Source organism: Arhodomonas sp. SL1 (assembly GCF_052060015.1).
Classification (GTDB): Bacteria; Pseudomonadota; Gammaproteobacteria; order Nitrococcales; family Nitrococcaceae; genus Arhodomonas.
The window spans coordinates 1-111,587 of the sequence record NZ_JBPODZ010000007.1 but is presented as its reverse complement, the minus strand read 5'-3'; the positions used below and the strand labels follow the sequence as shown (position 1 = coordinate 111,587).

112 protein-coding genes and 5 tRNA genes (1 of these 117 running past the window's edge) are annotated in these 111,587 nt (G+C 67.4%); 23 read left to right on the top strand and 94 right to left on the bottom strand.

From position 1 onward, the window contains the following. The 8 genes from ACQ754_RS11550 to ACQ754_RS11515 all read left to right on the top strand — a co-directional run. Positions 1–622, top strand: the 3' portion of a protein-coding gene (locus ACQ754_RS11550) for an ABC-type transport auxiliary lipoprotein family protein (protein WP_440997183.1). Its footprint begins 59 nt before the window's first position; only the last 622 of its 681 coding nucleotides appear in the window; the start codon falls outside the window, past its left edge; the stop codon is at positions 620–622. Continuing rightward, a complete protein-coding gene (gene mtgA, locus ACQ754_RS11545; RefSeq protein ID WP_440997182.1) occupies positions 606–1,325 on the top strand; it encodes a monofunctional biosynthetic peptidoglycan transglycosylase in 720 nt (239 codons plus the stop codon). Before ACQ754_RS11550 ends, mtgA begins: the two co-directional genes overlap by 17 nt. A 62-nt stretch (positions 1,326–1,387) precedes the next feature. Next, positions 1,388–2,542, top strand: coding sequence for a methionine aminotransferase (locus ACQ754_RS11540; protein WP_440997181.1), 1,155 nt, complete (start codon positions 1,388–1,390; stop codon positions 2,540–2,542). Next, positions 2,530–3,309 carry an amidohydrolase gene (locus tag ACQ754_RS11535; protein ID WP_440997180.1) on the top strand — a complete coding sequence of 260 codons (780 nt, stop codon included), beginning with the start codon at positions 2,530–2,532 and terminating at the stop codon, positions 3,307–3,309. Before ACQ754_RS11540 ends, ACQ754_RS11535 begins: the two co-directional genes overlap by 13 nt. 52 nt (positions 3,310–3,361) lie before the next feature. Then, a complete protein-coding gene (locus ACQ754_RS11530; protein WP_440997179.1) occupies positions 3,362–4,039 on the top strand; it encodes a uracil-DNA glycosylase family protein in 678 nt (225 codons plus the stop codon). 43 nt (positions 4,040–4,082) lie between these two features. After that, positions 4,083–5,378: an aminotransferase class I/II-fold pyridoxal phosphate-dependent enzyme gene (locus ACQ754_RS11525; protein ID WP_440997178.1), complete on the top strand. Its 1,296-nt coding sequence runs from the start codon at positions 4,083–4,085 to the stop codon at positions 5,376–5,378. A 47-nt stretch (positions 5,379–5,425) separates the two neighbouring features. Next, positions 5,426–7,102, top strand: coding sequence for a hypothetical protein (locus ACQ754_RS11520; RefSeq protein ID WP_440997177.1), 1,677 nt, complete (start codon positions 5,426–5,428; stop codon positions 7,100–7,102). A 10-nt stretch (positions 7,103–7,112) separates the two neighbouring features. After that, on the top strand, positions 7,113–7,598 hold the full coding sequence (locus ACQ754_RS11515; RefSeq protein WP_440997176.1) for a TspO/MBR family protein: 486 nt from the start codon (positions 7,113–7,115) through the stop codon (positions 7,596–7,598). A 6-nt stretch (positions 7,599–7,604) separates the two neighbouring features. On the opposite strand, the gene ACQ754_RS11510 is transcribed toward ACQ754_RS11515, so the two are convergent. From ACQ754_RS11510 to ACQ754_RS11500, 3 genes are read right to left on the bottom strand one after another with little or no spacing between them, the layout of a single operon-like run. After that, positions 7,605–7,862 carry a YkgJ family cysteine cluster protein gene (locus ACQ754_RS11510; protein ID WP_440997175.1) on the bottom strand — a complete coding sequence of 86 codons (258 nt, stop codon included), beginning with the start codon at positions 7,860–7,862 and terminating at the stop codon, positions 7,605–7,607. Continuing rightward, positions 7,862–8,614, bottom strand: coding sequence for an enoyl-CoA hydratase-related protein (locus ACQ754_RS11505; RefSeq protein ID WP_440997174.1), 753 nt, complete (start codon positions 8,612–8,614; stop codon positions 7,862–7,864). Before ACQ754_RS11505 ends, ACQ754_RS11510 begins: the two co-directional genes overlap by 1 nt. Continuing rightward, positions 8,611–9,582 carry a LysR family transcriptional regulator gene (locus ACQ754_RS11500; protein WP_440997173.1) on the bottom strand — a complete coding sequence of 324 codons (972 nt, stop codon included), beginning with the start codon at positions 9,580–9,582 and terminating at the stop codon, positions 8,611–8,613. The genes ACQ754_RS11505 and ACQ754_RS11500 overlap by 4 nt, the downstream gene beginning before the upstream one ends. 261 nt (positions 9,583–9,843) lie before the next feature. Here ACQ754_RS11500 and ACQ754_RS11495 point away from each other — a divergent pair, with 261 nt between their 5' ends. After that, the gene (locus tag ACQ754_RS11495) at positions 9,844–10,041 is read left to right on the top strand and encodes a hypothetical protein (protein WP_440997172.1); all 198 of its coding nucleotides are present in this window, start codon (positions 9,844–9,846) and stop codon (positions 10,039–10,041) included. Positions 10,042–10,179: 138 nt separating this feature from the next. Here ACQ754_RS11495 and ACQ754_RS11490 read toward each other — a convergent pair whose 3' ends face one another. The 4 genes from ACQ754_RS11490 to ACQ754_RS11475 all read right to left on the bottom strand — a co-directional run bounded on the left by ACQ754_RS11490 (position 10,180) and on the right by ACQ754_RS11475 (position 13,125). Further along, positions 10,180–10,815, bottom strand: coding sequence for a hypothetical protein (locus ACQ754_RS11490; RefSeq protein WP_440997171.1), 636 nt, complete (start codon positions 10,813–10,815; stop codon positions 10,180–10,182). A gap of 223 nt (positions 10,816–11,038) precedes the next feature. Next, positions 11,039–11,356, bottom strand: a complete 318-nt coding sequence (locus tag ACQ754_RS11485; RefSeq protein WP_440997170.1) for an AzlD domain-containing protein — start codon at positions 11,354–11,356, stop codon at positions 11,039–11,041. Continuing rightward, entirely contained in the window at positions 11,353–12,048 is a 696-nt protein-coding gene (locus ACQ754_RS11480; RefSeq protein ID WP_440997169.1) for an AzlC family ABC transporter permease, read from the bottom strand. The genes ACQ754_RS11485 and ACQ754_RS11480 overlap by 4 nt, the downstream gene beginning before the upstream one ends. Before the next feature lie 48 nt (positions 12,049–12,096). Beyond that, on the bottom strand, positions 12,097–13,125 hold the full coding sequence (locus tag ACQ754_RS11475; RefSeq protein ID WP_440997168.1) for a metal-dependent hydrolase: 1,029 nt from the start codon (positions 13,123–13,125) through the stop codon (positions 12,097–12,099). Between the two features lie 92 nt (positions 13,126–13,217). Between ACQ754_RS11475 and ACQ754_RS11470 the strand changes: the two genes are divergently transcribed. Next, complete coding sequence (locus ACQ754_RS11470; protein ID WP_440997167.1) at positions 13,218–14,570, top strand: YihY/virulence factor BrkB family protein; 1,353 nt, start codon at positions 13,218–13,220, stop codon at positions 14,568–14,570. On the opposite strand, the gene ACQ754_RS11465 is transcribed toward ACQ754_RS11470, so the two are convergent. The 51 genes from ACQ754_RS11465 to ACQ754_RS11215 form a co-directional block, all read right to left on the bottom strand. Continuing rightward, positions 14,565–15,776, bottom strand: coding sequence for a TsoY family (seleno)protein (locus tag ACQ754_RS11465; protein WP_440997166.1), 1,212 nt, complete (start codon positions 15,774–15,776; stop codon positions 14,565–14,567). The two genes, ACQ754_RS11470 and ACQ754_RS11465, sit on opposite strands and share 6 nt — an antisense overlap. 115 nt (positions 15,777–15,891) lie before the next feature. Next, positions 15,892–16,503 (bottom strand): glutathione S-transferase family protein, encoded by a 612-nt coding sequence (locus tag ACQ754_RS11460; RefSeq protein WP_440997165.1) that lies wholly within the window; start codon positions 16,501–16,503, stop codon positions 15,892–15,894. A gap of 35 nt (positions 16,504–16,538) precedes the next feature. Continuing rightward, positions 16,539–17,174 (bottom strand): uracil phosphoribosyltransferase, encoded by a 636-nt coding sequence (gene upp, locus ACQ754_RS11455; protein ID WP_440997164.1) that lies wholly within the window; start codon positions 17,172–17,174, stop codon positions 16,539–16,541. A gap of 104 nt (positions 17,175–17,278) precedes the next feature. Then, entirely contained in the window at positions 17,279–18,259 is a 981-nt protein-coding gene (locus ACQ754_RS11450) for a malate dehydrogenase (RefSeq protein ID WP_440997163.1), read from the bottom strand. Between the two features lie 150 nt (positions 18,260–18,409). Further along, complete coding sequence (locus tag ACQ754_RS11445) at positions 18,410–18,661, bottom strand: DUF6489 family protein (RefSeq protein ID WP_440997162.1); 252 nt, start codon at positions 18,659–18,661, stop codon at positions 18,410–18,412. A 16-nt stretch (positions 18,662–18,677) separates the two neighbouring features. Further along, a complete protein-coding gene (locus ACQ754_RS11440) occupies positions 18,678–19,412 on the bottom strand; it encodes an SAM hydrolase/SAM-dependent halogenase family protein (RefSeq protein WP_440997161.1) in 735 nt (244 codons plus the stop codon). Positions 19,413–19,495: 83 nt separating this feature from the next. After that, entirely contained in the window at positions 19,496–19,900 is a 405-nt protein-coding gene (gene rplQ / locus ACQ754_RS11435) for a 50S ribosomal protein L17 (RefSeq protein WP_440997160.1), read from the bottom strand. Positions 19,901–19,926: 26 nt separating this feature from the next. Further along, positions 19,927–20,925 carry a DNA-directed RNA polymerase subunit alpha gene (locus ACQ754_RS11430; protein ID WP_440997159.1) on the bottom strand — a complete coding sequence of 333 codons (999 nt, stop codon included), beginning with the start codon at positions 20,923–20,925 and terminating at the stop codon, positions 19,927–19,929. Positions 20,926–20,962: 37 nt separating this feature from the next. After that, positions 20,963–21,583 carry a 30S ribosomal protein S4 gene (rpsD, locus tag ACQ754_RS11425; protein ID WP_440997158.1) on the bottom strand — a complete coding sequence of 207 codons (621 nt, stop codon included), beginning with the start codon at positions 21,581–21,583 and terminating at the stop codon, positions 20,963–20,965. Between the two features lie 11 nt (positions 21,584–21,594). Next, positions 21,595–21,984 (bottom strand): 30S ribosomal protein S11, encoded by a 390-nt coding sequence (gene rpsK / locus ACQ754_RS11420; protein ID WP_440997157.1) that lies wholly within the window; start codon positions 21,982–21,984, stop codon positions 21,595–21,597. A gap of 45 nt (positions 21,985–22,029) precedes the next feature. Then, positions 22,030–22,386, bottom strand: a complete 357-nt coding sequence (rpsM, locus tag ACQ754_RS11415) for a 30S ribosomal protein S13 (RefSeq protein WP_440997156.1) — start codon at positions 22,384–22,386, stop codon at positions 22,030–22,032. 84 nt (positions 22,387–22,470) lie between these two features. After that, positions 22,471–22,584 carry a 50S ribosomal protein L36 gene (rpmJ, locus tag ACQ754_RS11410; protein ID WP_440997155.1) on the bottom strand — a complete coding sequence of 38 codons (114 nt, stop codon included), beginning with the start codon at positions 22,582–22,584 and terminating at the stop codon, positions 22,471–22,473. Between the two features lie 103 nt (positions 22,585–22,687). Then, positions 22,688–23,953, bottom strand: coding sequence for a preprotein translocase subunit SecY (secY, locus tag ACQ754_RS11405; protein ID WP_440997267.1), 1,266 nt, complete (start codon positions 23,951–23,953; stop codon positions 22,688–22,690). Positions 23,954–24,026: 73 nt separating this feature from the next. Then, entirely contained in the window at positions 24,027–24,461 is a 435-nt protein-coding gene (gene rplO, locus ACQ754_RS11400) for a 50S ribosomal protein L15 (protein WP_440997154.1), read from the bottom strand. Positions 24,462–24,464: 3 nt separating this feature from the next. Further along, a complete protein-coding gene (gene rpmD, locus ACQ754_RS11395) occupies positions 24,465–24,653 on the bottom strand; it encodes a 50S ribosomal protein L30 (protein WP_440997153.1) in 189 nt (62 codons plus the stop codon). A 2-nt stretch (positions 24,654–24,655) separates the two neighbouring features. Next, positions 24,656–25,156, bottom strand: a complete 501-nt coding sequence (gene rpsE / locus ACQ754_RS11390; protein ID WP_440997152.1) for a 30S ribosomal protein S5 — start codon at positions 25,154–25,156, stop codon at positions 24,656–24,658. A gap of 16 nt (positions 25,157–25,172) precedes the next feature. Then, the gene (gene rplR, locus ACQ754_RS11385) at positions 25,173–25,526 is read right to left on the bottom strand and encodes a 50S ribosomal protein L18 (protein WP_440997151.1); all 354 of its coding nucleotides are present in this window, start codon (positions 25,524–25,526) and stop codon (positions 25,173–25,175) included. Between the two features lie 17 nt (positions 25,527–25,543). Next, complete coding sequence (gene rplF / locus ACQ754_RS11380) at positions 25,544–26,077, bottom strand: 50S ribosomal protein L6 (protein WP_440997150.1); 534 nt, start codon at positions 26,075–26,077, stop codon at positions 25,544–25,546. 17 nt (positions 26,078–26,094) lie between these two features. After that, on the bottom strand, positions 26,095–26,490 hold the full coding sequence (gene rpsH, locus ACQ754_RS11375; RefSeq protein WP_440997149.1) for a 30S ribosomal protein S8: 396 nt from the start codon (positions 26,488–26,490) through the stop codon (positions 26,095–26,097). A 46-nt stretch (positions 26,491–26,536) separates the two neighbouring features. After that, on the bottom strand, positions 26,537–26,842 hold the full coding sequence (gene rpsN, locus ACQ754_RS11370) for a 30S ribosomal protein S14 (protein WP_440997148.1): 306 nt from the start codon (positions 26,840–26,842) through the stop codon (positions 26,537–26,539). A gap of 11 nt (positions 26,843–26,853) precedes the next feature. Beyond that, a complete protein-coding gene (gene rplE, locus ACQ754_RS11365) occupies positions 26,854–27,393 on the bottom strand; it encodes a 50S ribosomal protein L5 (protein ID WP_440997147.1) in 540 nt (179 codons plus the stop codon). Between the two features lie 9 nt (positions 27,394–27,402). Continuing rightward, positions 27,403–27,720 (bottom strand): 50S ribosomal protein L24, encoded by a 318-nt coding sequence (rplX, locus tag ACQ754_RS11360; RefSeq protein WP_440997146.1) that lies wholly within the window; start codon positions 27,718–27,720, stop codon positions 27,403–27,405. A gap of 12 nt (positions 27,721–27,732) precedes the next feature. Further along, positions 27,733–28,101 (bottom strand): 50S ribosomal protein L14, encoded by a 369-nt coding sequence (gene rplN, locus ACQ754_RS11355; RefSeq protein ID WP_440997145.1) that lies wholly within the window; start codon positions 28,099–28,101, stop codon positions 27,733–27,735. Between the two features lie 61 nt (positions 28,102–28,162). Beyond that, on the bottom strand, positions 28,163–28,426 hold the full coding sequence (gene rpsQ, locus ACQ754_RS11350; protein ID WP_440997144.1) for a 30S ribosomal protein S17: 264 nt from the start codon (positions 28,424–28,426) through the stop codon (positions 28,163–28,165). After that, positions 28,423–28,626 carry a 50S ribosomal protein L29 gene (rpmC, locus tag ACQ754_RS11345; protein WP_440997143.1) on the bottom strand — a complete coding sequence of 68 codons (204 nt, stop codon included), beginning with the start codon at positions 28,624–28,626 and terminating at the stop codon, positions 28,423–28,425. Before rpmC ends, rpsQ begins: the two co-directional genes overlap by 4 nt. Then, a complete protein-coding gene (rplP, locus tag ACQ754_RS11340) occupies positions 28,626–29,039 on the bottom strand; it encodes a 50S ribosomal protein L16 (RefSeq protein ID WP_440997142.1) in 414 nt (137 codons plus the stop codon). Before rplP ends, rpmC begins: the two co-directional genes overlap by 1 nt. A gap of 16 nt (positions 29,040–29,055) precedes the next feature. Next, a complete protein-coding gene (gene rpsC / locus ACQ754_RS11335; protein ID WP_440997141.1) occupies positions 29,056–29,730 on the bottom strand; it encodes a 30S ribosomal protein S3 in 675 nt (224 codons plus the stop codon). Between the two features lie 9 nt (positions 29,731–29,739). Beyond that, entirely contained in the window at positions 29,740–30,075 is a 336-nt protein-coding gene (gene rplV / locus ACQ754_RS11330; RefSeq protein WP_440997140.1) for a 50S ribosomal protein L22, read from the bottom strand. A gap of 3 nt (positions 30,076–30,078) precedes the next feature. Beyond that, positions 30,079–30,354, bottom strand: coding sequence for a 30S ribosomal protein S19 (gene rpsS, locus ACQ754_RS11325; protein ID WP_440997139.1), 276 nt, complete (start codon positions 30,352–30,354; stop codon positions 30,079–30,081). 21 nt (positions 30,355–30,375) lie between these two features. Beyond that, positions 30,376–31,200: a 50S ribosomal protein L2 gene (rplB, locus tag ACQ754_RS11320; RefSeq protein WP_440997138.1), complete on the bottom strand. Its 825-nt coding sequence runs from the start codon at positions 31,198–31,200 to the stop codon at positions 30,376–30,378. A 27-nt stretch (positions 31,201–31,227) separates the two neighbouring features. Then, the gene (gene rplW / locus ACQ754_RS11315) at positions 31,228–31,527 is read right to left on the bottom strand and encodes a 50S ribosomal protein L23 (protein WP_440997137.1); all 300 of its coding nucleotides are present in this window, start codon (positions 31,525–31,527) and stop codon (positions 31,228–31,230) included. Next, a complete protein-coding gene (rplD, locus tag ACQ754_RS11310; RefSeq protein ID WP_440997136.1) occupies positions 31,524–32,141 on the bottom strand; it encodes a 50S ribosomal protein L4 in 618 nt (205 codons plus the stop codon). The genes rplW and rplD overlap by 4 nt, the downstream gene beginning before the upstream one ends. Next, entirely contained in the window at positions 32,141–32,791 is a 651-nt protein-coding gene (gene rplC, locus ACQ754_RS11305) for a 50S ribosomal protein L3 (RefSeq protein ID WP_440997135.1), read from the bottom strand. Before rplC ends, rplD begins: the two co-directional genes overlap by 1 nt. Positions 32,792–32,958: 167 nt before the next feature. Next, positions 32,959–33,273, bottom strand: a complete 315-nt coding sequence (gene rpsJ, locus ACQ754_RS11300) for a 30S ribosomal protein S10 (RefSeq protein ID WP_440997134.1) — start codon at positions 33,271–33,273, stop codon at positions 32,959–32,961. Positions 33,274–33,279: 6 nt separating this feature from the next. After that, positions 33,280–34,470 (bottom strand): elongation factor Tu, encoded by a 1,191-nt coding sequence (gene tuf / locus ACQ754_RS11295; protein ID WP_440997122.1) that lies wholly within the window; start codon positions 34,468–34,470, stop codon positions 33,280–33,282. Between the two features lie 53 nt (positions 34,471–34,523). Continuing rightward, the gene (gene fusA / locus ACQ754_RS11290) at positions 34,524–36,617 is read right to left on the bottom strand and encodes an elongation factor G (protein WP_440997133.1); all 2,094 of its coding nucleotides are present in this window, start codon (positions 36,615–36,617) and stop codon (positions 34,524–34,526) included. A 20-nt stretch (positions 36,618–36,637) separates the two neighbouring features. Next, on the bottom strand, positions 36,638–37,108 hold the full coding sequence (gene rpsG, locus ACQ754_RS11285) for a 30S ribosomal protein S7 (protein ID WP_440997132.1): 471 nt from the start codon (positions 37,106–37,108) through the stop codon (positions 36,638–36,640). 37 nt (positions 37,109–37,145) lie between these two features. Next, complete coding sequence (gene rpsL / locus ACQ754_RS11280) at positions 37,146–37,520, bottom strand: 30S ribosomal protein S12 (RefSeq protein WP_440997131.1); 375 nt, start codon at positions 37,518–37,520, stop codon at positions 37,146–37,148. A gap of 135 nt (positions 37,521–37,655) precedes the next feature. Further along, on the bottom strand, positions 37,656–41,936 hold the full coding sequence (gene rpoC, locus ACQ754_RS11275) for a DNA-directed RNA polymerase subunit beta' (protein WP_440997130.1): 4,281 nt from the start codon (positions 41,934–41,936) through the stop codon (positions 37,656–37,658). A gap of 89 nt (positions 41,937–42,025) precedes the next feature. Next, positions 42,026–46,090, bottom strand: coding sequence for a DNA-directed RNA polymerase subunit beta (gene rpoB, locus ACQ754_RS11270; protein WP_440997129.1), 4,065 nt, complete (start codon positions 46,088–46,090; stop codon positions 42,026–42,028). Positions 46,091–46,254: 164 nt separating this feature from the next. Next, entirely contained in the window at positions 46,255–46,635 is a 381-nt protein-coding gene (gene rplL / locus ACQ754_RS11265; protein WP_440997128.1) for a 50S ribosomal protein L7/L12, read from the bottom strand. Positions 46,636–46,712: 77 nt separating this feature from the next. Continuing rightward, positions 46,713–47,234 (bottom strand): 50S ribosomal protein L10, encoded by a 522-nt coding sequence (gene rplJ, locus ACQ754_RS11260; RefSeq protein ID WP_440997127.1) that lies wholly within the window; start codon positions 47,232–47,234, stop codon positions 46,713–46,715. A gap of 214 nt (positions 47,235–47,448) precedes the next feature. After that, a complete protein-coding gene (gene rplA, locus ACQ754_RS11255) occupies positions 47,449–48,144 on the bottom strand; it encodes a 50S ribosomal protein L1 (protein ID WP_440997126.1) in 696 nt (231 codons plus the stop codon). Between the two features lie 3 nt (positions 48,145–48,147). Next, positions 48,148–48,579, bottom strand: coding sequence for a 50S ribosomal protein L11 (gene rplK, locus ACQ754_RS11250; RefSeq protein WP_440997125.1), 432 nt, complete (start codon positions 48,577–48,579; stop codon positions 48,148–48,150). 116 nt (positions 48,580–48,695) lie between these two features. Beyond that, positions 48,696–49,229: a transcription termination/antitermination protein NusG gene (gene nusG, locus ACQ754_RS11245; RefSeq protein ID WP_440997124.1), complete on the bottom strand. Its 534-nt coding sequence runs from the start codon at positions 49,227–49,229 to the stop codon at positions 48,696–48,698. A gap of 6 nt (positions 49,230–49,235) precedes the next feature. Continuing rightward, entirely contained in the window at positions 49,236–49,613 is a 378-nt protein-coding gene (gene secE, locus ACQ754_RS11240; protein ID WP_440997123.1) for a preprotein translocase subunit SecE, read from the bottom strand. A 58-nt stretch (positions 49,614–49,671) separates the two neighbouring features. Continuing rightward, positions 49,672–49,747, bottom strand: a tRNA-Trp gene (locus ACQ754_RS11235). Positions 49,748–49,831: 84 nt separating this feature from the next. Continuing rightward, positions 49,832–51,022 (bottom strand): elongation factor Tu, encoded by a 1,191-nt coding sequence (gene tuf / locus ACQ754_RS11230; protein WP_440997122.1) that lies wholly within the window; start codon positions 51,020–51,022, stop codon positions 49,832–49,834. 90 nt (positions 51,023–51,112) lie between these two features. Then, positions 51,113–51,187: transfer RNA gene (locus ACQ754_RS11225), tRNA-Thr, on the bottom strand. Between the two features lie 34 nt (positions 51,188–51,221). After that, a tRNA-Gly gene (locus ACQ754_RS11220) sits at positions 51,222–51,295 on the bottom strand. Positions 51,296–51,329: 34 nt separating this feature from the next. Further along, positions 51,330–51,414, bottom strand: a tRNA-Tyr gene (locus tag ACQ754_RS11215). Positions 51,415–51,538: 124 nt separating this feature from the next. Between ACQ754_RS11215 and ACQ754_RS11210 the strand changes: the two genes are divergently transcribed. Then, positions 51,539–52,705 (top strand): GNAT family N-acetyltransferase, encoded by a 1,167-nt coding sequence (locus ACQ754_RS11210; RefSeq protein WP_440997121.1) that lies wholly within the window; start codon positions 51,539–51,541, stop codon positions 52,703–52,705. Here the strand turns inward: ACQ754_RS11210 and ACQ754_RS11205 are convergent. Together ACQ754_RS11205 and ACQ754_RS11200 are read right to left on the bottom strand one after the other, a co-directional pair. After that, complete coding sequence (locus tag ACQ754_RS11205) at positions 52,675–54,432, bottom strand: asparagine synthetase B family protein (protein WP_440997120.1); 1,758 nt, start codon at positions 54,430–54,432, stop codon at positions 52,675–52,677. The genes ACQ754_RS11210 and ACQ754_RS11205 overlap by 31 nt on opposite strands. 4 nt (positions 54,433–54,436) lie before the next feature. Next, entirely contained in the window at positions 54,437–55,183 is a 747-nt protein-coding gene (locus ACQ754_RS11200) for a class I SAM-dependent methyltransferase (RefSeq protein WP_440997119.1), read from the bottom strand. Between the two features lie 80 nt (positions 55,184–55,263). On the opposite strand from ACQ754_RS11200, the gene ACQ754_RS11195 reads away from it, so the two are divergent. Further along, positions 55,264–55,710 carry a VanZ family protein gene (locus ACQ754_RS11195; RefSeq protein ID WP_440997118.1) on the top strand — a complete coding sequence of 149 codons (447 nt, stop codon included), beginning with the start codon at positions 55,264–55,266 and terminating at the stop codon, positions 55,708–55,710. A gap of 51 nt (positions 55,711–55,761) precedes the next feature. Beyond that, complete coding sequence (locus ACQ754_RS11190) at positions 55,762–56,823, top strand: sulfotransferase (protein ID WP_440997117.1); 1,062 nt, start codon at positions 55,762–55,764, stop codon at positions 56,821–56,823. Here the strand turns inward: ACQ754_RS11190 and ACQ754_RS11185 are convergent. Together ACQ754_RS11185 and ACQ754_RS11180 are read right to left on the bottom strand one after the other, a co-directional pair. Next, positions 56,798–58,090, bottom strand: coding sequence for a hypothetical protein (locus ACQ754_RS11185; RefSeq protein WP_440997116.1), 1,293 nt, complete (start codon positions 58,088–58,090; stop codon positions 56,798–56,800). The two genes, ACQ754_RS11190 and ACQ754_RS11185, sit on opposite strands and share 26 nt — an antisense overlap. Then, entirely contained in the window at positions 58,087–59,475 is a 1,389-nt protein-coding gene (locus ACQ754_RS11180; protein WP_440997115.1) for a putative O-glycosylation ligase, exosortase A system-associated, read from the bottom strand. The genes ACQ754_RS11185 and ACQ754_RS11180 overlap by 4 nt, the downstream gene beginning before the upstream one ends. Before the next feature lie 234 nt (positions 59,476–59,709). Between ACQ754_RS11180 and ACQ754_RS11175 the strand changes: the two genes are divergently transcribed. After that, positions 59,710–61,020 (top strand): glycosyltransferase, encoded by a 1,311-nt coding sequence (locus tag ACQ754_RS11175; protein ID WP_440997114.1) that lies wholly within the window; start codon positions 59,710–59,712, stop codon positions 61,018–61,020. Continuing rightward, complete coding sequence (locus tag ACQ754_RS11170; RefSeq protein WP_440997113.1) at positions 61,017–61,868, top strand: formyltransferase family protein; 852 nt, start codon at positions 61,017–61,019, stop codon at positions 61,866–61,868. The genes ACQ754_RS11175 and ACQ754_RS11170 overlap by 4 nt, the downstream gene beginning before the upstream one ends. Here ACQ754_RS11170 and ACQ754_RS11165 read toward each other — a convergent pair. Continuing rightward, positions 61,763–62,767 carry a GNAT family N-acetyltransferase gene (locus ACQ754_RS11165; RefSeq protein WP_440997112.1) on the bottom strand — a complete coding sequence of 335 codons (1,005 nt, stop codon included), beginning with the start codon at positions 62,765–62,767 and terminating at the stop codon, positions 61,763–61,765. The genes ACQ754_RS11170 and ACQ754_RS11165 overlap by 106 nt on opposite strands. A gap of 259 nt (positions 62,768–63,026) precedes the next feature. Between ACQ754_RS11165 and ACQ754_RS11160 the strand changes: the two genes are divergently transcribed. The 3 genes from ACQ754_RS11160 to ACQ754_RS11150 all read left to right on the top strand — a co-directional run bounded on the left by ACQ754_RS11160 (position 63,027) and on the right by ACQ754_RS11150 (position 67,156). Further along, positions 63,027–65,417, top strand: a complete 2,391-nt coding sequence (locus ACQ754_RS11160) for a hypothetical protein (protein ID WP_440997111.1) — start codon at positions 63,027–63,029, stop codon at positions 65,415–65,417. Positions 65,418–65,480: 63 nt separating this feature from the next. Next, the gene (locus tag ACQ754_RS11155; protein WP_440997110.1) at positions 65,481–65,981 is read left to right on the top strand and encodes a tetratricopeptide repeat protein; all 501 of its coding nucleotides are present in this window, start codon (positions 65,481–65,483) and stop codon (positions 65,979–65,981) included. A gap of 89 nt (positions 65,982–66,070) precedes the next feature. Further along, positions 66,071–67,156, top strand: coding sequence for a glycosyltransferase (locus ACQ754_RS11150; RefSeq protein WP_440997109.1), 1,086 nt, complete (start codon positions 66,071–66,073; stop codon positions 67,154–67,156). 1 nt (position 67,157) lies between these two features. On the opposite strand, the gene ACQ754_RS11145 is transcribed toward ACQ754_RS11150, so the two are convergent. Continuing rightward, on the bottom strand, positions 67,158–68,606 hold the full coding sequence (locus ACQ754_RS11145; protein ID WP_440997108.1) for a lipopolysaccharide biosynthesis protein: 1,449 nt from the start codon (positions 68,604–68,606) through the stop codon (positions 67,158–67,160). Positions 68,607–68,766: 160 nt separating this feature from the next. On the opposite strand from ACQ754_RS11145, the gene ACQ754_RS11140 reads away from it, so the two are divergent. Then, the gene (locus ACQ754_RS11140) at positions 68,767–69,900 is read left to right on the top strand and encodes a sugar-transfer associated ATP-grasp domain-containing protein (protein WP_440997107.1); all 1,134 of its coding nucleotides are present in this window, start codon (positions 68,767–68,769) and stop codon (positions 69,898–69,900) included. Here ACQ754_RS11140 and ACQ754_RS11135 read toward each other — a convergent pair. The 24 genes from ACQ754_RS11135 to ACQ754_RS11020 all read right to left on the bottom strand — a co-directional run bounded on the left by ACQ754_RS11135 (position 69,881) and on the right by ACQ754_RS11020 (position 100,755). Next, complete coding sequence (locus tag ACQ754_RS11135; protein WP_440997106.1) at positions 69,881–71,017, bottom strand: sugar-transfer associated ATP-grasp domain-containing protein; 1,137 nt, start codon at positions 71,015–71,017, stop codon at positions 69,881–69,883. The genes ACQ754_RS11140 and ACQ754_RS11135 overlap by 20 nt on opposite strands. A gap of 11 nt (positions 71,018–71,028) precedes the next feature. Continuing rightward, the gene (locus tag ACQ754_RS11130) at positions 71,029–71,679 is read right to left on the bottom strand and encodes a hypothetical protein (protein WP_440997105.1); all 651 of its coding nucleotides are present in this window, start codon (positions 71,677–71,679) and stop codon (positions 71,029–71,031) included. A gap of 7 nt (positions 71,680–71,686) precedes the next feature. After that, positions 71,687–72,625: a GNAT family N-acetyltransferase gene (locus ACQ754_RS11125; RefSeq protein ID WP_440997104.1), complete on the bottom strand. Its 939-nt coding sequence runs from the start codon at positions 72,623–72,625 to the stop codon at positions 71,687–71,689. Between the two features lie 13 nt (positions 72,626–72,638). Then, on the bottom strand, positions 72,639–73,598 hold the full coding sequence (locus ACQ754_RS11120) for a polysaccharide deacetylase family protein (protein ID WP_440997103.1): 960 nt from the start codon (positions 73,596–73,598) through the stop codon (positions 72,639–72,641). After that, positions 73,595–74,566 (bottom strand): polysaccharide deacetylase family protein, encoded by a 972-nt coding sequence (locus tag ACQ754_RS11115; RefSeq protein ID WP_440997102.1) that lies wholly within the window; start codon positions 74,564–74,566, stop codon positions 73,595–73,597. The genes ACQ754_RS11120 and ACQ754_RS11115 overlap by 4 nt, the downstream gene beginning before the upstream one ends. Then, complete coding sequence (locus tag ACQ754_RS11110) at positions 74,563–75,933, bottom strand: phenylacetate--CoA ligase family protein (RefSeq protein WP_440997101.1); 1,371 nt, start codon at positions 75,931–75,933, stop codon at positions 74,563–74,565. The genes ACQ754_RS11115 and ACQ754_RS11110 overlap by 4 nt, the downstream gene beginning before the upstream one ends. Next, positions 75,933–77,060, bottom strand: coding sequence for a glycosyltransferase family 4 protein (locus tag ACQ754_RS11105; protein WP_440997100.1), 1,128 nt, complete (start codon positions 77,058–77,060; stop codon positions 75,933–75,935). Before ACQ754_RS11105 ends, ACQ754_RS11110 begins: the two co-directional genes overlap by 1 nt. Continuing rightward, positions 77,053–78,276 (bottom strand): TIGR04063 family PEP-CTERM/XrtA system glycosyltransferase, encoded by a 1,224-nt coding sequence (locus ACQ754_RS11100; RefSeq protein WP_440997099.1) that lies wholly within the window; start codon positions 78,274–78,276, stop codon positions 77,053–77,055. The genes ACQ754_RS11105 and ACQ754_RS11100 overlap by 8 nt, the downstream gene beginning before the upstream one ends. Before the next feature lie 2 nt (positions 78,277–78,278). Next, positions 78,279–80,204, bottom strand: a complete 1,926-nt coding sequence (locus ACQ754_RS11095) for an XrtA/PEP-CTERM system amidotransferase (RefSeq protein ID WP_440997098.1) — start codon at positions 80,202–80,204, stop codon at positions 78,279–78,281. Positions 80,205–80,217: 13 nt separating this feature from the next. Continuing rightward, positions 80,218–81,402 (bottom strand): TIGR03088 family PEP-CTERM/XrtA system glycosyltransferase, encoded by a 1,185-nt coding sequence (locus ACQ754_RS11090; RefSeq protein ID WP_440997097.1) that lies wholly within the window; start codon positions 81,400–81,402, stop codon positions 80,218–80,220. Then, positions 81,399–82,937, bottom strand: coding sequence for an exosortase A (xrtA, locus tag ACQ754_RS11085; RefSeq protein ID WP_440997096.1), 1,539 nt, complete (start codon positions 82,935–82,937; stop codon positions 81,399–81,401). Before xrtA ends, ACQ754_RS11090 begins: the two co-directional genes overlap by 4 nt. Beyond that, positions 82,934–84,175, bottom strand: coding sequence for a TIGR03087 family PEP-CTERM/XrtA system glycosyltransferase (locus ACQ754_RS11080; RefSeq protein WP_440997095.1), 1,242 nt, complete (start codon positions 84,173–84,175; stop codon positions 82,934–82,936). The genes xrtA and ACQ754_RS11080 overlap by 4 nt, the downstream gene beginning before the upstream one ends. A 3-nt stretch (positions 84,176–84,178) precedes the next feature. Beyond that, positions 84,179–85,240 (bottom strand): FemAB family XrtA/PEP-CTERM system-associated protein, encoded by a 1,062-nt coding sequence (locus tag ACQ754_RS11075; RefSeq protein WP_440997094.1) that lies wholly within the window; start codon positions 85,238–85,240, stop codon positions 84,179–84,181. Then, on the bottom strand, positions 85,237–86,073 hold the full coding sequence (locus tag ACQ754_RS11070; protein ID WP_440997266.1) for an XrtA system polysaccharide deacetylase: 837 nt from the start codon (positions 86,071–86,073) through the stop codon (positions 85,237–85,239). Before ACQ754_RS11070 ends, ACQ754_RS11075 begins: the two co-directional genes overlap by 4 nt. An 82-nt stretch (positions 86,074–86,155) precedes the next feature. After that, positions 86,156–87,313: a non-hydrolyzing UDP-N-acetylglucosamine 2-epimerase gene (gene wecB, locus ACQ754_RS11065; RefSeq protein WP_440997093.1), complete on the bottom strand. Its 1,158-nt coding sequence runs from the start codon at positions 87,311–87,313 to the stop codon at positions 86,156–86,158. Positions 87,314–87,341: 28 nt separating this feature from the next. Next, the gene (locus ACQ754_RS11060; RefSeq protein ID WP_440997092.1) at positions 87,342–88,820 is read right to left on the bottom strand and encodes a TIGR03016 family PEP-CTERM system-associated outer membrane protein; all 1,479 of its coding nucleotides are present in this window, start codon (positions 88,818–88,820) and stop codon (positions 87,342–87,344) included. After that, positions 88,792–89,655 carry an XrtA-associated tyrosine autokinase gene (locus ACQ754_RS11055; protein ID WP_440997091.1) on the bottom strand — a complete coding sequence of 288 codons (864 nt, stop codon included), beginning with the start codon at positions 89,653–89,655 and terminating at the stop codon, positions 88,792–88,794. Before ACQ754_RS11055 ends, ACQ754_RS11060 begins: the two co-directional genes overlap by 29 nt. 17 nt (positions 89,656–89,672) lie before the next feature. Then, positions 89,673–91,187: an XrtA system polysaccharide chain length determinant gene (locus ACQ754_RS11050; protein ID WP_440997090.1), complete on the bottom strand. Its 1,515-nt coding sequence runs from the start codon at positions 91,185–91,187 to the stop codon at positions 89,673–89,675. Positions 91,188–91,216: 29 nt separating this feature from the next. Further along, entirely contained in the window at positions 91,217–91,834 is a 618-nt protein-coding gene (locus tag ACQ754_RS11045; RefSeq protein WP_440997089.1) for an XrtA/PEP-CTERM system exopolysaccharide export protein, read from the bottom strand. 76 nt (positions 91,835–91,910) lie between these two features. After that, on the bottom strand, positions 91,911–94,688 hold the full coding sequence (gene prsT, locus ACQ754_RS11040; protein ID WP_440997088.1) for an XrtA/PEP-CTERM system TPR-repeat protein PrsT: 2,778 nt from the start codon (positions 94,686–94,688) through the stop codon (positions 91,911–91,913). After that, complete coding sequence (gene prsR, locus ACQ754_RS11035) at positions 94,676–96,076, bottom strand: PEP-CTERM-box response regulator transcription factor (protein ID WP_440997087.1); 1,401 nt, start codon at positions 96,074–96,076, stop codon at positions 94,676–94,678. The genes prsT and prsR overlap by 13 nt, the downstream gene beginning before the upstream one ends. After that, positions 96,069–98,177 (bottom strand): XrtA/PEP-CTERM system histidine kinase PrsK, encoded by a 2,109-nt coding sequence (gene prsK / locus ACQ754_RS11030; RefSeq protein WP_440997086.1) that lies wholly within the window; start codon positions 98,175–98,177, stop codon positions 96,069–96,071. The genes prsR and prsK overlap by 8 nt, the downstream gene beginning before the upstream one ends. Further along, entirely contained in the window at positions 98,174–99,361 is a 1,188-nt protein-coding gene (locus ACQ754_RS11025) for an ExeA family protein (RefSeq protein WP_440997085.1), read from the bottom strand. Before ACQ754_RS11025 ends, prsK begins: the two co-directional genes overlap by 4 nt. A gap of 14 nt (positions 99,362–99,375) precedes the next feature. Beyond that, positions 99,376–100,755, bottom strand: coding sequence for a TIGR03013 family XrtA/PEP-CTERM system glycosyltransferase (locus ACQ754_RS11020; RefSeq protein WP_440997084.1), 1,380 nt, complete (start codon positions 100,753–100,755; stop codon positions 99,376–99,378). A 392-nt stretch (positions 100,756–101,147) separates the two neighbouring features. On the opposite strand from ACQ754_RS11020, the gene ACQ754_RS11015 reads away from it, so the two are divergent. The 3 genes from ACQ754_RS11015 to ACQ754_RS11005 all read left to right on the top strand — a co-directional run bounded on the left by ACQ754_RS11015 (position 101,148) and on the right by ACQ754_RS11005 (position 104,219). Further along, positions 101,148–101,933, top strand: a complete 786-nt coding sequence (locus tag ACQ754_RS11015; protein ID WP_440997083.1) for an acyl-homoserine-lactone synthase — start codon at positions 101,148–101,150, stop codon at positions 101,931–101,933. 89 nt (positions 101,934–102,022) lie between these two features. After that, positions 102,023–103,108: a sugar-transfer associated ATP-grasp domain-containing protein gene (locus ACQ754_RS11010; protein WP_440997082.1), complete on the top strand. Its 1,086-nt coding sequence runs from the start codon at positions 102,023–102,025 to the stop codon at positions 103,106–103,108. A gap of 205 nt (positions 103,109–103,313) precedes the next feature. Beyond that, positions 103,314–104,219, top strand: a complete 906-nt coding sequence (locus ACQ754_RS11005; protein ID WP_440997081.1) for a THxN family PEP-CTERM protein — start codon at positions 103,314–103,316, stop codon at positions 104,217–104,219. Between the two features lie 55 nt (positions 104,220–104,274). On the opposite strand, the gene ACQ754_RS11000 is transcribed toward ACQ754_RS11005, so the two are convergent. Together ACQ754_RS11000 and ACQ754_RS10995 are read right to left on the bottom strand one after the other, a co-directional pair. Continuing rightward, on the bottom strand, positions 104,275–105,072 hold the full coding sequence (locus ACQ754_RS11000) for a PEP-CTERM/exosortase system-associated acyltransferase (protein WP_440997080.1): 798 nt from the start codon (positions 105,070–105,072) through the stop codon (positions 104,275–104,277). 149 nt (positions 105,073–105,221) lie between these two features. Beyond that, positions 105,222–106,850, bottom strand: a complete 1,629-nt coding sequence (locus ACQ754_RS10995) for an FAD-binding oxidoreductase (RefSeq protein ID WP_440997079.1) — start codon at positions 106,848–106,850, stop codon at positions 105,222–105,224. Positions 106,851–107,175: 325 nt separating this feature from the next. On the opposite strand from ACQ754_RS10995, the gene ACQ754_RS10990 reads away from it, so the two are divergent. Continuing rightward, a complete protein-coding gene (locus ACQ754_RS10990; protein ID WP_440997078.1) occupies positions 107,176–107,979 on the top strand; it encodes an NF038132 family protein in 804 nt (267 codons plus the stop codon). Positions 107,980–108,250: 271 nt separating this feature from the next. Here the strand turns inward: ACQ754_RS10990 and ACQ754_RS10985 are convergent. The 4 genes from ACQ754_RS10985 to ACQ754_RS10970 all read right to left on the bottom strand — a co-directional run bounded on the left by ACQ754_RS10985 (position 108,251) and on the right by ACQ754_RS10970 (position 111,406). Next, a tRNA-Thr gene (locus tag ACQ754_RS10985) sits at positions 108,251–108,326 on the bottom strand. Positions 108,327–108,372: 46 nt separating this feature from the next. After that, entirely contained in the window at positions 108,373–109,116 is a 744-nt protein-coding gene (locus ACQ754_RS10980) for a type III pantothenate kinase (protein ID WP_440997077.1), read from the bottom strand. After that, the gene (locus tag ACQ754_RS10975) at positions 109,113–110,093 is read right to left on the bottom strand and encodes a biotin--[acetyl-CoA-carboxylase] ligase (RefSeq protein WP_440997076.1); all 981 of its coding nucleotides are present in this window, start codon (positions 110,091–110,093) and stop codon (positions 109,113–109,115) included. The genes ACQ754_RS10980 and ACQ754_RS10975 overlap by 4 nt, the downstream gene beginning before the upstream one ends. 5 nt (positions 110,094–110,098) lie before the next feature. Then, complete coding sequence (locus ACQ754_RS10970) at positions 110,099–111,406, bottom strand: M18 family aminopeptidase (RefSeq protein WP_440997075.1); 1,308 nt, start codon at positions 111,404–111,406, stop codon at positions 110,099–110,101. Positions 111,407–111,587 lie beyond the last annotated feature (181 nt).

Below are 111,587 nucleotides of genomic sequence, written 5' to 3'. Positions count from 1 at the left end.
CCCGCTCGCGGGCGTTGCGGTACTGGTCATCGCTGTCCTGCTCAGCGCCTGCGGTGTGATCGAGCGGGCCTCGGCGCCACCCCCGCGTACGCTGGAACTGCTGGCCAGCGGGGGCATCACCCCGGCAGAGGCAGGTCCCCACGGCACCCTGCTGATCGAGACGCCCGAGGCCCGGGCGGGCTACCGCGGCGAGGCCATCGCCTACCGCCGGGAATCGCCGGTCATCGATTACTTCGCCACCGCCCGTTGGGCGGCCCCTCCGGCGGAGTTGCTCGCCGCCGCCGCGGAGGACGCGCTGGCCAGCGCGGGATTATTCCGCAGTGTCGCGCGCAGCCCCGCCGCGGTGGCGTCGGACTACCGCCTGGAGATGGAGCTGCTCCACCTCGAGCAGGACTATCGCGATGGCGAGCCCGGACACGCCCGCGTGGCGCTCCGGGCCCGCCTCACCGATGCCCGGGGCCAAGTGCTCGGGAGCCGGCTGCTGTCCGCCAGCCGCCCGGCCTCGAGGGCCGGCCCCGAGGCGGCCGCCCTCGCCGCTGGCGCCGCCAGCGAGCGGCTGCTCACCGAGCTCGTCCGGTTCGTCCACGGCGTGCTCCCGCCGCCTGATGGGCCGGGGGAATAGCGGGATCGCCCGGTGGCTCGGCCGCTGGGCGATCCGGCTCGCCGTGACCTTCGTGGCGGTCAGCCTCCTCCTAGTGGTACCACTGCGCTGGCTCGACCCGCCGACCAGTGCCTTCATGCTGCGCCACCACTACCTCGCGGGCTCGGACCCCGATCTCGCGCCACCACGCCACCAGTGGGTGGACTACGCCGACATCAGCCCCGCCCTGGCGCTGGCGGTGGTGGCGGCCGAGGACCAGCGCTTTCCCGACCACCCGGGCTTTGACCTGCGCGAGATCCGCCGCGCCTTCGAGCAATACCGCCGCGGGGGCCAACGCCTGCGCGGCGCGAGCACCCTCACCCAGCAGGTGGCCAAGAACCTGTACCTGTGGCCCGCCCGCAGCCTGGTGCGCAAGTCACTGGAGGCATGGTTGACGCTGCTCATCGAGCTCACCTGGCCGAAGCGGCGCATCCTCGAGGTCTATCTCAACATCGCGCGCTTCGGGCCGGACGTCTATGGCGCCGGAACCGCCGCCCCCGCGCTGCTCGGGATTCCCCCGGCGCGACTCTCCTCCGAGCAGGCGGCGTTGCTCGCCGCCGCCCTGCCCAATCCGGAGGTCTACCGGGTCAACGCCCCCTCGCCACGCATGCGCGAGCGCCAGCGCTGGATCCTCACCCAGATGCGTGCCCTCGGCGGCAGCCCCTGGCTGGAGGGTGCCCTGTGACTTCCCCGCCGGCGTTGATTAGCATGTCCGTTACTTCTCCAGCAGCAATCGGGGTATCCGCCGTGTCGAGCAGGCCGCAGACCAAGCTCCCGGGCGTCGGGACCACCATATTCGCCGTGATGTCGGCACGGGCCGCTGAGCACGGTGCCCTCAATCTCGCCCAGGGTTTCCCGGACTTCCCGCCCCCGGACGGCCTCGCCCGAGCGCTGGACGAGGCGGTGCGCGGCGGCCGCAATCAGTACGCCCCGCTGCACGGGCTCGCCGAGCTACGGGCCGCCATCGCGGCGCAGTGCGCGCGCAGGGACGGCCAGGCGCCGGATCCGGAGCGCGAGATCACGGTGACCTCCGGGGCCACGGAGGCCCTGTTCGATGCGGTACAGGCGGTGGTCCACCCGGGTGACGAGGTCATCATCCTCGAGCCCGCCTATGACGCCTACGCCCCGGCGGTGACCCTGGCCGGCGGGCGGGTGGTGCCGGTGGCCCTGTCACGCCCGGATTTCCGCCCGGATATCGCCGCGCTGCGCGCCGCCATCGGGCCGCGCACCCGTTTGCTGATCCTTAACACCCCCCATAACCCCACCGGCGCGGTCTGGCCCCGCGAGGACCTGGAGGCGGTGGCCGACGCCCTCTCCGGCAGCAACGCGCTGGTGCTCAGTGACGAGGTCTATGAGCACATTACGTTCACCGCCAACGGCCACGTCAGCGCCCGAGCGGTGCCCGGGCTCGCCGAACGCGCCTTCGTGGTGGGCTCCTTCGGCAAGACCTACCACTGCACCGGCTGGAAGGTCGGCTACTGCATCGCCCCGCCGGAGCTGAGCGCGGAGCTCCGCACGGTCCATCAGTTCGTGACCTTCGCCACGCCCACCCCACTGCAGGCGGCCTTCGCGGAGTACATGGAGGCGGACCCCGGTCATCCCGCCGCGCTGGCGTCGTTCTACGCCGCCAAGCGCGACCGGCTGCTCGCCTGGCTGGCGGACTCGCGGCTGGCCTGCCCGGAGAGCGCAGGCACCTATTTCCAGCTGGTGGACTACAGCGCCATCAGCGATCAACCGGACGTGGAGTTCTGCGAGCGACTGATCCACGAGGCGGGGGTGGCGGCCATCCCGCTGTCGCCGTTCTATCACCAAGCACCGGGGGACCTGCGCCAGGTGCGCCTGTGCTTCGCCAAGCAGGATGCCACCCTGGATGCGGCGGGGGAACGGTTATGCAGGCTCTGAGGATGTCGCTGGTCCAGGCCGATCTGGCCTGGGCGGACCCCACCGCCAACCACCACCACCTCGAGGAGCTGCTCGCCCCCCTGGCGGGGTGCACGGACCTCGTGATCCTGCCGGAGATGTTCGCCACGGGCTTCACCATGGAACCGGAGCACCACGCCGAGCCCGTCGACGGCCCGTCCCTGGCCTGGATGCGTCGCCAGGCGGCCCGTCTCGGCGCCGTCATCACCGGCAGCCTCGCCGTCAGCGAGCAGGGGCGGCACCGCAACCGCCTCTACTGGGTCCGCCCGGACGGCAGCAGCGAGCACTACGACAAGCGCCACTGCTTCCGCATGGCCGGTGAGCACGAGCACTACGCCCCGGGCCAGCGCCGCCTGATCGTGGAACTCCTGGGCTGGCGGATCTGCCCGCTGATCTGCTACGACCTGCGCTTCCCGGTATGGAGCCGCAACCATGACGACTACGATCTGCTGCTCTACGTGGCGAACTGGCCGGCGGTGCGGCGCACCGGGTGGCAGCGGCTTCTGCCCGCCCGGGCCATCGAGAACCTTGCGGTGGTGGCAGGGGTCAATCGGGTCGGCACCGACGGCAACGACCGGGACTACGCCGGCGACAGCGTGGCCCTGGACTGGCTCGGCGATCCCCTCGCGGAATGCGGGAGCGCCGAGGCGGTACGCACCGTCACCCTGGATCCGGCGCGCCTGCAGCGCTTCCGGGAGCGCTTCCCGGCCCACCTGGACGCCGATGCCTTCACACTGACCGACGACTAGGGCCGCGGCTGGTGCCGGGGATCGAACACAACCAACCCATGGAGCCATCCCAGTGACCCTGGACGAGCCCACACGCGCGCGCTTCCGTGAGGCCGCGGCCAGCCTCGAGGGGATCGACCACGCCGCCTATGAGGCGGTGGGCCGAGACCCCCTGGAGCCCATCATCGGCCTCGGCCCCGCCGACGCCCCGGTGGGCCTGTTCGGCCGTGACCCGGGCCGCGAGGAGGTGCGCCACGGCATCCCCTTCATCGGCAGCGGCGGCCAGAAGGTCCGCGAGGTCCTGCACCGCCATCATCGTGGCAGCGAGCTACCGGGCTTCGATGCCTCGGTGGCAGTGGGGCGGCACTACTTCTGGGCCAACACCGTACCCTACAAGCCCGCCGGCAACCGGGCCTGGTCCATGGCGGTGAAGCGGCGCTTCCATCCCCTAATGGCGGACCTGCTGGTCCACCACTGGCGTGGTCGCACCCTCATCACCCTCGGTCGGGAGGCCTTCCTTTGGTTCGGCATCGGCCGCAGCCGCGAGGAGCGCCGCGAGCTGGAGGGGTTCTGGCAACGCGACGACCGGTTCAGCGCCTGCTGCGAGGCGACGCTTGCCACACCCGATGGCGGCAGCGCGCGGTTCCGGCTGTGCCCGCTGCCCCACCCGTCACCGCTGAATGCCACCTGGTACCGGCGTTTCCCGGGCCTGCTGCAGGCGCGCCTGCAGCAGTTGGAGCTGTTATATTGAGGGATCACCAATCCCCCGACGCACGGACGACGCGAGAGACCCCATGACCGAACTCAGCCGCCTCCCCGAAGACGAGCTCCGTGCCCTGCACGAGCAGACGCTTGCGCGCTACCGCGCGTTCCGCGACCGCGGCCTGACGCTCAACATGGCCCGCGGCAAGCCCGCCCCGGAGCAGCTGGCCCAAAGCAACGCCCTGCTGGCACTTCCCGGGGAGGGGCAGCACACCGCCGAGGATGGCACTGACTGCCGCAACTACGGCGGTGGACAGGGCCTTGCCGAGGCACGGCGGCTGTTCTCGGCACTGGTGGGGGCCCCGGCGGAGCAGACCGTCGTGGCGGAGAATGCCAGCCTGGCGATGATGCATGACAACATCGTCTACAGCCTGCTGCTGGGCAACCCCGACAGCCCCCGGCCGTGGGCCCGCGAGGAGCGGGTGCGCTTCCTCTGCCCCGTCCCCGGCTACGACCGGCACTTCGCCATCTGCGAGGAATACGGCATCGAGATGATCAACATCCCGATGACCGGCGAGGGTCCGGACATGGACCGGGTCGAGTCCCTGGTGGCCGAGGATCCCACCATCAAGGGCATCTGGTGCGTGCCCAAGTACTCCAACCCCACCGGTGAGGTGTACTCCGATGAGGTGGTGGAACGGCTCGCGCGCATGGAGACGGCGGCCCCCGACTTTCGTATCTTCTGGGACAACGCCTATGGCGTACACCACCTCACCGACGACCCTCCCGAGCTCGCCGACCTGATCACGACCTGTGAGCGCGCCGGCAACGGCAACCGCCCCCTGGCGTTCGCCTCCACCTCCAAAGTCACCTTCGCCGGTGCCGGTCTGGGCGTGTTCGGCAGCTCCGCGGCCAACGTGAAATGGTACCTGGGCCGCGCCGGCAAGCGGGCCATCGGGCCGGACAAGATCAACCAGCTCCGCCACCTCGCGATGCTCCCGGATATGGCCGCCGTCGAGCGCCTCATGGACGGCCATCGACGGTTGATCGCGCCGAAGTTCGAGGCGGTCGACGAGGCCTTCCACCGGGTGCTCGGGGACCACCCGGTGGCGTCCTGGACCCGCCCGAAGGGCGGCTATTTCATCAGCCTGGACACACCGCCCGGCTGCGCCCGGCGCACCGTGGAGCTCGCCGGTGAGGCGGGGGTGGTGATGACCCCCGCCGGGGCCACCTTCCCCTACGGCAAGGATCCGGAGGACCGCAACGTCCGCGTCGCGCCTACCTTCCCCTCCCTGGAGGAGGTGGAGATGGCCGCCGAGGGGATCGCGGTCGCCACCCTGCTGGCGGCCACGGAGAAGGCCCTGGGCGGGCACAGCGGCAACGGCTGATCGCCGAACTTATACCCATAATCGCATAACAATCGTGGGGAGAAACCATGAAAAAGACCCTGACCGCGCTCGTACTGCTGGCTGCCTCCGGCACCGCCAGCGCCCTGAGCTGGCCCTTTTCCGGCGACAACGCGGCGGCGCTGCTTGAGCACGTGCCCGCCGACACCCCGTACTTCGCGGGCTACAGCGAGCCCTATGACGCCCCGGCGTACTTCGCCCACTGGCGGAATCGCATGGGCCTCGCGGACACCGCCGAGCTCCCGGACCCCGTCGAGGCCACCGACGAGGCCGGCCCCGGCGCCGGCATGCTGGCGGCGTTGCTGCGCCAGGCCATGGCCCACGGCGACGACGCCGGCGTCCAGGCGATGGGCCTGGACGAAGGTGGGGTCTTCGGCGTATACGCGGTGGAAGGGCTGCCAGTGCTCCGGTACCGCCTCGACGATGCGGATGCCTTCCGCGCCGCCGTCGCCGAGGCAGAGGGACAGGCGGGGGTCGAGGCGGCCGCCGGTACCGAAGAAGATCGCTGGCGCTACCCCTTCGATGCCCCCGCCGGTGCCACGCCCCCCGCGCTGGTGGTCGGCATCCATGGCGGCTACGCCGTGCTCACCCTGGCGGTACCGGGGATGGAGGAGGCGCTGACCAAGACCCTCGGCGAGGAACCGCCGGAGCCGAGCCTTGCCGAGACCGAGCGCCTGGCGGGGCTCGCCGAGACCCACGGCACGCTTTCCTGGGCCACCGGCTACATCGATCACACCGCCGTTGCGGCGGCGGTCACCGGCCACGGTGACAGCGGCACCGGGCGCCTCATCCGTGCCCTGGCGGACATCTATGAGGGGGAGCTTCCGGAGGTTTCGGAGGCCTGCGCCCGGGACCTGGATTCGATCATTGCCGGGGCGCCACGCAGCGTCATCGGCGCGGTGGAGCTGGACGCGAAAACCGGCCGCGCCCATAGCCGCTGGGTCACCGAGATCGCCGATCACGGCCTGATCACCACCCTGCAGCGGCTGCGCGGCCACATCCCCGCGGCAGTGGACGGCGGTGTCGCCCATCTCGGTATCGGCCTCGACATGGCCGAGCTGGTTCCGGTACTGCAGGCCTTGGTGGAACGCTTCCGGGCCGCCGAATGGGAATGCCAGGAGCTCCGGGAGCTCCAGGAGCAGGCGGATCCCCAGCAGCTCGCCGGCCTCGGCATGTTCACCGCCATGCTCGCGGACGTCCGCGGGATGAACGCCACACTGCTGGAGGTACCGGGGGGCGAGGGCATGCCGCCGGCGGTGGTGGATGTGGCCACTGGGCGCCCGCAGTCGCTATGGCAGGTCGCCCAGGGTTTCCTGGGGGCCACCAGCCAGCCGGAGATGGGGGGAGGACCGGTCCCCCTGGCCCACCCCATGCTCCCCGACGGCGCCCTTCGGGTAGCACTTCGGGAGGGGCGGTTCACGGTTCTGGCCGGCGAGGGCACGAGCCTGCCCGAGGCGACCGACGCCGATCTCTCGCCCAACGGGGTGCTCTCGTTGCGCTACAACCTCGCCGAGCTGGGCGAGGGCCTGCCCGACGAGTCGGCGGCGGTGGCGGCAGGCGCCGGCGAGGGAATGCCCGATGCCGAAGATCTCGAGGAGATCCGGGAGCAGCTGCGCGCGGTGAACGTGGACCAGACCATTGATCTCGACATCGGCGAGCACGGCATCCGCCTGGATGTGACGGCCACCCCTGGCAGCGAGCGCTAGCGCCGCCTTGGTGGAGACGGCGACGTCCCCCGGGCGTGATGTCCTGCAGCTGCTCGGCTGGCTGGCGCTGACAGCGGCGGCAGCGGCGAGCGGTGTACTGACACCGCCCGGGGAGTGGTATGCCGCGCTCTCCAAGCCGCCGGGGACCCCACCGGCCTGGGTATTCCCCGTCGCCTGGACGCTGCTATACGTGATGATGGCGGTGGCCGCCTGGCTGGTAGGCCGCCGCGTGACCCTGGAGACCGGCCTTCCGGTGCTGTTGCCCTTTATCGCCCAGCTCGGGGCCAACGGGCTGTGGTCGGTGCTGTTCTTCGGCTGGCAACGCCCGGCGATGGCGCTGCTGGATCTCCTGGTCCTGTGGGGTCTGGTCGTGCTGTGTATCCATCGCTTCCGGCGCGTCTCCGTGCCGGCGGCGACCCTGCTCCTGCCCTATCTGCTGTGGATCAGCTTCGCCGCTTACCTCAACGCCGGCATTGTCGTGCTTAACCCCCTGTAATCGGGCTCATCCGGCACCGGTGGCCGCCTCCAGCGCCCGCAACCGCTCCAGCGCCTCCTCGCGGCGGTCACCGCATACCTCCCGGCTGGCCGAGAAGGCCCGGCAGACCGCGGGCCGCTCGGGACGGCCGAACAAGGCGCACCGATAGTCCACGGTGAGATGGGGGCAGGGCACCCCCGCGGGCTTGCCCGCCGGCAGGCCGGGCAGCGGCGACGAGATGGAAGGCGCGATGCAGCAGGCACCGCAGCCGACTCGGCACTCCATCAGCGACCCCGGGAGGCCATGGCGGTGCGGTGCTCCTCCGAGGCGAGCCGCCGGAGGAAGGCGGCCGCCTCCCGTTCGATCACCGCATGCAGGCGTTCCCGGTGGCCGCTGTCCCGAAGGAGGGCCCGGGTTTCGGCCACTGCACCAACGGGCAGGCCCGCTACCCGCCGAGCCCAGGCCCGGGCCACCGGCCCCACGGCGGGGGGCTCGCAAACCTGGGTGACGACGCCGAGGCGTTCCCCCTCCATGGCGCTGAAGCGGTCGCCGAGGAGCATGAGCCGCGCCGCCCGCTGCGGGCCCACCAAGGCCGGCAACAGCTCTGTGCTGGCGAACTCCGGCACCAGTCCCATGGGTACGAACGGCATCCCGAGCTCCGCATCCGTGGCAGCGATCACCAGGTCGCAGTGCAGCAGCAACGTCGTCCCGATACCGAGGGCATAGCCACTGACCTCTGCGATCAACGGCTTGGGGCAGTCCACCACGCCGTGGAGGAAGCGGGCCAGGGGGTGACCACCCCACTGGCCCTCACCGACCAGCTCGCCGAGGCCCTCCAGATCATTGCCAGCGGTGAAATGACCACCGGCTCCACGGATATGGATCACGGCGACCGCCGAATCCTCACTGGCCGCGCCCACGGCCGTGTCCAGCTCTTCGTACATGGAGCGGGTGAGTGCATTGCGCTTTTCGGGGCGCTCCAAGGTCAGGGTCCGGACGGCCCCTTCGTCGGCGACGCTGATACCACCCTCGCTCACCGCGTCCGCGCCTCAGCGCCGGCCAAACGCCGCCACTCCTCGGGGTCGAACTCCAGGCCCTCCTTCTCCCAGGGCGGCACCGGGGTGAAGACCTCGACGAGGAAGTCGACGAAGGTGCGGACCTTGCGCGAGAGGTGGCGCCGGTGGGGGTAGAGCACATAGAACGCGGAGCTCTCATGGGGGTATTCCGGCAACACCGGCACCAGCCGGCCGGCGCGGATGTCCGCCATCACCAACCAGGTGGACAGCCGCGCCAGGCCGGCACCGGAGAGGGCCGCCTGGTAGAGGGCGTCCACGTTGTTGGCACGGAAATTCCCGGAGACGTGCAGCACCCGCCGGCCGCGCTCGGTGTCCTCGAACTCCCAATCGTTGAACAGCTCCATCTCCGAGAGGGTGAGGCAGTTGTGCTCAAGGAGCTCCTCCGGGGTGGACGGGCTGCCATGGCGTTCGATATACGCCGGGGCGGCGCAGATGATGCGACGGTTGACGCAGAGCTTCCGGGCGATCAGCGAGGGGTCATCCATCTGCTCGCGCCACTGTATAGCGACGTCGATGCCCTCCTCCACCAGGTCGACGTGGTGGTCGGTGAGCTCGAACTCCACATTGATCTGGGGATAGCGCTCCAGGTACTCGTTGATGCGGGGCAGGACCTCAACCCGGCCGAAGGAAACCGTCGCCGCCACCCGCAGGTTGCCGCGGGGGTTTTCGTTCAGCGATGTGATCGCCTCCTCCGCCTCCTCGATCTCCTGGATGATTCGCGCGCAGCGCTCGTAATAGGCCTGGCCGGCCTCGGTGAGGCTGATACGCCGGGTGGTGCGATTGAACAGCCGCGCGCCGAGGCGGTCCTCGAGGCGGCGAATCTGCTTGCTGACCGCGGAAGGGGTCAGGTCGAGATCCCGCGCCGCCGCCGAGAAGCTACCCTCCTCCACGGCCTTGGCGAAGATCATCATTTCCGCCGCCTTATCCATGAATCTCCCCGAAATCGCGCATGCGCTTTGCAGTGGCTATGCCGGGCTGTTGATGGCAACCCACCCCTATTGTGCCATGCAACATGCCACCGGTCCCTTGTTCCCGGGGACTATAGCAGCAGCGGGCGCTACTGCCAGGACACGCCCCCAAACCAGATTCGTGCGGCTCCGGCACAGGCCCTTTGCCCAGCACACGGTTCCTGAATTGGATACATTTTCTTACGATTCTGCCAACACGATGAACGGCAGGAGCATACAGCCATGAACCACAATGAGCCGATCACCCATCAGGGCCATGTGGGCATCATCGAGATCGAGCCACCGTTGGGTCGCAGCCGGTGCATGGGCCCCGGCCTCCTCGGCCGCTACATGCGCCAGGTCAGTGACAGCGTGGGGACCCATATGCGCCGTCACGCCGACGAGCTCTCGGGTTTCTTCCAGCTGCCCCAGGCACGCTGAACGACCCCATTTTTCGGCGATAACGCCCAGCCCCGCGTTATCGCCTCACCGGCGAGTGCCGGTACATCGCCTCTCCTCCTCCTTGGCCGACCTTCGGGTCGGCTTCTTTTTTTGTTCCACCCTTTTTGATTCCCGCCTTCAATGCCGCCCCGGCACCCGTTCCATGGTCAACCGAAGGGCGAACGCGACATGCCGGTCTGCATCCAGCCCCGCCCCTTCGAGGCTGCCCGAGGTGACGACCCCGCATAGGCCCGCGGGGGACCAACCCTCGCCATCGCGGAACTCGAGGCGCATCGCATCCTCGAGGGAGGGGGCCGCCCCGGGGAGCAACCGGTACTGCCCGCGCAAGCCAAGCGGCGCCACGGCGCCGGCTACCATGGCCGGCAGTATGTATGCCGCCCGCCCCACCGCGGGTTCACCCAGATACACCAGCAGCAGCTGGCACAGCCGAGCGGTGGGGGGCGCCGCGGCGACGGTAACCGCGGCCACAAGCAGCCGGGCCTGCGGTGGATCCAGTGCCTGGCTGGCGAGCAGTTCATCCACCGCGCCGAGCAGTTCCGTACGCAGGCGCGGCGGGCCGTGTCCATCCGGCCCGCTGCCCTGCCAGGGCCCGATCGGCAGTAGCTGACGGCCACATCCCAGGGCACCCGCGACGCCGCCGTGCACGGCGGAGATCCATTCGCTATATCCGTCCAACCCCGCGACGGTCCCCGCCGGGGCAACGCTGCGCGGCGCCTGTTCCCGTGCTAGCCGTGCCTGTGCGTTCACGCCCACCTGTGGCCCTCCGTGTTTCCCGGTACCCAACGAAAAGCGCCCCCGGATCGGACGATCCGGGGGCGCTTTTCGTATCCTTCGGCCGTGTTAGGTGTCAGCCAATACGCCGCCTGCCCGGATCCGTGGACCCAGGAAAATACCAGCCGAACCAGCGGCGGGGGGACGGATTGACGTTCACTGCATACGGCAAACTCATCGCAACGACGCTATCACCGACCCCGACTCAGCGCAATACGGCGGTGAGCAGCCACAGGGTCCCCATGCCCGCCGCGAGGACGTAAATAGTGCCGCGGGTGCGCCAGGCTACCAGGGCGGCGACCACGCCGGCGGTAACGCGGGCGGGATCGAAGGGCGCCTCGCCACCGAGCAGGATCCCCGGTACCACCAGTGCCGAAAGGACGGCAGCGGGGACGTAGCGCAACGGCCGCCGCAGCCACTCCGGCATCCCGCGTCTGCCCACGGCCTGGATGAACGACAGCCGCAGGGCGAACGTCCCGAGCCCGGCGGCGAAGATGATGGTCCAGATCACCGCGTCGCTCATGCCGCCCACCGTGCCTGCCAGCGCTCCGCCAGGACCCCCGCCACCACCCCGGCGAGCGCGCCGGTGATCATGCCGAGGTTGAACGGCAGATTGTGGGCCGCCAGGGCTATGCCGCCGCCGACCACCGCAGCGACCGCCATGGGACGATCGTGGACCGCGGGCACGAGCAGCGCCAGGAAGATGAGCGGCACGGCAAAGCCGAGCTGCCAGGCCGGGGGCACCGCGGCACCGATCAGGATGCCGGCAGCGGTAGCGGCCAGCCACACCAACCACAAGGGCATGGCGGCCCCGAGGTAGAACCAGTGACGGTTGTCCATGTCGGGGTGCTTCATGAAACGGGTGATGCACACCGCATAGGCCTGATCGGTGAGCAGGTAGGCGAGCGGCGCCTTCCATCGGGTCGGCAGGTGGGCGAGATGGGGCGCCAACGAAGCACTGTACATGGCGAAGCGTAGGTTGATCACCAGCGCGGTGAGGATGATCACCCCCGCCCAGGCACCGTCGTTGATCAGCTGGGCAGCGGCAAGCTGGGAGGCGCCGGCGAAGATGAACAGCGACATCCCCATACTCGCGATCACGTCCAGTCCCGCCTCACGGGCGGCGATCCCGGCCATCACGCCAAAGGGCACGGCGCTGGCGGTAATCGGTCCCATGGCCAGCATGCCGCCCTTGAATGCCTCTCCACGTCTCATTGCCAATCCTATCCTGGGCACCGCCCGCCACTGCACAACCGCCGGATACTAGCAGACAAGCACCTGTGTGGCCTCGCCCCGGGCGCAGCCGAGCAGTTCGCTGAGCGCCACCGACAGCGGTGGCCGGGCCTCCTCCCGGCGGCGACTCGCGACGGGGCGGACCGTCTCGCCCTGCCGACGTCCCACCTCGAAACGGAACGCGAAATAGGGGGTCTGGCCCATACGCAGGTCGGTGATCACCACCGCCCCACCCTCCTCGCGGACCGCATAGAACCCCTTGGTGAAGCCCTGCAGCCGGCGCACCGACCACTGTTCGGCGATATCGTCCAACAGCGACGGATCGCTTGGGTAATGACGCAGGCGCAACGCCTCCGGTGCCTGCCCAATGCGATGGTAGCCCTCGTAGTAGCCATCCCGATCCACCACGAGCACCCGCCAGAGCACGGTGTTGAACGCCGTCGGCGTCACAAGCATGCGCTGGTAACTCACGCCCTGGGTATCCAGCGCCCGTCGGGCGACATCCTCAACGTGCTGCTGTGCAGCAACGCTCCAGACCAGGTAGGCGCTGCTCAGCGCCAGACCGACGGCGTTCCAACGGGCCGCCGCGGCCCAGCCCCTGCGAGGAAGGGCCCAGACCGCCAGAACGAGGCCGGCGAGTAGCGGCAGGGTGTACAGCGGATCGATGATAAAGATGCTACCGAGGCCGACGGGATAATCGGAGAACGGCTGCCACAGCTGGGTTCCGTAGATCGTGAGCGCATCGAGGGCGACATGGGTCACCAGCACCGCGACCATCGCGAGCAACCAACGGTAAGGCCGACGCCCGCAGCGATCCTCGTGCAGCCGGTCGGCCATTGCTGCCAACGCCACGGCGGCCACCAGTAACAGCGCCACGGCATGGCTGAAGCCGCGATGGTAGGTAAAGTTGGCCACCGCGTCGCCATAGTCCAGGATCACGTCCAGGTCCGGGAGGGTGCCGACGGCGCCGCCCCAGGCGAAGGCCCGCCAACCCGCGTGCCGGCCCATTACCGCGGCCCCGACGGCGGCGCCAAGGGCCATCTGTGTCAGTGAATCCATCCGGCTCCCTCTTGCTTCACGCGTGCAGGGCGCTCTACCCCCACGCCCGCCTGTGCCAGAATGCGCGCAGGCCCGAACCAGCGGAAATCGCCGTGATCAGGGGACAAATCGAGCGCCTGGAGGCGCTCATACGCCAACAGGACTTGGAGCGCATGTCACGCCCGAGGCGCTACGGGGTCTTTCTCGTGCGCCTGCTGCTGGCCGTGATCGAGGATCTCGCGGCCGGCCAACTGACCCTGCGCGCCATGAGCCTCGTCTATACCACCCTGCTGTCGATGGTGCCATTGCTGGCGGTGAGCTTCTCCGTGCTCAAGGCCTTCGGCGTTCACAACCAGATCCAGCCCACCCTGGCCCAGTTCCTCGCGCCCCTGGGTCCGCGCGGCGCGGAGATCACCACCCAGATCATCGAATTCGTGGAGAACATGCGCGTCGGCGTCCTCGGTGCGGTCGGGCTGGCCCTGCTGCTCTACACCGTGATCGCGCTCGTGCAGAAGGTCGAACAGGCGTTTAACGCCGCATGGCGCATCCGCCAGAACCGCCCCTTCACCCAGCGCTTCAGCCACTACCTCAGTGTCATCCTCATCGGCCCGGTGCTGATATTCTCCGCCCTGGGGATCACCGCCTCATTCTTCGGCGCCGAGTGGGTCCAGCGCCTCTCCACGGTGCGGCCCTTCGGCATGTTGCTGGATGTGGCCGCGGCCCTGGTGCCCTACGCCCTGGTCATCGCGGCGTTCACCTTCATCTACAGCTTCGTCCCCAATACGCGGGTGCGTCCGGCGGCCGCCTTCGCAGGGGCGCTCGTCGCCGGGGTGCTATGGCAGAGCACCGGCTGGGTGTTCGCCTCCTTCGTCGCCGGCTCCACCCGCTACACCGCCATCTACTCCGCCTTTGCCGCGCTGATCCTGTTCATGATCTGGCTGTATCTCAGCTGGTTGATCCTGCTACTCGGTGCCAGCGTGGCCTATTATGTCCAGAATCCCTCCCAGCTGCGCCTGCGCACCGAAGACACCCGGCTGAGCCCGCGCGTGCAGGAACGCCTTGGCGTCGCTATCCTCGCGCTCGCCGCCCGGGCCTACTACGCCCGAACCACCGCACCCGACGAGAACGCGCTGGCCGCGGAGCTGCAGGTCCCCACAAGCGCCGTCAGCGAAATGACGGGGGTATTGGAGGACTGCGGCCTGCTCCTTCGCCTGGATCCACCGCGGGGCCGCTACCCCGTATTCCGGCCGGCGATCCCGCCCGACGACACCCCCGTGAACGAGGTCCTCGACCGAATTCGCCGCCACGGCGAGCAACCGGGGCTGGGCGCCGAATCCGTGAGGCTCGCGCCGGGGGTTGCGGAGCTGGCCACCCGCTGGGAGAGCGGGCTCAGCGCCGCCGCCGCCGGGCCGAGTATCCGCGATCTGGCAGCAGCCGACGACGACGGATCCACCCCTGCCTCATGAGGCGCGAATCGCCGCGGCCTCGGCGCCGAAGTGCCGCGCATTCAGGGTCAACACCAGCCAGATCGTGAGCACCTGGATCAGCAGCGCGAGTGCCGTGAGCAGCCAGTAGGCGGTCCCGAACTTGACGATCAGCCCGACCCCCACCAGGCCCTTGTTGATGAAGAACTGCAGCATCACGCTCAAGGCCACGCCGGGGCAGACGAGTGCATAGGCACCGGCATCACGCTGGCCACCGGTAACAAAGCGCCGGAAATAGCGCTCGCGGCGCAGGACAATGAACCCGAAGAGCAGGAACAGCAGCTGCAGCGTCAGGGCAGTGGTGAGCATGGCAAAGGTGTCCGCCGCCGTCGCGCCACCACCGAAATGGGCATGCATGGCGTGTCCCTGGCGCATGCTCGCGATACTAAGAACGGTCAGGATCGGGACCACCACCCACAGCGACGGCGCGCTCTCAACGCTGGCGCCGTTCTCCATCATGGCACGGACGCCGAGGACCAGCATGATCAGGCCCATGGCGACCGCGGCTACAACAAAGAACGAGGAGGCGAAATACGAGATCCCCGCCACCCAGGCCACGCCGCTCATGGCAGCCGGGGCCGCCAGCCCGACCCCGATCATGGACAGGGCGAACGCCGGCAACAGCTGACTGAAACTGTTGTTGCGGCTGCAATCGAAGCCACCGCCGCTGAGCACCCGGCCCCAGAACTCGTCGAGCAGCCGGATCGCCCATACCCCGATGGCGAGGAAGGCGAGCATCGCCAAGGGGAACAGGTACTCCACCACCGACCAGGTGCCGGGGACGAACACCAGGGCCACGATGAACCCGGCATTCAGGGCCATCGCCGTGGCCAGGGGGCCGGCCAGCAGCTGGGTCTCGGCATTGCCGCGGCGCAGGGCGATGTAGGCCGCGGTACCCCGCCACGCGGCCGCCTCGCGGACGTTCCACACCAGCAACCGCAGCATCATCGCGGCGAACACCGCGATCCCCGCCCAGGCGACGACGATCGCGAGCTGTAGGGCCGCGCCGCCGTCGGCGAGGGCGGCGGTGATATCGGAGAACACCGGCACCGGCCGACCCGGGTGCGGCACCCAGAACATCAGCCACATAAAGAAGCTGACCACCAAGCCGCCGGCCCCGAGGGCGGCGAGGTAGTACAGCGGCGAGTAGTCGTCCTCCAGCCGGCTTGGCATACGAATGAGCAGCATCGCGAAGTCCCTCCCGCCGGGGAACGCACCCCGGACCTTCCATTAGTACGAGTTCGGACTAATGGAAGGGTAGCAACTTCTCCGCGATTCCGCCATCCGTGGCCACGCCCGGCGATCAGAACGCCGGTGCCTCGAGATCCGGCGCCGTGGCCTGCAGGGACGGCCGGGCCGCGATCGCCCGATGCCAGGCGGCGAGCTCGTCGTGGTCTTCCCGCCAGCCGAGCTCCGAGAGACGGAAATCCAGGTAATCCAGGGCCACGGCCAGGGCGATGCTGCCCAGATCCGGCCGGTCCATCAGCGGCCGGACCACGGTGGCGACCCGGGGGATCGTGCGCCGGATGGCCTCAAGGCGGCGCTCCACCAGTGGCGCCCCCGACGACTCGGGGTGGAACCGGCGATAGGCGACCACCCCCACCGCGCTATCGATGACCCCCTCGGCGAGTCCGAGCTTCTCGTGGACGTGCTCCACCCGGTCCAGGGGCATGAGCCGCGGCTCGGGGAAGCGGCGCTCCAGGTAGAGCGCGATTACCGCGCTCTCGGTTAGGCAGGTACCCGCATCGTCCTCCAGCACCGGTACCCGTGCCAGTGGACTCACGGCCAGGAGCTCCGGCGGATCATCCCAGGGATTGACCCACACCGGGGTCACGCGGTCGGTGAGCTGCTTCTCCAGCAGCACCACACGGATAACCCGGGCGTAGGGGGAGGTAGGTGATGCGTAGAGCTTCATGGGCGAAACCTCGGCAGCCAGGGGTATGGGGGAGGTTACTTGGTGCCGTACATCCGGTCGCCGGCATCACCGAGGCCCGGGAGGATGTAGGCCTTCTCGTTCAGTCCCTCGTCAACCACCGCGGTGAACAACGGCACGTCCGGGTGCTCGGCATGAAACGCCTCCACCCCCTCGGGTGAGGCCACCAGGCAGAGGAAGCGGATATCCCGGGCACCGTCGCGCTTGATCCGGCTCACCGCCGCGGCTGCCGAATGGCCGGTGGCCAGCATGGGATCCACCACCACGATGCGTCGCTCGTCGAGGGCGGCGGGGACCTTGTAATAGTACTCCACCGGTTCCAGGGTCTGTGGATCGCGATACAGCCCGACGTGCCCCACCCGGGCGGCGGGGATGAGCTCGAGCATGCCGTCGAGCAGCCCGTTGCCCGCCCGGAGGATGGAGATGAAGCAGAGCTTCTTACCCTCCAGGGTCGGCGCGGCCGGCATGTGCGCCAGCGGCGTGTCTACTGGGCGGGCGGTCAGCGGCAGGTCCCGCGTCACCTCGTAGGCGAGGAGTACCGACAGCTCGCGCAAGAGATTGCGAAACTTCGCGGTGGAGGTCGCCCGGTCGCGAAGCAGGGTGAGCTTGTGCTGGACCAGCGGATGACTGATGACGGTGAGCGACGGCTCCATGGCCTCTCCTTCCTCCACCAACCGTGAACCCTTTCTTCTGGCCGGCAAGCATACCAGAGCGCCCGCGGGGATTCCCCCACGGGCGGGAGCGCCCCTAGCGCCCCTCAGGGGAGGAGGTGGGCGACCGCGTCGCGCTCCTCGACGAGCTCCCGCTCCGTGGCCTGCATCCGCTCGCGGGAGAACTCGTCGATCTCGAGGCCTTGGACGATCTCATAGCGGCCGTTACGCACCCGGCAGGGGAAGGAGTAGATGATGCCTTCCGCGACGCCGTAACTGCCGTCGGAGGGGACCGCCATGCTGACCCAGTCGTCCTCGGGGGTGCCCATGGTCCAGTCACGCATGTGGTCGATGGCGGCGCTCGCCGCACTGGCCGCGCTCGACTGCCCACGGGCCTTGATGATGGCGGCGCCGCGCTGCTGCACAGTGGGGATGAACTCGTCAACGAGCCACTGCTGCTCCACGAGCTCCCGGGCGGGCCGGCCACCGACACTGGCGTGGCTGATATCCGGGTACTGGGTGGCGGAGTGGTTGCCCCAAACCACGAGGTTGCGAATATCGGTGGTGTGGCTGTCGGTACGATTGGCGAGCTGGGCCAAAGCGCGATTGTGATCGAGCCGCATCATGGCTGTGAAACAGCGCGGATCCAGGTCCGGCGCATTGCGCTGGGCGATCAGGGCATTGGTGTTCGCCGGGTTGCCCACCACCAGCACGCGGACATCCCGGCTGGCGACGTCATTGAGGGCCTTACCCTGGGCGGAGAAGATCGAGGCGTTGGCCTCGAGCAGGTCCTTGCGCTCCATGCCGGGCCCCCGGGGCTTGGCGCCGACGAGCAGGACGTAGTCCGCATCCCGGAAGCCCTCCTCGGCCTTGTCCGTTTTCGTGATCCCCGCGACCAGGGGGAAGGCACAGTCCTCCAGCTCCATGACCACGCCCTCGACGGCGTCCATCGCCGGCGGGATCTCCAGTAGCTGGAGGATGACGGGCTGGTCCGGACCGAGCATCTCGCCGGCGGCGACCCGGAACAGTAGGCTGTAGCCGATCTGGCCCGCGGCACCGGTTACCGCGACACGTACGGGTGCTTTCATGGGGGATCTCCTGATTGCCTGGGGTATGCCTGGACACGACGCGGCGCGCCCTGCCATTTCGGCGCGATTGTAGCAGACCCGAATGCCGGGCGCCCTTGCCGCAGCGCAGCAGCCCGATACTGCCGTGGATTGCGCCCCGCCCGGCGCGCCTCAATCGGTGCCGCCGCCGCGGTTTGTGCGTCGCAGTGCATCGAGGAATGCTTCCTGCAGCTGCTGCATGCCAGGGACATCGGGCTGCGCCCAGGTGCGCAGGAACGCCGCCGGGTCGTAGCCCTCCCAGCCCTCCTGCATCCGCTCGCGCACCGCCGCTACCACCTCGTCCTGGAGGGCACTCACATCCGGCAGCCCGAGGAACCGCCGAAGCTCCTCCGGCGTCGCATCCACATCCACCTTGATCCGCATGGACCCACCTCCTTACTCACGTCTCGAGCTCCGCGCGCATAGGCACCGGATCACCCACGGCGAGCCCGAGCTCCCGGGCGGCATCCCCCTGATTGACCGCAATCTCCACCAGGCCCAAGGAGTTCTCGTACCAGAACGCCGCCCCGGGCGCGCACTCCGCGAAGGTCCGCGCACGCGGCAATTCCCGGCCACCGGGCCGCGGCGCTTCCCCCGCGGTCAGGGCGGCGACGTTCCTGCCTATCATGACATTGCCGAAGTCATCGATATAGATGGCGACGTCCCGCTCCCGTGACTCACCCCGCCCCACCCATTCCCTCACCGGCCGCAGACCCGCAGGCATACGACCGACGGCCAGACTCGCCGCGGCCGGTGCGAATACGTCCCGGCCGTGGAAGCTCGCCGACGCCTCCCCCGGCACCGGCAACCGCCAGGCCCGTGCCCCGTCCTCGCCGACAAGGGCCGCGGCGAACAAGCCGTTATCCGGGCCGATCAGCCACTGCTCGCCGCGCCGGCACACCAGCGCGGAACGTTCCGTACCGACCCCGGGATCGATGACACCCACAACGATGCACCGACGCGGCAGCCCCGGCAGCAACGCCGCAAGCAACCGCCCGGCCTCCACCGGCCGGAAGCGGGGCGCATCGTGCATCAGATCCACCACGGGAACGGAGGGCACTCGACCGGCGACTACCCGGTGCATGAGCCCGACGTACGGACCGCACCAGCCGAAGTCTGTATACAGCAGGATCATCGTTCCCCTCCCGCAGATACAAAAAAACCGGGCCGCGTCCCCGCGTGCCCGGTCCTCATCCCCCGGAATGGTTCCCTGCCGATTCAGGCCTCTTCCGGCTGCTCCGCGGCTTCGTCCTCTTCAAGGTCGACCGGCCGATCAACCAGCTCCACCAGCGCCATGGGAGCATTATCCCCGGCCCGGAAACCGGCCTTGAGGATGCGCAAGTAGCCCCCCGGCCGCTGCTGATACCGCGGGCCGAGCTCCTCGAACAGCTTGGTCACCACCTCCTTGTCGCGAAGTCGCGCAAAGGCAGTCCGGCGCTTCGCCACCCCATCCTCCTTGGCCAGGGTAATCAGCGGCTCAGCCACCCGCCGCAACTCCTTGGCCTTGGGCAGCGTGGTGCGAATCACCTCGTGCCGGAAGAGCGAGGCGGCCATGTTCCGGAACATGGCCTGCCTATGACTGCTGTTGCGATTGAGCTTACGTCCCGATTTGCGATGGCGCATATCTGCCTTCCTTAATTCCGTGCGACTCAGCCCAGCGCGCGGCTGCTGTCATCCAGCCCGGCCGGTGGCCAACTGTCCAAGCGCATTCCGAGCTGCAGACCGTGCTGGGCCAGCACCTCTTTGATCTCGTTGAGCGACTTCTTGCCGAGGTTCGGCGTCTTCAACAGCTCGACCTCGGTCTTCTGGACTAGGTCACCAACGTAATGGATGCTCTCGGCCTTGAGGCAGTTCGCCGAGCGCACTGTGAGCTCCAGATCATCGATGGGCCGAAGCAGCACCGGATCCACCGATGGCTCCTCGCGCTCCGGCTCGAAGCTCTCCTCGCCGCCCTCAAGATCGACGAAGACAGCGAGCTGGTCGCGAAGCAACCCGGCGGCAAAACGCACCGCCTCTTCCGGCTCCAGCACCCCGTTCGTTTCGATATCCAGCACCAGCTTATCGAGATCCGTGCGCTGTTCGACACGCGCACTCTCGACGTTGTATGCCACCCGGCGCACGGGGCTGTAGGTCGCGTCCAGCGCAAGCCGACCGATCGTCCGCTCCTCGTCGCGCTCCCGCGCCGTGGCGGGTTCGTAGCCACGCCCCCGCTCCACGCGGATACTCGCCTCGAACGGGATATCCCGAGTAAGCGTCGCGATCACCAGGTCCGGGTTCTTCACCTCGACGTCGTGTGCCGTCTCGATGTCACCCGCCGTGACGGGACCCGGCCCCTGCTTCGAGAGCCGGAGCGTGGCCTCTTCCCGGGAATGCAGACGAACGGCGAGCTCCTTGAGGTTGAGCAGGATATCGACGACGTCCTCATGGACGCCCTCGATCGCCGTGTACTCGTGCAGCACCCCTTCGATCTCCGCCTCGGTGACGGCATAGCCGGGCATCGAGGAGAGCAGGACGCGACGCAACGCATTGCCCAGAGTGTGACCGAAACCGCGCTCCAGCGGCTCCAGCGTCACCTTCGCGCGGCGGTCGTCGATGGCCTCGACATCCACCACCCGCGGCTTGAGATAGTCCTTGTATTGACCCTGCATGAGGTTGAACCTCTCGATTGACCCGAGCGCGGCGCCGTTACTTGGAGTACAGCTCGATGATCAGGTGTTCGTTGATCTCCTGCGAGAGATCCGCCCGATCCGGGACCTGCTTGAACGTCCCCTGGAACTGATTCGGATCCACCTCGACCCACTGCGGAAAGCCCGCCTGCTGCGCCATCTCAAGCGCCGCCTGTACGCGCACCTGCTTGCGGGCCTTCTCCTTGAGCGAGACCACGTCACCCGGCTTGACCTGGGCCGAGGCAACGTTCGTCACCCGACCGTTGACCTGTACCGCCCGGTGGGCAACCAGCTGCCGCGCCTCGGCCCTCGTGGAGCCAAAGCCCATGCGGTAGACGACGTTATCCAGCCGACTCTCCAGGAGCTGGAGCAGGTTCTCACCGGTGTTGCCCTTGCGCCGGTCCGCCTCCTTGTAGTAATTGCGGAACTGCTTCTCGAGCACACCGTACATCCGGCGCACCTTCTGCTTCTCGCGCAGCTGCAGTCCGTAATCGGAAAGCCGCGTACGCCGCTGACCGTGCTGGCCGGGCGGCGTGTCGAGCTTGCACTTGCTGTCCAGCGGCCGAACACCACTCTTTAGCGACAGGTCGGTGCCCTCGCGCCGGGCGAGCTTGCAGGTCGGTCCAATATATCTCGCCATCGTTGCTCCCCTTAGACGCGGCGCTTCTTGGGCGGACGACATCCGTTGTGCGGGATGGGCGTCACGTCCGAGATGTTGGTGACCCGATAGCCGGAGTTGTTCAGCGCCCGGACCGCCGACTCGCGGCCGGGCCCGGGGCCCTTGACCCGAACCTCCAGGTTCTTCAGGCCATAGTCCTTGGCCGCCTCACCGGCGCGTTCCGAGGCCACCTGCGCGGCGAACGGCGTGCTCTTGCGGGAGCCGCGGAAGCCACTGCCCCCCGCGCTCGCCCAGGCCAGCGCGTTGCCCTGCCGGTCGGTGATGGTAATGATGGTGTTATTGAAGGTCGCGTTCACGTGGGCGATACCGTCAACGACGGTACGCTTCACGCGCTTGCGCGCCCGGGTACTTGCTTTCGCCATAATGCCCGTCCTGAATTCCGTACTGCGAAATCGCCAGCCGCTGCGTTACCGCGTCACCGGGCGGCGCGGCCCCTTGCGCGTGCGGGCGTTGGTTCGCGTCTGTTGGCCGCGCACCGGAAGCCCACGGCGATGGCGGATGCCGCGATAGCACCCGAGGTCCATCAACCGCTTGATATCCATCGCAACGCTGCGCCGCAGATCGCCCTCGACCACGTACTTGCCCACTTCCTGACGGAGATTCTCCAGCTCGTCGTCGGAGAGCTCCCTGATCCGGCGATTCGGCGCCACGCCGGTGGCCTCGCAGATCGCGCGGGCCCGCGTCCGACCGACGCCATAGATCGCCGTGAGCGCAATTTCCGCATGCTTGTTCGCGGGAATGTTAACGCCAGCTATCCGGGCCATGAATTCCTACTCCCAATAAACAATGCCCGCGGAAAGCCCGCTAGTATAGCGGGCCTTCCGCCACGTATTCAAGCCGCCAGGGGCTCAGCCCTGGCGCTGCTTGTGCCGCCCGTCCGAACAGATCACCCGAACCGTGCCCCGGCGCTTTACCACCTTGCAGTTGCGGCAGATCTTCTTGACCGATGCCCGTACTTTCATCTCGTTGTCTCCGCAGAATCCGCGGGCGCGCCCCGTCCACAGGGCCCGCCCGAAACCCGTATCGATGGCCCGCAACGCCAGCGGCACCACCACCCCTGGCCCCTTACCGGAGCATTCCGCCGCCCCGGCCGTGGGCCTTCAGATTCGCCTTCTTCATCAGTGGCTCGTACTGATGCGAAAGCAGGTGCGCCTGGATCTGGGACATGAAGTCCATGACCACGATCACGATGATCAGCAGTGAGGTGCCCCCGAAGTAGAACGGCACGTTCCAATACAGCAGCAGGAACTCCGGCAGCAAACACACCCCGGTGATATACAGCGCACCCACCAGCGTCAGTCGCGTCATCACCTTGTCTATATAACGGGCCGTCTGCTCCCCCGGCCGAATACCAGGGATGAAGGCACCCGAGCGCTTGAGGTTATCGGCGGTCTCCCGTGCGTTGAACACCAGCGCGGTGTAGAAAAAGCAGAAGAATATGATCGCCACCGCATAGAAGGTGATGTACAGCGGCTGCCCGGGACTGAGCATATTGCCGATGCCCTGCAACCAGCCGAGCGAACCCTGGCCGAACCACTGCCCCAGTGTCGCCGGGAACAGGATAATGCTGGAAGCGAAGATCGGGGGGATCACCCCAGCCATGTTCAGCTTCAACGGCAGATGGCTCGACTGGGCGGCGTACATCTTCCGGCCCTGCTGGCGCCGGGCGTACTGCACCGTGATACGCCGCTGCCCCCGCTCGATGAACACGATGAACCCGATCACCGCGATCGCCAGGGCCAGGAAGAACAGCACCGTCAGGATCGAAAGCTCCCCGGTGCGCGCCAGCTCTAGGGTCCCGCCCAATGCCGAAGGCAGCCCCGCGACAATGCCGGCAAAGATGATCAGCGAGATACCGTTACCGATCCCGCGCTCGGTGATCTGCTCGCCGAGCCACATGAGGAAGATGGTACCGGTCACCAGCGTGATCGTCCCGGTAAAGACGAACGCCATACCGGGGTTGAGCACCACTCCCTGATTCTGGAGCGCATAGGTTATCCCGATCCCCTGGAACGTCGCCAGCGCCAGCGTCCCGTAGCGGGTGTACTTGGTGATCTGGCGCCGCCCTTGCTCACCCTCCTTACGCAACTGCTCGAGCGTCGGCACCACCATGCTCATGAGCTGCATGATGATCGAGGCCGAGATGTAGGGCATGACCCCGAGGGCGAAGATGGACAGCCGCGACAGGGCACCCCCCGAGAACATGTTGAACATGTCCAGGATGGTGCCCGACTGCTGCTCGAACATCTGGGCCAGCGCGGTCTGGTCGATCCCGGGGATGGTCAGGTGCGCACCCAGCCGATAGATCACCAGCGCCATTAGCACGAACATCAGCCGCTGGCGCACCTCGGTGAGCCGCCCGAGGCCCGCAAGCGCATTCACGTTGCCAGGGGACTTGGCCAATTTACGCCTCTACCTTGCCGCCGGCCTGCTCGATCGCCTTACGGGCCCCGGCGGTCACGCCGAGCCCCCGCACGCTGAACGCGCGGACGGGCTCGCCGGAGGCCACGATCTTCGCTTCACGCACGTTGCGCGGCACCACTCCGGCCTGTTTCAGCGCCGGAAGATCCACCACGTCCCCGTCCACGTACTTCAGCTCGGAGAGACGGACCTCCGCCACGTAACGGCCGCGGCGAGAGCGGAACCCGACCTTCGGCACCCGCCGCTGCAGCGGCATCTGGCCGCCTTCGAAGCCCACCTTGTGGAACCCGCCGCTGCGCGAGTGCTGGCCCTTGTGGCCGCGACCCGCGGTCTTTCCGTTGCCCGAGGAATGGCCCCGACCGACGCGATTCGCGTCGGGGCGGCTGCCCCCTGCCGGGCGAATGCTGTTCAAGCGCATGGCTCAGGTCTCCTCAACGTTGAGCATGTACGCGATCTTGCGAATCATGCCCCGATTCTCCGGTGTATCGCTCACCGTCACACTCTGATGCATCCGCCGCAGCCCGAGCCCGGTAACGCAGGCGCGGTGGCTGCGCAGCCGCCCGGAGGGGCTGCGGACCAGAGTGATCTTGATCTGCTTGTTGTTCGCCATGACTACCCCAGAATCTCCTCAACGCTCTTCCCACGCCGCTCGGCCACTAGCTCCGGCGACTGGTACTGCGTGAGCGCGTTGACCGTGGCCCGCACGACGTTCACGGGGTTGCGCGAGCCAATGGTCTTGGCCAGCACGTCCTGAACGCCCACCACCTCGAAGACGGCACGCATGGCGCCGCCGGCGATGATGCCGGTACCGGCCGATGCCGGCTGCACATAGACCTTGCTCGCGCCGTGCCAGCCGGTCATGGCGTACTGCAGGGTGTTCTCGTTGAGATGCACCTTGCGCATGTTCTTCCGCGCCTTCTCCATCGCCTTCTGAATGGCGAGGGGGACCTCACGTGCCTTGCCGTAGCCAAACCCGACGGAACCCTCCCCGTCGCCGACCACGGTCAGGGCGGTGAAGCCGAACTGGCGACCGCCCTTCACCACCTTGGCCACGCGATTGATCTCGATGAGCTTCTCGCGCAGCCCCTCGTTGCTTACGTCGCTCGTCGCCATTGCTTTACGCCCTTCGTCAGAACTTCAGGCCGGCCTCACGCGCGGCCTCTGCCAGCGCCTGCACCCGCCCGTGATACTTGAAGCCGGCCCGGTCGAACGCGACCTCCTCGATGCCGGCCTTGCGGGCCCGCTCCGCGATCGCCCGCCCGACGGCCTGCGCCGCCGCCACATTGCCGCCGTTGGAGAGATCCCCAAGGACCTCCTTCTCCAAGGTCGACGCCGCCGCCAGGGTGCGATCCGCCTCCGGCGCGATGATCTGCGCATAGGTATGGCGCGGGGTACGGTGCACCGTGAGCCGGTACGCCCCGAGCTCGCGGATCTTTGCTCGGGCGCGCCGTGCGCGCCTCAGCCGTGCGGTTTTCTTGTCCATAACGCCTGTCTACCTACCTACTTCTTCTTGGCTTCCTTAAGCACCACGCGCTCGTCCGCGTAGCGCACGCCCTTGCCCTTGTAGGGCTCCGGCGGGCGGAAGCCACGAATCTTCGCCGCGACCTGGCCGACCAGCTGCTTGTCGACACCCCGGACCACGACCTCCGTCTGGGTCGGCGTCTCCACCGTGACCCCATCGGGGACCGGAAAATCCACTGGGTGCGAAAAGCCGAGCGTGAGGTTCAGCGTGCTGCCCTTGGCCTGGGCGCGATAGCCAACGCCCGTCAGCTGCAGGCGTCGCTCCCAGCCATCGCTGACGCCGACGACCATGTTGTTCAGGAGAGCGCGCGTGGTGCCCGCCAAGGCCACCGCCTCCTGGCGGGTCTTGCGCGGCTCGCACTGCAGGACCCCGTCGGAGTGCTCGACACCCACCCAGTCGTGGACCTCGTGGTGCAGCTCGCCCTTCGGCCCCTTTACGGTGACCGACTGCCCCTGCAGGGTCACCTCCACGCCCGACGGGACTTGGATCGGACTTTTTGCAACTCTGGACATGACTCTCGATCCCGTCGTTAAAAGACCACGCAAAGAATCTCGCCACCATGGCCGGCGGCCCGTGCAGCCCGGTCCGTCATCACCCCCTTGGAGGTGGAGATGATGGCCGTGCCGAGACCGCCGCGCACCCGGGGCAAGCCCTTCTTGCCCTCGAACCGGCGCAACCCCGGACGGCTGACCCGCTGGATCTCCTCGATCACCGGCCGGCCCAGATGGTACTTGAGGCCCACCACCAGCTCGGGCTTCTTCTCCGAGCCCTCGACGCGGTAGTCCTCGATATAGCCCTCGTCCTTCAGCACCCGCGCAATGGCGACCTTAAGCTTGGACGACGGCATGCCGACCTCCGCCTTCTCCGCAATCTGTCCGTTGCGGATCCGGGTCAGCATGTCCGCAATGGGATCCGTCATGCTCATGTTCGCGTCACCTGATTACCCAGTCTTGGTTTCCACGCCACCGCGCCTACCAGCTCGACAGCTTGAGGCCGGGGATTTCGCCGCGCATCGCGGCCTGACGCAGCTGGTTCCGGGAGAGACCGAACTTGCGGTAGACCCCCTTCGGCCGCCCGGTCACGCGGCACCGGCTCACCTGGCGTACCGGGCTCGAGTTCCGCGGCAGCGCCTGCAGCTTCTCCTGGGCCTCGGCGCGCTCCTCCTCGGTGCTGTTCGCGCTCTTGATGATCGCCTTCAGCTCTGCCCGGCGGGCCGCATACTTGCGAGCCAGCCGCTCGCGCTTGCGTTCCCGCTCGATCATGGACACTTTCGCCATAACGTCCTCGTCTATTTCCGGAACGGGAAGTTGAACCCTTCCAGCAGGGCCCGCCCTTCCTCGTCGGTCTTGGCCGTCGTGGTGATCGAGATGTCCATCCCACGGATCGCATCGACCTTGTCGTACTCGATCTCGGGGAAGATGATCTGCTCACGCACGCCCACGTTGTAGTTACCCCGCCCGTCGAACGCCCGCGGGGAGAACCCACGGAAGTCCCGCACACGCGGTGAAGCGATGTTGATGAAGCGGTCCAGGAACTCGTACATCCGGGCGCGCCGGAGCGTTACCTTCGCCCCGATCGGCCAGCCCTCACGAATCTTGAAACCGGCTACCGACTTCCGCGCCTTGGTCACCACCGGTCGCTGGCCGGTCAGCGCCGCCAGCTCCTCGGTGGCGCTGTCCAGCACCTTTTTGTCCCGGATGGCCTCACCCAGGCCCATATTGATCACCACCTTCTCGAGACGCGGCACCTCCATGGGATTGGAGTAGCCGAACCGCTCGGTCAGGCCTTTGGCGATCTCTTCTCTGTAGAGCTCTCGCAGCCTTGCCATTCCGGCACCCTAGTCGATCTGTTCGTTGTTGGACTTGAACACGCGCACCTTGCGCCCGTCCGCCGTTGTGCTGACACCCACCCGGTCGGCCTTCCCGCTCTTCGGGTTATAGATCGCGACGTTGGATACGTGCAGCGGCATCTCCTTCTCGATGATGCCCCCCTGCACACCCGCCTGCGGGTTGGGCCGCTGGTGCTTCTTCACCATATTGACGTTCTCCACGACGACCCGCTCGCGCTCGGGTAGCACCCGCAGCACGCGTCCCCGCCGGCCCTTATCCTTGCCGGCGATCACGATCACTTCGTCACCTTTCCTGATCTTGCGCATGCCAACCTCTGCCTACAGAACCTCGGGCGCCAGCGAGATGATGCGCATGAACCGCTCCGTGCGCAGCTCGCGCGTCACCGGTCCGAAGACACGGGTCCCGATGGGCTGCAGATTGTTGTTCAAGAGCACCGCTGCGTTGCCGTCGAAGCGGATCACGGAACCGTCCGCCCGGCGCACGCCGCGCCGCGTGCGTACCACCACCGCGCTGTAGACATCGCCCTTCTTGACGCGTCCGCGGGGGATGGCGTCCTTGACGCTCACCTTGATGATGTCGCCGATACCGGCGTAGCGCCGCCGCGAGCCGCCGAGCACCTTAATGCACTGCAGCTGGCGCGCCCCGCTGTTGTCCGCGGCGCTTAGGAGTGTCTGCATCTGAATCATGGCGACCTGCTCGCTTACCTGATGCCGAAAACGCTGCGACCCTTGGGGTCGCGCCCTGATGTCACGCCGTGGACTTCTCGAGGACCCTGACCAGGCGCCAGCTCTTCGTCCGCGAGTACGGCCGGCACTCCTCCACGGCCACCCAGTCGCCCTCGCGGCACTCGTTCGCCTCGTCATGGGCGCGCAGCTTGGTGGTCCGGCGCACGAACTTACCGTAGAGCGGATGCTTCTCCATGCGCTCGACCGCCACGGTCACCGTCTTGTCGGCCCGTGCGCTGATCACCCGGCCGTTGACCGTGCGCTTCGTCGTCCCCTGGTCGCTCATGACGCCTCACTCGACCTCTGCTTTTCGTTGATCACGGTCTTGATCCGTGCGATATCCCGGCGGACCTTCTTGAGCTGGTCAGGGCGATGCAGCTGCCCGCCGGCCTGCTGCATGCGCAGGTTGAACTGCTCCTTGCGCCGCTCGAGCAACTCGTTGCGCAGCGCCGCCGGATCCTTGCCTCGCAATTCGCTTGCCTTCATCACAATACCGTCCGCTGCACGAAGGTGGTCTTCACCGGCAGCTTCGCGCCGGCGCGGCGGAAGGCCTCGCGGGCCACGTCCTCGGCCACACCCTCGATCTCGTAGATGACGCGCCCGGGCTGGACCACCGCCGACCAGTGGTCAACGTTGCCCTTGCCCTTGCCCTGCCGGACCTCCAGCGGCTTCGCGGAGATCGGCTTGTCCGGGAAGATCCGGATCCAGATCTTGCCGCCGCGGCGCACGTGGCGGTTGATCGCCCGGCGACCTGCCTCGATCTGGCGTGCCGTGATCGGCCCGCGGGTCGTCGCCTTCAGGCCGTATTCGCCGAACGCGACAGTGGCACCCCGGTGCGCCAGGCCGTTATTGCGGCCCTTTTGCTGTTTACGGAACTTGGTGCGTTTCGGTTGAAGCATCTCCCGGCCCCTTCTGTCAGCTCGCCGTGCGCTTGGTCTTGCCCGACTCCGGCACGACCTGGGTATCGAGGACCTCGCCCTTGAACACCCATACCTTCACGCCGATCACGCCGTAGGTGGTCTTCGCCTCGGCGAAGCCGTAGTCGATATCCGCCCGCAGGGTATGCAGGGGGACCCGGCCCTCGCGGTACCACTCGCTACGCGCGATCTCCGCACCATTGAGCCGGCCGCCGACCTGGATCTTGATGCCCTGGGCCCCGATGCGCATGGCGTTGCCCACTGCGCGCTTCATCGCTCGCCGGAACATGATCCGCCGGACCAGCTGCTGGGCGACATTCTCGGCGACCAGTTGCGCATCGAGCTCCGGCTTACGGATCTCCTCGATGTTGACGTGCACGGGGATGCCCATCATCCCCGCAAGCGTGCGCCGCAGTGCCTCGATATCCTCGCCCTTCTTGCCGATCACGATCCCGGGCCGCGCCGTATGGATGGTGATCAGGGCGTTTTTCGCCGGCCGCTCGATCTTGATCCGGCTGATCGAGGCATGCGCAAGGCGCTTCTTGATGTACTCCCGCACCTCGAGGTCGGTGTTGAGGTAATCGCCGAAGTTCTTATTGTCGGCGTACCACATGGACCGCCATTCCTCGGTGATGCCGAGGCGGAAGCCGGTCGGATGTACCTTGTGACCCATGCTGTACCCCTACTGCTGTTCGGCAACGGCCACGGTGATGTGGCTCGTCCGCTTGAGAATCCGCGTCGCGCGCCCCTTGGCGCGCGCCTGAATGCGCTTGTACATCGGTCCCTCGTCCACGAAGATGCGGCTGACCCGGAGCTCGTCGATGTCCGCACCTTCGTTGTGCTCCGCATTCGCGATCGCGGAATCCAGCACCTTCCGGACGACGCCCGCGGCCTTCTGCGGGCTGAACTCGAGGACCTCGAGGGCGCGGCTCACCGGGAGGCCGCGCACCTGGTCCGCGACCAGCCGCGCCTTCTGCGGCGAGATCATCGCGTAACGGAGCCTAGCAGCCGTTTCCATGGGTTACCTCTTCGACTTCTTGTCCGCCGCGTGCCCCCGGTACGTCCGGGTGGCGGCGAACTCGCCCAATTTGTGGCCGACCATGTTCTCGTTGATCAGCACCGGAACGTGTTGGCGGCCGTTATGCACCGCGATGGTCAGCCCGACCATCTCCGGCACGATCATCGAACGGCGCGACCAGGTCTTGATCGGACGCTTGCTGTTGGCCTCGGAGGCCGCCTGAACCTTCTTCAGCAGGTGCAGGTCGACGAACGGCCCTTTACGAATCGAGCGTGGCACGGATCCCCACCTCTTAATGCGTTAACGTTTGCGACGGCGCACGATGTACTTGTCGGTGCGCTTGTTCGTCCGCGTCTTGTGGCCCTTGGTCGGGATGCCCCACGGGGTCACCGGGTGCCGGCCACCGGAGGTGCGGCCCTCACCGCCACCGTGGGGGTGGTCCACCGGGTTCATCACCACACCGCGGACCTTCGGACGCCGACCGCGCCAGCGCGTGGCCCCGGCCTTGCCCAGGGAGCGGAGGTTGTGCTCGGCGTTTCCGACCTCACCCACCGTGGCACGGCAGTCCGCCAGCACTTTCCGCATCTCACCGGAGCGCAGCCGAAGGGTCGCGTACGCGCCCTCCCGGGCCACCAACTGCACCGCGGCGCCGGCCGAGCGGGCCAGCTGCGCCCCCTTGCCCGGGCGCATCTCCACGGCGTGGACCTGGGTGCCCAGCGGGATGTTCCGCAGCGGCAGGGTGTTGCCGGGCTTGATGGGTGCGTCCACACCGGAGACCAGCTCCTGGCCAACCCGGACGCCGCGGGGCGCCAGGATGTAGCGGCGCTCGCCGTCGCCGTAGAGCACCAACGCGATATTGGCGCTGCGATTCGGGTCGTACTCCAAACGCTCGACGCGCGCGGCGATCCCGTCCTTGTTGCGCTTGAAATCGATCACCCGGTAGCGACGCTTGTGCCCACCGCCGCGGTGCCGCGTGGTCATCCGTCCGTCACTGTTACGGCCACCACTCTTGGTGAGCTGGCGCACCAGCGGCGCGTAAGGGGCACCGCGGTGGAGCTCCCGATTGCGGATCTCCACGACGAAGCGCCGCCCCGGGGAAGTTGGTTTCGCGTTTACGAGTGCCATAATTCTCGTCCCGTATTCGCCGCGGGTTTACTCCGCCGCCTCCAGGAAGTCCAGCTCCTGACCCTCGGCCAGGGCAACGTATGCCTTCTTCCAGTCAGGCCGGCGGCCGCGGATTCGGCCAAAGCCCTTCCGCTTGCCCTTCATATTGACCACGCGGACGTCCTCGACCGCGACCTCGAAGAGCTGCTCCACGGCCTTGCGCACTTCATGTTTGCTCGCGTCGCGCGCCACCCGGAACACCACCTGCCGGCCATCGTCCGCGATCAGGGTGCTCTTCTCCGAGATATGCGGCCCGAGCAGGACCTGATATACCCGCTCCTGGTTCATGCCAGCCACTCCTCTACTCGGCGGACCGCGTCCTTCGTCATCACCACGTGCTCGTGGGACAGCAGGCTTACCGGATCCAGCCCCGCCACGTCCCGGACCTCAACGCGCGGGAGGTTGCGGGTCGCCAGGTACGTGGCCTCTCCAACCTCGCCGGCGACGATCAGCACGTCCTCGGTGCCGAGCGCCGCAAGCTGGCGACGCGCCTCCGCGGCCTTCGGCGTTTCTACGGCAAAGCCCTCCACGATCATGAGCCGATCCTGCCGGACGAGCTCCGAGAGGATGGAGCGCAACGCCCCCCGATACATCTTGCGGTTGACCTTCTGCGCGTGATTGCGGGGCACGGCCGCGAAGGTCCGGCCACCACCACGCCAGATCGGGCTGCGGATGGTGCCGGCGCGGGCCCGCCCGGTACCTTTCTGGCGCCAGGGCTTGCTGCCGCCGCCGCTGACCTGCGACCGCGTCTTCTGTGCCTTGGTCCCGGCGCGCCCTCCCGCAAGGTAGGCAACCACCACCTGGTGGACCAGCGGCTCGCGGAAATCGGCCCCGAAGACCGACTCGGCGACCTCGATGCCACCGGCGGCCTTGTCCTTGGATTCGCGGACCTGGAGCTCCATCAGTTATCCCCCTTCGCGCGCGCCTTCACCGCCGGGCGAACGATGACGTCCCCATTCCGGGTGCCCGGCACCGCGCCCTTGATCAACAGCAGGCCCCGCTCGACATCCACCCGGACGACCTCCAGGTTCTGCGTCGTACGCCTGGCGTTGCCGAGGTGCCCGGCCATTTTCTTGCCGGGAAACACCCGCCCCGGATCCTGCGCCTGGCCGATGGAGCCCGGCTTGCGATGCGACTTCGAGTTGCCGTGACTGTTGTCCTGGGTGCGGAAATTGTGGCGCTTGACGTGCCCGGCAAAGCCCTTGCCCTTGCTCGTGCCGATGACGTCCACCAACTGGCCCGTCTCGAACTGGTCGACACCGAGCTCACTGCCGCCCTCAACCTCCACCTCGCCGTCGAGCCGGAACTCCCAAAGACCGCGGCCCATCTCCACACCGGCCTGCGCCACATGCCCCGCCAACGCTTTGGTGACCCGTGACGGGCGGCGACTACCGGTGGTGACCTGCACGGCGCGATACCCGTCGCGCTCCTCGGTCTTGACCTGCGTCACCCGGTTCGGCGCGACCTCCACGACGGTGACCGGCACCGACGCGCCATCCTCGGTGAACACGCGGGTCATACCGCACTTGCGACCGACGATTCCGATTGCCATCGTCGTTACCCTCTCCCAGAAAGACATAGCCCACCGGGCGCCTGCGTTCCGCAGCGCCGAAATCGCGACTTGTTCTGCAGTCGATGCCCGGTAGCCCGGTGTTTCAAAAGGGCCCGCCCCAGCTGACCGGGCATTCCGCCCGGGGCCGAGGTAGTTCCCTGGAAGCGTTAATAGAGCTTGATCTGCACGTCCACGCCAGCGGCGAGGTCGAGCTTCATCAAGGCGTCGACCGTCTTTTCGGTCGGGTCGACGATGTCCATCAAGCGCTTGTGCGTACGTATCTCGTACTGATCCCGCGCGTCCTTGTTGACGTGCGGCGAAATGAGGATTGTATACCGCTCCTTCTTCGTTGGCAATGGGATGGGGCCCTTTACCTGGGCCCCGGTCCGCTTGGCGGTCTCGACAATCTCACGCGCCGACTGGTCGATCAGTTTGTGATCGAACGCCTTGAGCCGGATACGGATTCGCTGATTGCTTGCCATTGCTGTTTACTCGATGATCTTGGAGACGACGCCGGCGCCGACGGTACGCCCGCCCTCGCGGATGGCGAAGCGCAGCCCCTCCTCCATGGCGATCGGCGCAATCAGCGACACCGTCATCTGCACGTTGTCACCCGGCATCACCATCTCCGTGCCCTCAGGCAGGTCACAGGCACCGGTGACGTCGGTGGTGCGGAAGTAGAACTGCGGCCGATAACCGTTGAAGAACGGCGTGTGCCGCCCGCCCTCGTCCTTGGACAGCACATAGACCTCGCACTCGAACTTCGTGTGCGGGGTGATCGACTTCGGCTTGCACAGCACCTGGCCCCGCTCGACGTCGTCACGCTTGGTCCCGCGCAGCAGCGCACCGATGTTGTCCCCCGCCTGCCCCTGATCGAGGAGCTTGCGGAACATCTCCACACCCGTGACCGTGGTCTTGGTGGTCTCGCGCAGCCCCACGATCTCGACCTCCTCGCCGGTCTTGATCACACCACGCTCGACACGCCCGGTCACCACCGTACCGCGACCCGAGATCGAGAACACGTCCTCGATCGGCATCAAAAACGGGCCATCCACCGCACGGCTCGGCTCCGGGATGTACTTGTCCATCGACTGCACCAGACGCACAATCGAGGGCGCACCAATCTCCGACTCATCCCCCTCCAGCGCCTTCAGCGCCGAGCCGGTGATCACCGGAATGTCATCACCCGGGAAGTCATAGTCGCTGAGCAGCTCCCGGACCTCCATCTCCACGAGCTCGAGCAGCTCCTCGTCGTCGACCATGTCCGCCTTGTTCAGGTAGACCACGATATACGGCACGCCCACCTGACGCGCGAGCAGGATGTGCTCACGCGTCTGCGGCATCGGGCCATCGGCGGCCGAGACCACCAGGATCGCACCGTCCATCTGCGCGGCACCGGTGATCATGTTCTTCACATAGTCCGCGTGACCCGGGCAGTCGACGTGCGCGTAGTGACGCGCCTCGGTCTCGTACTCCACGTGCGCGGTCGCAATCGTGATCCCACGATCACGCTCCTCCGGGGCATTGTCGATCTGGTCGAACGCGCGCGCCGCACCCCCGTACTTCTCCGCCATCACCTTCGTCATCGCCGCCGTCAGCGTCGTCTTACCATGGTCAACATGGCCAATCGTGCCAACATTCACGTGCGGCTTGGTGCGCTCAAACTTCTCCTTGGACACGGCTCACCTCTCTGGGCTGAATTCTGTTAAACCTGAAAACCCGCAGACCGGCCTCAGCCGGCCTTCTTGATCACTTCATCGGCGATGTTCGCCGGCGCCTCCGCGTAGCCCTCGAACTCCATGCTGTACGAGGCGCGGCCCTGGGTCGCGGAACGAAGGTCCGTGGCGTAGCCGAACATCTCCTTCAAGGGCACCTCGGCACGGATGACCTTGCCGGTGGGGCCGTCTTCCATGCCCTGCACCGTACCGCGGCGCCGGTTGACGTCGCCCATGACATCGCCCATGAACTCCTCCGGCGTCACCACCTCGACCTTCATGACCGGCTCGAGGAGCACCGGATCCGCCTTGGCGAAGCCCTCCTTGAAAGCCATGGAACCGGCAATCTTGAACGCCATCTCCGAGGAGTCCACATCGTGGTAGGAACCGTCGAACAGCGTGACCTTCAGATCCACCACCGGGAAGCCGGCAAGGACGCCGTTTTCCATCTGTTCCTGGATGCCGTAGTCCACCGAGGGGATGTATTCCTTGGGTACGACACCACCCACGATCTTGTTCTCGAACGCGTAACCCTCACCGCGCTCCTGCGGCTCCATCCTGATCCAGACGTGGCCGTACTGGCCGCGGCCGCCGGACTGGCGCACGAACTTGCCCTCGGCCTCCACCTGCTTACGGATGGTCTCCCGGTAGGCCACCTGGGGCTGGCCGATGTTGGCCTCCACCTTGAACTCGCGCTTGAGCCGGTCAACGATGATGTCGAGATGGAGCTCGCCCATCCCGGAGATGATCGTCTGGCCGGACTCCTCGTCGCTGCGCACCTGGAACGACGGGTCCTCCTGGGCGAGCTTGCCCAGCGCGACACTCATCTTCTCCTGGTCGCTCTTGGTCTTCGGTTCCACCGCCACCGAGATCACGGGGTCCGGGAACTCCATGCGCTCCAGGGTGATCTTCTTGTCCCGGTCGCAGAGGGTGTCACCGGTGGTGACGTCCTTCAGCCCGATAGCGGCGGCGATATCGCCGGCGCGGACCTCGTCGATCTCCTGGCGCTCCTTGGAGTGCATCTGCACGATCCGCCCGAAGCGCTCGCGCTTGCCACGCACCGGGTTCCACACGGTGTCACCCGTGCGGACCACCCCGGAATAGACGCGGAAGAACGTAAGGGTGCCCACGTAGGGGTCAGTGGCGATCTTGAACGCCAGCGCGGCGAAGGGCTCGTCGTCGCTGGCCTTCCGATTCGCGGGGGTACCGTCCTCGAGCTCGCCCTCGATCGGTGGCACGTCCGCCGGGGAGGGGAGATACTCCACCACGGCGTCGAGCAGTGCCTGGATCCCCTTGTTCTTGAACGCCGTGCCACAAAGCACCGGCACGACCTCGTTGGCCAGCGTCTGGGCCCGGATGCCCCGGTTGATGTCCTCGGTGGTGAACTCTTCCCCCTCGAGGTACTTCTCCATCAGGTCGTCGGCACCCTCAGCGGCGGCCTCGACGAGGTTGTCGCGGTATTCCGCCGCCATCTCCTGGAGCTCGGCAGGGATCTCCACCTGGTCATAGGTGACACCCTGGTCATCCATGTTCCAGTAGATGGCCTTCATCCGTACCAGGTCGACTACGCCGGCGAACTGATCCTCGGCGCCGATGGCGAGCTGCATGGGTACCGCGTTGGCACCGAGGCGCTCGCGCACCATCTGGATGCAGCGGTAATAGTCCGCCCCCATCTTGTCCATCTTGTTGACGAACACCATGCGCGGCACACGGTACTTGTTCGCCTGCCGCCAGACGGTTTCCGTCTGAGGCTCCACACCGGCATTGGCGTCGAGCACGCAAATGGCACCGTCGAGCACCCGCAGCGAGCGCTCCACCTCGATGGTGAAGTCCACGTGGCCGGGCGTATCGATGATGTTGATACGCGTCTCCGGATACTGCTGGTCCATGCCCCGCCAGAACGTGGTGGTCGCCGCAGAGGTGATGGTGATGCCGCGCTCCTGCTCCTGCTCCATCCAGTCCATCACCGCAGCGCCATCGTGCACCTCGCCCATCTTGTGGGAGATACCCGTGTAGAAGAGGATGCGCTCCGTGGCGGTAGTCTTGCCGGCATCGATGTGGGCCATGATGCCGATATTGCGGTAGCGCTCGATCGGTGTCTTGCGTGCCACTGCGGAATTCCCCGTAACTGTTACCAGCGGAAGTGCGAGAAGGCCTTGTTGGCCTCCGCCATCCGGTGAGTGTCCTCGCGCTTCTTGACGGCAGTGCCACGATTGTCCGCGGCCTCCATCAGCTCGTTGGCGAGCTGGTGGCCCATGGTCGTCTCGCCGCGCTTGCGCGCCGCCTCGATGATCCAGCGCATGGCCAGGGTGTTGCGCCGTTCCGGGCGCACCTCCACCGGTACCTGGTAGGTGGCGCCGCCGACGCGGCGGGACTTGACCTCCACCACCGGGCGCACATTCTCCAGCGCCGTCTCCAGGGTCTCCATCGGGTTGCTGTGCCCCTTGGCAGCGACCCGGTCGAGGGCACCATAGACGATCCGCTCGGCCACCGAGCGCTTACCGTCGCGCATGATGAAATTGACGAAGCGGGTCAACTGCTCGCTCCCAAACTTGGGATCCGGCAGGACCTTACGCTTCGGCACCTCTCTTCTTCTCGGCATCTCGTTAACCCTTTACCCGTTCGTCGATGATTCGCGCTTAACGCTTCGGCCGCTTCGCGCCGTACTTCGAGCGGCCCTGGCGGCGCTTCTCGACGCCGGCGGTATCCAGGGAGCCACGCACCACGTGATAGCGCACACCGGGCAGGTCCTTCACACGACCGCCACGGATCAACACCACGGAGTGTTCCTGGAGGTTATGACCCTCGCCGCCGATGTAGCTGGAGACCTCGTAGCTGTTGGTCAGCCGGACACGCGCGACCTTACGCAGCGCGGAGTTCGGCTTCTTCGGGGTCGTCGTGTAGACGCGGGTGCACACCCCGCGCCGCTGTGGACAGGCCTCGAGCGCGGGGACGTTGCTCTTTTCGGCCCGGCGCTTGCGCCCCTTCCGAACCAGCTGGTTAATGGTTGCCATAAGACGCTGACTCCAAAAGTAAAACGAACGACAGGCCGGGGCCCCGACCTGTCGAAAGTCGCTAATTGTATGGCCGCCCCCGGGGAGTGTCAACCAAACGGCCCGCTCCCACGGGGACTTACGTTAGCCCAGCGGCTACTGCTGCTCGCCGGGCTGGTCGTGCACACCCGGTTCCTGCATGGCGCCGCCACCGAGGTGTGGCATCGCCGGCGGGACCATGTCCAACTCGCTGGTGGTCCGCGGCCGGCCGCGACGCTCCGAGTGATACGCGAAGCCGGTACCGGCCGGGATGAGCCGCCCGACGATGACGTTCTCCTTCAATCCACGGAGGTCGTCCCTGGCGCCGCGGGTCGCGGCGTCGGTCAGCACCCGCGTGGTCTCCTGGAAGGAGGCCGCAGAGATGAACGAGTCCGTGGCCAGCGAGGCCTTGGTGATGCCCAGCAGCATGGGATCGAAGCGCGCCGGCTCCTTGCCCTGCGCCTCCAGGCGCTCGTTCTCCTCCATGACGCGACCCCAGTCCGCCTGCTCGCCGCGCAGGTACCGGGTGTCGCCGGGCTCCCGGATCTCGACCTTACGCAGCATCTGCCGGGCGATGACCTCGATGTGCTTGTCGTTGATCTTCACGCCCTGCAGACGGTAGACATCCTGGATCTCGCGGACGATGTAGCTGGCCAACTCCGTGACACCCAGCAGTCGGAGGATGTCGTGGGGGTTCGGCTCGCCATCGGCGATGACCTCGCCCTTCTCCACGTGCTCGCCCTCGAAGACGGTGACGTTCCGCCACTTGGGGATGAGCTCCTCGTAGCTCTCGCCGTCGGCCATGGTAATGACCAGCCGCTGCTTGCCCTTGGTCTCGCGGCCGAAGGAGACGGTCCCGGAGACCTCGGCGAGGATCGCCGGCTCCTTGGGCTTGCGCGCCTCGAACAGATCCGCCACCCGGGGCAGACCGCCGGTGATATCGCGGGTCTTCGACGACTCCTGGGGGATACGGGCAATGACGTCACCCACGTCCACCTCGGCGTTGTCGTCGACGCTGATGATCGCGCCGGCGGCCAGATAGTACTGCGCGGGGATGTCGGTGCCGGCGAGGTTGAGGTCGTTGCCGTCCTCGTCGACCAGCTTGATCATCGGCCGGAGGTCCTTGTAGGCAATCCGCTCCTCGGTCTCCTTGCCGTTGTTGTCCACAACGGTACGCCGGATCTCCCCGTTGCCCCGGGTCTTCGGATCGGTGACCACCAGACTGGACAGACCGGTGACCTCGTCGACCTCGCGGTTGACGCTCACGCCCTCGACGAAGTCAAAGAACTTCAACCGCCCCTTCACCTCGGTGACGATGGGGTGCGTGTGCGGATCCCATTGGGCGACGATCTGACCGGCCTCCACAGGCTCGTTGTCCTGCACCGCGATGGTGGCGCCGTACGGGACCTTGTAGCGCTCGCGCTCGCGGCCGTACTCGTCCATCACCGTGATCTCGCCGGAACGCGACACCGCCACCAGGTTCCCCGAGTGGTGCTGCACCGTCTTGAGGTTGTGCAACCGCGCCGTACCGGCCGCCTTGACCTCCACGTTGCTCACCGAGGCGGCACGCGAGGCGGCGCCGCCGATATGGAACGTGCGCATGGTCAGCTGCGTGCCCGGCTCGCCGATGGACTGCGCGGCGATCACGCCGACGCCCTCGCCAACGTTGACCTTGTGGCCACGGGCCAGGTCGCGGCCATAGCAGTTCGCGCAGACCCCGTGGCGCGTCTCACAGGTGATCGGCGAGCGCACCCAGACCTCGTCGACGCCTTCCTGTTCGAGCAGGTCGACGCGGCGCTCGTCGAGCAACGCACCCGCCTCGAGCACCACCTCGGTACCACCCGGGCGGGTGACATCCTGGGCCGCCACCCGTCCGAGCACGCGCTCGCGCAAGGGCTCGACCACGTCGCCGCCCTCGATGATCGGGCTCATCTTCAGGCCCCGGTGGGTACCGCAGTCCGCCTCGGTGACCACCAGATCCTGGGAGACATCCACCAGGCGGCGGGTGAGGTAACCGGAGTTCGCCGTCTTCAGCGCCGTGTCCGCGAGGCCCTTACGGGCGCCGTGGGTCGAGATGAAGTACTGCAGCACGTTCAGCCCCTCACGGAAGTTCGCCGTGATGGGCGTCTCGATGATCGAGCCGTCGGGCTTGGCCATCAGCCCACGCATGCCGGCGAGCTGACGGATCTGCGCCGGCGAGCCACGGGCCCCGGAGTCGGCCATCATGAAGATGGAATTGGTGGACTTCTGCTCGACGGTATTGCCCTCGGCGTCGGTGGCCACTTCCTTGCCGAGGCGCTCCATCATCGCCCGGGCCACCTCGTCGTTGGTATGCGACCAGATGTCGACGACCTTATTGTAGCGCTCGCCGTTGGTGACCAGGCCCGAGGCGTACTGCTCCTCGATATCCTTCACCTCCGCCTCGGCGCGGCCAAGGATATCGGCCTTCTCCGGCGGGATGGTCATGTCCTCCAGGCCAATGGACACCGCCGCCCGGGTGGACATGTGGAAACCGAGATACATGAGCTGGTCGGCGAACACCACCGTGGCCTTCAGCCCGAGACGGCGATAGCAGTTATTGATGGCCTCGGAGATGGCCTTCTTGGTCATGTCCCGATCGACCAGGGAGAACGGCAGGCCCTCGGGCACAATGTCGTAGAGCAACGCCCGGCCCGCCGTGGTCTCCACCCGGCGCACCGATTCGGTTACGTTGCCCTCGTCGTCCTGCACCACCTCGCGGATGCGCACCTGCACCCGTGCCTGCAGGTCGATGGTGCGGCTCTCATAGGCCCGGTGGAGCTCGGCGGTATCGCTGAAGACCATGCCCTCGCCGCGGCGGCCGGCCAGCGAGAGGGTCATGTAGTACAGGCCGAGCACGATGTCCTGGGAGGCGCCGATAATGGGCTCCCCCGAGGCCGGCGAGAGGACGTTGTTGGACGACATCATCAACGCCCGGGACTCCAGCTGCGCCTCCAGCGACAGCGGCACGTGCACCGCCATCTGGTCGCCGTCGAAGTCGGCGTTGAACGCCGGGCAGACCAGCGGATGCAGCTGGATCGCCTTGCCCTCGATGAGCACCGGCTCGAAGCCCTGGATGCCCAGGCGATGGAGCGTCGGCGCGCGGTTGAGCAGCACCGGGTGCTCGCGGATCACCTCCTCGAGGATATCCCAGACCTCCGGGGTCTCGCGCTCGACCAGCTTCTTGGCCGCCTTGATGGTGGTGGCCAACCCCAGGCGCTGCAGCCGCGAGAAGATGAACGGCTTGAACAGCTCCAGGGCCATACGCTTGGGCAGGCCGCACTGGTGCAGGCGCAGTGTCGGCCCAACCACGATCACCGAGCGCCCGGAGTAGTCCACGCGCTTGCCGAGCAAGTTCTGGCGGAACCGCCCCTGCTTGCCCTTGATCATGTCCGCCAGCGACTTCAGCGGCCGCCGGTTGGTCCCCGTGATCGCGCGGCCGCGGCGACCATTGTCCAGCAGCGCGTCCACGGACTCCTGGAGCATGCGCTTCTCGTTGCGCACGATGATGTCCGGCGCCGAGAGCTCGAGCAGGCGCTTCAACCGGTTATTGCGGTTGATGACACGGCGGTACAGGTCGTTGAGGTCCGAGGTAGCGAAACGGCCACCGTCCAGCGGCACCAGCGGCCGCAGGTCCGGGGGCAGCACCGGCAGCACCGTGAGCACCATCCACTCGGGCTTGTTGCCGGACTCCAAGAACGACTCCACCAGCTTGAGCCGCTTGGACAGCCGCTTGATCTTGGACTCCGAGTTGGTGGCGTCCATCTCCTCGCGCAGCTGCGCGGCCTCCTCTCGGAGGTCTAGGCTCTTGAGCAGCTCAAAGACGGCCTCGGCGCCCATGCGGGCGTCGAACTCATCGCCGTACTGCTCGACGGCGTCCAGGTAGCCCTCATCGGTGAGCAGCTGGTTGCGCTCCAGCGGCGTCATGCCCGGATCGATGACGATGAACGCCTCGAAGTAGAGCACCCGCTCGATATCGCGCAGGGTCATGTCCAGCAGCAACCCGATGCGCGAGGGCAGCGACTTCAGGAACCAGATATGGGCGGTGGGGCTCGCCAGGTCGATGTGGCCCATGCGCTCGCGGCGCACCTTGGCCAGGGTCACCTCCACGCCGCACTTCTCGCAGACCACGCCCCGGTGCTTGAGCCGCTTGTACTTGCCGCACAGGCACTCGTAGTCCTTCACCGGGCCGAAGATCTTGGCGCAGAACAGACCGTCACGCTCCGGCTTGAACGTCCGGTAGTTGATGGTCTCGGGCTTTTTCACCTCGCCGAAGGACCACGAACGGATCTTCTCCGGCGACGCAAGGCTGATGCGAATGGCATCGAAATCGTCGAGCTGCGCGCCCGGCTGCTTGAACAGATTCAGAAGGTCTTTCATATCCCTCGCCCATCCAACTGGAGTTGGAGAATTCGCTGCGGGGCAGCCGCCCCGCGTGCGCCGGCTACCGGCGGCAACCGGCCGCGTTGTCAGTCGTGCTCGAGCTCGATGTCGATACCCAGCGAGCGGATCTCCTTGATCAGCACATTGAACGACTCCGGCATCCCAGCCTCCATGCGGTGATCGCCGTCGACGATGTTCTTGTACATCTTCGTCCGACCGGGCACGTCGTCGGACTTCACCGTCAGGATCTCCTGCAGGGTGTAGGCCGCGCCATAGGCCTCCAGGGCCCAGACCTCCATCTCGCCGAAGCGCTGGCCACCGAACTGCGCCTTGCCGCCCAGCGGCTGCTGGGTTACCAGGGAGTACGGACCGGTGGCACGGGCATGCATCTTGTCGTCCACCAGGTGGTTGAGCTTGAGGATGTGCATGTAGCCCACCGTCACCGGGCGATCGAAGGCCTCGCCCGTGCGCCCGTCATACAGCGTCGTCTGCCCGGAGGTGGGTAGGCCGGCGAGCTCCAGCATGGCCTTGATGTCGTCCTCGTTGGCGCCGTCGAATACCGGCGTCGCCATGGGCACGCCCCCGCGGAGATTGTCAGCGAGCTCGATGACCTCATCGTCGGACAGCGAGTCCAGCTCCTCCTTGCGCCCGGAACGGTTGTAGATCCGCTCCAGGAACCCCCGGATCTCGCCGGGGTCGCGCTGAGCGTCGAGCATCTCGCCGATGCGCCGACCCAGCCCCTTGGCGGCCCACCCCAGGTGGGTCTCCAGGACCTGGCCGATATTCATCCGCGAGGGCACACCGAGCGGCGAGAGGACCACGTCGATGGGCTCACCTTTTTCGTCGAACGGCATGTCCTCCACCGGCACCACCCGGGAGATGACGCCCTTGTTGCCGTGACGGCCCGCGAGCTTATCACCGGGCTGGATGCGCCGACGCACGGCCAGGTAGACCTTGACCATCTTGAGCACACCGGGGGCGAGGTCATCACCGGCGGTGATCTTGCCCTTCTTCTCCTCGAAGCGCTCGTCGAAGGCCTTGCGCTGGGCCTCCAGTTGCTCCTTGACCTTCTCCAGCTGCTGGGTCACCTCATCGTCATGCAGGCGGATCTCGAACCAGCGGTTACGCTCGACACCCTGGAGATACTCGGCGGTGATCTCGGTGCCGGCGCGCAGGCCGTTGGGTCCACCCTGGGCGACCTTGCCCACCAGCAGCCGTTCCAGGCGCGCGAAGGCGTCATCCTCGAAGATCCGGTACTGGTCGTTGAGGTCCTTGCGCACATCGGCGAGCGCGTCCGCCTCAATGGACAGCGCGCGCTGATCCTTCTCCACCCCGTCCCGGGTGAATACCTGGACGTCGATGACCGTGCCGTCCATCCCCGAGGGCACCCGCTGGGAGGTGTCCTTCACGTCGGAGGCCTTCTCGCCGAAGATCGCCCGCAGGAGCTTCTCCTCCGGAGTCAGCTGGGTCTCGCCCTTGGGCGTGACCTTGCCGACCAGGATGTCGCCGGCGTTCACCTCGGCGCCGATGTAGACGATGCCGGACTCATCGAGCCGTGACAGCGCCCCCTCGCCCACGTTGGGGATATCCGCGGTGATCTCCTCCGAGCCCAGCTTGGTGTCCCGGGCCACGCAGGTGAGCTCCTCGATGTGGATGGTGGTATAGCGGTCCTCCTCCACCACCCGCTCGGAGATCAGGATGGAGTCCTCGAAGTTGTAGCCATTCCACGGCATGAAGGCCACGCGCATGTTCTGGCCGAGCGCCAGCTCGCCCATGTCCGTGGATGGACCGTCGGCCAGCACATCGCCCCGGGACACGGAATCGCCCGGACGGACCAGCACCTTCTGGTTCTGACAGGTGTTCTGGTTCGAGCGGGTATACTTGGTCAGGTTGTAGATGTCGACCCCGGGCTCCCCCGGCCCCGTTTCGTCATCATTGACCCGAACCACCACGCGCGCGGCATCCACCTGCTCGATCACGCCACCGCGGTCGGCGCAGACCGTCACACCGGAGTCCACCGCCACCGCCCGCTCGATGCCGGTACCCACCAGCGGCTTCTCGGCGCGCAGGGTGGGCACGGCCTGGCGCTGCATGTTCGAGCCCATCAGCGCCCGGTTGCCGTCGTCGTGCTCGAGGAAGGGCACCAGCGCGGCGGCCACCGAGACGATCTGCTTCGGCGAGACGTCCATGTACTGGACCTTCTCCGGCGTCGCCATGCCGAACTCGTTCTGGTGGCGGATGGAGATCAGGTCGTCGACCAGACGGCCCTGCTCATCCACCCGGGCGTTGGCCTGGGCGATGATGTAGCGGGACTCCTCGATGGCGGAGAGGTACTCCACCTCGTTGGTCACCTGGCCATTGTCCACCTTGCGGTACGGCGTCTCCAGGAAGCCGTAGCGATTGGTGCGCGCGTACACGGCCAGGGAGTTGATCAGACCGATGTTCGGCCCCTCCGGCGTCTCGATGGGGCAGACCCGGCCGTAATGGGTTGGGTGGACGTCGCGCACCTCGAACCCCGCCCGCTCGCGGGTCAGCCCCCCGGGACCAAGCGCGGAGATACGGCGCTTGTGGGTGACCTCCGAGAGGGGATTGTTCTGGTCCATGAACTGCGAGAGCTGCGAGGAGCCGAAGAACTCCTTCACCGCCGCCGCCACCGGCTTGGCGTTGATCAGTTCCTGGGGCATCAGGCCCTCGCTCTCGGCGAGGCTCAGGCGCTCCCGCACCGCCCGCTCCACCCGTACGAGGCCGACGCGGAAGACGTTCTCCGCCATCTCGCCGACGCAGCGCACCCGACGGTTGCCCAGATGGTCGATGTCATCCGTGCTGCCGTGGCCATTGCGGATGTTGATCAGCTCGTGGAGCACCGCGAGGATGTCGTCGTTGTCCAGGACGCCAGGACCGTCGACCTCGTCGCGGCCGACGCGGAGATTGAACTTCATCCTTCCGACCGCCGAGAGATCGTAACGGTCCGGGCTGAAGAACAGGTTGGCGAAAAGGTTTTCGGCGGCGTCCTTGGTGGGCGGCTCGCCCGGACGCATCATCCGGTAGATCTCCACCAGGGCCTCAAGCTGGGTCCGGGTGTTGTCGATGCGCAGGGTGTTGGAGATGTACGGACCGCGGTCGAGATCGTTGACGAACAGCGTGTCGAAGGACTCCACGCCCGCGTCGCGCAGTTGCTGGACGAGCTCCTCGGTGAGCTCGGTATTCGCCTCGGCCAGGATCTCGCCGCTGGAGGTGTCGACGATGTCGTGGGCGACGATCTTGCCCACGAGATAGTCGTCCGGCACCTCGAGCTCGGTGAGCCCGGCCTTGTCCATCTGCCGGATGTGCCGCGCGGTAATCCGCCGCCCGCTCTCGACGATGACCTCATCGCCGACGCGGATATCGAAGGCCGCCGTCTCGCCGCGCAGCCGCTCGGGCACGAGATCGAGCACCGCCCGGCCATTACGGAACCGGAAGGTGTTCTTCTCGAAGAACCGATCCAGCATCTCCTCGTTGCCGAAGCCGAGCGCTCGCAGCAGCACCGTGGCGGGGAGCTTGCGCCGCCGGTCGATGCGCACGAAGATGCAGTCCTTGGGGTCGAATTCGAAGTCGAGCCACGAACCCCGGTAGGGGATCACCCGGGCGGTATAGAGGAGCTTGCCCGAGGAGTGGGTTTTGCCCTTGTCATGATCGAAGAACACGCCCGGCGAGCGGTGCAGCTGCGAGACGATCACTCGCTCGGTGCCGTTGACCACGAAGGTGCCATTGCGGGTCATGAGCGGCAGCTCGCCCATGTAGACTTCCTGCTCCTTGATGTCCTTGACCGTGCGCGCGTCCTTGTCGTAAATGACCAGGCGCACGAGGACCCGCAGCGGCGCCGCGTAGGTCATGCCCCGGAGCTGACACTCCTTGACATCAAAGGTCGGCTCGCCGATACGGTAGCTGACATACTCCAGCGCGGCGTTGCCGGAGTAGCTCTCGATCGGGAACACGGAGCGGAAGGCGCCGTGCAGGCCCTTTTCGTCACGCGCGTCCGCATGGCTATCGAGCTGAAGGAAGTCGCGGTACGACTCGATCTGCGTGGCGAGGAGATAGGGAACATCCAGGACTTTCGGCTGCTTGCCGAAGTCGTTACGGATGCGCTTCTTTTCGGTGAACGAGTAGGCCATCGAGGTTCCTCACCCAGGATTGGTTCCAGTGGCGTGTCCAAAGCGCTACCCACCGCGATGGGCAGGGCTTTGGGCCGCCGGCGATACAAACAGGGAAAGGCCGGTAGCCCGCAGGCCACCAGCCCGTTCCCCATCAAGCTGAGAGTGCTGGCTCCACCAAGCCCTTACTTCAGCTCCACGGAGGCGCCCGCCTCCTCCAGCTTGGCCTTGATCTCGTCGGCCTCGTCCTTGCTGGCGCCCTCCTTGATGGTGTTGGGCGCGCCCTCGACGACCTCCTTCGCCTCCTTCAGGCCCAGGCCGGTGACGCCACGGACGGCCTTGATCACGCCGACCTTGTTGTCGCCGAAGCTGGAGAGGACCACGTCGAACTCCGTCTGCTCCTCGGCGGCCTCGGCCTCGGCCCCGCCGCCGGCGGCCGGCGCCGCGGCCACGGCGGCAGCCGCGGTGACGCCAAACTTCTCTTCCATGGCCTCGATCAGCTCGACGACCTCCATGACGGACATGGAAGCGATAGTCTCAAGAATATCATCCTTCGATACGGCCATCGTCAAATCTCCTTACGGTTGACGCGTACTATTCACATTCGAAAACAGCGACAGACAGGATCGCAGCGACGCCAGCGCTACTGCTTGGCATCCTTGACCGCGGCGAGCGTCCGCACCAGCTTGCCCGGCACCTCGTTGAGGGTGGTGGCAAGCTTCTGGACCGGCGCACGCATCGTCGCCATGAGGCGGCTGACCGCCTCGTCATAGGTCGGCAGGCTGGCCAGACGCTCGAGCTCGGCGGCGCCGTAGCGCTCCCCGCCGACCGCGACCATCTTGACCACCAGCTGCTCGCGCTCCTTGGAGAAGTCCCGGATCACGCGAGCGGCCGACCCCGGATCCTCCTGCGAAAAGGCAATGAGCAATGGCCCCTCGAAGCCCTCCGACATGCACTCGAAGTCGGTGCCCTCCACCGCCCGCTTGGCGAGGGTGTTCTTGAGCACCTTCATGTACACACCGGACTCACGTGCCTTTACCCGCAGCCGATCCATGTCGCCGGCATTCAGCCCCCGGTATTCCGCCGCCACGGCGGAATGGGCGTCAGCGGCGACACTGGCGACCTCCTGTACCATCCGCTTTTTCTGTTCCAGACTCATTCCCATTGCTTTCCTCCTGGAACGCGGTTGGTAGTGAGGGCAACCGGGTTGCCCGGTCTGCTCCTGCAGACCCAAACGGTGGCCACTCGCAGGATGGTCGATCCTGTCCGGGCTGCACCGTCTACGCAGGCGACCTCTTCGGCCTTTAAGCGCTTTCGCGCACCGTGCGGTCTACGACGGCTGTCGCGTCGACGACAGCCTCAAGACCCCTTTGGGTCGATCACGCGTTGATACTGGCGAGATCGACACTGACCCCCGGCCCCATCGTGGTGGAGACGGTGATCTTTTTCAGATACGTACCCTTGGAGGTGGACGGCTTGATCTTCTGCAGATCGTTGATCAGCGCCTCCAGGTTCTGGCGCAGCGCGCCGGTCTCGAAATCCACCTTGCCCAGCGTGCAGTGAATCAGCCCGCCGCGATCAGTGCGGTAGCGGACCTGCCCCGCCTTGGCGTTCTGCACCGCCGCCGTGACGTCGGTGGTGACCGTGCCCACCTTGGGGTTCGGCATCAGCCCCCGCGGGCCAAGGATCGGGCCGAGACGTCCGACAACGCCCATGGCGTCCGGGGTGGCGATGACCACGTCGAAATCGAGCTCGCCGCCCTGGATGCGCTCGGCGAGGTCGTCCATACCCACCACGTCGGCGCCGGCAGCCTCCGCGGCCTCGGCGTTGGCGCCTTGGGCGAACACCGCGATGCGCACGCTCTTACCGGTACCGTTGGGCAGCACCGTCGAGCCACGCACCATCTGGTCGGACTTCCGCGGGTCGACGCCAAGGTTTACCGAGACGTCCACCGACTCCGTGAACCGCGCGGTGGCCAGCTCCTTGAGCAGCCCGAAGGCCTCCTCGGCGGCGTAGGGACGGGTCGAGTCGACGCGCTCGCGGAACATCTGCTTGCGCTTACTGAGCTTCGCCATGGCTTACACCCCCTCCACGTCGAGGCCCATGGAGCGGGCGCTTCCGGCGATGGTGCGCACCGCTGCGTCCATATCCGCGGCATTGAGATCCGGCCACTTGGTCCGGGCGATCTCCTCGAGCTGCTCGCGGGTCACGCTTCCCACCTTGTTGGTGTTGGGCTGGCCGCTACCGGACTTGATGCCGGCGGCCTTCTTGAGCAGGATCTGTGCCGGCGGCGTCTTGGTAATGAACGTGAAGCTGCGGTCCGAATACACGGTGATGACCACCGGTGTCGGCAACCCCGGTTCCATCTCCTGGGTCTGCGCGTTGAACTGCTTGCAGAACTCCATGATGTTGACGCCGTGCTGGCCGAGTGCCGGGCCCACGGGCGGGCTCGGGTTGGCCTGGCCGGCGGCCACCTGCAGCTTGATGTAGGCTTCAACCTTCTTTGCCATCGTCGACTCCTGGTTGCGGGTAATAGCGCCGCCGGGTTGGTTACCGCCGGCTCCCCGAATGGGCGGAACGCCCCATCATGCGGAACGCCGGCGGCACCGACGCCCCGAAAACCGGATCAGGTCTTCTCGACCTGGCTGAACTCGAGCTCGACCGGGGTCGAGCGCCCGAAGATGAGCACGGCCACGCGCAACCGGCTCTTCTCGTAGTTGACCTCCTCGACCACCCCGTTGAAGTCGGTGAACGGACCGTCGGTGACGCGCACGACCTCCCCCACCTCGAAGAGCACCTTCGGCCGCGGCTTCTCGGTGCCCTCCTTGACGCGGTTGAGGATCTGCTCGGCCTCGCGATCGGAGATCGGCGCGGGCCGATCGCTGGAGCCGCCAATGAACCCCATCACCCGGGGTACGTTGCGGACCAGGTGCCATGTGTCGTCGGTGAGCTCCATCTGGACGAGCACATAACCCGGAAAGAACTTGCGCTCGCTGCGCCGCTTCTGCCCGCCCTTGATCTCCTCCACCTCTTCGGTGGGCACCAGGACGTCGCCGAACTTCTCCTCCATGCCGGCCCGGCGGATGCGCTCTTCCAGGGATTTCTTGACCTGGTTCTCGAACCCCGAGTAGGCGTGGACCACGTACCAGCGCTTCGCCATCAGGGATCAACCTCCAGGACGCACGAGGGCCTCGACCCCCCAAAGGAAAAACATATCCAGCAGCCACAGCAGCACCGCGACCAGCAGCACCATCGCGATCACAATGAGCGTGGTCTGCAGCGTCTCCTGGCGCGTCGGCCAGACCACGCGGCGGAGCTCCTGGCGCGCATCACGGGCGAAGGCCCAAGCGGCCCGCCCCCGCTCGCTGGTCAACGCGATAGCCGCCGCAACGGCGGCGACCAGCACCAGCGCAAGGGCACGGTAGAGGACCGAGAACTCCCCGAACCAGTAGAACCCGGCCACGCCAGCCAAGAACAGCGCGACCGCGGCAAGCAACTTCGCCGAGTCGATCGGGGATGATTGAGTGTCTGCTCTGGCGCTCATGAACTGCCTGCAAAAACACGCGCCGCCACCCGGTTGAGGCGGCGGCGCCGAGGTCATATGGCAGGCCAGGAGGGACTCGAACCCCCAACCTGCGGTTTTGGAGACCGCTGCTCTGCCAATTGAGCTACTGGCCTATATCATCCGTTCGCCGCCCCACGGGGGACATCGGCGAATTGCCTAGAATAACCGATGTCCCTAGTCGTGGGAACCCCTGGCGATTACTCGATGATCTTGGAGACGACGCCGGCGCCGACGGTACGCCCGCCCTCGCGGATGGCGAAGCGCAGCCCCTCCTCCATGGCGATCGGCGCAATCAGCGACACCGTCATCTGCACGTTGTCACCCGGCATCACCATCTCCGTGCCCTCAGGCAGGTCACAGGCACCGGTGACGTCGGTGGTGCGGAAGTAGAACTGCGGCCGATAACCGTTGAAGAACGGCGTGTGCCGCCCGCCCTCGTCCTTGGACAGCACATAGACCTCGCACTCGAACTTCGTGTGCGGGGTGATCGACTTCGGCTTGCACAGCACCTGGCCCCGCTCGACGTCGTCACGCTTGGTCCCGCGCAGCAGCGCACCGATGTTGTCCCCCGCCTGCCCCTGATCGAGGAGCTTGCGGAACATCTCCACACCCGTGACCGTGGTCTTGGTGGTCTCGCGCAGCCCCACGATCTCGACCTCCTCGCCGGTCTTGATCACACCACGCTCGACACGCCCGGTCACCACCGTACCGCGACCCGAGATCGAGAACACGTCCTCGATCGGCATCAAAAACGGGCCATCCACCGCACGGCTCGGCTCCGGGATGTACTTGTCCATCGACTGCACCAGACGCACAATCGAGGGCGCACCAATCTCCGACTCATCCCCCTCCAGCGCCTTCAGCGCCGAGCCGGTGATCACCGGAATGTCATCACCCGGGAAGTCATAGTCGCTGAGCAGCTCCCGGACCTCCATCTCCACGAGCTCGAGCAGCTCCTCGTCGTCGACCATGTCCGCCTTGTTCAGGTAGACCACGATATACGGCACGCCCACCTGACGCGCGAGCAGGATGTGCTCACGCGTCTGCGGCATCGGGCCATCGGCGGCCGAGACCACCAGGATCGCACCGTCCATCTGCGCGGCACCGGTGATCATGTTCTTCACATAGTCCGCGTGACCCGGGCAGTCGACGTGCGCGTAGTGACGCGCCTCGGTCTCGTACTCCACGTGCGCGGTCGCAATCGTGATCCCACGATCACGCTCCTCCGGGGCATTGTCGATCTGGTCGAACGCGCGCGCCGCACCCCCGTACTTCTCCGCCATCACCTTCGTCATCGCCGCCGTCAGCGTCGTCTTACCATGGTCAACATGGCCAATCGTGCCAACATTCACGTGCGGCTTGGTGCGCTCAAACTTCTCCTTGGACACGGCGTTGTCTCCCGTTGTTTCGCGAGCTACCGAAATAGGCGTCGGGGTGTGCGGATCAAGCCTGGGGAATGCTCAGGCACGCACCGGAAATGGAGCCCATGGGCGGATTTGAACCGCCGACCTCACCCTTACCAAGGGTGTGCTCTACCCCTGAGCTACATGGGCGTCTTACCCTGTTGTCCCGCCGCGGGACACGAACTGGAGCGGGTGATGGGAATCGAACCCACATCATCAGCTTGGAAGGCTGAGGTTCTACCATTGAACTACACCCGCCTGAAACCGCTGTCCCATCCCGCGCCAGATTGTTTGGTGGAGGGAGGAGGATTCGAACCTCCGAAGGCTGAGCCAGCAGATTTACAGTCTGCCCCCGTTGACCGCTTGGGTATCCCTCCCGAAACCCTAGGTAGCGAGTCGGTGATTGCCACGCTTCTCGCGCCAGGTCGCGAAATTCTACATACTACGGGGTATCCGTCAAGCCCTGAACCATACGGAAGTGCCCAGAGGGGAAGCCTGAGCATGACACAGACGATGGCAGCCGGAGGCGCCCGCACGCGTCTGGTTGTAGAGACACACTCGGGCACTGCGGGACTAATCGCCCTCGAGGATGTCTGGCGGGCGCTATACTTGGAGGCCGCCGGTGCGGACGTGTTCCTCTCCTTCGGTTGGTGCGCGGCAGCGGCGCGCTGGCTCGGTCGCGATGCGACACCGGAGGTGCTCGTCGCCAGGGAATCCGGATCTTCCCCGCGAGCCCTCCTGCCCTTAGTCCGGAATCGCCGCGGCCGCTGGCCTCGGTATTGGTGGGATCTGGCGAGCCTCACGGTTCCAGACAACCAGCGCTGGGACATGCTCGCCGCCGCTGGCTGGGAGACGGCCGCAGGAGACGCCTTCGCTGCCTCGCTCGCGAGCGGCGCCGGCACCTGGCGACGCCTGTCCCTGGCGCCGCTGACCGCGACGGCCGCGGATACGCTTATCCGGGTATTTCGTGCCCATGGATTGATCAGTGACCGCCGGCACGCAGGACTCAACCGGACCATCGACTTGCGCGGCGAATGGCAGGGGTTTTACGCAAGTCGGAGTCGCCGCCTCAAGAAGGGCAACAACCTGATCGCCAACCGTTTGGCACGCGCTGGCACCGTATCCATCGAATGGCAACGCGGTGGTGGGATCACCGATACCAGCCTGGACGCCGTGGTCGGGATCTCTGCGGCCAGCTGGAAGCGCGGTACCGGCACTACGTTGGATGCCGAGGGGCCGAACGCGTTCTTTACGGAGCTGGCACGCCACGGCCGTGCCGAGGGATGGCTATCGGTATGGCTGCTGCGTTTGGATGGTGCGGCCATCGCCTGCGAGCTCCAAGTCATCGATGGCGGCACGGTCCACGCGCTGCGTGGCGACTACCGCGACGATGCGGCCGATCTCTCGCCCGGGACCTATCTGAACTGGAAGGTCATTGAGGGTTTATTCGGTCGGGGCCTCACGCGCTATTGCTTCGGCGGCGGCGACAATGCCTACAAACAGAGGTGGACTGACACCCACGACTCCGAGCTCGGGGTCGTTGTGTACTCCCCTTCGCTCCATGGTCGCACGCTGGGCACCTGGGAGACGCGTCTGCGACCGGCGGCCAAGCGCCTATTGCGTCGGGGGCGAAACCCTCAGGGACCGGAAGCCGCCAAATCGAGCTGACCCGTGGCGCGGGTCTCGAACCACTGCTCCAGTATCATGAGCACCCACACGAGCGTACCGTAGTACGCGGGATGGGCGGGCAGGTGGCGATCGAGCAGCTCGCTGATAAAGGCGGGGCGCACGATACCACGAGCGGCGAGCGTGGAGAGGCTGTCCGCAGCCAGCTCGTGCAGCGCGGGGGAGCCGGCAAGCCATACGCCGAAGGGCAGACCAAAGCCATGCTTGCGTTTGGCGATGATCTCCGTCGGAAGTAAGTCGCGCAATGCCACCTTAAAAAACGGCCGCAGCCGGGTACCGCGCACCTTCCATTGAGGCGGCAGGCCGAGTGCGAAGCGCAGAAGGTCGTCATCGAGCAACGGAAACCGCGCCTCCAGCCCGGCGAGTGCGCAGGCGCCACGCACCTTGGGCAGATCGTCGTCAGCCAGAGTGAAGCGCATGTCCCGGGCGAGGAGGCGGTTGACGTCGCTGCCCACCCCCTCCGCCCCCATCGCCTCGTCGATAAGGCGCAGGGGGCCCGCCGTATCCACCGCCGCCACGAACTCCGGCACCAACACTGCCGCCGGCCCCAGACGGCGAAGCAGGTTATGGCCCTCGGTGCGCTCGGCCAGCGGGAGCTTCGCCTGGTCCACGTACCGTCGCAATTTGCGCGCAGGCCCCACGGTGGGAAGCCGCGCCGCGACCGGCTCGATCAGCCCGTCCCGGGCCGCCGCCGGCAGTCGGCCATACAACGAGAACAGCCACTGCTTCGCGTACCGGGCATTGCCGCCGAAGAGCTCGTCGCCGCCATCACCGCCAAGCAGCCGGGTCACCCCCTCCTCGGCGGCCCGCCGCGCACAATAATAGGCAGGCACGACCGACGCGTTCCCGAAGGGCTGATCGAAGCCCGCGGCGAGGATGGGCACAGCGGCGGCCACATCCTCAGGGGTCACGAAGTATTCATGATGCTTGGTGCCAAAATGCCGCGCCGCAATGCGCGCGTAGTGGCTTTCGTCGTAGCCGGCGGCGTTGAAACCGATGGAGAAGGTCTGAACCGGGGCGCCACCGACTCGCGCCAGCATGCCAACCACCGTGGAGCTGTCCGTCCCGCCGCTGAGGAACGCACCGACCGCTGCACCATCGAGACAACGGGCCACCCCGTCGGCCAGCAAGCTACGGAATCGGGCAGCGGCCTCATCGCGATCATGACGGAGGCTCTCATGAAAAACCGGCCACCAATAGTGCCATAACCGCTCGTCGCCGCGGTCCAGGATCAGGGCCTCGCCGGGCCGCAGTCGGCGCACGCCACGGTAGACCGTCAAGGGCGCGGGAATGGCGTGGCCATAGAGATAATGATAGAGGGCCTGTTGGTCGAGGCCGGCATCCACTCCCGGCTGGGCGGCAAGCCAGGCAAGCGAGGTGGAGACAAGCACCCCTTCGGCGACATGGGCATAGTAAACGGGTTCGCGCCCGAGGCGATCGATCGCCACGAGACCGCGGCGGGCGTCACGCGCCACGGCGATCAGCGCGAACTCGCCGTCGATCGCTGCCAGTCCATCGACCAGGGCATCGAAGCTCTCCGGTGCGCAACCGCGGGGCCAGCGCGGCCCCCCCTCTATGACACCGAGCCAACCGGGGTGGGCCTCACCGCCGGTCAGCGGGGAAGCGAGCCAGCCACCAGGCGCCGTCGTTACCTGCTCACCGCCTGGTCGTTCACGACCACCACCGGCCAGGAAACCGCTCGCCGCCATCGACTCACCCTCCTTGCTGAGGAACCTCGCCCGCGCGAAATGCACGAATGAGGAAGGAATGACTCAGCCACGGCTGCAGCGGCCCGCCGCCGGCGCGGGTCATCACCCATCGGGCCCAACGGGGCCAACGCGCCGGGATGACGGGCACCCAGTGGGTCTCGAGGTCCCGACAGCCCAACGACCGCAAGCCGTCGGCAAGCCGCACCGCCCGTTCCAGGCGAAGCCGGGGGACCCCTCCACGGGCACGCGCCCACAGCCTGGCCGCCCGGTCGGCGAGGCAACGATCGTTGAGGCCATCCATCCAGATCTCGCCACCGGGCCGCACCACCCGGACCAATTCCTCGAGTAGCCCGTCAGATGCTCGCAATGTTTGGGTCACTCCGAAACAGAGCACTCCATCGAAGCAACCATCGGGGAACGGCAAGGCGCGCACGTCCCCGGCAAGCCACCCACTTTGCGGATGCGCTACGAACTCGCGCGCCCGCTTGAGGCTAGGGCGGGAATAATCCAGCCCGACCACGTAGGCGGCGCCGCGCTCGTGCAATACGTTCACGTAGGTGCCGGCGCCGCACCCCGCATCCAGCCAGCTCCCTGCTGCCGCAGGGAACCGCGTGGCGAAGGCATCGACCCGCGTGGAGAGGCCGCTCTCCGTCCATCCCGCCACCGCGGCCTCACCACCACCGTCGCGGGCGAAGCGCTCGAACCGCGTTCGCCACTGCCGTTCGAAATCCGCCGGCAACTTCCGCCCCATGGCATACTCCACACGACCATGCGCCTTCGCCGCATGCTCGTCGATACCCGTGACCTGCTCAGCTCGCCGGAGGCTGTACCATGGCTGGTGCCCGCCTATACCGCCAGCGCCGCCCGATACGCGGACTCCTCCGGCCGCTACACGGCGAACCTGGACACGCCCTGCCGACGCTGGCCGTCGTGGCCATCATCGGCCTCGCGTTCCTCCCGGGTGGCTCGGGGCCGGATTCGCAGAGCCTGGCGCGAGTATTCACCTGGGTACCACCGACGCTCCAGAACCTGCTGCACGTGCCGATCTACGGCGGACTCACCTGGTTGTGGCTACGCGCGCGACATGACCGTCGCCCAGCAGCGCGGCTCGCCGCGGCGCTGGCCGCTACCGTGGCCATCGCCTTCGTCGACGAGGCCATTCAGTTCACCCGACCGGGGCGCTACGCTTCCCTCGGTGATCTGGGTCTGGATATCATCGGGGCACTATGCGCCGTGTTCGTCTATGAGCGGCTGAACCAACCACTGGCAACGCCATGAGCCCGTAGCGGCGCACTCCCACCGGCAACAGACCTGGAGTATTCTTCCCGTGTGGATCTGGTACCGGGGAGTGTTGCGGTGAACGATGGCAACGGACATCATCCGGCGGGAGCCACCCCCCCAGCAGGCTCACCCGAGCTAATACTGCTGTTCGGCATGCCGCGCTCAGGTACTACATGGCTGGGCAAAATCTTTGATAGCCATCCGGAAACCCTCTACCGCCATGAGCCCGACAGCTTCGGACGGCTCAACTTCATGCCCATGGTGCCGGACCCCGCGCAGGCCAGCCGCTGGCGCGACGGGATCGAGGCGTTCATCGCAGCGCTACCCCGTATGCGTGACACCAAAGTTGCCGCCACCCTCCCCACCTTCCCCAAGGCCTATCTGAGTCCATCGGCACAGCGGTGGAATGCCATGGCCACCCGGATCGCCAAGCTCCAAGCACGGGCACGCGGTGAGGCGACCGCACGCCTGATCACACCAGCCAACGGCCATGCACGGGTGGTTTGGAAGTCCATTGAGTCCGTAGGGCGCCTCCCCGTGTTGCTGACGCTGCTGGCGTATGCACGGGCGGCGCTCATCATCCGCCACCCGTGTGGCTTCCTCGCCTCGGTGGTACGCGGCAAACATCAACGGCGGTTCACCGACACCGATTCCATCGGTGAGGACCTGACGCTGCTGGACATCCTATGCGAGACACCGGTGGCGGCGGAGTACGAACTCGACAGTCAACGGCTCCGCGCCATGACGCCCGTGCAACGACTCACCTGGCAATGGGTGCTCTGCAACGAAAGCGCCCTACGAGCCTGTCCCCACCCCCGGTTGATGCCCATCACCTACGAGGGGTTGTGCGCCGCTCCCCTTGAGACCACTACGGCTCTGTTCCGGCATTCGGGGCTTGCGCTGGCTGAGGAAACCCGCGCATTCGTCGAGGCGAGCACCACCATCCATCATGACCGATACTACAGCGTATTCAAGCACCCAGCCCAGGCCGCCACCGCTTGGCATCACGAGCTCCCAGAGGAGACCCAGCGGGCGGTTGCACGTGTCGCCGCGAATACCCGCGCCGGCGCCATGTTCGATGACCTCAGGGCGCGCGAGACGGCGTGCTGAAGGCCCCGGCTATGCCCCGGGTCCAAGGACGGCCGGTGTAGTCCGTCTCGGCATTCGGAAACCCCAGCAGGCCACCCCGCGGGATCCGAGGGTCTACCAGGGCGCCGGCGCGGGGACGCAAGTCGAGCACAGACAGAGGCAAAAAGGGGGCCGCCAACCGTGTACGGGCCTGGGGAAACCCGGCCACGTGGTTCCACAAGGCCTGTAGGTCCCCGGTCACAGGGCGGGCCGCGAACACGGCGTTGGCCGCCACCCGCCGCCGCGCCCCGGGCGCGGCGTCCCAGACCGCGATACCGATGTCCCGCGCGACCACGGTGTTATGGTTGATGTCGACCCACCGAGGCGGCGCGCGGTGATCCATTATCACGATCCCCCGCCCCGCACCGGCGGTATTGACGAACGCATTGGCATAGACCGCGATACGACCTTCCGCCTGCAGCAGCGCCTCGGTGGGATTCTCGTAGAACAGGTTACGGTAGACGAGGTAACGGTCCCTGCGCCCCGGTCCCCGCAATGGCTGGTGGCCCAACAGCACACTCGGGCGCGCTCGCCTGCCGTGTGCGCCACCGTGGGACTTGTCAAACACGCTGTCGCGAATGACCGTCTGCCGTGGCCCGGCGGGCATGCCGGGCACGGCCTCGCGAGGGCGCTGGTGTTTGATCTGCAGGGCGTAGCCGATGGTGTTGCGCACCCTGATATTCTCGATGAGCCCGCCGACAAACCACGCACCGCCATCACTGTCGCCCAGATACATGCCGGTGCCGGCGCCGTCGATCACCACGTCGCGAATCACCCAGTTCCAGGCTGGGGCCTTGGTGGATATGGCGACCAACTGCTGGTGGCCATCGTGGTTGCGCAGTGCGAGCCGCTCCAGCGTAATGTCGTGGACCCAGCGCGCGTCGCCCTCCGCCTTAATGCCGTCGGCATTGCGGCGGCGGCCATCGATGGCTAGGTCCGTGATCCGTATATAGGCGGCATTGCGCAAGCTAACCGTGTTGCGACCGTCCTCGCCGACGAGCACGACCTCACCACGGCAGCGCTCACCCCGAATGGTGATTGGTGCCCCCGGACGCCCGCGAATGCCGTGCAGGGGTAGCCCGCGTGTATACCGCCCCGGCGCCAGCAACATCTCGTCCCCGGGGCGCAGACGGCTCAGGTGCTCACGGTAGTCCCCGGGGGTGACACGTAGGGTCGCGGCCGCCACGGACATGGGGACCAGGGCGAACAACAGACCCGCCAGCACCCACACCGCGAGACGAGGTATCATCGCCGCCCGGATCCCCACCCGGCCGGTGACGCCTCACCGCCGCCCGCGGGCACCTCCGCCCGTGCAAACTCGGTACTCGGCGCATGCACACGCAGATCCTCGCGCTCGCGGTGAAGCACAGCGCTGATCGCGAGGTAGGTCCAGAATAGATCGAAGTAGGCGAGATTGAGAAACGCCCCCGAGATCATATAGGGAATGAGCGATATCTGCATCGCGCGGGCATAACGCCCGATCCAGGCCGCCTCCGGATTCTGCTCCAAGGCGCTCAGCCGGTGCAGGCGCCAGAAGGTCCCAACCAACAGCAGCATGAATAGCCCGAATCCGAGGAAACCATGGCTGCCCAGGATCTGGAAATAGATGCTGTGAGCCGCGCGCGTTCGATTCTCCCACTCGCCGAGGAAATTCGCGTAACTCAGCCAGCGCGCGGTGTCATCCGCGTACTCGAAATCAAACCCTGCCCCAAGCAATGGCCGGTCCACGGCGATGTTCCAGGCGACACCCCAGGCCTGGATACGCTGCATCGCCGACCAGTCTTCCCGGTAGTTGAGCGTGGTTTCTTGGCGCTCGATCCACTTCTGGGGCACAAGTTGATCGGGTAGCATGCCTTGGCCGAGGCTCAACACCAGCAGCAGCATGGCCCCGAGGGCCAGGGCCCGACCCTTATAGCGCCAGAAAAGTGGCACCATGACGCAGATCAACCCGAGCAGCGCTCCGCGGGAGTATGTGAACACCACCGCCGGGACCGACAACCAAAACACGGCATACAACGCCCATCGCAACCAGCGCCGAGACTCCTCGCGGGCCACCAGCAAGGCGAGGGGCAGCACCATGTTGAGCGCGAGCCCGATGGCGTTGTTGTCGCCAATGAACGAGTTGCCCGGCCCCCAGACCCGATACTCCCCCGCGGTCGCGATCGCGAAAAGCCCGCCCTTGACGCCGTAGAAGCCGATCGACAGCGCGATCACCAGCAGCAGCATATGAATGCGGAAGCGCCCGTAGATCAGCATAGTGGTCACGAACGCAAAGAGCAGGATCTTGGCCACCTGCTCGAGTTTGACCACCGCGACCTGGGGGTACCAGGCGAAGATCGTGGTAGCCACGAAGCACATGGCGATGAGCACCATGACGCGGGTCTCGAATGTCCAGGCAATGGGCCGGCGCTCGCGGGTGATGAGCAGCGAGAGTAACGTGAACCCGGCAATACCTTGGGCGACTGGCAGCTGCTGGGCCCCCCAGGCAAGCTTGTGCGGGTTCATCATCCCGATCCACGCCCAGCCGAGCACTCCAATCCAGGCGCGGCGCAGTGTCGCGAACATCACGACCCCGACGAGTCCAATCACCAGGAGATCCCTGAGCCCCACTGTCGACCCTCCAGCCACCCCCATCGGCGCGGCAAACGTGACCGGCGTCGCACCGACACCCTTCCAAGAATAACCGCTCCTCGGCGACGCCGCCGCGCCGCTGATCCACCGTCAGGCCCCTTCGACGCACCGCTCGTCGGGCGACCAGCGCCGCCCCGTATCACGGAAGTTGGCCTACACTACGACAGTGGCTCGGACGCAGCTCGAACGGCCCGCCGAGCCGTCCACTGGCGCGGCCACCGGAGGGCCCTGGGGACGATGGATCAACACACTCGACCGCGATCACGCCGCCTTCTGATGGTGGCGTTCCACTACCTGCCGGATAACACGAGCACGGGGGTGCTGCGTACGCTGAAGTTCACCCAGTATCTGGCGCACCACGGCTGGACGAGCGATGTGGTCAGCGTGCCGGAGCGGATGTACTACTCCGTCGACCCGGCATCGCTCGCCCAAGTGCCTGCCCAGGTGACCATCCACCGCCCTTGGGCCGGCAACGTCAAGCACCTGTTCGGTATCCGCGGCGTCTACCCGGACCTGCTCGCCATGCCGGACCGCTTCTGGCCGTGGCTACCAGGGGCAACCGCCACGGGGCTGCGGCTCATTCGCGAGGGCGGTATTGAGGCAATCTACACCACCTACCCACCAGCCACCGCCCACCTGATCGGCCTGCGCCTGAGCAAACGCACGGGACTGCCCTGGATAGCGGACTTCCGGGACCCCTGGGTCGAGGACTCCATGCCAGCGCTGCGCCGGCGCCTGGAAGGCTGGCTCGAGCAACGAGTGCTCGCCAGCGCTGACCGCGTGATCTGTAACACACCCGCGATGCGCCGCTGGTTCCTAGAGCGCTACCCGAACCTCCCGCCGACGCGCTTCGTCACCATCCCCAACGGCTACGACGAAGCCGACTTTCACGGTATCAAGCCGGTGGTGCGCAAAGGCTTCGACATCCTCTACCCAGGTATGATCTCGGCGGGCAACCGCAACCCACGCCCACTGCTTGACGGTCTGCGCCTCGCGCTGGAGCGTGGCTGGCTCCCGCGCGCCGGGGTGCGTCTGACCTTCCTCGGCGCCGGCGCCTACGGTGAAACGCGGGCCTTCCGGGAGGCCATCGCCGAGCGCGGGCTCACCGGGCTCTGCGAGGTCACCGTCCAGCGCGTGCCTTACGGCCAGGCCGTGGCCCGAATGGCCGGCGCGGATCTGCTTGTGGTGCTCGGCGAGCCTCTGGGGGAAAGCACCGCGACTCGGGCCGCGCGCCGCTGGTCGCACCTGCAGGTGCCGGCCAAGGTGTACGAATACCTCCGCCTCGGTCGGCCGTTGCTCGCCCTGGTTTCTGGGGGCGCCGTGGCGGAACTGCTGCAGGAGACCGGCGCGGGGCGGCCGGTGGCCCCGACGGACGTCGAGGGGATCGCCGCCGCGCTGCGCGCGGCCTACGCCGAGCGCCGGACCCCGGGGACACCGGACGCTGCGCCCGCGAGGGTGGCCCGCTACAGCCGCGAGCGTCTGTCGGCAACGCTCGCCGAGCTGCTGGAGGAGTGCGTCGCCGCGCCACCGAGGTCACAGGCATCGTGAACGATCGTCGCCCACGGGTGGTGCTCTTCAGCTGCGCCGGTGCGCCGCTCGGTGCGGAAGTGCTCCAAGCGATCCGCAAACAGAACCCCGCGTGCCTGGACGCGATCGTTGCCGTCGTGCTCTCACGCCCCGCGGCGAAAGCCGGCGCCGCACGGCCGCGACCATCGCGGTGTTACACCGGGCCCGCACTGCGCCATGCCCTCGCCTATCGCCGCCGGCGCGCGCTCTTCACGGCGCGGCGACGCCTGCGCGCCGTCGCGAGGCTCACGGGTCTGGGCAACGTCCTCCCCTGGCGACGCATCGAGGACTTCAGCGACGACCGCAGGCTCCCGGTGCTCGAGACCCGCGACGCCGCCGCCCCCGGGACGCTACGCTTTGTGACCGCGCAGGACCCGGACCTCGTGGTGATGATCACCTTTCACCATATCCTCCGCGAGCCCCTGATCGCCGCGCCGCGCGACGGCGTTTACAACGTGCACTGCTCCCTGCTGCCCGCTTTCCGCGGCCCGGACCCCATCGGAGCGGCACTCGCCGCCGGCGAGCGTCGCACGGGCGTGAGTGTGCACCGGGTCGACACCGGGGTCGATACCGGCGAGGTGATCGCCCAGAGAACGGTGGACATCGCCGGCCAGGGGCGTGACCCGGTGCGCCTGCGCCGCCGCTTGGCGCTAGCGGCAGCGGAACCGGTCATGGCGCTGTTGCGGAGCGAAGCCACCCTCACGGAGCGAGTCCGCGGGAGCGCTCACCCATCGGCCGATGCCGCGCCGGCACCTCTCAGCCACGCTCGCAGCGCCGGCACCAGCGACCAGCGCCAGGCCGACAGGAGGCCGCCCGGGGTCAGCCGATAGACCCGTACGTTCCAAAGCTGCTCGGCATCTGTTGCCCATTTGCGCTTATGCACTGTCTCCGGCCCCAGCATGTCGAAGCGTGAGACCTCCGGGTCGGGAAAGCTGGCACGCAGGATCTTCAGTTGCAGGACCTGCCCCGGGGCGAAGCGGGCATAGGCATGGCGGAAGCCGATCTTCAACGACACCAGCCGCCCCTCGCTGACCACGCACAGCTGACAGGCGACGCGCTCGCCAGCTCGAGCGAGAAAATACACACGCAGCCGCCCCTGCGCCGCCCACGCGTGGCATACACGCCGATAAAAGTCCACGAGAGCCTTGCTCTGGGCGATAGCCGATCCCCCCTCACCCTTCCAGCCATCGCCCTCGATGGCGAAGACCTCCGCCAGCACGTCGTCAAGATCCCGGACGCCATCGTGGCACTCCAGCGCAAAGCCCTCGGCGTCCAGGCGTCGCTCCGCACGGGCCCACTCCGAGCGGGTCTTGCGCCCTCGGTTGGACCAGTAGTCCTCCCAGCGTCCGCGGCAATCAACGAACGGGGCACGCTCGCCCGGCTGCCAGCGGGTGAGCCAGTCCGGCGGGAAGACCGAGTAGAGCGCCGCGGTGCGCCGCAACAGCGGCAACACCAGCAGATCACAGTGGCTGCCGTCGAACCACGCTCGAAGCCCCCGCGCCACTGCCACGTGGGGCAGGCTCACCCAGGGCGTGTGAGCATTGCATGGCAGTCGGGCGCGCTGGATTCGGAAGGGCCCGAGGCGGAGCCGGCCGATCATGACGGCAACGCCCTCGGGCGTCTCACACCAGTGCTCACCCCCCGCGAATGCCTCACGCCAGGCCACATGCCAATGGCGCGACATGAACACATCCCCGGCACCGGAGTGGATCTCTGCCGCCCGTACCATCGCCCCCTCCCCCTAATACCGGATTCACCGGCGTATTCCACGCATAGTGTGACCAACTCAGCAACCGTGTCCGCGGATGCGCCTCAGCCAAGCGGCGCCTTCAATCCGCAGAATATGCCCCGTCGTCGGCCAGGGCTCGAATCCCGGGGTGAATGCGGGCAAGCTTAGCCGCTGCGTCCGCCATCGTTGCCGAGCAGTCGTGGCCCAATTATAAGCGCATGCCCGCACGCGCATGTGCTCAGGTAGGAGGCCTCCCGGAATGCGCCGTATCCTCGCCGCCGCCGTACTTATCGCAGCCGGCATCCCCCTCGCCGAGGCCGCTTACTCGACGGGCCCCATTACCAAGGACCCGGAGGGCTATGCCATGGGCTGGGCGTCGGGCTATGCCGTGGCTGACCCCGACGGCGACGGGACGTTGTTCATGCCGCTGATGGGACACAATCACGTGCCGGACAGCAACAATGCGATGCGCGCCTATGACCCCGCGGCGGACCGCTGGCTGGTCTGGCAGCAGGCCAACCACGACGCCCTGAGCCGCGACCAATGGTTCGCCTGGGGCGACCCATCCAGCCCCGTGTGGACGAACACCGACCGCGACCCGTTCTTTCCCTATGCGTCGGGTCGCAACAACTACATGGGCTTCTACGTACCCTGGGAGGGCGAATCGGGCCAGCTCTGGCTCACCTCGCCGTTCACCACCGCCGGCAACCACGGCATCTGGGACTTCTCCCACAAGGCTTGGATCCATCTCGTAGCCCGCACCGAACGCGAGGGCTTCCTCCCGGCCGACTACGCGAACGAGGGCGCTAAGTACCTGATCAAGGAGTGGAACCTCGCCACCGCCACCTGCCCCGCCCGGGAAACGCTGGTCGCCTACGGCGGCAAGAATGATGGTCACCTCTATCTCATCGAGCCCCAGGACGGCGGCGCACAGCCCTATGTGGTGCGCCGCCACACGGGCCAGCCACCGGGGCCGCGCAACTATGCGCGGCGGCTCGGTATCTGCGCCGGCGAGTACTTCTATCTCTTCGGGGGCACGAAGAAGTACCGGGGGCCCAAGCTGGCGGAAACCTGGCGTCTGCACGTCCCCACCGTTCGCTGGGAGCGCCTGGCCGACGCCCCGGTCCCAATCAACGACGCGGCCACGGTCACCTATGACAGCACGGCGAACGCGGCGGTGGTGTTCCAAGGGCTCCAGAGTAACCGGGTACTCGTCTACGAGCTCGAGGGTAACCGCTGGCGAGACATTTCCCGGGAGGCCGGCATGCCCGTGGGTGACCGTGCCGTGGGGGCGTACATTCCCGGCGTGGGCCACATCTACCGCGGCGGTGAGTGGGACAACGGCGGTTGGGGCAGCCACGCCGAAGTCTACTGCCTAAGCCTCAACGACAGCGACGAGTGCCCGGGCGAGCATCGTGGCCCCAGTGAGGTGATCCTCGACGAGGGCGAACCGGTTTCGCCGGGGAACAATCAGGCCGTCGCCCCCCCCGCCCCACCACGGATCCTGCAGGTGCGCTCGGACCGCGGCACTTCGGGCACCGTCGACGAGGGTAACGACAACGGCAAGGACGACGATAACGGCGATTCCGCGGGCACGTCCGATCCGGGCCCGTCCACCCCCTCCGAGCCGGCGGGCGATATCGACCAAGTCGTGGCCGGCTACCGCATCGCCGGCGCGGGCTACCAGTTCCCCGCGCGCGGCAATGGACCATGCTCCAACGAGTGCAAGCACGGACGCATCGCCGAGAACCCGATGAACGGGCGGCTCTACTGGCTCGGCGGTGACTACGGCGGCCCGGGCCATGGCGCCTCCGCCCGCCAGGAGATGTATTCGTTGGACCCGAGAGACGGCACCTGGCGTGAGGAGTATCCCTACTGCGCCCCCGCCGGCGCGACCAACTTCTACGGCCCCGACCAGATCGGCTGGGTCTGGGATTCCCGGCGCGAGCAGTTCTGGGCATTGCCGGGCCTGCAGTATGGCAATAACAACTGTCGCGGCACGGAAAACCGCGTCATGGCCTTCGACCCGGAGAGCCGCCAATGGTCCGTGCCCACCGGTCAAAACGACGTGAACGAAGTCCGATCGGGGCGCAAGAAGGCGAAGTATGCCGTCTACGACGAGGTCACCGACCGCGTCTACATGCCCGCCGGCTACGCCAACGGGCAGGTGCTTATCTGGAACCCCGACACGGCCCGATGGAGCCGTACCACCGAGATCCTCGAGGGCTTCTACGCCGGGCAGTACATGGCCAAGGCGGGCCGGCGGATCTATACCATTCGCTCCCCCTCGGACTTCGCTCCGGATCACGTGACCAACACGCTCATGTACTGGGATATCGATACCCACGACTCGGGCGACGTGATCACCCTGCCGTTTCGCGCGCGCACCGAATTCTCGCATCTGGTCTACCTGGAGCACCTGGACGCACTGCTGATCCTCGCTTTCGACACCACGCCCGCGAAGCTGCTGCTCTACCGCTTCGACACCGGCACGGTGGTCGACATCACCGGCCAGCTGCCCCCCGCACTGCTGCGCAGCCGCCATCTGGCCTACGCCGCCACCAGCGAGCAGGTGTTCATCGGGGGCAACAACTACAGTGGGGTGGAGAACAACCGGTTCTGGCTGCTGTCCATCGAGCGCACGCAATAGCGGCTACTCCGGCGGGCTTGGGCTAGAATTGCGCTTGTCTCCACACCGTGAGGACACGAGGCGATGCAGTGGCTGCCACGTTCCCACCGCCGGTCCGGTCTCTGGCTGCTACTCGTGGCACTGTTGGCGTCGGCACGTGTAGCCGCGGACGGCCCCCACGATTACTACGCGGGCGACGCGCCACCGGGCCTGCTGGAGAATGCCCGCGGCTACCACCTCACCCCCGCCGAGCGGAAACTCGAGCGCGGCGCCTACCGCTACGCCATGCAGGATGCCCGCTTCATCCTCGGGCGGTTTCCCAACGACCCGATTGCCCTGGCGCTGGCGGCGCGTATCGCACTCGCCTGGCCGGGCCACGCGCGGGATGCCGTTACCTACTTCGAGCGGGCCGTGGCCTTATTTCCCCAGTACGCCGAGACCTGGTTACTGTGCGGCCTCTACCACGAACGCCTCGGCGAACTAGACACGGCCCGCACGGCCTACCGCCACGCCCTGGAACGTGACCCTGGGCTGGCCCGGGCGCGGGAGCGCCTGGAAGACCTCGAAGGGAGTCGGTCCCCATGAGGGCGTCGGCGTCGATCCCGCGGCGGGGGCAACGGGAGGGCGAACACCGTATCTTGGTGCTCGCAGACGTGGACTGGGACGGTCCATGGATGAATCGAGAGCAGCTCATCAGCCGCCTGGCCCAGCGCCACCGCCTGCTGGTAAGCGCCGGACCCTGGCGAAGCTGGCAGGTGCGCAGCGCCTCCTGGCGTGCCGCCGGGCTGGCCGGGCGCGTGGCGGATTGCGGTCCCGCCCGCTGCGAGTACCCGCCGCGCTGGCTGATCGACCCCGGGCGCTGGCCCGCACTCAGCCAGACCACCGCTCGAATCGGTGGCCGTCGCTATCAGCGAATTCTCGGCACCGGCGACCATAAGCTCTTCGGGCTCATCTTCCACCCGGTCCACTGGCCCTACCTGCGAGGCGCGAGGCCGCGCCACGTTCACTACCATGTCTATGACCACTTCCGGAAGACACCGGGATGGAATCCGCGTCTCGAGGCATTGGACCGGGAACTGCTGGCACGGGCTGACGTCGTGACCGCCGTGTCACGGTTGCTCGCGGAGACTTTGGAGAAGCTCGTTCATCGAAAGGTGCATTGGCTGCCCAATGGCGTCGATTTCCAGTTGTTCAACGAGACCGCCGAGGCCGAGCCGAGCGATCTCGCGTCGATTCCCGGTCCACGCGTGGGCTATATCGGCCGGCTCAACCGGAAAGTAGATTTCGACCTGATCGTCCGCCTCGCCGCCGCACGCCCCCAGTGGCAGTTCGTGCTCGTGGGCCCGGTGGCCAACCTCGACGCGCGCAGCGAGCCCGGATACTGGCATTGCCTGACGGCGGCCAATATCCGGTTCCTGGGCGAGAAGCGCCCGGACGAGCTGCCGGCCTACGTCGCGGGCATGGACGTCAACCTCATGTGCTACACGCACCGCGACGACCTCTGGGTGCAGTGGGGGTACCCGCTGAAACTCCACGAGTACCTCGCCACCGGCCGACCCGTGGTGAGCACTGACCTGGACAGTGTCCGCGAGTTCGCGGCCGTGGTAGATATCGCACACACGGACGCCGAGTGGCTCGCCGCCATCGAGGCCGGCATCGGCGACGGCGACGCCGCCCGCGCGGCGCGACGCCGCGATGTCGCCCGCGCGAACAGCTGGGACGAGCGGGTGCGCGTGATCGAGTCGCTGATGCCGGACTGACTCAGGCCCGCCGCCACAGCAGATCGCAGGCCTCCAGCAACCCCGGGCGGTTGAGCGCGAGCGACGCGCCGGTGTACGCCACTACACCCACGCCGATCAGCGTGACCAGCCCCATCGGGCCGGCGAGAGTGGCCCCCAGGATGCGGTCCACACCGATCACCGCGACGGCCATGCACGCACCCGCCCCCCATGAGGGCCCCAGGGCCCGCACCAAATGCCGGCGCTGCAAGCCGATCACCGGCAGGGTCCGCCCAAGGTTCACCAGGTACACCACCGGCCAGGCCAGTACCCAGGCCAGGGCAACACCGACGATCCCCCATTGGCTCCCCACCAGGAACGCTGCGATCATGACCACGGTAAAGCGCATGGTCATGACGAAACCGAGATCCACCCGTCCGTAGCCCTGCAGGGCCGGCGTGAGCAAGGTACTGGTCATGCGCAGGGGGATCACCAAACAGATAAGCTGAAGAGGCAGCTGGGCGGACGCCCATTGCTCGCCGAGCACCAGTGGGATGGCATCCGGCGCCACGCTTGCCATGCCCCAGAGCACGGGCACCAGAAACAGGCTCACCAGCCGCACCGCCTTGAGGTACTGGCGACCACCGGTCTCCGCGTCGGCCTGGATCGTGGAGAACGCGGGTAGCGCGACGCGGGTGAGAATCCCGGCCGTGCGCTGCATGGGCATGCTCGCGAGCTGGTAGGCGACCGAGTAGAGGCCGAGCGCCTCCTTGCCCAGGAGCTTGCCCACGATGAAGAAATCCGCCTGCTCGTAGACAAACCAGAGAAAGCGGCTCAGGGTAACGAACCCGCCAAAGCGCAGCATGCCAAGGATGCGCCGCAGGCGAAGGCGCGGCAGAAGCAGGCAGCGGGCGAGAATGTTGACCACCACGGCCCGGACGCCAAAGGTGGCCAGATTGCCCCAGACCAGTGCCCACACGCCGAAGCCCTGCCAGGCGAGCAACAGCGTGAGCAGGCTGCCGCCGACCTGGGCGGCAAGATTGCCCACTGCCCAGCCACGAAAACGCATCTCCCGCTGCAATATTGCCGCGGGCAACGTGGTCACCGCGGCGATGAGAAACTGCAGCGCCAGCACGCGCACCACGTCGGTCAGCCGCGGCTCGTCGAAGAACGCGGCGAGGGCAGGCGCGAGGGCCACCAGTACCGCCACCACCACGGCGTTGAAGAGAATTGACGCCCCGAAGACGTCGCGCAGCTGATCGCGCTGGAGATCGCGAGCCTGGATCACTGCCGGACCGAGGCCGAGCTCGGAGAACAGCGTCATAAGCCCGACGAACACGGTGGCGAGGGCCATCAACCCGTAGTCCGCGGGCTCCAGCAGGCGGATGACCACCAGCGTTACCGCCCACGTGAACCCCTGGCCAAGCAGCCGGCTTCCCGCCACCCAGCCCATGCTGTGGAGCACCCGCCCCCGAAGAGATGCGACCGCCACGCTACCCCCATTGCCGGTGGCTCACCGGCTCGTCTCTACCCACCCCATGGACACATGGCCCAGTATCCCCTTTCCTCGCAGCCCCGGGTACAACGACGGCTTTGGTTGTATGATTACAGGCAACCTCCACGCCTCCTGTGCCACGAGAGGCCCGCCACCGATGTTCAGTGTGACCCCCCGTGTCTCAGCCCTCACCGCATTGGCCCTCACGGCGCCAGGCAGGCCACGGGCCATCGGCCGTGCGTACAAGCTCTGGCGCGACCTCCGGCGCATTCGCGGGGCCGCCAGCCATTACGGTACCTCGCTGGTGTGGACGCTCGCCCGCGCACGCCGGGCGCACGACATGTTGTTCTCCGTCGAAGACATGATGTTCTATGGCTTGCTCGATCCAGCCATAGCGGATTCCGATCTCGAGCTCTATGTGAGCCGCGAGGCGCGTGTGCGCATCGAGCACCGCCTTAACAACCCCGCCGTACGGGAAATCGCCCACGACAAGGACCGTTTCCACGCGCATTGCCGAGCTCATGGGCTACCCGTCCCCCGGACCATGGGTGTGTTCGAGGCACCGCCGCCAGGGGAAGCCGAAGCGCAGCGCCGGGACTGGCTCGCGCGTCTCGCCGACACGCGCCCAAGGGATCTCTTCTGCAAGCGCGTCGACGGCATCCGCGGCGAGGGTTCGTGGATCCTCGAGGGCACTGCGGCGGATGGCGCCCCGTTGTCTTCGCAAACGCTCTACGACCGTCTCCTCTCGAACGCCGGCAACGCCCGCTGGCTGGTGCAGGCCCGCGAGCGTGCCCACTCCGAGATCGCCCGCGCGACCGGCAGCAAGGCACTGCAGGGCGCACGACTGGTGACGTTTATCGACGCCTCCGACGATCCCCACATCATCTTCTCGCGGTTCAAGTTCATCGTCGGCGACAACCTGGTGGACAACTTCGCGTGGGGCGCCACCGGCAACTTGGTGGCGGACGTCGATCTCGCGAGTGGCCGCGTCAAGACGGTGTTCTCGAAGACACCCGGCGAGATCGGCATGCAGCACATGACCCACCATCCCACCACCGGCGCATCGCTCCCCGGCCTCACCATCCCCCATTGGCGCGAAGCGTGCGAACTCGCGCGCGCCGCAGCCCTTTCCCTTCCCGATCTGCGCGTGCTCGCATGGGATATCGCGATCGCCAACGACGGGCCCCTGCTCCTCGAGGCCAACTCCGATTGGATTATCTCGCCGCCGGGCCCCATGCGAGCTCCCATCGAGGCCACCGCCTGGCGCGCGCTCATCCGCCCACTGGTCTAGCCGGGTCAGAATGCTTCCGCGAGGGGGACGTACGGGTTTCCAGCTCACGACAGAGTGCCCCCATGTCCCGCTGCCCGGGTAACGGGTCCCAGGTCACGTTCCCCTCTATCAATACCGGCCCTTGGGGGGTGATCGCAACGTCCCAGCCAATGGTGACCAACGGCGCGAAGGCCTGGGCCGCCTCCGTGGCCAGCGTCGCCGCACGGCTCCAGAACGGCACCTGCAATGACGCCACGGACCGTCCGGTCTTTGGATGGGCCGCCCGTTCAATCAGGGCAGACCCATCGGGATCGCGCATGATCATGCGCTCGGCCTGACCGCTCGCCACCTCGAGGACAACGAGCAGGTTACCGGATTGTCCGAAGTTGAAGTTGTCGAACGGCGCATCGCCGCCAACGAGCCGCAACCATGCCGCGACCATCCGCACACGTGTGACGTCGCGCACCGTGACCAAACGTAGCGTCTGCAACTGCCGGCTTCCCGAGTACGCCGTAAGCTGCGGGTGCGGTTCCAAGAGTTCTTGCACCAGCCAGGCATCGTACCCGCTGCCGTGCATATGTCCCGCGAGCAGGGGGCCATCGACCCGGCGCCCCGCGCCGTCGCGCAGGCCGCCGTCGATCCGATACAGCCTCCAAATGCCGCGGCCATGGACCCCTCCGACCGGTTTGAGGATTGTCTTCGACGAAGGGCACTCCCGCACCAGGTAGGCACACAAGGATCGTCCGTCCGCCAGACGGTTCGTGGTCCCCGGCAGTGATACATCGTCGGCAACACCCACGACCGCGAGGATCGGCGGCGTGGCCAGGCCGTGCGCCGCACACCGCTCGGAGAAGCGCAGCTTGTCCTCCGTCAGCGCCGCCGCATCCGGCGGGTTGAGGCGTTGCTGCACCGCAAGCAGACGCTCCTTGCTCACGTGCCGACGCAGGTCCGCCGGCCCCAGGGCGCCGTCGAGCAAGCCCAGGAGGAAGATCTCCGTAGGCGAGAAACGCCCCTCGCGGTAGAGCCACAGGAACCGCCGGGCCACCACCGGCAACGGCGTACGGTAACGCCGGGAGGCCGCGATCAGCCGGACCGCGATACCCGGTACCTGGAGTGCCCGACTACGCCAACCGCCCATCCCGGTCCTCCTCACCCATCCCCGTCGCACCAGCCCACCCCACGCGCGCGCCAGCGTCCGCTCACGCGCCGGAACACCAGGCGGTTCGCGAGCACCAACAGTCGTATTTCACCCATGGGGGCCATTCCCGCCACTTCGAGGGCGCGCTGCGAGGCCGCGTTGTCCGGTGCGGTTTCGGCGACCACGCAGCTCGCCCCGCAGTGCCAGGCAAGCGTCATACGCACCCGCACCGAGGCCTTCTGCAGCCCCCGCCCCCGATGCACGGCAGGGGTGAAGGCGTTGCCAAGCAGCATGGCCCCGGGGGGGGCCCCGAGCAGGCAGAGCGTGCGCGAGCGACGCATCAGGAACGCCCAGTGCACCACCTCCCGCCTCTCCACCATCACGACCCCTACGGTCTCGCCCCTGCGGATATCGGCGAGGTACTGTGCCAACTCCGTGTCGTCGAGCCCGATGATCCCCTTCAGCCGGGCAAGCGCCGCCGGGCCGTCGAGGACCAGTGCCTCCACGCCCGCCGGGGGTTCCCCAGCGCCGGAAGCCACTCCGCGTTCGGCCAGGAACACGGCGTGCACCCGGCAACGGCAGAGGCGGGCAGCAAGAAAGCGCAGCGTCCCGCCGAGCCCGCGAGTCCGCCGTAGCTCCGACAATCGCGCGATCACACCCATGAGCCGGTCATGCCCTCGCGGCAACGCCCTTGCGGCGCCGCATCCAGGCGCGCAGCGCCTCCTTCGCCCCCAAGCGCTTGAGCACACTGCCCGCCACCGCGGAGACGCCATCGACGGACTCCCGGGCCGCGATCAGGGTCAGGTTCCCGGGTGTCGGGCGCAGGTAGGCCACGGTCTCAAAGGTCACGCTGTCGGTGGCGTAGAACGCCTTGTGACTCGCCTCGCCGGCGCCCTCGGTGAAGTCGAAGGCGAGCGCCCGCGGGTCGGCGAAGAGCCGCTCGAGCACGGCGAGCAGCAGCACGGTGCCCGGCGAGAGACCTGCATGCTCCGGGCGGTAGCCTACGTACTGGTACTCGTAAACGCCGTCGGCACACGGGCAATAGAGATAGGCGAGCGGCTCGCCGGCGGCGAAGAGCACGAACCCCTGCGCCTCACCGCGATTCATCGCCGCCTCCAGGGCGCGGATGGAGCCGGCGTCCTCGGGCAGGCCCGCGTCGAACATGATGCACTGATAGCTGCGCCGCGAGATGGCGGCCGCGGCCTCGTGGAACGACGAAAAGTCGCCGCGGCCATATGCGCGGACATCGACCGCCCCATCAACGGCCCTGGCGAGCTTGCGCGCCTTGCGCCGCAGACCCGATCGGGTCTTGCCAGAAAATCGCGCCAGGTAATCCTCATAGCTTCCCTCGAGTCGGATGAAATACCGCGGCCCGCGCCGAATGACCCAACGCAGCCGGCCATGAGACCACCCGAAACGCCCCCGCGGTGCCCGCACGGGGCACACCACGAACGCGCCAGGACTGCCCGGTGGCGGCTCGCGGAACTCGAGGTCCGAACCCCCGCCACGATCGAGCACCCCCATGCGCTGGACAGCGAGCCGGCGCGTAGGGCACGCCAGGGTCCACTCGCCAAGGCGCAGCGGGAATCCAATCTCCTGAACAGCCATCACGACCCCCCTGTCAACGCCGGGCGAACTGCCCCGCGTAGCGACGTAGCGCGGCGACGAAGGGCGCCTTCACCGGTGTCACTGCAACCCCCTGCCCCTCGCCGGCCAGACGCAGCGCGTCACCGGTCCAGCCAGTGGGAAACGCCTCCCGGTGACGGTCGAGAAAGGCGCATAGGCGATGCAGACGTCTGACCACGGCGCCGGACGGGCGCTGACGGCGGGCATCCAGCAGCTCCGCGCTGTGACTCAGCATCACCGCGCTACGGCGCCCGCTCTCGGCACAGCGGTGCAACACCGAGCACATCTCCGAGAACCCGCTGCTGCCGAGCTGCAGCGGACGGCGACGACCGAGGAAATCCGAGTAGGTGGTCAGCGGCAGTTCCACCGGGCCGTGTGCCGTCTGGTGCACGTCCTCGGCGATGCTGGGGGCAAGCGGTCCCCACGGACCCGCGGCACTGTGGCTCGCATCGAGCCCCAGACCATGATAGGCCAGCGCACGAAGGGTATTGGCGTCACCGCCGAACGAGCCGGCCCGCAACGCGCGAATCGGCGACGCACCCGCCCGCTCCAGCCAATCGCGACCAAGGCCGAGGAGCCAGCGCTGGCCGTCGACGTCGAGCTCCCTCAATGCAAGGCGATAGGGGCCAGGCAGCTCCGACAGACCGGCGCGTCCCAGCCATTCCGGGTGGAGATGGAGCTGGAGATCCTGCCCCGCCTCGCGGATGATCCCCACCACCTCCTCCAGCGCAGTGCGCCCGAGCACCGAGGCGAACAGGGGCTCCACGAAGAACACGCCCTTAAGCCCGTGGTCGGCAAGCGCGCGCAGCTGGTAGCCAAGCCCGTAGTCCCGGGGTGCACCCACACCGTGGATGTAACGTCGAAATGCGTCCGTGACCTCGTCCCGGGAGGCATTCCATGCCGGGGGCCAGATCTCTACGTCCACGGTCAGGAATACGTGCACGGGCGCGCTCACGCTACTACCTCCGCGGCATCCGCCGCCACCTGCCCGGGCCCGGCCCGCAGGCGGGCATGAGCGAAGCGGACGAGAAACCGCCAGGTCGGCCGGTCCCAGGGGGTAAACCGCGGCAGTTGCAGCGGGTCGTTGCCCGGGCGGGCGACCCCGGTGGACGTGGTCACGGCGGCGCGGAAACCCAGGCGCCGCAGCAGCGCCACGTGCTCGACACTATAGTCCCGCCCGGGCACCCCGTTGGGATAGGCGAAAAGGGTCACGCCCGCACCGGTGATCGCCTCTAGCGTCTCACGGCTCTGCGCGATCTCGCCCTCGGCCTCCTTGATGGGGAGCCGCGTGAGAATGGGATGCGTGTGGGTATGGGCGCCGACTGTCATACCGGCCTCGGTGAGGGCACGAACCTGGGCACGCGTCATCATCGGCCGCGGCAGCGCCGTGAGCTCGTCCAGACCGCCGGCGAGGGCGTGGGCCGCCTCGATCCGCGCGGCGGGCTCGACGTACTTCAGCGCGCCGAGGACTTGCGGGATCGCCGCCCGACGCTGTCCCTCATCCGCCGTGGCGATGGCCGGCCCGTCGCGGCCGGGCACGACGAGCCGGGCATAGGGCCAACGCCGGATAGTCTCGATGATAGTGTCGTTCCACATGCGTCCGCCATCCAGGTACCCCGTGGCGATGAAGAACGTCGCCGGTAGCCTCAGGCGCAGCAGTATGGGCAGCGCCACCTCCGCATTGTCCGCATAGCCGTCATCGAAGGTGATGGATACGGCCCGCGCCGGCAGCGTGCCGTCATGGAGACACGCCACCGCCTCTGCGAGCGGAAGCACGCGACAGCACCGGCACAGCCAACGCATGTGGCGCTCGAAGGTCAACGCATCCGGCAGCGCCGGCTGCAGCGGGTCGGGCCGCGCGAGCACCCGGTGATAGATGAGAATGGAAAGTCTGCCCTCCCGACCCATCGCCGCCGCCCTCATGCCGCCTCGCCCACATGGCTGACCACATATCGGTACTTGCCCGAGCGCTCCGGCGGTATCTCCGCCACTTCCTCGAGCTCAACGGTCACATCCTCCCCCAGGCGGGCGCGCAGTCCCGCACGGATCCGCTCACACACCGGGACCGTGAGCTCGCACGCCGGTACCAACAGCAAGCGTGTGTGGGTCCGGCTCTCCTGGACGATCTTGAAGCGCGCCACCGCTGGCTCCTCGCGCAGCACATAGATCAGCGCGAGGCCGTGCATCACCGTGCCGTCGCTGGCGACGACGAAGTCCGTGGCGCGGCCCTCCACCCTCTTCAGGCACGGCAGACCGCGCCCGCAGCCGCAGGGCGCCGGGTCGATGGCCGCCATGTCGCCGGTGCGATAGCGGATGAACGGAAAGTCGGCCGTGGCCGTGTGGGTCACCACCAGTTCGCCAGTGACGCCGGCAGGCACCGGTCGGCCGGTCTCGTCGACGATCTCGACGATCACGTCCTCGGCGCTGATGTGCAGGCCGCCCTCAGGGCAGGCGTGGGCGATGAAACCGGCGTCACGGGAACCATAGCCGTTCGCCACAGGACAGGCGAAGGTCCGCGCGATGGCCTCCGACTGTTCCGGATACAGGCGTTCGCCGGTGACAAAGGCGACGCGTATCCCCAGACCATCGAGAGAGATACCCCTCTCCGCGGCGTGCCGGGCGAGCAACGCGAGGGACGACGGGTAACCAAAAAGCATGCGTGGCCGCGCCCGGCGGATTGCCTCGCAGAACTGGCCCATATTCTGCGGCGACATGGCGAAGGCCGGCAACAGTCGCGATCGCAGCAGCCGGTCGCGCCAGCCCTTGAACCGGTCCTGGGCGCCGAGCTCGATGGGCGAGCCCCACAGCACGATCTCGGGGTCGCCGATGTCCACGCCCCACCAGCGCGTCGCCCGCCACTTGGCGGCGACGTCGTGGGAGAGGCGCTCGCGCCCGAGAAAGAAGGCGAACGGCTCGCCGGTGGAACCGCCGGTATGGAAGGCCCGCAACCGGGGCGCCCCATCGGCGCGCAATTGCTCGCCGGCGGCCCGCATGCTCGCCTTGTCGGTGAGCGGCAAGGCCGCGAGATCGGCAACCTCGCGCATCCGCCGCGGATCCACGCCGAGCACGCGGAAACGCTCCCGGTAGAACGGTACCCGCGCCTCGACGCGGGTGAGGAACTTGCGCAGACGCTCGCCGGCGATCGCCGTGACCGCCTCGGCCGAGTACCACTGGGTACGCTCCAACAGGCGCCGCCGTCGCACGGTGTCATGTCCCTTGAGCCGCTCGTGCAGCGGGAACACGGCACCACTCACGCCCCAGCGCCAGAGATCGCGGCCGCACTCTCCCATCACCGGCCCACCTCTGTATAGACCCCTGCCCACTGCCTATGCACCGCCGCTACCCCGTAGGTGTCAGCGAGCCCCCGCCCGGCCGTCGCCAGCGCCACCGCCAGCGCGCGCTCGTCGAGCAGCCGGCGGATCGCGGCCGCGGCCGCCTCCGGATCGTCCGGCGGGAACAACAATGCCGTGCGCTCGTGATCCACCACGTCGGGGATGCCGCCCGCCGACGTGCTCGCCACCGGCACGCCGGCGGCGAGCGCCTCCAGCAGGGCGTTGGGCATGTTGTCCACGCGGCTGGTGTTCAGCAGCACGTCCGCCTCAGTGAGCAACGCAGCCATGCCATCGCGATCGAGCGTGCCAGTGAAGCGCACCGCCCGCGACAGGTTCAGCTCACCGACCAACGCCTGGAGCGCCGCACGTTCGGGGCCGTCACCGGCGATGGACAGGCGCGCCCGCGGGAAGTACCGCCGCAGCAGCGCAAACGCGCGCACGGCAGTGGCGACATCGTAGATGGCCTCGAGGTGGCGGGTCACCACCACGTGGGGGGCGAGCGGCGTCGCCGGCGTAGGCGCACGAAACGGGAAACGCTCGCCGTCAACCCCGTTGGGCACGACCCGTACGTGCAACCCCCGGGCCTCGAACACCCGCTTCAGGAACTCGGAGGGCACCACGAGCGCGTGGGCACGCCGTAGCAGCGGGATTACCAGCCACCGCCAGCGGAGGAGAAAACGCTCGGCCCGTCCGCCGCGGTAGTTGACCACAAGGCCTACACCGCGCAACCGGCCAATGAGGATCGCGGGGGTGGCGAACAGGAACCATGACCAGCCGGAGTTCGCCATTATGTGAAAGACCGACGCCTCTCGGGCTGCCCGCCACAGGGCGAGCAGGTACGGGGGCAGGCGGAAGACCGCGCGCAGCCCCCGTATCTGCCCCACCCACGCGGGCCGGTACGGCGGGTTGACGGGCAACAACTCGGCGGCACCGCCGGCCTCGCGCCAACGGCGTACCAGCTGCTCGCTCTGGGTCGCCATGCCGCCAGCCGGTGGCGGCAGCGGACCGATCACGACGATGCGCCCGTGCATCGGCCTGGGCGCCGCCGCAGGACGTCGGGCCAGGGGCGTTGCGGTTTCAGCCATGACTCGTCAACACCCCGGCGCGCACGGTGCCCGCCTGTGTGTAAACCTCGCGATAGCGTGCCACGCTCGCCGTCCAAGTCCGCTCGCGCCGGGCGAAGGCGCGCCCGCGCTCACGCAGCCCCGGCCAGGCAGCCGCGTCAGCCAGCAGCTCGTCCAGCGCCGTGGCAAGGGCCGCCGCGGACCCCGCCGGGAAGAGCCGTCCGGTCTCGCCGTCACGCACGAGCTCGCGATGCCCGCCCACATCCGAGGCGAGCACCAGCCGGCCTTGGGCCATCGCCTCCAGCGGCTTCAACGGGGTCACCGTCTCCGTCAGTCGCATGGCGCGCCGGGGATAGACCATGACGTCCATGAGCCCGTAGTAGCGGGCCACCTCGTCGTGGGCGACGCGCCCGGGCATCACCACCCGCTCGCCCAAGCCCAAACGCTCCACCTGGGCCTGCAACGCCTCCTTCTGCGGTCCGCCTCCCACCAGCACCAGGCACAGGCGCGGATAGCGCGCGGCGAGCTCAGCGACCACGTCCACCGCTAGGTCCAGGCCCTCGTACGCATAGAATGAGCCGATGAAGCCCGCGACGGTGCATCCCTCGAGCCCCAGCCTGTATACGAGCTCCGGATCTCGGGGCACGTCGGCGAACAGCTCCGGGGCGACGGCGTTGGGGATGACGGTGACCCGCTCCGCAGGCACGCCCCGGTCGAGAATATCCGCCCGCAGCCCATCGCAGATGCAAGTCACCGCGTCGGCGTGCCGCAGCACCCAGGTCTCCAGGTTGCGGGCGAGCCGGTAGCGTACACTGCCCTGCTTGGTGGTGCCGTGATCCACCGCGGCATCCTCCCAGAAGGCGCGCACCTCGTAGACGAAAGGCAAGCGGAACCGGCGTGCCACTCGCCAAGCCGCCACGCCGTTGAGCGCCGGCGAGTGCGCATGAATGATGTCCGGCCGCTCAGCGATCACCACGTCCGCGAGACGCGCGGCGAGCGCACGCACGACCCGCCACTGGGCGCGTACCCCGCCGTGGACCGTCCCGTGTGCCAGGGTGCGGTGGAAGGTAAGCCCGCCCACGGTCTCCATTGACGCCGTGGTGCCGCCCTGCTTGGGGCTGGTTACGTGGACGGTCTTCCAGCCCATGGCCTGCTGGCCCTCGATGAGGGCCCGGGAGCGGAACGCATAACCGCTGTGCAGGGGAATGGAATGATCGAGCACGTGGAGGATGCGCATGGTCAGGCCCCCACCGCCGCGGCCGGCGACGCGGGCGCCATCGCACCCTCGCGTCGGAGCACCTGCTCGAGCATGAGCAGTGACCAGATCAGGGCGCTGTAGTCCCGCCGGCCGGCGTCGTGCTCGGTGACGACATGGGAGAGGTAGTGCCGTGAGAACCAGCCGGTATCACCGAGGACATCGCCAAGCAGCGCGGCGTGAACACGCTCACGCAATGGGTCCCGGAACCAGGTCGCTAGGGGCACGGCGAACCCCATCTTGGGTCGGTAGAGCAGTTCGTGGGGCAAACGCGAGGCCATGGCATGCTTGAACACCGCCTTGCCCTCGCCCCTGCGCCACTTGAGCCCCGGCGGGAGCATCGCCGCCCACTCCACGAAGCGATGATCGAGCACCGGCACGCGCACCTCCAGTGAGTGCGCCATGCTCGCGCGATCCACCTTGGTGAGAATGTCCCCGGGCAGATAGGTCTTGAAATCCAGATACTGCACCCGGGAAAGCGGGTCCTCCGGGGCATGGCGGGCATGGCGGCGCAGCACCTCGATGGCGCGGTAGCCGCCGAGCTCACGCCGGAAGGCCGGCGTAAACAGCGCCTGCGCCTGCGGGGCACCCACCAGCGAGACGCTGTGGAAATAACCCTCCACCGGGTCCAGCGCCAGCGCCTCGAAGGTGGCGCGGGCACGCAGCACCCGCGGGGCCCAGTCGAGCTTGGGGTAGAGCCGGCCAAGGAGACCGAAGAACGGGCGCCGCAGTCCGATCGGCAGCTGCGAGCGCACCCGTTCCTCGCGACAATACCAAGCGTAGCGACGATAGCCGGCAAAGGTCTCGTCGCCGCCGTCCCCGGAGAGAACGACCTTCACGTGCCGCCGCGCGAGTTCGCAGACGCGGTAGGTGGGCATGGCGGAACTATCGGCGAAGGGCTCGTCGTAGAGCCCGGCAAGGGGCTCGACAAGGCCGAAGTCGTCGGCCGCGACCCGCTGCTCGTGATGCCGCGTGGCATATTGCGCGGCAACGCACCGGGCATAGCGGGCCTCGTCGAACTCACGCTCGCCGAAGGAGATGGAGGCAGTGTGCACCGGCGTGCCTTCGAGCTCGGCCATCAGCGCGACCACGGCACTCGAGTCCACCCCCCCGGAGAGAAAGGCCCCCACCGGCACGTCCGAGGCCAGGTGCCCAGCCACCGCCTCCCGCAGCACCCCAGGCAAGGCCTCAGCGGCATCCTCGAAGGTGAGCGTGGCGTCGGGCTGGAAGGTGAGATCCCAGTAATGCCGCGACTCGGCGACCGGCGCCCCGGCGTGCACCCGCAAGCAGTGCCCCGGCGGCAGCTTAAAGGCGTGGCGGTAGACACTGCGCGGCTCGGGGATATAGCCATAGGCGAAGTATTCCTCGATGGCCTCGGGCTGCAACGCCCGCGGAAAGGCCGGATTGACGGTAATGGCCTTGAGCTCGGAGCCGAACAGCAGGTCGCCACCCGGAAGCACCGCGTAGTAGAGCGGCTTGATGCCGAGGCGGTCACGGGCGAGCAGCAGACTGCGATCCCGGGCGTCCCAGAGGGCGAAGGCGAACATGCCGCGGAGCCGCTCGAGCATGCCCTCCCCCCAGTGCTCGTAGCCGTGGACGAGCACCTCGGTGTCCGAGCGGGTGTGGAAGACGTGGCCGGCCCCCACGAGCTCCATGGCGAGCTCGCGATAGTTGTAGATCTCGCCGTTGAACACCACCGCCACGGTGCGGTCGCCGTTGAAAAGCGGCTGGTGCCCACCACCCAGGTCAATGATCGAAAGGCGCCGGTGGGCGATGCCCAGATTGCCATCCAGGTGCTCACCACCATCGTCCGGGCCGCGATGCCACAGCGTCTCGCGCATGCGCCGCAGCACGCCCGGGTCCGCCGGTCGCCCACTGGCCCGATTGAAGATCCCCGCGATGCCGCACATACCCTTCCCTCCGTTAGCCGGCGACGCGGTCGACGCGGGCATTCCGCGCGGCACCGCTGTGTTGTGTAAGCAGGCGCCGATAAAGCGCGTCATACGCGTCCACCATCGCCACCAGGCTGAAACGGGCCTCCACTCGGCGCCGGCCCGCTGCCCCCCAGAGGCGGGCACACGCCGGGTCCGCCACCAGACGCGCGATGGCCCCGGCCATGGCGCGCTCGTCGCCTTCCGCTACGCAGCAGCCGGTCTCGCCCTCGCGGATCAGCTCAGGGTTGCCGCCCACCGCCGTGGCGACCACTGGCAGCCCCGAGGCCATGGCCTCGAGCAGGGTGTTGGAGACGCCCTCGGCGCGCGATGGCAGCACGAAGGTGTCGAAGCCGCGCAGCAACGCCGGGACGTCATCACGGTTGCCGGCGAGCCAGGTCACTGGGGCGAGGCCGGAGGCCTCGAGGTAGGCCTTGAGGGCCGGGCGTTCGCTACCCTCGCCGACAAAGACCAGCCGCACCTGGCACGCGAGTCCCGGGTGGGTATCCGCCAGCCGGCGCACCGCTCGGGCGAGCAGCAGCGGGTGCTTGACCGCCTCCAGTCGCCCCACGGTGCCCACCACGAAGACATCGTCGCCGCCGAAGCGCTCCCGCACCCAGTCACGCTCGCGCGCGGGGTAGAATCGCTCGGTATCCACGCCGTTGTAGATCTGGGTGACCCGGTCCCGGGGCACCCCGACCCCGGCGGTGAGGTAGTCGGCGATATGGCGGGAGAGGCCCACGTAGTCGTGGATCAGGGGACGGAAGGCGGCGCGCAGGCGGCGATAGCGGCTGCCGTCCATGTCCGCCATGTCCCAACCGTGCTCGCCGTGCACCCGCGCCGGCGCGCCAGCGAGCCAGGCGGGCAGCTGCGCCTCCAGCGTCGCCAGGTTGCGAGTGTGCACCAGCGCCGGGCGCAGTGAGCGAAAGCAGCGCCACAGCCGCGGATAGAGCCGCCAGTCCTTGCCGCTTCGGCGGTGGAGGGCACAGCAACGCACCGCCGGGTCCTGCAGGCGCTGACGGAAGTCCGTGTAGTCGGTAAGGCAGACGATGGCGTGGCGATACGCGTCAGCCGGGAGGTGGTTGATGAGATTCACCACACCATTCTCCAATCCCCCCACGTCGAGACGGTGGAGCACGTGCACGATCAACGGCCGGCGGGCTTCGGGCCTGATCATTCCGACTCCTGCGCCGCATCCGGCAGCGCCGCATTCAAGGCCAAGGCGAGGGGCTCCACGCCGCGAGCAGATACATCCGCCGGTACGGCCTCGAAGGCGGCAAACAGCACGCCGATGTCGGGCCGGTCCCAAAGGCGCTGCCAGGCGGCGAGGGCCTTCGCGGTGAGGCGGCTCGTGGTGTTCACGCCGGCCACCCGGTACCAGTAGATCACGACGAGATCTTCCTGCCGCCCGCGAAGGCGCAACTTGACGGCCTCCAGGCGTTGATCGCCGACACCCAGGTCTACCGTCCCCCGGCCAATCTCGCGCCAGTCGCCTCCCCCGCGCACGCGGTTCTCCCAGGCGATGAGTTCGGCGCCCTCGTACTGGCCAGCGAAGACGGCAGCCGCCACGCCACCGCGGCGGCGCGGTCCCGTCATCGCCTGAGCGAATAGCTCCGTGGCACCCGTGACCCCCGGTTGCCACAACGGCGGCCCGGTCTCGCGCTGCCAGCCGGCCAGGCTTACCGGCGGCTGCCAGCGCGAGACCGAGGCGACCACGGGGCCGTCCACTAGGGCGAGCGCCCACATCGGCCAGACCAAGAGGGTGAACGCACCGGCGCCGACCACCGTCGCCCAACCCATCCGCGGGCCTTCCGCCACCTGCGCCGTCGTTGACGCCGCGGAGTACTGGGGTGACTCGCGCCATAGGCGTCCGACCCAGAAGAGCAGCGCCATCACCAGCCCGAAGAAGACCCATCCATAAATAAGGTGATCGAATCCGACGGCGTAGCGCATGCCGCTGAAATGACCGATTAGGACGATCCCATAGGCCCGCAGCCCATTGGCGAGCACCGGCAGAGCGAGGGAAGCGGCCACGAAGGACAGTCGCCGCCACAGCTGGCGGTACGCGAGGTATGCATAGAGGCAGCCCAGGGTGAACGAGGCGATCAGATAGCGGATGCCGCTGCAGGCCTCGGCGACCTCCCAACTGCCGCTCGGCAGATAGAAGAACAGGCCCTCGCGGTAGACCGGCAGGCCGGTCAGGCGCAGTAGCGCGATGGTGAACTCGGCGGTGAACGACATCATGGGTGGGATCAGGAACTCGCCCACCGGCACTGCCAGCAGCAGGAAGGCGAGCGGGAACGCCAACAGCCGCAACACCCGCGTGCCAAAGACCAGCCACACGAGCCCCGGCACCATCGCCATCACGGCATACTGCCGCACCACAGTCACGCCGGCGATCTCCCCCAGCAACCATGAGAAGCCCATGGTGGCGAGCATCGCCAGCGCCCATGGGCTCGGCGCCGGCGGCACGGCCAGCACGGCCTCGCGTTTGCGCCACATGAGCCAGGCGGCGATCGGCGCGACCAGCCAGCCATGAGCATAGGTCTCCGAGCGCCACCACGTGACCGCCATCTCGGCGAAGACCTCTGCATAGAGGACACTGACCAGGGCCAAGAGCGCCGTCGTGACAGCCGCCGCCTGCAATGGGGACAGCGCGCCGCCACCGCCAGCCCCCTCGGCACCCGGAAATTCGCGCGCCGTGGCACTCACGACGCGACCCGCTCAGCGCCAGACACCGACGAGTCGGCGAGCCCCGGCATATCCAAGAGGGCAAGCCAGGCGGCCCCGGCGCGCTGCCAGCTGTGATCGCGGCGGACACGGGCGCGGGCGGCGGCGCCCAGCGCCCGCGCCCACGCCGGATCATCGAGACAGGCGCGCACCGCGCGAGCAAAGGCGTCCGGCGTGTCGGCGGCGAGCACCTCCTCGCCCGCACGGGCGGTGATGCCCTCGAGCGCCTCTGGTGTGGCCACCACCGGGCGTGCCATCGCCATGGCCTCCAGCACCTTGTTCTGAATGCCACGGGCAACGCGAAGCGGCGCCACGCTCACCGCCGCATGGACGAGGTACGGGCGCACGTCGCGCACGCGCCCGGTGACGATCACACCGGGGTGCACGGCGAGGCGGCGCACCGCCGCGGCGGGGCGTGCGCCGACGATGGCGAAGCGAACCTCCGGGAGCCCCCCCTGCAGGCGCGGCAGGATCGCTTCCACGAACCAGCGTACCGCCTCCACATTGGGCCGATAGTCCATTGCACCGGTAAACACCGCCACGGGACCGCCCGGGCCATACGGGTCGGCAAAATCGGCGGGGTGGAAGAACTCCACATCGACCCCGTTGGGAATCGCGTGAACACGCTCTTGCGGCGTCTGCGGGGCATTGGCAAGGAAGCAACGCGCTTCCGCCGCGCTGACGAATACGGTGGCGTCCAAGGCCGCGGCGGCATGACGCTCGAAGGCAGCCAGATGCCGGGCCTCGCGGGCGTAGATCCAGCGGCGCAGACCGCGGGCGTCACCCGCGTACGCCGCCCACTTGGCGGAGTCCACGTCCACAAAGTCGGCCACCCGGGGCCCGCCGGGCCAGCTGAGCGCCGCCGGCGCCATACCGGAGGAATACGCGAGGATCGCACCGATCCCGGCGCAGCGCTTGGCAGCAAGCCAGCGCCGCAGCGTGATGCTGCGGTAGCAGCCGATGGATAAAGGCGTTCCGGTTACCACACTCCAAAGGGCGCGCACGATCACCACCGGGCGGACGAGAGGCAGCAACAGGACATCCGCGCAGAGGGCAGCGAGACGCGCCTCGTGGACGGCATCGTCGGGGTCGTCGACGAACGCGGCAAGGTGGATTCGGTAGTGCTCCGCCAGGGCACGCACCATGTGAAAGGCGCGGATCTTGTCACCCTTGTCCGGCGGATAAGGGATGCGATGACAGAGTACGATCAGGTCACGCATCGCTCACCCCAGATTGCGCACGATGTGAGGACCGAGGGTGTTGACCACCCCGCGGGGCAGACGCCGCCACACCCGGATGAAGCACTGGTAGCGCGGGTTGAGGGGGCTATTGTCCGGGATTTCACGGGCACGGACCAAGCGGCACTCGTAGTGGAGCGGCTCGGGCTCGAAGCCCCAGTGACGCTTGAAGTGGTAGGAGCCGCTATCGACCTTGCTGCGCCCGAAATCGAACACCCGGCAACCACGCGCCCGGGCGTGCTCCATGAGCGCCCAGTAGAGATAGTCATTGCCCGCCACGGCGCGGGCGAAGTCGGTACCCCCGCCGTAGTAGGGCAGCACCTCTTCGCGGAAGTAGAACGAGAGCACGCTCGCCACGGGCTGCCCGCTATGGATCACCGTCAGGACATCGCAGTCCTCGCCGAAGACCTCGCGAAGCATACGGAAGTAACGCCGCGGGAACACGGGCGTCCCCAGGCGATGGACACTCTCGGCGTAGACCCGGTGACAGGTGGTGACATCGGCGTCGACCCGTGGTTCGAGGCCGGCCTGCATCCCTTTGCGGACCATCGCGCGCTGCTTGCGCGGGATTGCCGCCATGGCCGCCTCGCTGCTCTCGGCGATGGGGCCGCGGAAGCCGACGTACTGGCGTTTGCGCGGCCACTTCTGATGGCGGGGCCAATGCAGGCGGTACTCCAAGTGTCCCACCCCGAGCCCTTCGGCGAGCTCCACAGCCGCGTCATCCAGCGCCGTGGCTACGGCATCGTCGACTACGAGCGGCCCACATTGGGCACAAAAGGGCAGGGAAATCAGGGCATCGCCGAACAGCCAACTGGAGACGCGCGCAAGGGGGAGTACGCCGACCAGCTCGCCATCGCGCACGGCGGTGAGATAGTGGGTTTGGTGACCGAAGGTGCGCTCGATGACCGTACGCCAGCCACTACGGTGGAAGAAGCTGCCCTCGGGATGCCCCAGAACGAAGGCATCCCATAGGGCATCGCCGGCGGCGGCAAACGGTACCACGCGCACAGCGGCCGCGGCGGCGACGGTCGGTGAATGCGCGCTCATCGCAGCACCTCCGTATAGACCCGGTCCACCCGGCCCCAGTCGAAATCGCGCAGCAGGCGCACCAATCGCCCCTCGGTACGGTCCAGGTTGACGTAATGGCGGAAACGACTGCGCAGCGGCAGGCCGGGCAGCCGCGGCTGCCCGGGATCAATCTCCCAGGGATGGAGATAGAAAATGGGGCGTAGCCCCTGGTGATTGGCCACACGCAGCAACCGGCGGCTCACCGCATAAGGAAGCAGACGGAAGTAGCCGCCACCGGCCGCCGGCAGGTTGTGCCCGACCAGCCGAGCCGTCGCCATTGGCAGCTCAAGCAGCGCACAATCAGCGGTCGGCGCGTGGGGCCACCGCGGCGCCTCGGGCATGCCGTAGTGATCGTGGCGGACCGGATAGACGCTCGAGCTATAACGATAACCGGACTCCCACAAACACTCCGCCGCCCAAGGGGTCCGTGCATCCACGGAAAAGCTCGGCGCCCGATAGCCGCGCACGGGAACCGAACCGATCTGCTCCAGGGTTTCGCGGGCGCGGTGAACATCCGCACGGAACGCGCCGCGGCCCTGCTCGTAGACCCGCTGATGGTCGCACCCATGGCTCGCGAGCTCATGGCCGGCGGCGACGATGCGTCGCACCAGCGCCGGGTAGCGCTCCGCCACCCAGGCCAGGGTGAAGAAGGTGGCGAGGCGTCCAGCGTCGTCGAGCAGTGCGAGCAGGCGATCGACGTTGGCCTCCACCCGGCACTTGCGCCGTGACCACTCCCGGCGATGGATTACAGGCTCCAGAGCGGCGACCTGGAAGTAGTCCTCCACATCCACGGTGAGGGCATTGCGCGGCACGGACGCGGGGCGTGCGGCGGCCCGCTGGGCGCCCTCGCCCGCCGCCGCCGGTTCACGAGCCGCCAGACGGTGCACGGTCACTTCAGGCCACCTCGCGGTGGCGCTGCCGCGCCAGCCAGGGGCCCAGGACCGCGGCAATCCGCTCGGCGGCGCGGCCATCCCAACCGGCAGGCAGCCGGCCGCGCTTGCCCCGGCCGGCGCGGACCTCCGCCACGCCTCTGTAGATCGCCCCCGGGTCGGTGCCGACGAGCGTATTCGTGCCCTCGATCACCGTGACCGGGCGCTCAGTGCCCTCGCGCAGGGTCAGGCAGGGAACGCCGAGCGCGGTGCTCTCCTCCTGAAGCCCGCCGGAGTCGGTTAGCACCACGCACGCCCCGGCGAGCAATCCGAGCATGCGACGGTAGTCCACCGGGGGCAGCACGTGGAGGCCGGAGACCGAGAGCCGGGGCATCAACCCGGCGGCCTCGATGCGGGCGCGGGTGCGCGGGTGCAGCGGCCAGATCATCGGGAGATCCGCTGCGCAGGCAGCGAGCGTCTCGAGCAATCGGGAAAGCACCACCCGGTCGTCCACGTTCACCGGCCGGTGCAGTGTGATCAGGCCATAGCACCGAGGCGTGCTACGCCCTACCTCCTTCAGGGTGTCCGCGGCCGATATGGCCCGCGGCAGACAGCGGTGAACCGAGTCGATCATCACGTTGCCAGCGAAGTGGATCCGGCCCGGATCGATGCCTTCGCGCCGGAGGTTGGCGCTGGCACCCTCCTCCGTGGTGAACAGCAGGTCCGCAAGCTGATCAGTGAGCACGCGGTTGATCTCCTCAGGCATGGCGCGGTCGAAGCTCCGCAGCCCCGCCTCGACGTGAATTACCGGGACCCCAAGCTTGGCGGCCACCAGCGCGCAGGCAAGGGTGGAATTGACATCCCCGACCACCAGCACTGCGGCAGCCGCCTCCACCTCCACCACCGGCTCGAACCGCCGCATGATCTCGGCGGTCTGCACCGCGTGGCTCGCCGAGCCCACCTCAAGACTCACGTCCGGGCGCGGCAGCTCCAGCGCCCGGAAGTGCTGCTCGTTCATGGCCACGTCATAGTGCTGGCCGGTATGGACCAGGCGGAAGGGTATCGGCGAGCGGGCCGAGGCGAATGCGTCAAGCAACGGTGCCATCTTGATGAAGTTGGGACGGGCACCGACCACGCAGAGCACCGGGGCTCGGGAACTTTCACAGGACACCGTCATCGACATCACCCTCTCCTCGGCCTTACCGATTCATTCAAAAACGCCCCACCAGGCCCACCACCACCGTATTCTCCCGATACTCCGCCGCCGCCTCGGTGGAGGAACGCTCACGCCGCCCGAAGCGTATATAGCCGTCGACGTGCCGGCCGAAATCACGACGCAGCCCGACCCTCGCCCGCCAGAGGTCGTCCTCGCGGCCGGAGAGGTCGAACTCGTGGCGGGCGACGTCGGCGTCGGCAGTGAACGCGGTGAACGGACCGAGGCGCCAGTCCCAGCCCACGCTGGCCCCGGTCTGATACCGCTCGTCCGAACGGTTGAGCTCGAGGGTGCGATTGACGCGGTAGACCACGAACGTGAGCGCTTGACGCGGGCTTTGCAGGATCACCCGGCCACGGAGGCGCTCATCGATGAAGAACTGGTTCACCGCGTCCTCCTCAAAGACCACGCGCTCATCAATGGGCTCGCAGCCCGGTTGGGCCGCCGGACAGTCATCGGCAAACACCGGTACACGGTTGGTGGGACGCAGGAAGACGAGCTCATTGGAGGCGATGTCCTCCGTATAGTCGAGCGACCACACGGTGAACCGCCGGCGGTGTTCGAGGGCGAGGAAGACAGTCTCTCCGAAGTAGCGCTCGCCGTAACGCGCTTCGGCGCTGGTCCGCCGCGTCGGTGTCCAGCGAACCCCCACGTACCAGACCGGATCGTCGATGTCGTCGCGCTCGGTATTGTAGTCGTTGTCCTCATACCCGACGGCGCCGGAGACGGTCCAAGCCGGCGTCAACCGGTAGCCAAGCGTGCCCAGGAACTGCCGGAACGTGCCGCTGGTGTTCTCCGACGCCTCGACCTCGCGATGCGAAGCCTCAACGCGCCAAAGCGTATTTGCGAACGCCGGTCCATCGCTGAGCCGCCAAGCGGTTTCATCGACTCGGGCGTCATCGCGGTCATCCCCGTAGTACACACGCCCGTGGCTGTGCGACAGACGGGAGAGGGCCACATTATCCAGTCGATTGATCAAATAGGGTTCCACCCGCAAGGTGGTGATGTCGGTACGGTTGTCGGTGACGTTGACATTCGACGAGGACAGCGGGCCGAGCAACGAAGTCGCCGCCTGCCGTCGACGCGCCTCGGCATCCACGAACAATCGGCGCTCGACGAGCTCGGCATGACCAAAACCATCAAACCGGTGAAACGCGTCATTGCGATCGCTGTCCTCCGCGTAGAACAGGGTCTGCAACGTGTAGCTCAGGTCCAATTCGGAGCGCCGGCCCTCCCCGTGGATGTCGATGCCCGGGGCGAGCTCGGTGACCAGCTCCTCCTCCTCCTGACCTGGAGGATTGAGGGCGACGTTGTCGGTGTAAGTTTCCTCCACGCGCACGCGCGGGCTGATCTCCCACTCATACGCCCCCACCACTGCGGGGCACCCCATCAGGAATGCCAGCAGGGTCCCCGCCGCCGGGGCACGACGCCCCCCACCACCGCCGGTGCTAGTAGCCACCCAGGTAACCGTGCCCATACCCATAATCCGTCCCCGGCGCGTAGCGCGCCTTGTTCAGCATTGTCATAACCACTTCGCAGTCGCGCAGGTGCTCGAGACCGGCGACGACCGCCTGCTCGGGCGTACGTTGCGCCTCCACCAGAAATATGACCTGTCCAATGTGCCGCGCCAGTACCGCAGCCTCTGTGGTCATTAACAGCGGTGGCGAATCGAAGATCACGACACGATCGGCATAACGCGATGCCAGCTCAGCGCACAAACGCGCCATGGCTTCGCTGGCGAGCAGCTCCGTGGAGTGCCCATAGTCATTGCCGGCTGCCAGCACACTCAGGTTGGGGATGTCGGTACGCAGGATCACCTCCCCCACCGACAAGGCGGGGTCGACGAGCACGTCAAGCAGGCCGCGCTCGGCGCTCAACCCGAGGCTCCGCAGCACCGAAGGCCTCGCCACATCCGCCTCCACGAGCAACACCGTGCGGGCGAGCTCGCGCACCATGCTCATGGCCAGATTGATGGTGCAGTAGCTCTTCCCCTCCCGCGGCATGGCGCTAGTGACCATGATCAGGTTGCCATTGCGTATCCGCGCGGCCCCGCTTCCGAAGGCGTTGTTGAGCAGCGGCCTCTTGATCAGGCGGAATTCCTCCGCGAGCCGGCTGCGTAGTTGGTCAGGCGTGAGCAATCCCGCCCGGCGCATGCCCTCAATATCCAGCGACTGCGCCGAGTCCGGGGGGGCGCTTGAAGCCGACGGCGGGGTATCGGCATCGCGTGGTACCGACTCCGCCGACGCCGGAGGCTCGTCTGCCGGCACCTCACCATAGTCCTGCTTGAAAATGGCCCGTTCGATCATGCTCATGGCCGAGCCCCCCCCCGTCAAGTCACTGAATAAAGGGCGACCAAACCACTGAAGGCACCCAGTAGGCATGCCAGGGTTGCCGCATAGACCATCAACCCCAGGCGCCGTCTGAGGATCCCCGTGGTCGGCTCATGGAGTGCCACCGCGCCGAGGAACGGCCGTCCGGAGACCCGCTCCAGGCTGGAGCGGGACATGATGGTGGGCCGCAGCTGACTGAGTCCAAACGCCATGCCAGCGCCGACGCCCAATGCCGCGAGCAGCACCGCCGAGGACATCGCCGCACGCGGCGGACCCACCGGCTGATCCTCCACATAGGGCGGGTCCACGATCCGAAAGTCGATGGTCTTGGTATCCCGCTCGAGCTCGCCGGACATGGCTGCCCGCTCCCGGGTGGCAAGCAGACGCTGGTAGTTCTGCCGGATGACCTCATAGTCCCGGGTGAGGTCGGTGTACTGCGCCTCGATCTCGGGGATTCGGCCCACCGCCGAGCGCAGGGTCTCGAGGCGCGTCTGATACTCACTTACGCGCGCACGCAACGATGCGACCTCCCCTTCCGCCTGCGCTGCCGCCACCTGGAGCTCCTGCGCGGCGTAGGGACCAAAGCCCCCCGGCCCCGAGGCACTTGTCTGCATCACCGCGCGCTCGCGTTGGAGCTCCTCAAGGCGCTGGCGGGCGTAGATAAGGTCCGGGTGCGCATCGGTATACCGGGTGGAAAGGGCCTCGATGCGTTGGCGCAGCTCGGCAATACGCCCCTCGAGCTCGCGGGCGCCAAGCACCGAGCCGTCACTGTTCGCCAGTCGCGATTGCAGCTCCTGCATGCGCGCGTAATAGGTATTGCGTCGGCTGACGGCCTCGTTGAGCTCGAGCTGGGCGCGCTCCAGCGCATCCCGGGTCGCACGCAACTGGTCGTAGTAACCGCCGCCCTGACCCGGCAGCAGGCCGTAGTGCTCTTCCTTGAACTTTTTGACCCGCTCCTCGACCTCTTGGAGTTTCGCCTCCTGCTGGGCGATCTGCGCGTCAATGAAGGTGCGCGAGGAGGCCACGTCCTGCCGCGTGGTGCCAAGACTGTTCTCCACGAAGAGGTCAAGCAACGCCTCCACCACGCGCCTGGCCGTATCCGGGCGCTCGTGCTTGTAGGCGACGGCGTAGAGATTCTCGCGGCTGCTGCCGCTGAGCTGGATCTCCTTCTGCAGCATGGAGACCACCCGTTCGAGCTCCTCCGGGGAGCGCGCGGAGAGATCCAGGTCGGCACGCCGGGCCACCGCCTCCAGGTTGGGCCGGCTCAGCAGCGTGCGCGTAACCATGGCCACCCGCTGGTCGACCCGCGGAGAGACCGTCAGGCCCTTGAGCAGCGGCTCCAACAGGGACTCGGTGTCCACATAGACACGCGCGCTCGCCCGGTACACATCCGGCATGCGGTACACCCACGCCCACCCCGCTAGGGCGATCACCCAAGCGATGATGAGCGCATACCAGCGGAACCGCCACCCGGCACGCAAATACTCCAACCCCAGTTGCACCAGATCTCGCATCCCTATCCCTCCCTGCCGGGCCTGGCGCCCTAAAGCACCGATTCCGGGATGACCAGGATGTCACCTGGCAGCATACCCACGTTTGCGGACAGATCACCGTCGCGAACGAGGTCGTCCAGGCGCACCGAGTACTCGCGACGTTCGGCGCCGTCGCGACGGACGATTACGGCGCGGTTCCCGGCGGCAAACTCCGTCAGCCCCCCCACTTGGATGATCACATCGAGTACGGTCATGCCCTTGCGGTACTGCAGTGCTGACGGACGCACCGCCTCCCCGAGCACGCGCACCTGGCGCTCGTACGGACCGACGAAGCTGGTGACGATTACGCTGACCAGCGGAGACTTGATGTACTCCGAGACCGCCTCCTCGATGTCCGCGGCCAACTCGGTGGCGGTCTTGCCGCTGGCAAGCACCCCCGGGACCAGCGGCGTGCTGACGTAGCCGTCCGGCGGCACCACCACCTCCCGCGAGGCCTCCGGATTCCCCCAGACCACGATCTCGAGCGCATCCCCCGGACCGATCTGGTAACGCTCCTCGTCAACGCTCGCCTGCGCCTCACGCGGCGCCGGCGGATGATTGCTGCAGGCGGTCACGGCCATCGCCGCCACCAGGACCAGCACCGTACCCAAGCGCTTGCTCATCCCCATCACTTCGCCCTCCGAATCCCCAATGGCGGGCCGGACGGCCCGACTGCCCTTGTCACCGGCCCTAGGCCGTCGTCGTTCATTCCTGTGCCTGCGTGCGCTGCAGGCGCACCAGCAGCGCCTCAGCGTCCGCGCGGTCAACGAACTCCTGTTCGTCGACGAGCACCCGCTCCAGGCGCTCCCGCGCCGCCGCGTCTTCGCCTGCGCTCGCCAGGGCCGCGGCGTAGTGGTATTGCACGGTGCGCGCATCTGGCATGCGCGTCGCCGCGGACCGCAGCAACGGCAGCGCCTCCTCGGTAGCCCCCTCACTGAGCAGCAGCCAACCGAGGGTGTCCGCAATGCGCGGATCGGACGGGTCCGCCGCGAACGCCCGACGTGCCAGCCCCACCGCACGCTCCGGCGCCTTCTCTCCCGTGAGCATGGCAAGGTTGTTGAGCGCTTTGGCGTTCTCCGGGGCGCGCTCGACGAGTGCCGCGAGGGTGGCCACCGCCTCGCGGTGGCGCCCCCGGGCAATGTGGAAATCCGCAAGGACCGCCTGGGCGGCCTCATCGTCGGGGTGGGACTCCAGGCGCTCGCGTAGCACCGCCACCGCCTCATCCTGATCGCCGGCACTCCAGTGCATGCGGGCGAGGGTCAGGCTGATCCGCGCGTCATCGCTCGCGGTTTCCCGCAGTCGCTGTATGGCTTGCTCGCGCTCGCCACTGCCGGCGAGCACCTCGGCCGCCAGCAACTCGGCCGCGGCGGGGTCGGATTCGCGCATTCGGGCGGCGGCCTCCATCGCCGCGTCGCGGTTGCCGGCAGCCATCTCTAGGCGGACCAGCTCGCGCACGACGATGAGCGCGCCGGGGTGCCTTTCCCAGGCGCTCTCGAGCACCTCCCGGGCCCGCCCGCCTTCCCCGGCGCGGAAGTGGGCAACGGCGAGATTGGTGTGATTCTCGGGGACGTGCGGGTCCGCGGCCAGGAGCTTCTCGAAGACCGGCACGGCGGCACCGGGCCTGCCCGCGCTCATATGCGCCAGGGCCTGGAGGCGCAGCAAATGGCCATGCTCCGGGTTCGTCTCCAGTGCCGGACCCACCACCTCCAGCGCGGCCTCGCCCTGACCACGGCGCAGCAGTTGTTCCGCGTAGGCACCGGCCACCAACGACGAGTTCGGTGCGGCCTCAGCCGCACGTGCCAGCCACGTCAGTGCCACCTCGCGCTCCCCGCCGCGCCTCGCCAAGGCGTAGCGCATGAGCAGTGCCGGCACATTGTCCGGTTCAATCGCGAGGACCCGCTCCACGCGTTCGATGACGGCTTGCTCGTCACCGGCGACTAACGACGCCACGGCCAACCCGTAATGGGCGCCGGTGCTCCGGTCATCGCGGGCCAGGGCTGCTTCGAAAGCCTCCCGTGCCTCACCAATGCGCCCGGCGGCCAGCGCGGTCGCCCCTAACAGGAGCCGCCCGTCGATCACTCCCGGGTTGGCCGCCACAAACCCCCGAGCCACTTCCAGCGCCCGTTCCTGACGCCCGCGCCCCACCAGCGCGCGTACCAGGGCCACGTGCCGGTCGAGATCCGCGGAATCGAGGGTCGCCGCCTCCTCCAGCGCGTCGAGGGCGGCGTCGTAGTCGCCTTGCTCCAACAAGGCCACCCCAAGGGCAGTATGCAGTGCCGGATCGCCCGGGTTGCGCCGGAGCCCGGACTCGAGAATGCTGCGTTGCAACGACGTGTCGCCCATGCTCGCGGCGGCCCCACCGAGGAGCATGACGGTTGCGGGATTGTCGTTCGCGGAGGCCGTCAGGAGTTGGAGCTCCGCACGCCCATCATCGGAGCCCCCCAGCTGGGCATCCATGGCGAGGAGCAGGGCCCGGGCCTCCGTGAACTGGGGGTTCAATTCCCGGGCACGTGCGAAGTGATGGCGGGCCTGCTCCATCGCGCCACGGGCCAGGTGGGAAAGCCCCAGCCAGAAGTGGGTGGCCGGCACGCCGGGGGCGGCCCGCTGGGCCTCGCGCAGGGACTGCGTGGCCTGATCGTAGCGCTGGGCGCGAAAATGGGCGATGCCGCGCAGCAGATGGGTCCGGGGGTGATTAGCCGGCGCCGCCTGCAGCGCCTGCTCGGTGGCCTCCAGGTCGCCACGCTCGAGGACGAGGGTTGCCCGCATCAGCGTGGCCTCCGGATAGCCCGGCCAGCGCTCCAGAACTCGATCCACCACCTCGCCCGCGGCCGCGCGCTCGCCCTTGTCGATGCGAACCCGGGCAAGGAGCACGCCCGCCGCGGGATCGCCGCCATTGGCGCGGTCGAACCCTTTGAGTCGCGCCTCGGCCGCCTCCAGCTCACCGGAAACACGCTCGCAGTCGGCCACGCCGATGCGTGAGGCCCAACGTTCGGGCGCGAGGGCAAGCGCCTCGCGGTAGTGCCCGCAGCCGAGCATCTCCTCGCCCGCGCGGCGTTCCAGGTCACCGAGCAGCCGCAGCGCCTCGATCCTCCGGTCGCCGTCGTAGGACGACGGCTCACCGAGGGTGTCGCGGGCCTCGCTCGACAGTCCTTGGGCCGCCTGGGCTCGAGCCAACGACACCGCCACCTGGCGCCGGGCGATGCCGAGCTCGCGGGCGCGGCGCAGCTCCTTCTCCGCAGAGGCGTAATCCCCGCCAGCCAAATGGAGCTCGCCGAGCATCCGCCGGGCCGAGGCATGTTCGGCATCCTGCTGCAGCGCGTTCTTCAGCTCGATGACCGCCGCACGCAGATCGCCGGCCGCCTGGTACTCCTGGGCGGCCGCATAATACTCATCGGCGGTGCGAACCCCGCCGCCGTTGCAGCCGGCGAGCGCCAGGAGCATGGTGGCGAGCAGCAACGGCGCGCGGCACTTCATTCTTTGCATGTCCGAATACCTCCACCCACCGAACTGGAATCGGCCTTCATGCCGAACTTGTTAAGGAGCGCATAGACTGTCGGTCTGCTCACCCCGAGCATCTCCGCGGCGCGCATGATGTTGCCGTTGGCCAGCCCTAGGGCACGGGCGACAGAGTTGCGCTCCGCCGCCTCGCGTGCCTCGCGCAGGCGCAGCGGCGGCTCCCCGTCACCGGAATCCGGGTGCGGCAAACCGAGATCGCGGACCTGGATCACTCGACCATCGGCCACAATCACCGAGCGGCGAATTACATTCTCGAGTTCACGCACATTCCCCGGCCAGTCATAGGCCTCGATGGCGGAGAGCGCCTCGGGACTGAATCCGGCAATGCCGCGCTGGTCACGTTGTACGAAGTGCCGCAGCAGCCCGTGGGCGAGCAACGCGGCGTCGCCCTCGCGCTCGCGCAGCGCGGGAATCCGCAAGGTGAACTCGCTTAGGCGATAGAAGAGGTCTTCGCGGAATGCGCCCTCGCGCCGCATTGTCTGCAGATCCCGGTTGGTGGCGGCGACCACACGCACGTCCACTGGTACCTCGCCGCGGCCACCAAGACGCTCAACCACCCGCTCTTGGAGGAAACGCAAAAGCTTTGCCTGCAACGCCAGAGGCAGATCGCCCACCTCGTCGAGGAACAACGTGCCGCCATTGGCGTACTCGATGCGGCCCACGGTGCGTTGCACGGCACCGGTGAAAGCGCCACGCTCGTAGCCGAAGAGCTCGCTCTCCAGCAGGGTCTCGGGAATGGAGGCACAGTTGATTGCCACGAAGCGCTGCTCCGCCCGGTCGCTCAGCGCATGGAGCGCCCGGGCGACAAGCTCCTTGCCAGTACCGCTCTCACCGAGCACCAAAACGGTGGCATCGACGGGCGCAACGCGCTCGACCATGCGGCAGACCTCGAGCATGGCGGGCGCCGCGGCCATGATGCCGGGCAGCGGACTCTCTGGGGCACGCACCAATCGGCGGTTCTCTTCCTCGATGGCGTGCAGCCGCAAGGCCCGTGAAACGATGAGCCGCAGGACATCCGCGTCCACCGGTTTCTGATAGAAGTCATACGCCCCCGCCGCCACGGCCTTGAGCGCGCTTTCCCGCTCATCGTTGCCGGTGACCACGACCACCTTGGTAGCCGGCCAGCCCTGGAGTATCTCGCGCAAGGCCATGAGCCCCTGAGAGGTGTTGGCCGGGTCCGGCGGCAGGCCCAGATCCAGTAGCACGATGGGAGGCTGCGCGCCGCGCATGCGCTCGAGTGCTTCCGAGCAGTCCCCCGCGAGCAGGACCTGATACTCGGGAAAGCACCAGCGCAACTGGCTGCGGACGCCCTCGTCGTCGTCCACGATCAATAGCCGTTCCACGCCTCTAGCCATGCCCTGCCCCTGCCTCCAGTGCCCAAGCCTGTCGGTCCGCCACCGTCGCCCCCGCAGGGGCCGGGATCCACGCGGTAAAGCACGTGCCCTCGCCTAGACGGGACTGCACGTCCAGGGTCCCGCCGATGCGTTCGATGAGCTGGCGCGCCTCGTAGACGCCCACCCCCATGCCTGCGTTGCCCTTGGTGGTGGCGAACGGGCGAAAGAGCTGTTCGCGCAGGAATGTGTCGTCCATGCCGGGGCCGTCGTCGCGTACCGTAACCCTCGCCCCGCCATCGACGGCGCTGAGCGCCAGCTCCACACAGCCATCCGTGCCCGCCGCCTCCTGGGCGTTGCGCACGAGGTGGGCGAGCACCGCGCGCAGGCGCTCGCATGGGGCCGTTACCAGGACCCCATCGCCCGTCCAGTCCACTGTCAGGCGCGGCGCCGGCTCCCGGGCGCCGGCCTCCGCGCTCACCTCGCGCAGTACCCCGACCAGGTCGCATTCGCCGCTGTCCTCGTCCGCCACCTGAACCCGCCGAAGCTGTTGCAGCACCCGGTCAACACGGGCAGCCGCCGAACCAACCGTGCGGAATGCATCTGCCACGAACTCGGGATTGGTCTGGAGTCGCATGGCGTTGTGGGTAATCAACGCCAGCTGACCGGAGACGTTCTTGAGGTCATGCACCAAATAGGCAGACAGCCGGTTGAACGCGTCGAACTGCCGGTTGGCAATCAACACATCGTTCGCGTCGAGCAGCGCCACGTACAGGGCCACTTGGCGGCCGGCGGTCTTGAGCAGATCACGCTCCTCCCAGCCCAGACGCTGGGGCACACGCGGCCGCGCCAACACCACGAAACCCTGAAGCTGTTCGGCACGCCGCAGCGGCACGACCAGCCAGGCGTCGGGGAATGCCGTCAGCCACTGCGGCAGGATCAACCCCTCGTAGCGTTCCGGATGGTCGCGGCATTCGGTGATATCGATGATCCAGTCGCGCTCGAAGAGAAACCGCGGCAGCGGCGCATCCTCCCGCTCGGTATGGGTGCTCGTCAGCGTCCGGTTCCAGGTCGCGCCCAGGGTGAAATTGCCCGCCTCGGTGGCGGTGAACAGCGCCCCGGCAGGGCTCTCCACCACGTCGGCCAACGCGCGTATCGCACGAGCGCGCACAGCGAGCTCCCCGTCCACGCGGGCTAGGGTCGCCACCAGGCGCAGCCACTCGTCTCGATAGTCGTAGCGGTAGGCGAAGAAGTGCTTCGCCACGAGCACCCGCATGCCGGCCCGCACGCTGCCGGAGAAAAAGGCGACAGTGACGGCGATGGCGGCGGCGAACAGGAACGTGAGCTGTAGCAGCGAGCTCCAAGTACCGCCGACGTAGCGCAGGTAGTAGGCGACCCCCGCCATGAGCAGCAGGAACATGCCGGCGGCGGCGACCGTGAGCGAATCCGTCACAAGGCGCCGCGAGAGCCCGAGATCCACGGTCCAGCGCGGGTTGCGGGCCGTGGAGACCGCCACCAAGGGCACGGCCAGTGCGTTGACCACACCCCGCACCTCCCAGAGCGGGCCGCTCAGACCACCAAGCAGCAGCGCCTCGGCATAGATGTAGGCGTCGAGCACGAACACGATTCCGACGCCCAAACAGAGGTGCTTGAGCGCCCAGCGGTGGTCGCCGAGTGTCCGCCGGTAGAGCTGCTCGGTGAGGACCAAGGGGATCAATGTCGCCACCAACAGCGCAGCGTAGCCGAGGGTCGGTGCCATGCCCATGCCAAGCAGGCCGGTGCCCACCGCACCGGATACCGCCGCCACCGTGGCGGTCCACACCGCCGCGTTTCGAGGCACGATCCGAGAGGCGAAGTCGCCGACACAGAGCACCGCAGCAAGGAAGACAAGCCAGGCGAGCAACCGCACCCATTCGGCAGCGAAGATCGCCCAGTGCGTGAACGGCGTACCCGCGCGGCCACCGGTGATCGCCATGCACCCGGCCCACAGCGCGGTGCACGCCGCAACCAGAACCAGCAAGGCCCCGCGTCCGAGCTGCCGCTGCCCCATCACGAGCACCAGCGCCAAACCGCCGAAGGCGACAGCGGCAAGGCCATAGCTCACCGCGGCGACCGGGGCGGTCATGAGCCGCCCCCGGATACGTGCCGCCCCGCGGGTGCTTGCCCGCTCATGGGCCAGCTGAGCCAACGCGCGACCTCTGTCCCGATGGCATCCGGCAGCCCAACGCGCGCGTTGACTGCCCACCAAGCCCCCCCGCCGATGACCGCTACGCCGAGTGCCGCCGCGGTCGCCCAGCCAAGCACTCGGTGGCGCCGGCGCCCCGACAGCGGCACCACACGCCCGGCGAGCCGGGACCCATCCGGCGCGCGCGGGGTCGGCCGGTGATCGACGTACACCGGCGGCGGCGCAGTGGCCATGGTAGGACGCGGCGTGGGGCCTGCCCGGACCGCCATCTGTCCCATCACCCAGTCCACATCGCAGCCTGTGGGCAGGAGCCGGTCTTCGGCGAGCTCGCAGAGCACCGCGCGCATGTCCTCCGGGGCGAGATGCCGCGTCCCCTCGACGAAGCCATGCATGAGCAGGCGCGACATGACCTGATTGATACGCCGGGGGATCCCGCCGGCGGCGACATTGACCGCTGTGTACAGGCGTTCATCGATGGTTGGCTGCCCCGGATGCCAGCCCACCAGGGCAAGCCGGTGCTCCACGTAGGCCCGGGTCTCCTCCACCGACAGCGGTGCCAGATGGCAGGCCGCGATCAGGCGTTGCTGCAACTGCTCAAGGGAGGGACGCTGCAGCATTTCGCGCAACCCGGGCTGGCCGAGGAGAAACACCTGAACCAGCGGCCGGTTGTTCTTCTGCATATTCGTGAGGAAACGCAGCTCCTCGAGAGCGGACTCCGATAGGCCTTGGGCCTCGTCCACCAGAAGGACAGTACGCCGCCCGCGCTGATGCTCGGCATCGAGTTTGTGCAGCGACGCACGCAGTAAGCTCGCCTTTCCCCGCCCGTCCGCGGCGACGCCGAGCTCGTAAGCGAGCAGGCGGACGAGTTCGTCACCCTCGACGCGACTACTGAGCAGTCGCACGACATGGACATCTTCGAGGTCCGCCTCGGCGAGGAGGGATTCCAGGAGGGTGGTCTTGCCCGAGCCGGGCTCGCCGGTGACCATGACAAATCCCTCCGCCCGCTGGATCCCGTACTCGAGATACGAGCGCGCCTTACGGAAGCTCCGATGCGCATAGCAAAAGGAGGGATCCGGCGTAAGCCGGAAGGGATCCTCGGCGAGGCCATAGTACCGCTCAAACATCTCGCGTCCCGTCCTTATCGCGCCCCGCGCCCCCAAAGCACTACTTCCACCGTCTGCGCCAGGATTCGCAGGTCGAGCAGCAGGCTATGGTTCTTCGCGTAGTAGAGGTCGTACTGGAGCTTCTCGAAGGCATCCCGCTCGGAGGAACCGTAGGGATAGCGGATCTGCGCCCAACCGGTGATGCCGGGTTTCACCTTGTGGCGCTCGGGATAGTAGGGAATCTGCTCAGCCAACAGGGTGACGAACTCGGGGCGCTCCGGGCGCGGCCCGACAAAGCTCATCCGACCGATGAGGACGTCGTACAGCTGGGGCAGTTCGTCGAGCCGGCAGCGACGCAGCAGCCGCCCTAGACGGGTGATGCGCTGGTCCTCGGCACTTGCCCAGCGCGCCCGGCCATCGGCCTCCGCGTCGGGGCGCATGCTGCGAAACTTGTGCAGGACAAATGGGATCCCCGCTTCACCGACCCGTAGCTGGCTGTAAAGGATGGGAGCACGGCCACGACTCTCGATCCAAATGGCGGTCGCGACGAGGCCCATGATCGGTGCGGCAAGCAACAGCCCTGTGCCGGCGGCCACGATGTCAAAGAGCCGTTTCACCCAGCGTCGAAAAACCCGGCGGTTGAAACCTGGCGTAAAGACCAGCCATCCCGGATGGAGCGCATCGAGCTTGAGGAGGCCGATCTCGCGCTCGATGAAGCTGGTGAGATCGACCACGTCCGTACCGTGGGTGCGGCAGGCGAGCAGCTCCGCCATGGGGAGGGCGCCGCGACGCTCGTCACCGGCAACCACGAGCTGATCGACGTGGAGATCCCGAACCATATCGAGCAAGGCGCCTCGGAGCGGGAGGCAACGATCCGCCGGTACCACTGGAGAATCGCCGGCCAAAGGGATAAATCCCACGAGGTCGATCCCGAGGAAATCCGTCCTGCGCCGGAAACGCAGCACGTGCGCGGCCCGCTTGCCTGCCCCCAGGACGAGGACACGCCGCCGGCTATTGCCATTGCGCAGAGCGAGATAGAGAACGCGGGTGGCCACCAGGCCCAAGAAGGCGCAGACCAGGGCAAGCGCGAACGCGCCACGACCAAGCGCCCAGTTCGGCACCAGATAGAAGATGACACCGGAAACGGCTGCGGTCATGGCAAGGGCGACACCAATGCGGAGAAGGATGCCGCCGACACCGTCACGTAGACGCGGATTGTAAAGGCCCGTTGACACCAAGGCCACGAGCCCCGCTGTCAGAAAGACGGACGCCGGCAGCCAGACCGACTCGTTACCAACCCCCCCAAACCGCAAGGCCGTGCCGAGGTGGACCGCACCAGCCAACACGCCGGCGTCCAGGAACACCAGCCCTGGCAACAACCCACCGTGGTAATGGGGAAATCCCGCATGCTGCATAGCCACGATTCACCTGTCGCTGCGTCAACCGGGGGGCTCGTTCCAGCGAGGTGTGTTACGAGCTAGAACGAACTATACGGACCTATGCTGTGGATCCAGTCACAATTTCCAGATTCCACAGAATCATAGCTAAGTCGAGCTTCTTTACAAGGATTCCCGTTCGTCAGGCGATGGGCGGATCGTGACCACGTTTTCTGCGGAATTATTTCGTTGTTTGAGTAAAAAGCACTCACCCAATGAAGTAAATTCCATTCCCAGATTTGCCATCGCTCCGTCGCCATCGTGCGACAGACCCTGAGCCCCGCTATTACGCTGATCTCAGAGAAAAGCGACGGCCGGCGATGACAACCTCCATCATGCCCACCGAACATGGAGCGCGCTGAAAGCTAGGGATGGCGTGGCCAGGAGTCCCAATCCTGGAGTCAGGGAGCGGCACCAAAACGCGACCTACGCTGCCCGGGGGATTATTCGTGAACCCTGAACACCGATTTCATACGCTGCTTGCAGACACCCACCAGGCCCGAGCCCTTCACTTTCAACTTCGTCATTCGGTCTACTGCGAACGGAAAGGCTACGAGGCCGGACTCATGGTCGACGGCGTTCCACAGGAACGCGATTCGACAGACCGTTTCGCGACTCATTTTCTCGTGCGTGACCGCACATCCGACCGCTGGTGCGGCACGGCCCGGCTGATCACAAGCACCCAGACCCTGCTCCCGGTTCAGCGTCTCAACGCCCTCGACCCCCTCATGGAGCAAAAGCTGTTCCGCCTGCCCGTGGCGGAGGTGTCCCGCCTGGCCGCAGTACCCTTGGCCCATGATCGGCACAACCAGCGTGGCCTTCTGCGGGCGGTCATCGCCGCCTTGATGGACTACAGCCAACAGCGACAGATCCCCAACGTGCTGTTCCTCATTGCCCCGGCACTGGCGCGGGTCCTGCGGGGCCTCGGCCTGCCCATGACCCGTTGCGGACCGGTGATCGTCCACCGGGGTAAACGCTGTGCGTTCAGCACCCATGTCGCGACGGCCATGGAGGAGCTCCCATGGGCGCGGGAGCTCATCGACACCCAGGGTGCCTACGCCTCTTACGCGTACAATCAGGCGCTGACGCGGGCCCCCCGCTCGCACCACGGACAACCCGTGACCCGTGTTCCCGCCGAGGCCACCATGGCGGGGTGACCGGGAACTGGCAACGTCTCGCATTTCCCGGGCGAACAACTAAACTCGCGCTGTGACCCGGTGGAGCGCTGCGCGCAGGGAGAACGGCCATGTCCAGTTTGCGTGAATCCTACTCCTTGTTGCGCGACGCCACGGCCATCGCGCTCTCGCGCCGCGCGAACCCGGCGCGCACCCTCTTGCGCCTCGGCCGGCTGTGCACCTATGGGCATTTCTCGCCGACCGAGGTCCGCTCCCTCGCCCTGCTGGACCCATGGCTGAGCGCGGCCGATCTTCGCGCCTATCGGAGCAAGGAGCACACCTGGCCACGCCTTGTCGACTGGAACGGCGATCGCAGTCGGAGCGTGGATGACAAGCTCGCCTTCCACCACGCCTGCCGGGCAGCGAATCTCCCGGTGGCCCAACTATTCGCTGTGGCCGACGCCATGGGCATTCGCTGGATCGAACCACCGGCGGGCGTCGACCCCAACGAACCGCCTGAGCGCCTAGAGACCTTGATCGATGCGCTGCCCGGGGAGTTCGTCGTCAAGCCCTCATACGGTCTCAAGGGCTACGGGGTGCGCGTGTTTCGGCGGGAGGGCCGGGAACTGGTCGATAGTGTCGGTGGGCGCTGGCCGGCGACGTCGGCGGCCTCGGAGATGCGCAAGTCGCTCACGGCGCCGACGATGCATGCGCGCTACCAACCCAATGACCACGCGCTGCTCCTTCAGGCGCGGCTCACCCCTCACCCATCGCTGGTCACACTGGCCGCAAGCCGTGCCATACAGACCGTGCGCATCTGCACGCTTGCCGTGAGCGGACAGCCAGCCCGCGTGCTCTTCGCATTCCTCAAAGTGGTGGCGGCCGGCAATGTGCTGGACAACTTCCGCGCCGGCCAATCGGGCAACCTGCTCGCCTATCCGGACTACGAGAATGGCCGCCTGTATCGGGTGGTGGGGCCACCACGTCCCGGCGCCCTGCCCTCTGTGCTCGAGTACCACCCCGACTCGGGCGTAACGATGATCGGCTTCGAGGTCCCGGCATGGAAGGCGGCTGTCGCGCTGGCTTTACGGGCGGCGGAGCGGTTCCAGCCCCTGTCGGCCATCGGCTGGGATATCGCCATCACCCCGGAAGGACCGCTGCTGCTGGAAGGCAATGGTTCATGGGACCCTGTAGCTCCGTGGTTCACTCGGCCGTGAGGCGGCGGGCGCAGGGCTTGTCAGGCGAGTTTACAACCCACCCGCGCACCGAGCACGCGGCCTATCTAACTTACTGAAATAACATTAATTCCATGAGCCGGCACAGGCATTGCTAGATGCTCACGTAGGCGGAAGGGCTCCTTACCCCGAATCTCGGCGAATGTCACCCCGACGCGGCCCCCGCCCTTACAGGAGGTACCTAGCGATGATAAAGCAATGGCAATTGGGTTCGGTCGCCCTGGCCTCCGCGGCGCTGCTCGGCGCAGGCGCGGCCCACGCAGCACCCGTGGCGACCTGGAACTATGATGCGAACGCACTGTTTACGAACGCCACCTTCGAGCCAGGCCCGGGAACCGGCGATGCTGGCAGCAACGGCACGGAGCTGCAGCAAAGCGACTTGATCTCGTGGGGTGCGGACGGTGGTGACTTCGAGAACCCCACGGACAACAACAACGCCAACCGCAGCGCATTGACCATCGGACCGACCGGCCCCTTTAGCGCCGGGGATGTGGGTAACACAACCGAGAGTGGTTCCGTTGACACAGGCACCGGCGACATCGGTCTCGGCCCACTTCTCACTCACTTTAACAACCGTCTGGATGCCAACTTCGACATCCTCGACACGGCGACCCTCGCCACTACCCTCACACTGACCCCGGCCACCAACGGCAGCGACGAGGCGCTGTCGGTTGGGTTTAACATCAACTTCATCGAGACCCTGAATCAGAGCGATCCGGCGGACTGCGGGTTCACCAGCGACTCCGGCTGCGACGACATCTTCGCCATCAGCATCACACCCGGCAGTGACACACCGCCCCTTGTCCCCACCGGACCGCTGAGCTTCGCACAGTTCTTCACCTTTGATGGGACGAACTACCGCGTCGACCTCTTCGAGACGCTCGGCAATGTCAGCTCCCTGGGCCCGGATGCTTGCGGCCTCGCCGGTGCGGACCCCGGGTGCCTGGGATTCCAAACGCAGGAGGGCGTGGCCAACGAGCTGCGGTTTGGCTTCACCGTCACCGCTGTTCCCGAGCCGGGGACCCTGGCCCTGCTTGGTCTGGGGTTGGCCGGCATCGGCGTGGCAGGACGTCGCCGTCGCCGCTCGCGCTAATCGAGAATCAAGGGATGAAGCCTGGCGAGGCGGCCCCATGGGCCGCCTCGCGTTTTCATTCTTGACACCCCTTACCCCTGGGGATCACCCGGCCGCCACCGGTGGCGAGCCACCAGACATCCGGCCGGACGGCACCGACCTCGGTGATGACGGAGCGCGCGTCCGAGAGTGTGGGACGGCGGCGGCCGTGGTAGTCCACGTCGGAGCCGGCGACGGCCAACCCGATACCGAAACGCCGCAGCAGCCGCAGCAGCGTCGGTTCCATCACGGCGAGCCAGTGGGTAATGCCGTGCAACGCACTCAGGCGCACCACCCCGGCGAACAGCCCGAGGGTCACGTGGGGCATGAGTCGTCGGCCATCCGTCGAATCAGTGTACGTGACACCGCTTGCCACGCCGTGTGGCTGGTGTATCTCCCCACAGCGACGCCGAAATGCCTTACTCACGGCGAATCGCGAGATCTCGGCGAAGCATTCACGGGGGCCAGCCCGCAACACGGCTTGGGCATCCGGGTACAGGTGATCATGGCCGTGCTCCTCGAAGGGCATCGAGGCATCAGGGCGGGCGAGCACCAGTCGCACGGCACCGCAGCATACGCCGCTCGCTCGGTGCCGCACGAGCGCATGGACGGCGTTGGCGTCGAATGCATCGATCTCCCGCCCGTCGGGATGCTGGCTCGCGTCCTCGAACGGATTCTCGACACAGTAGACCTGGTAGCGCAGCGCATGGACCTCGTTGAGCTGCCCGGGCGTTGTCGCAATCTCAATGGCGAAGTGGCGCTCGAACAGCGCGCACGCGTCCCCCAGCGGGGCCGCAGTCGAACCCGGTTGCGAAACCGGCGCCTGCAACCTCATGGATGTGTTCCCCGGCCATTGCGCGCACCAAAGGGGTGTACGCCAGTAAGTGACGTGCCAACCCTAACGTGCCGTCGGGCAGCGGGCTGCGAAGATGATCAAACTGGAAATCGCACGCGGGTCGCAATCCCGCGAACCGGCGCTCCGGGCTACTGGCCGGTATCGAGGCCCGCCGGTCGTGGCGGAAGGTAACGCCCCGGGGCGAGACACGCCCCCGGATCCAGCACCTGCTTGATCGCATTGCTGACGTGCATGCTCACGGTTTCCAGTCCGGGGAGGAGATCCATCGCCCCAGTATGCAGCCGGTACGGCAGAAACCCCTCGCACCGCCCCGCCTCGAGAAGAGCACGGTAGCCCTCGTGGGCCCGCGCGACCGCCCGCGGATCAGCGCGATCGAACAGCAACGGCACGGTGGAGTCAAAGCAGCGGTCGTTGAGGGTCGTGAGGGTCACCAGCGGGTTCAGGCCGTACTGTGGGCAGATCTCCTCGAGCAGCCGCAGATACCGCTGCACCGCCTCCCCGCGCATCGGCACCAGGGGTGCGTACCAGATCAGTCCGCAGCCATCCCGCGCCGGGTTCATGGACGTACCGGCGGGCGGGCGAACACCGGAACGCCAGTACGCCAAGGGCAGCGCGACCTCGCTAGGGTCTCCCCCCATGACGTTCAGGCTGGCACGCAGCGTTCCGGCAAGCCGCCTCGCACGCCCCCCGAAACGCTTCGGCACCATGCGCGCGCCGCGCTCGATCCAGTCCAGGCGCCCGTGGGTGATGAACACGAACCGCGAGGTGGCGGGCTTTAGGATACGACGGACACTACGGCGAGCCGCGTTGACCACCTCTCGGCTGCCCTGGATGGAACCCACCCCATTCCAGGCTTCGATCCCGTGATGGCGCGAGAGTCGGGCAACCGCCTCCCGGGGCAATACGCCATCCTCCGCCTCGTCCGCCGGGAACGGCGCCAGCATGGAGAGCATGCGTTGCGGGTTCAGAATATTGATCGCCGGTACGGTACCGCCGAGCTCGCGCAGGACCCGAGAGACCGCCGGCACCAAGTCCTCGATCGTCGCGTGCTCACGGGCGGCGAAGTAGAAGGCCGCCAGGCGCTCGGGCTGCCAGGCGAGCGCCACGCTCGTGCTCACCACCACCGCGTAGCCACTCTGGGCGAAGAGTCCATCCAGGTAGGGTCCGATCCCCCACTTGAACAGGCGATCGACCTCCTCGCCGCCCATCTCCGTCAACGTCGAGCGATACAGCGCACCGGTCGGCAGAACCGCCTCGATAGCCGTCACGGCCGCGAAGTGATCGGTATAAGGCGTTATACCATAGCCCCGCTCCAACGCATTGGCCGCAATACTGCAGGACGGGCCGGCGCCCGTAACCGGCACCATGAAGGGCAGCTGTCGTTCTCGGAGATAGGCGTGGAGCTGAGCCTGGGTAACTCCCGGCTCCACGGTCACCACCCCTAGCTCCTCATCGCAGTCCCGTATACGGTTCAAGCCCGCGAGGTCGAGAACGACACAGCCATGCGTCACCGGCCGGGCACAGCCATAGCCCCAGTTATGCCCCGTGCTGACCGGATAGACCGGGACCCCGGTACACTGAGCCAGCTGCAGACAGGTCTGCACATCGGCGACACTCGCCGGACGGATGGCGCCGGCGATCGCCGTCTCCCCCCCTTCCGTCGAGGCCCCATAGCGCTCGTTCGCGGCATCCGCAGCGTCGACCCGATCGTCGCCCACGGCATTGCGAACCGTTTGCAAATAGTCCGTCATGCTCATCGCACACCTCGCGTAGACTCCACCGGGCTTGCACCCCGCATTGCGACGAACTCCATGCCAAGCCCCACCCCGGCCTACCCGGGTCGCTGTCGGAATTCTTCACACCAAACACGGCTGGTTCCCATCAATGACCTGAACTACCCAGAAACGTCCGAAAAACCAAACGTTTTTCGGTACCGGTACGGCCCTTGCATGCTCCCCCATGGCGCCCATGTCGTCGCCGATAAGTCCCGATCGATTCGCGACTACGATAACGGAGAATAGCGGGAACCCCTATCGCCGCCATGGGCCGCTATCATGGACTACGTATGGGAGACATCGAGCTATGAAACTCAGAAAGCTGGCCCTAGGGGCCGTTGCGCTGGCGGGCTTGGCGGCTTTTTCGGTCGAGAGCAGCGCGATCGTCATCGACGACTGGACCTGCATGGGCGACTGCGGGACCTCGGGCGCAAACGGCGTGGTGACACTGTCGCCGTTCGGTGACCCGCAATATGGATGGGTGTCGACCGCCGGCGGCGTGACGAGCGCCACCGACGATCTGGACCTTGGCGGCGAGACCACCGGCTCGATGATCACCTCGCCTCTGTTCAGCGCGGATGCGGGGGACGAGCTGGAGTTCTTCTTCAACTACGTCACCTCCGACGGGGGCGGCTTCGCCGATTATGCCTGGGCGCGGCTCATCGACGATCTGGGTGGTGAAGTCGCGACGCTGTTTACGGCCCGGACCAGCGACACCGTGGGAGGCGACACAGTGCCTGGTTTCGGCATGCCGACGCCAGAAGCGACGCTGGACCCATCATCCACGCCCATCACCGCGGGAGGACCCGTCTGGTCCCCGTTGGCGGGATCTTCAGGAGCTTGCTGGTCCACCGGCTGTGGCTACACCGGCTGGATCAAGGCGACATTCACCATCGCGGGCGCCGACGACTATGCGCTCCAGTTCGGTGTCGTGAACTGGAGCGACACGGCCTACCAATCCGGCATGGCCTTCGATGGCACCACCATTGCCGGTACGCCGATCGGGGAGGATCCCGGGCAGGGGCCAGCGCCAATCCCGGAGCCCACATCGCTTGCGTTGCTGGGGCTCGGGCTGTTCGGGCTGATGCGGATGCGGGAGAGAGGAGTATAGCCAGAACACGCAACCGCGACGAACCGGCACGCAAGGTGCCGGTTCGTTGCCTTTCTGGTCCGCATCCGTGGCGCCCGGCGTCTGCGACGCCAGTACTCCCTCCCACACCGTGAACACCCTCCCGCCTCATGTGCGATCTGCCCGGGGACACGGGACTAACGTCGCCGATGCGGCTACCGATGGCTGGCTGCCAAACCCGTATCAAAGCGACGATAAGAGAGGCAGAGGCGGGAGCGAGCGCGAAGATTGTAGCGTAACAAATTGATTTTGATGGAGCTGGCGACAGGAGTCGAACCTGCGACCGGCTGATTACAAATCAGCTGCTCTACCAACTGAGCTACGCCAGCCTGTTAGCGAGATCATAGCCAGTGGGCGCCGGTCGGGCAATGGTGCTCATCCCTTCTCGAGGAATGCCGCCAGGCCATGGAGCACGAGGTCGGGCATGACGGTGAAGGGAGTAGCCATATAGGCCACAAGGGTGTCGGCATCGCCGCCGGTCAGGAGGGGCTGGAGGTCAGAGTCGCGTGAGGCCACGACTTCCCGGTAGAGCCCATCGATCATCGCGGCCAGCCCCCGCAGGGTACCGGCGCGAATGGCATCCGGGGTGTTGGATGCCAGCAGCGGCATAGGGCCGTCTGCGACCGGTGGCAGGGCGTGGGTGCCCCGGGAGAGGGAACGCCGCATGGCGGAAAGCCCGGGGACGATCAGTCCCCCCTCGTGGTCCCCGCTCGCATCGACGACGTCGATGGTGACCGCGGTGCCGCAGTCCACCACGAAGGCGGGCAGCTGGCCGTTGGTGGCGGCACCCGCCATGGCCGCCCACCGGTCGGTACCGAGTGTGTGGGGCTCCGGGTAGGCAACGCGGATCCCCCCACCCCGGGATGGTGTTACTACCTGGCGCAACGGCAGGCCCCACTGCTGCCGGCAAAAGGTTTCGATGGCCGCTACATGATCCGGACCAGCCACAGACACCACCGCCGCCTCCATGGGCTGCGGCACGTCGTCGGCGGCAAGCCGCAGGTGGCGCGTAAACTCCGCGCCCGTCCCGCTGATCACGCCACGGCTCAGTATGCGGATACCGTCGGCTACGGCCCACTTGCAGCGGCTGTTTCCGCAATCAAAGAGCATCCGGATCATCGCGGCCTCACGCTGACATCCCCCGACACAAACCGCTGCCGACCCTCCGGGCTATCCACCAGGAGTGCACCGTCGTCATCGATGCCCAGAGCCTGCCCCTCCACGGCCCGGTCACCAATGCGGACGATCACCGCCTCCCCGGCGAGCAGATCGACGGCGCGCCAGCGAGCACCGAGGATGCGCTCACCCGCCGAGGGGGCGGTGTGGCAGGCCTCGGTCACCGCGTTCAGCATCGCAGCCGCGGTTTGTGTGCGCTCGCACCCGGGCGCCAGATCCGCAATACCGACGGCCGATCCGGCAAAGTCCTCAGGCCAACCACCCCCGACCCGCCAGTTCAGCCCAACACCCACGGTGACGCGGCAGGCGCCCATGGGATCGCCATCCAGCTCCGTGAGCACGCCGGCCAGCTTGCGCCCGTCCACCCAGATATCGTTGGGCCACTTCACCCCCGCCCTCGCGATGCCCAGCGAGCGCAGGACCTCGGCGAGGAACACCCCCACGGTGAGGGTGAGTCCGCCGGGGCCGCACGCCAGGTGTGCATAGGGCCAGGATACCGATAGGTAGATGCCGCCCGGCGGCGAGCACCATCCGCGCCCCCGGCGACCACGGCCCGCGGTCTGGCGCTCGGCAACGGCAACCCCTACCCGATCCTCCCGGGGCGGATCCCGGCGGAGGACCGCATTCGTGGAATCCACCTCCCGAAAGACGCGCAAATCCAGCTCTCTGGGGGCCATGGCGAGCCGTTCCACCAGCTCTGCCCTGTCGAGCGGCGGATAGGGCGCCACTGCCCGATAACCGCGCCCCGGGACGGCCTCGATGTCATGGCCGGCGTGGCGCAACCGTTCCACGGCCTTCCAGACCGCCGCACGGGAGACACCCGCCTGTGCCGCCAGCACCTCGCCGGAATGGACCGCACCGTCGGCGAGCACGGCCAGGACACGGTCGGTGGCGCCCTCCCCTTGCCCTTGCCGCGCCACCGGGACTACACCTCCGCGAGGCAGCTGCGGAACGCCGCTACCAGATATGCCGGATCGCGGGCGCCGGCAGATTCACGGGCACTGTGCATGGCCCACATGGGGCTGCCCACGTCGACGGTCCGTATCCCGAGCCGCGCCGCGGATATAGGGCCGATGGTGCTGCCACACGGGATGTCGTTACGGTGCACGTAGCGTTGTACGGGGACCCCGACACGGTCGCAGGCGGCCCGGAACCAGGCCTCCCCTTCGCCGTCCGAGGCGTAGCGCTGCTTCGCGTTGAGCTTGATCGCCGGGCCGCCATTGACCTGTGGCGCGTGCGTGGCGTCGTAGGCTTGGGGGAAGTTCGGGTTCCAGGCATGGGCCATATCCGCGCTCACGAGCCAGCTGCGGGCGGCGACCTCGCCGGCGGCATCGCGCGCCTCCACCGCGGCCAGGAGGCGCTCCATCACTGACGGCAGGAAGTTCCCCGCCGCCCCCCGGTGAGATTCGCTGCCCACCTCTTCGTGGTCGAAGCAGGCGAGCATCGTCACGCCCCGGGCCGGACGCTCGTTAACAAGGGCATGTAGGCCCGCGTGGCAGCTCGCGAGGTTGTCGAGCTGGCTGTTGGCAATAAACTCCCGCTCCCGACCGAACCGTGTGCCGGGCTGCAAGTCCGCAACCGCCAGCTCCCAGGCGGTGACCGCGTCCGCCGTGGTGCCGAGCTCCGCGGCCAGGTATTCGCGCAGACCGGCCTCCCCAGCGCCGTCGTCGTTCTCGGCAAAGGTCAGGGCCAACTGATCCTGCAGCTGGAACTTCAACCCCTCCTCGTTCACCCCGCGGTTGAGGTGAATGGCCAGGTTCGGCAAGCGCACTAGTGGATGGGGGGACGAAAATAGCCTTGGCGTCGCGACGGTGCCGGGCTCCGACACCCATACCGGACCGGCGAGGCCCAGGTCACGGTCGGCAAAGCTGGCCACGATGGGACCGCCATACACCTCTACACCGACGGTGCGCAGCGTCCCCGGACCGTTGTCGGTCCCGACCGCGGCTTCCGGCCGGACCCGGAAACCAGGGGAATCGGTGTGCGTGCCGATAATGCGTAGCCCCGAGCCGGCGGGATCACTCCCGACCCGAAAGGCGACGAGGGAGGCGCCACCACGTCGCACGAAGTAGTCACCGCCAGGGCGCAGCGTCCAGGCCGTGTCCTCCCGGAGCTCCTCGAAGCCCATGCCCTGGAGCTGGGCGGCCATGATCGCCGCCGCGTGCCAGGGCGAAGGGGCCGCATCGATGAACTCTAGGAGGTCGTCCGCTAGCGTGTAATCCTGATCCGCCATCGCGTCTCTTAATCTCGTCCGGGTTTGCGTCGATGATACCGCAGTACCGTACCGCCAACGAGAAAACCCCCGTCCCGGTGTTTCCGGGGCGGGGGTTTTGGGGGTAAGGGCCTGGCGATGACCTACTTTCGCACCACAGCGAGGCGGCACTATCATCGGCGCGGCGTGGTTTCACTTCCGA

Excerpts from the sequence above, each read along its gene's own strand:
- rpsQ (WP_440997144.1), bottom strand. The coding sequence starts at position 28,426 with ATGAGCGACCAGGGGACGACGAAGCGCACGGTCAACGGCCGGGTGATC.
- rpsC (WP_440997141.1), bottom strand. The coding sequence starts at position 29,730 with ATGGGTCACAAGGTACATCCGACCGGCTTCCGCCTCGGCATCACCGAG.
- wecB (WP_440997093.1), bottom strand. The coding sequence starts at position 87,313 with ATGTCGATGACGGTGTCCTGTGAAAGTTCCCGAGCCCCGGTGCTCTGC.
- rplL (WP_440997128.1), bottom strand. The coding sequence starts at position 46,635 with ATGGCCGTATCGAAGGATGATATTCTTGAGACTATCGCTTCCATGTCC.
- ACQ754_RS11440 (WP_440997161.1), bottom strand. The coding sequence starts at position 19,412 with ATGATCCTGCTGTATACAGACTTCGGCTGGTGCGGTCCGTACGTCGGG.
- rpmD (WP_440997153.1), bottom strand. The coding sequence starts at position 24,653 with ATGGCGAACAACAAGCAGATCAAGATCACTCTGGTCCGCAGCCCCTCC.
- rplB (WP_440997138.1), bottom strand. The coding sequence starts at position 31,200 with ATGGCACTCGTAAACGCGAAACCAACTTCCCCGGGGCGGCGCTTCGTC.
- ACQ754_RS10990 (WP_440997078.1), top strand. The coding sequence starts at position 107,176 with ATGAAACTCAGAAAGCTGGCCCTAGGGGCCGTTGCGCTGGCGGGCTTG.
- ACQ754_RS11005 (WP_440997081.1), top strand. The coding sequence starts at position 103,314 with ATGATAAAGCAATGGCAATTGGGTTCGGTCGCCCTGGCCTCCGCGGCG.
- ACQ754_RS11020 (WP_440997084.1), bottom strand. The coding sequence starts at position 100,755 with ATGCAGCATGCGGGATTTCCCCATTACCACGGTGGGTTGTTGCCAGGG.
- ACQ754_RS11160 (WP_440997111.1), top strand. The coding sequence starts at position 63,027 with ATGCGCCGTATCCTCGCCGCCGCCGTACTTATCGCAGCCGGCATCCCC.
- ACQ754_RS11480 (WP_440997169.1), bottom strand. The coding sequence starts at position 12,048 with ATGAGACGTGGAGAGGCATTCAAGGGCGGCATGCTGGCCATGGGACCG.
- ACQ754_RS11175 (WP_440997114.1), top strand. The coding sequence starts at position 59,710 with ATGGATCAACACACTCGACCGCGATCACGCCGCCTTCTGATGGTGGCG.
- rplW (WP_440997137.1), bottom strand. The coding sequence starts at position 31,527 with ATGAACCAGGAGCGGGTATATCAGGTCCTGCTCGGGCCGCATATCTCG.
- rplO (WP_440997154.1), bottom strand. The coding sequence starts at position 24,461 with ATGCGCTTGAACAGCATTCGCCCGGCAGGGGGCAGCCGCCCCGACGCG.
- rpsH (WP_440997149.1), bottom strand. The coding sequence starts at position 26,490 with ATGAGCATGACGGATCCCATTGCGGACATGCTGACCCGGATCCGCAAC.
- secE (WP_440997123.1), bottom strand. The coding sequence starts at position 49,613 with ATGAGCGCCAGAGCAGACACTCAATCATCCCCGATCGACTCGGCGAAG.
- ACQ754_RS11535 (WP_440997180.1), top strand. The coding sequence starts at position 2,530 with ATGCAGGCTCTGAGGATGTCGCTGGTCCAGGCCGATCTGGCCTGGGCG.
- ACQ754_RS11045 (WP_440997089.1), bottom strand. The coding sequence starts at position 91,834 with ATGGGGATGAGCAAGCGCTTGGGTACGGTGCTGGTCCTGGTGGCGGCG.
- rplE (WP_440997147.1), bottom strand. The coding sequence starts at position 27,393 with ATGGCAAGGCTGCGAGAGCTCTACAGAGAAGAGATCGCCAAAGGCCTG.
- ACQ754_RS11015 (WP_440997083.1), top strand. The coding sequence starts at position 101,148 with ATGGCGTGGCCAGGAGTCCCAATCCTGGAGTCAGGGAGCGGCACCAAA.
- ACQ754_RS11450 (WP_440997163.1), bottom strand. The coding sequence starts at position 18,259 with ATGAAAGCACCCGTACGTGTCGCGGTAACCGGTGCCGCGGGCCAGATC.
- rpsJ (WP_440997134.1), bottom strand. The coding sequence starts at position 33,273 with ATGGCAAGCAATCAGCGAATCCGTATCCGGCTCAAGGCGTTCGATCAC.
- rplF (WP_440997150.1), bottom strand. The coding sequence starts at position 26,077 with ATGTCCAGAGTTGCAAAAAGTCCGATCCAAGTCCCGTCGGGCGTGGAG.
- ACQ754_RS11155 (WP_440997110.1), top strand. The coding sequence starts at position 65,481 with ATGCAGTGGCTGCCACGTTCCCACCGCCGGTCCGGTCTCTGGCTGCTA.
- mtgA (WP_440997182.1), top strand. The coding sequence starts at position 606 with ATGGGCCGGGGGAATAGCGGGATCGCCCGGTGGCTCGGCCGCTGGGCG.
- rpsG (WP_440997132.1), bottom strand. The coding sequence starts at position 37,108 with ATGCCGAGAAGAAGAGAGGTGCCGAAGCGTAAGGTCCTGCCGGATCCC.
- ACQ754_RS11445 (WP_440997162.1), bottom strand. The coding sequence starts at position 18,661 with ATGCGGATCAAGGTGGATGTGGATGCGACGCCGGAGGAGCTTCGGCGG.
- ACQ754_RS11115 (WP_440997102.1), bottom strand. The coding sequence starts at position 74,566 with ATGAGGGCGGCGGCGATGGGTCGGGAGGGCAGACTTTCCATTCTCATC.
- ACQ754_RS11430 (WP_440997159.1), bottom strand. The coding sequence starts at position 20,925 with ATGCAGGGTCAATACAAGGACTATCTCAAGCCGCGGGTGGTGGATGTC.
- ACQ754_RS11000 (WP_440997080.1), bottom strand. The coding sequence starts at position 105,072 with ATGAGGTTGCAGGCGCCGGTTTCGCAACCGGGTTCGACTGCGGCCCCG.
- rpmC (WP_440997143.1), bottom strand. The coding sequence starts at position 28,626 with ATGAAGGCAAGCGAATTGCGAGGCAAGGATCCGGCGGCGCTGCGCAAC.
- ACQ754_RS11080 (WP_440997095.1), bottom strand. The coding sequence starts at position 84,175 with ATGCGTGACCTGATCGTACTCTGTCATCGCATCCCTTATCCGCCGGAC.
- ACQ754_RS11520 (WP_440997177.1), top strand. The coding sequence starts at position 5,426 with ATGAAAAAGACCCTGACCGCGCTCGTACTGCTGGCTGCCTCCGGCACC.
- prsR (WP_440997087.1), bottom strand. The coding sequence starts at position 96,076 with ATGGCTAGAGGCGTGGAACGGCTATTGATCGTGGACGACGACGAGGGC.
- ACQ754_RS10980 (WP_440997077.1), bottom strand. The coding sequence starts at position 109,116 with ATGATCCGGATGCTCTTTGATTGCGGAAACAGCCGCTGCAAGTGGGCC.
- ACQ754_RS11150 (WP_440997109.1), top strand. The coding sequence starts at position 66,071 with ATGAATCGAGAGCAGCTCATCAGCCGCCTGGCCCAGCGCCACCGCCTG.
- rpsD (WP_440997158.1), bottom strand. The coding sequence starts at position 21,583 with ATGGCGAGATATATTGGACCGACCTGCAAGCTCGCCCGGCGCGAGGGC.
- ACQ754_RS11210 (WP_440997121.1), top strand. The coding sequence starts at position 51,539 with ATGACACAGACGATGGCAGCCGGAGGCGCCCGCACGCGTCTGGTTGTA.
- ACQ754_RS11525 (WP_440997178.1), top strand. The coding sequence starts at position 4,083 with ATGACCGAACTCAGCCGCCTCCCCGAAGACGAGCTCCGTGCCCTGCAC.
- rplA (WP_440997126.1), bottom strand. The coding sequence starts at position 48,144 with ATGGCGAAGCTCAGTAAGCGCAAGCAGATGTTCCGCGAGCGCGTCGAC.
- ACQ754_RS11135 (WP_440997106.1), bottom strand. The coding sequence starts at position 71,017 with ATGGGCGGTTGGCGTAGTCGGGCACTCCAGGTACCGGGTATCGCGGTC.
- rpmJ (WP_440997155.1), bottom strand. The coding sequence starts at position 22,584 with ATGAAAGTACGGGCATCGGTCAAGAAGATCTGCCGCAACTGCAAGGTG.
- ACQ754_RS11205 (WP_440997120.1), bottom strand. The coding sequence starts at position 54,432 with ATGGCGGCGAGCGGTTTCCTGGCCGGTGGTGGTCGTGAACGACCAGGC.
- rplX (WP_440997146.1), bottom strand. The coding sequence starts at position 27,720 with ATGCGCAAGATCAGGAAAGGTGACGAAGTGATCGTGATCGCCGGCAAG.
- prsT (WP_440997088.1), bottom strand. The coding sequence starts at position 94,688 with ATGCAAAGAATGAAGTGCCGCGCGCCGTTGCTGCTCGCCACCATGCTC.
- ACQ754_RS11510 (WP_440997175.1), bottom strand. The coding sequence starts at position 7,862 with ATGGAGTGCCGAGTCGGCTGCGGTGCCTGCTGCATCGCGCCTTCCATC.
- ACQ754_RS11485 (WP_440997170.1), bottom strand. The coding sequence starts at position 11,356 with ATGAGCGACGCGGTGATCTGGACCATCATCTTCGCCGCCGGGCTCGGG.
- ACQ754_RS11165 (WP_440997112.1), bottom strand. The coding sequence starts at position 62,767 with ATGGTACGGGCGGCAGAGATCCACTCCGGTGCCGGGGATGTGTTCATG.
- ACQ754_RS11195 (WP_440997118.1), top strand. The coding sequence starts at position 55,264 with ATGGCTGGTGCCCGCCTATACCGCCAGCGCCGCCCGATACGCGGACTC.
- ACQ754_RS11090 (WP_440997097.1), bottom strand. The coding sequence starts at position 81,402 with ATGATCAGGCCCGAAGCCCGCCGGCCGTTGATCGTGCACGTGCTCCAC.
- rplN (WP_440997145.1), bottom strand. The coding sequence starts at position 28,101 with ATGATTCAGATGCAGACACTCCTAAGCGCCGCGGACAACAGCGGGGCG.
- rpsN (WP_440997148.1), bottom strand. The coding sequence starts at position 26,842 with ATGGCGAAAGTGTCCATGATCGAGCGGGAACGCAAGCGCGAGCGGCTG.
- ACQ754_RS11465 (WP_440997166.1), bottom strand. The coding sequence starts at position 15,776 with ATGCTGCTCATTCGTATGCCAAGCCGGCTGGAGGACGACTACTCGCCG.
- rpsK (WP_440997157.1), bottom strand. The coding sequence starts at position 21,984 with ATGGCGAAAGCAAGTACCCGGGCGCGCAAGCGCGTGAAGCGTACCGTC.
- ACQ754_RS11055 (WP_440997091.1), bottom strand. The coding sequence starts at position 89,655 with ATGAGCATGATCGAACGGGCCATTTTCAAGCAGGACTATGGTGAGGTG.
- rplP (WP_440997142.1), bottom strand. The coding sequence starts at position 29,039 with ATGCTTCAACCGAAACGCACCAAGTTCCGTAAACAGCAAAAGGGCCGC.
- rpoB (WP_440997129.1), bottom strand. The coding sequence starts at position 46,090 with ATGGCCTACTCGTTCACCGAAAAGAAGCGCATCCGTAACGACTTCGGC.
- ACQ754_RS11140 (WP_440997107.1), top strand. The coding sequence starts at position 68,767 with ATGTTCAGTGTGACCCCCCGTGTCTCAGCCCTCACCGCATTGGCCCTC.
- ACQ754_RS10995 (WP_440997079.1), bottom strand. The coding sequence starts at position 106,850 with ATGAGCATGACGGACTATTTGCAAACGGTTCGCAATGCCGTGGGCGAC.
- rpoC (WP_440997130.1), bottom strand. The coding sequence starts at position 41,936 with ATGAAAGACCTTCTGAATCTGTTCAAGCAGCCGGGCGCGCAGCTCGAC.
- rpsE (WP_440997152.1), bottom strand. The coding sequence starts at position 25,156 with ATGGCGACGAGCGACGTAAGCAACGAGGGGCTGCGCGAGAAGCTCATC.
- ACQ754_RS11100 (WP_440997099.1), bottom strand. The coding sequence starts at position 78,276 with ATGCGCATCCTCCACGTGCTCGATCATTCCATTCCCCTGCACAGCGGT.
- ACQ754_RS11185 (WP_440997116.1), bottom strand. The coding sequence starts at position 58,090 with ATGATACCTCGTCTCGCGGTGTGGGTGCTGGCGGGTCTGTTGTTCGCC.
- ACQ754_RS11075 (WP_440997094.1), bottom strand. The coding sequence starts at position 85,240 with ATGAGCGCGCATTCACCGACCGTCGCCGCCGCGGCCGCTGTGCGCGTG.
- ACQ754_RS11500 (WP_440997173.1), bottom strand. The coding sequence starts at position 9,582 with ATGGATAAGGCGGCGGAAATGATGATCTTCGCCAAGGCCGTGGAGGAG.
- ACQ754_RS11060 (WP_440997092.1), bottom strand. The coding sequence starts at position 88,820 with ATGGGCACGGTTACCTGGGTGGCTACTAGCACCGGCGGTGGTGGGGGG.
- rpsL (WP_440997131.1), bottom strand. The coding sequence starts at position 37,520 with ATGGCAACCATTAACCAGCTGGTTCGGAAGGGGCGCAAGCGCCGGGCC.
- ACQ754_RS11125 (WP_440997104.1), bottom strand. The coding sequence starts at position 72,625 with ATGGCTGTTCAGGAGATTGGATTCCCGCTGCGCCTTGGCGAGTGGACC.
- rplR (WP_440997151.1), bottom strand. The coding sequence starts at position 25,526 with ATGGACAAGAAAACCGCACGGCTGAGGCGCGCACGGCGCGCCCGAGCA.
- ACQ754_RS11025 (WP_440997085.1), bottom strand. The coding sequence starts at position 99,361 with ATGTTTGAGCGGTACTATGGCCTCGCCGAGGATCCCTTCCGGCTTACG.
- ACQ754_RS11200 (WP_440997119.1), bottom strand. The coding sequence starts at position 55,183 with ATGGGGCGGAAGTTGCCGGCGGATTTCGAACGGCAGTGGCGAACGCGG.
- ACQ754_RS11095 (WP_440997098.1), bottom strand. The coding sequence starts at position 80,204 with ATGTGCGGCATCGCGGGGATCTTCAATCGGGCCAGTGGGCGACCGGCG.
- secY (WP_440997267.1), bottom strand. The coding sequence starts at position 23,953 with ATGTTCGTGCTAATGGCGCTGGTGATCTATCGGCTGGGTGCGCACCTG.
- rplK (WP_440997125.1), bottom strand. The coding sequence starts at position 48,579 with ATGGCAAAGAAGGTTGAAGCCTACATCAAGCTGCAGGTGGCCGCCGGC.
- ACQ754_RS11475 (WP_440997168.1), bottom strand. The coding sequence starts at position 13,125 with ATGGATTCACTGACACAGATGGCCCTTGGCGCCGCCGTCGGGGCCGCG.
- ACQ754_RS11010 (WP_440997082.1), top strand. The coding sequence starts at position 102,023 with ATGTCCAGTTTGCGTGAATCCTACTCCTTGTTGCGCGACGCCACGGCC.
- nusG (WP_440997124.1), bottom strand. The coding sequence starts at position 49,229 with ATGGCGAAGCGCTGGTACGTGGTCCACGCCTACTCGGGGTTCGAGAAC.
- rplQ (WP_440997160.1), bottom strand. The coding sequence starts at position 19,900 with ATGCGCCATCGCAAATCGGGACGTAAGCTCAATCGCAACAGCAGTCAT.
- ACQ754_RS11130 (WP_440997105.1), bottom strand. The coding sequence starts at position 71,679 with ATGGGTGTGATCGCGCGATTGTCGGAGCTACGGCGGACTCGCGGGCTC.
- ACQ754_RS10970 (WP_440997075.1), bottom strand. The coding sequence starts at position 111,406 with ATGGCGGATCAGGATTACACGCTAGCGGACGACCTCCTAGAGTTCATC.
- ACQ754_RS11110 (WP_440997101.1), bottom strand. The coding sequence starts at position 75,933 with ATGGGAGAGTGCGGCCGCGATCTCTGGCGCTGGGGCGTGAGTGGTGCC.
- rplJ (WP_440997127.1), bottom strand. The coding sequence starts at position 47,234 with ATGGGAATGAGTCTGGAACAGAAAAAGCGGATGGTACAGGAGGTCGCC.
- prsK (WP_440997086.1), bottom strand. The coding sequence starts at position 98,177 with ATGACCGCCCCGGTCGCCGCGGTGAGCTATGGCCTTGCCGCTGTCGCC.
- rplC (WP_440997135.1), bottom strand. The coding sequence starts at position 32,791 with ATGGCAATCGGAATCGTCGGTCGCAAGTGCGGTATGACCCGCGTGTTC.
- ACQ754_RS11105 (WP_440997100.1), bottom strand. The coding sequence starts at position 77,060 with ATGGCTGAAACCGCAACGCCCCTGGCCCGACGTCCTGCGGCGGCGCCC.
- ACQ754_RS11050 (WP_440997090.1), bottom strand. The coding sequence starts at position 91,187 with ATGCGAGATCTGGTGCAACTGGGGTTGGAGTATTTGCGTGCCGGGTGG.
- ACQ754_RS11460 (WP_440997165.1), bottom strand. The coding sequence starts at position 16,503 with ATGAAGCTCTACGCATCACCTACCTCCCCCTACGCCCGGGTTATCCGT.
- upp (WP_440997164.1), bottom strand. The coding sequence starts at position 17,174 with ATGGAGCCGTCGCTCACCGTCATCAGTCATCCGCTGGTCCAGCACAAG.
- ACQ754_RS11495 (WP_440997172.1), top strand. The coding sequence starts at position 9,844 with ATGAACCACAATGAGCCGATCACCCATCAGGGCCATGTGGGCATCATC.
- ACQ754_RS11180 (WP_440997115.1), bottom strand. The coding sequence starts at position 59,475 with ATGGGGGTGGCTGGAGGGTCGACAGTGGGGCTCAGGGATCTCCTGGTG.
- rplV (WP_440997140.1), bottom strand. The coding sequence starts at position 30,075 with ATGGAAACGGCTGCTAGGCTCCGTTACGCGATGATCTCGCCGCAGAAG.
- rplD (WP_440997136.1), bottom strand. The coding sequence starts at position 32,141 with ATGGAGCTCCAGGTCCGCGAATCCAAGGACAAGGCCGCCGGTGGCATC.
- rpsM (WP_440997156.1), bottom strand. The coding sequence starts at position 22,386 with ATGGCCCGGATAGCTGGCGTTAACATTCCCGCGAACAAGCATGCGGAA.